Source organism: Rhizobium sp. P28RR-XV (assembly GCF_012641385.1).
Taxonomy (GTDB): Bacteria; Pseudomonadota; Alphaproteobacteria; order Rhizobiales; family Rhizobiaceae; genus Rhizobium.
On record NZ_JABAIG010000011.1, the window covers coordinates 1 to 111127 of the forward strand.

112 protein-coding genes, 3 tRNA genes and 1 riboswitch (1 of these 116 cut by a window edge) are annotated in these 111127 nt (G+C 60.8%); of the genes, 40 read left to right on the plus strand and 75 right to left on the minus strand.

Annotated features, from left to right (window positions below; all coding sequences use genetic code 11):
• Positions 1-328: 328 nt before the first annotated feature.
• Positions 329-402 (minus strand) — tRNA-Gly (locus HGP12_RS22880).
• Between the two features lie 58 nt (positions 403-460).
• A complete protein-coding gene (locus tag HGP12_RS22885) occupies positions 461-1555 on the minus strand; it encodes a 2'-deoxycytidine 5'-triphosphate deaminase (RefSeq protein ID WP_168841116.1) in 1095 nt (364 codons plus the stop codon).
• Between the two features lie 178 nt (positions 1556-1733).
• A riboswitch (SAM riboswitch) is annotated at positions 1734-1812 on the plus strand.
• Between the two features lie 44 nt (positions 1813-1856).
• Between HGP12_RS22885 and HGP12_RS22890 the strand changes: the two genes are divergently transcribed.
• Positions 1857-3044 (plus strand): O-succinylhomoserine sulfhydrylase, encoded by a 1188-nt coding sequence (locus tag HGP12_RS22890; protein WP_168841117.1) that lies wholly within the window; start codon positions 1857-1859, stop codon positions 3042-3044.
• A gap of 67 nt (positions 3045-3111) precedes the next feature.
• Here HGP12_RS22890 and HGP12_RS22895 read toward each other — a convergent pair whose 3' ends face one another.
• On the minus strand, positions 3112-3825 hold the full coding sequence (locus HGP12_RS22895; RefSeq protein ID WP_168841118.1) for a DNA helicase: 714 nt from the start codon (positions 3823-3825) through the stop codon (positions 3112-3114).
• Between the two features lie 611 nt (positions 3826-4436).
• Between HGP12_RS22895 and apaG the strand changes: the two genes are divergently transcribed.
• Positions 4437-4829, plus strand: coding sequence for a Co2+/Mg2+ efflux protein ApaG (gene apaG / locus HGP12_RS22900; RefSeq protein ID WP_120662911.1), 393 nt, complete (start codon positions 4437-4439; stop codon positions 4827-4829).
• A 110-nt stretch (positions 4830-4939) separates the two neighbouring features.
• Here the strand turns inward: apaG and HGP12_RS22905 are convergent, their stop codons facing one another.
• From HGP12_RS22905 to HGP12_RS22915, 3 genes are all read right to left on the minus strand, one after another.
• Positions 4940-5929: an Hsp33 family molecular chaperone gene (locus tag HGP12_RS22905; RefSeq protein WP_168841119.1), complete on the minus strand. Its 990-nt coding sequence runs from the start codon at positions 5927-5929 to the stop codon at positions 4940-4942.
• Between the two features lie 48 nt (positions 5930-5977).
• Complete coding sequence (argF, locus tag HGP12_RS22910) at positions 5978-6895, minus strand: ornithine carbamoyltransferase (RefSeq protein WP_168841120.1); 918 nt, start codon at positions 6893-6895, stop codon at positions 5978-5980.
• A 161-nt stretch (positions 6896-7056) separates the two neighbouring features.
• A complete protein-coding gene (locus HGP12_RS22915) occupies positions 7057-8256 on the minus strand; it encodes an aspartate aminotransferase family protein (RefSeq protein ID WP_168841121.1) in 1200 nt (399 codons plus the stop codon).
• A gap of 421 nt (positions 8257-8677) precedes the next feature.
• Here HGP12_RS22915 and HGP12_RS22920 point away from each other — a divergent pair, with 421 nt between their 5' ends.
• On the plus strand, positions 8678-9211 hold the full coding sequence (locus tag HGP12_RS22920) for a GcrA family cell cycle regulator (RefSeq protein WP_168841122.1): 534 nt from the start codon (positions 8678-8680) through the stop codon (positions 9209-9211).
• Positions 9212-9302: 91 nt separating this feature from the next.
• Here HGP12_RS22920 and phoB read toward each other — a convergent pair whose 3' ends face one another.
• The 7 genes from phoB to phoR all read right to left on the minus strand — a co-directional run bounded on the left by phoB (position 9303) and on the right by phoR (position 16959).
• Positions 9303-9986, minus strand: coding sequence for a phosphate regulon transcriptional regulator PhoB (gene phoB, locus HGP12_RS22925; protein ID WP_004128368.1), 684 nt, complete (start codon positions 9984-9986; stop codon positions 9303-9305).
• 30 nt (positions 9987-10016) lie between these two features.
• Positions 10017-10727: a phosphate signaling complex protein PhoU gene (gene phoU / locus HGP12_RS22930; protein WP_149632977.1), complete on the minus strand. Its 711-nt coding sequence runs from the start codon at positions 10725-10727 to the stop codon at positions 10017-10019.
• 51 nt (positions 10728-10778) lie between these two features.
• Positions 10779-11594 carry a phosphate ABC transporter ATP-binding protein PstB gene (pstB, locus tag HGP12_RS22935; protein WP_168841123.1) on the minus strand — a complete coding sequence of 272 codons (816 nt, stop codon included), beginning with the start codon at positions 11592-11594 and terminating at the stop codon, positions 10779-10781.
• A gap of 13 nt (positions 11595-11607) precedes the next feature.
• Positions 11608-12942, minus strand: a complete 1335-nt coding sequence (gene pstA, locus HGP12_RS22940; protein ID WP_168841124.1) for a phosphate ABC transporter permease PstA — start codon at positions 12940-12942, stop codon at positions 11608-11610.
• Complete coding sequence (gene pstC, locus HGP12_RS22945) at positions 12939-14420, minus strand: phosphate ABC transporter permease subunit PstC (protein WP_168841125.1); 1482 nt, start codon at positions 14418-14420, stop codon at positions 12939-12941. Before pstC ends, pstA begins: the two co-directional genes overlap by 4 nt.
• Positions 14421-14483: 63 nt before the next feature.
• On the minus strand, positions 14484-15518 hold the full coding sequence (locus HGP12_RS22950; RefSeq protein WP_168841126.1) for a substrate-binding domain-containing protein: 1035 nt from the start codon (positions 15516-15518) through the stop codon (positions 14484-14486).
• A 184-nt stretch (positions 15519-15702) separates the two neighbouring features.
• Positions 15703-16959: a phosphate regulon sensor histidine kinase PhoR gene (gene phoR, locus HGP12_RS22955; protein ID WP_168841127.1), complete on the minus strand. Its 1257-nt coding sequence runs from the start codon at positions 16957-16959 to the stop codon at positions 15703-15705.
• Between the two features lie 244 nt (positions 16960-17203).
• Between phoR and ppk2 the strand changes: the two genes are divergently transcribed.
• Complete coding sequence (gene ppk2, locus HGP12_RS22960; RefSeq protein ID WP_168841128.1) at positions 17204-18085, plus strand: polyphosphate kinase 2; 882 nt, start codon at positions 17204-17206, stop codon at positions 18083-18085.
• 127 nt (positions 18086-18212) lie between these two features.
• Here ppk2 and HGP12_RS22965 read toward each other — a convergent pair whose 3' ends face one another.
• On the minus strand, positions 18213-19451 hold the full coding sequence (locus HGP12_RS22965) for a hypothetical protein (protein WP_168841129.1): 1239 nt from the start codon (positions 19449-19451) through the stop codon (positions 18213-18215).
• 371 nt (positions 19452-19822) lie between these two features.
• Between HGP12_RS22965 and HGP12_RS22970 the strand changes: the two genes are divergently transcribed.
• From HGP12_RS22970 to HGP12_RS22990, 5 genes are all read left to right on the plus strand, one after another.
• The gene (locus tag HGP12_RS22970; RefSeq protein WP_168841130.1) at positions 19823-20782 is read left to right on the plus strand and encodes an NAD(P)H-dependent flavin oxidoreductase; all 960 of its coding nucleotides are present in this window, start codon (positions 19823-19825) and stop codon (positions 20780-20782) included.
• Between the two features lie 138 nt (positions 20783-20920).
• A tRNA-Thr gene (locus HGP12_RS22975) sits at positions 20921-20996 on the plus strand.
• Positions 20997-21184: 188 nt separating this feature from the next.
• A complete protein-coding gene (locus HGP12_RS22980; protein ID WP_168841131.1) occupies positions 21185-21667 on the plus strand; it encodes a hypothetical protein in 483 nt (160 codons plus the stop codon).
• A gap of 240 nt (positions 21668-21907) precedes the next feature.
• Positions 21908-22786 (plus strand): glycosyltransferase family 2 protein, encoded by an 879-nt coding sequence (locus HGP12_RS22985; protein ID WP_168841132.1) that lies wholly within the window; start codon positions 21908-21910, stop codon positions 22784-22786.
• A 155-nt stretch (positions 22787-22941) separates the two neighbouring features.
• Positions 22942-23241, plus strand: coding sequence for a putative quinol monooxygenase (locus HGP12_RS22990; protein ID WP_168841133.1), 300 nt, complete (start codon positions 22942-22944; stop codon positions 23239-23241).
• A 61-nt stretch (positions 23242-23302) separates the two neighbouring features.
• On the opposite strand, the gene HGP12_RS33805 is transcribed toward HGP12_RS22990, so the two are convergent.
• From HGP12_RS33805 to HGP12_RS23005, 3 genes are all read right to left on the minus strand, one after another.
• Positions 23303-23695, minus strand: a complete 393-nt coding sequence (locus tag HGP12_RS33805) for a hypothetical protein (RefSeq protein WP_205926597.1) — start codon at positions 23693-23695, stop codon at positions 23303-23305.
• 313 nt (positions 23696-24008) lie between these two features.
• On the minus strand, positions 24009-24242 hold the full coding sequence (locus tag HGP12_RS23000) for a hypothetical protein (protein ID WP_168841134.1): 234 nt from the start codon (positions 24240-24242) through the stop codon (positions 24009-24011).
• A 93-nt stretch (positions 24243-24335) separates the two neighbouring features.
• Complete coding sequence (locus tag HGP12_RS23005; RefSeq protein WP_168841135.1) at positions 24336-25562, minus strand: LysR family transcriptional regulator; 1227 nt, start codon at positions 25560-25562, stop codon at positions 24336-24338.
• A 447-nt stretch (positions 25563-26009) separates the two neighbouring features.
• On the opposite strand from HGP12_RS23005, the gene HGP12_RS23010 reads away from it, so the two are divergent.
• From HGP12_RS23010 to HGP12_RS23025, 4 genes are all read left to right on the plus strand, one after another.
• Positions 26010-26918 carry an ABC transporter substrate-binding protein gene (locus HGP12_RS23010; protein ID WP_168841136.1) on the plus strand — a complete coding sequence of 303 codons (909 nt, stop codon included), beginning with the start codon at positions 26010-26012 and terminating at the stop codon, positions 26916-26918.
• A 121-nt stretch (positions 26919-27039) separates the two neighbouring features.
• Positions 27040-28206, plus strand: coding sequence for an ABC transporter permease (locus tag HGP12_RS23015; RefSeq protein ID WP_168841137.1), 1167 nt, complete (start codon positions 27040-27042; stop codon positions 28204-28206).
• Positions 28207-28211: 5 nt separating this feature from the next.
• Positions 28212-29150, plus strand: coding sequence for an ABC transporter ATP-binding protein (locus HGP12_RS23020; RefSeq protein WP_246703520.1), 939 nt, complete (start codon positions 28212-28214; stop codon positions 29148-29150).
• Positions 29147-29896: an ABC transporter permease gene (locus HGP12_RS23025; protein ID WP_168841139.1), complete on the plus strand. Its 750-nt coding sequence runs from the start codon at positions 29147-29149 to the stop codon at positions 29894-29896. Before HGP12_RS23020 ends, HGP12_RS23025 begins: the two co-directional genes overlap by 4 nt.
• Positions 29897-29945: 49 nt before the next feature.
• Here the strand turns inward: HGP12_RS23025 and HGP12_RS23030 are convergent, their stop codons facing one another.
• On the minus strand, positions 29946-30329 hold the full coding sequence (locus HGP12_RS23030) for a YciI family protein (protein ID WP_168841140.1): 384 nt from the start codon (positions 30327-30329) through the stop codon (positions 29946-29948).
• Between the two features lie 293 nt (positions 30330-30622).
• On the opposite strand from HGP12_RS23030, the gene HGP12_RS23035 reads away from it, so the two are divergent.
• A complete protein-coding gene (locus HGP12_RS23035; protein ID WP_168841141.1) occupies positions 30623-31018 on the plus strand; it encodes a VOC family protein in 396 nt (131 codons plus the stop codon).
• Positions 31019-31078: 60 nt separating this feature from the next.
• Here the strand turns inward: HGP12_RS23035 and HGP12_RS23040 are convergent, their stop codons facing one another.
• Positions 31079-31471, minus strand: coding sequence for a PRC-barrel domain-containing protein (locus HGP12_RS23040; protein WP_168841142.1), 393 nt, complete (start codon positions 31469-31471; stop codon positions 31079-31081).
• 348 nt (positions 31472-31819) lie between these two features.
• Between HGP12_RS23040 and HGP12_RS23045 the strand changes: the two genes are divergently transcribed.
• Together HGP12_RS23045 and pgi are read left to right on the plus strand one after the other, a co-directional pair.
• Positions 31820-33517: a long-chain fatty acid--CoA ligase gene (locus tag HGP12_RS23045; RefSeq protein ID WP_168841143.1), complete on the plus strand. Its 1698-nt coding sequence runs from the start codon at positions 31820-31822 to the stop codon at positions 33515-33517.
• A 173-nt stretch (positions 33518-33690) separates the two neighbouring features.
• On the plus strand, positions 33691-35316 hold the full coding sequence (gene pgi / locus HGP12_RS23050; RefSeq protein WP_168841144.1) for a glucose-6-phosphate isomerase: 1626 nt from the start codon (positions 33691-33693) through the stop codon (positions 35314-35316).
• A 131-nt stretch (positions 35317-35447) separates the two neighbouring features.
• On the opposite strand, the gene HGP12_RS23055 is transcribed toward pgi, so the two are convergent.
• From HGP12_RS23055 to HGP12_RS23065, 3 genes are all read right to left on the minus strand, one after another.
• Entirely contained in the window at positions 35448-36374 is a 927-nt protein-coding gene (locus HGP12_RS23055) for a carbohydrate kinase (protein ID WP_168841145.1), read from the minus strand.
• 77 nt (positions 36375-36451) lie between these two features.
• Positions 36452-37150, minus strand: a complete 699-nt coding sequence (locus HGP12_RS23060; protein ID WP_168841146.1) for an orotate phosphoribosyltransferase — start codon at positions 37148-37150, stop codon at positions 36452-36454.
• 125 nt (positions 37151-37275) lie between these two features.
• Positions 37276-37926: a TetR/AcrR family transcriptional regulator gene (locus tag HGP12_RS23065; RefSeq protein WP_168841147.1), complete on the minus strand. Its 651-nt coding sequence runs from the start codon at positions 37924-37926 to the stop codon at positions 37276-37278.
• Between the two features lie 99 nt (positions 37927-38025).
• Between HGP12_RS23065 and HGP12_RS23070 the strand changes: the two genes are divergently transcribed.
• Both HGP12_RS23070 and HGP12_RS23075 read left to right on the plus strand, forming a co-directional pair.
• Positions 38026-38850, plus strand: a complete 825-nt coding sequence (locus tag HGP12_RS23070) for an SDR family oxidoreductase (protein ID WP_168841148.1) — start codon at positions 38026-38028, stop codon at positions 38848-38850.
• 2 nt (positions 38851-38852) lie between these two features.
• Positions 38853-39332: a DUF1772 domain-containing protein gene (locus tag HGP12_RS23075; RefSeq protein ID WP_168841149.1), complete on the plus strand. Its 480-nt coding sequence runs from the start codon at positions 38853-38855 to the stop codon at positions 39330-39332.
• Between the two features lie 40 nt (positions 39333-39372).
• On the opposite strand, the gene HGP12_RS23080 is transcribed toward HGP12_RS23075, so the two are convergent.
• From HGP12_RS23080 to HGP12_RS23105, 6 genes are all read right to left on the minus strand, one after another.
• On the minus strand, positions 39373-40524 hold the full coding sequence (locus HGP12_RS23080) for a GGDEF domain-containing protein (RefSeq protein WP_168841429.1): 1152 nt from the start codon (positions 40522-40524) through the stop codon (positions 39373-39375).
• Between the two features lie 198 nt (positions 40525-40722).
• The gene (pyrC, locus tag HGP12_RS23085) at positions 40723-41763 is read right to left on the minus strand and encodes a dihydroorotase (RefSeq protein ID WP_168841150.1); all 1041 of its coding nucleotides are present in this window, start codon (positions 41761-41763) and stop codon (positions 40723-40725) included.
• Between the two features lie 252 nt (positions 41764-42015).
• Positions 42016-42648 (minus strand): nucleoside triphosphate hydrolase, encoded by a 633-nt coding sequence (locus HGP12_RS23090; RefSeq protein ID WP_168841151.1) that lies wholly within the window; start codon positions 42646-42648, stop codon positions 42016-42018.
• On the minus strand, positions 42645-43454 hold the full coding sequence (locus HGP12_RS23095; RefSeq protein WP_205926598.1) for an ATP-binding cassette domain-containing protein: 810 nt from the start codon (positions 43452-43454) through the stop codon (positions 42645-42647). Before HGP12_RS23095 ends, HGP12_RS23090 begins: the two co-directional genes overlap by 4 nt.
• Positions 43430-44494, minus strand: coding sequence for an ABC transporter permease (locus tag HGP12_RS23100; RefSeq protein WP_168841152.1), 1065 nt, complete (start codon positions 44492-44494; stop codon positions 43430-43432). The genes HGP12_RS23095 and HGP12_RS23100 overlap by 25 nt, the downstream gene beginning before the upstream one ends.
• A 176-nt stretch (positions 44495-44670) precedes the next feature.
• Complete coding sequence (locus HGP12_RS23105) at positions 44671-45696, minus strand: sugar ABC transporter substrate-binding protein (protein WP_168841153.1); 1026 nt, start codon at positions 45694-45696, stop codon at positions 44671-44673.
• 246 nt (positions 45697-45942) lie between these two features.
• Between HGP12_RS23105 and HGP12_RS23110 the strand changes: the two genes are divergently transcribed.
• Together HGP12_RS23110 and HGP12_RS23115 are read left to right on the plus strand one after the other, a co-directional pair.
• On the plus strand, positions 45943-47190 hold the full coding sequence (locus HGP12_RS23110) for an ROK family transcriptional regulator (RefSeq protein ID WP_168841154.1): 1248 nt from the start codon (positions 45943-45945) through the stop codon (positions 47188-47190).
• Positions 47174-47608, plus strand: coding sequence for an RbsD/FucU family protein (locus HGP12_RS23115; protein WP_168841155.1), 435 nt, complete (start codon positions 47174-47176; stop codon positions 47606-47608). The genes HGP12_RS23110 and HGP12_RS23115 overlap by 17 nt, the downstream gene beginning before the upstream one ends.
• 194 nt (positions 47609-47802) lie before the next feature.
• Here HGP12_RS23115 and HGP12_RS23120 read toward each other — a convergent pair whose 3' ends face one another.
• The 6 genes from HGP12_RS23120 to HGP12_RS23145 all read right to left on the minus strand — a co-directional run bounded on the left by HGP12_RS23120 (position 47803) and on the right by HGP12_RS23145 (position 54141).
• The gene (locus HGP12_RS23120) at positions 47803-48840 is read right to left on the minus strand and encodes a 4-hydroxyproline epimerase (RefSeq protein WP_168841156.1); all 1038 of its coding nucleotides are present in this window, start codon (positions 48838-48840) and stop codon (positions 47803-47805) included.
• Positions 48841-48854: 14 nt separating this feature from the next.
• A complete protein-coding gene (locus tag HGP12_RS23125; protein WP_168879629.1) occupies positions 48855-49565 on the minus strand; it encodes an SDR family oxidoreductase in 711 nt (236 codons plus the stop codon).
• 234 nt (positions 49566-49799) lie between these two features.
• The gene (locus HGP12_RS23130) at positions 49800-51104 is read right to left on the minus strand and encodes an alpha/beta hydrolase (protein WP_205926599.1); all 1305 of its coding nucleotides are present in this window, start codon (positions 51102-51104) and stop codon (positions 49800-49802) included.
• 547 nt (positions 51105-51651) lie between these two features.
• The gene (locus tag HGP12_RS23135; protein WP_168841159.1) at positions 51652-52533 is read right to left on the minus strand and encodes an aldo/keto reductase; all 882 of its coding nucleotides are present in this window, start codon (positions 52531-52533) and stop codon (positions 51652-51654) included.
• Between the two features lie 243 nt (positions 52534-52776).
• Positions 52777-53430: a TetR family transcriptional regulator gene (locus HGP12_RS23140; RefSeq protein WP_168841160.1), complete on the minus strand. Its 654-nt coding sequence runs from the start codon at positions 53428-53430 to the stop codon at positions 52777-52779.
• A gap of 12 nt (positions 53431-53442) precedes the next feature.
• A complete protein-coding gene (locus HGP12_RS23145; protein ID WP_168841161.1) occupies positions 53443-54141 on the minus strand; it encodes a class I SAM-dependent methyltransferase in 699 nt (232 codons plus the stop codon).
• A 217-nt stretch (positions 54142-54358) separates the two neighbouring features.
• Here HGP12_RS23145 and HGP12_RS23150 point away from each other — a divergent pair, with 217 nt between their 5' ends.
• On the plus strand, positions 54359-55285 hold the full coding sequence (locus HGP12_RS23150; protein ID WP_168841162.1) for an oxidoreductase: 927 nt from the start codon (positions 54359-54361) through the stop codon (positions 55283-55285).
• 46 nt (positions 55286-55331) lie between these two features.
• Here HGP12_RS23150 and HGP12_RS23155 read toward each other — a convergent pair whose 3' ends face one another.
• Positions 55332-55808, minus strand: a complete 477-nt coding sequence (locus HGP12_RS23155; protein ID WP_409526846.1) for a BA14K family protein — start codon at positions 55806-55808, stop codon at positions 55332-55334.
• Positions 55809-55958: 150 nt separating this feature from the next.
• Here HGP12_RS23155 and HGP12_RS23160 point away from each other — a divergent pair, with 150 nt between their 5' ends.
• Positions 55959-56408 (plus strand): MarR family winged helix-turn-helix transcriptional regulator, encoded by a 450-nt coding sequence (locus HGP12_RS23160; RefSeq protein ID WP_168841163.1) that lies wholly within the window; start codon positions 55959-55961, stop codon positions 56406-56408.
• Positions 56405-57961: an MDR family MFS transporter gene (locus tag HGP12_RS23165; RefSeq protein WP_168841164.1), complete on the plus strand. Its 1557-nt coding sequence runs from the start codon at positions 56405-56407 to the stop codon at positions 57959-57961. Before HGP12_RS23160 ends, HGP12_RS23165 begins: the two co-directional genes overlap by 4 nt.
• A 264-nt stretch (positions 57962-58225) precedes the next feature.
• Here HGP12_RS23165 and HGP12_RS23170 read toward each other — a convergent pair whose 3' ends face one another.
• Complete coding sequence (locus HGP12_RS23170) at positions 58226-58669, minus strand: SgcJ/EcaC family oxidoreductase (protein WP_168841165.1); 444 nt, start codon at positions 58667-58669, stop codon at positions 58226-58228.
• Positions 58670-58730: 61 nt separating this feature from the next.
• Here HGP12_RS23170 and HGP12_RS23175 point away from each other — a divergent pair, with 61 nt between their 5' ends.
• Positions 58731-59171 (plus strand): MarR family winged helix-turn-helix transcriptional regulator, encoded by a 441-nt coding sequence (locus tag HGP12_RS23175; RefSeq protein ID WP_168841166.1) that lies wholly within the window; start codon positions 58731-58733, stop codon positions 59169-59171.
• A 155-nt stretch (positions 59172-59326) separates the two neighbouring features.
• Here the strand turns inward: HGP12_RS23175 and HGP12_RS23180 are convergent.
• The 3 genes from HGP12_RS23180 to HGP12_RS23190 form a co-directional block, all read right to left on the minus strand.
• Positions 59327-59403, minus strand: a tRNA-Arg gene (locus HGP12_RS23180).
• A 125-nt stretch (positions 59404-59528) separates the two neighbouring features.
• Complete coding sequence (locus HGP12_RS23185) at positions 59529-61049, minus strand: sensor histidine kinase (protein ID WP_168879630.1); 1521 nt, start codon at positions 61047-61049, stop codon at positions 59529-59531.
• A 172-nt stretch (positions 61050-61221) separates the two neighbouring features.
• Positions 61222-63231: a methyl-accepting chemotaxis protein gene (locus tag HGP12_RS23190; RefSeq protein WP_168841168.1), complete on the minus strand. Its 2010-nt coding sequence runs from the start codon at positions 63229-63231 to the stop codon at positions 61222-61224.
• A 419-nt stretch (positions 63232-63650) separates the two neighbouring features.
• Between HGP12_RS23190 and rpmH the strand changes: the two genes are divergently transcribed.
• Genes rpmH through yidC form a run of 3 tightly spaced genes read left to right on the plus strand, consistent with a single transcriptional unit; the run spans position 63651 to position 66014 of the window.
• Positions 63651-63785, plus strand: coding sequence for a 50S ribosomal protein L34 (gene rpmH / locus HGP12_RS23195; protein ID WP_149632926.1), 135 nt, complete (start codon positions 63651-63653; stop codon positions 63783-63785).
• 25 nt (positions 63786-63810) lie between these two features.
• Positions 63811-64212, plus strand: a complete 402-nt coding sequence (gene rnpA / locus HGP12_RS23200; protein ID WP_168841169.1) for a ribonuclease P protein component — start codon at positions 63811-63813, stop codon at positions 64210-64212.
• Positions 64212-66014: a membrane protein insertase YidC gene (gene yidC / locus HGP12_RS23205; protein WP_168841432.1), complete on the plus strand. Its 1803-nt coding sequence runs from the start codon at positions 64212-64214 to the stop codon at positions 66012-66014. Before rnpA ends, yidC begins: the two co-directional genes overlap by 1 nt.
• A gap of 91 nt (positions 66015-66105) precedes the next feature.
• Here the strand turns inward: yidC and arsK are convergent, their stop codons facing one another.
• From arsK to HGP12_RS23225, 4 genes are read right to left on the minus strand one after another with little or no spacing between them, the layout of a single operon-like run.
• On the minus strand, positions 66106-67317 hold the full coding sequence (gene arsK, locus HGP12_RS23210) for an arsenite efflux MFS transporter ArsK (RefSeq protein WP_168841170.1): 1212 nt from the start codon (positions 67315-67317) through the stop codon (positions 66106-66108).
• Positions 67274-67702 (minus strand): arsenate reductase (glutaredoxin), encoded by a 429-nt coding sequence (gene arsC, locus HGP12_RS23215; RefSeq protein ID WP_168841171.1) that lies wholly within the window; start codon positions 67700-67702, stop codon positions 67274-67276. Before arsC ends, arsK begins: the two co-directional genes overlap by 44 nt.
• Positions 67699-68400, minus strand: a complete 702-nt coding sequence (locus HGP12_RS23220; RefSeq protein WP_168841172.1) for an MIP/aquaporin family protein — start codon at positions 68398-68400, stop codon at positions 67699-67701. Before HGP12_RS23220 ends, arsC begins: the two co-directional genes overlap by 4 nt.
• Positions 68401-68425: 25 nt before the next feature.
• Entirely contained in the window at positions 68426-68779 is a 354-nt protein-coding gene (locus HGP12_RS23225) for a helix-turn-helix transcriptional regulator (RefSeq protein WP_168841173.1), read from the minus strand.
• A gap of 42 nt (positions 68780-68821) precedes the next feature.
• Here HGP12_RS23225 and HGP12_RS23230 point away from each other — a divergent pair, with 42 nt between their 5' ends.
• On the plus strand, positions 68822-69334 hold the full coding sequence (locus tag HGP12_RS23230) for a DUF6428 family protein (protein ID WP_168841174.1): 513 nt from the start codon (positions 68822-68824) through the stop codon (positions 69332-69334).
• Positions 69335-69456: 122 nt separating this feature from the next.
• On the plus strand, positions 69457-70116 hold the full coding sequence (yihA, locus tag HGP12_RS23235; protein ID WP_168841175.1) for a ribosome biogenesis GTP-binding protein YihA/YsxC: 660 nt from the start codon (positions 69457-69459) through the stop codon (positions 70114-70116).
• A 73-nt stretch (positions 70117-70189) separates the two neighbouring features.
• Here yihA and HGP12_RS23240 read toward each other — a convergent pair whose 3' ends face one another.
• From HGP12_RS23240 to HGP12_RS23250, 3 genes are all read right to left on the minus strand, one after another.
• Positions 70190-70747: a fasciclin domain-containing protein gene (locus HGP12_RS23240; RefSeq protein ID WP_168841176.1), complete on the minus strand. Its 558-nt coding sequence runs from the start codon at positions 70745-70747 to the stop codon at positions 70190-70192.
• Between the two features lie 108 nt (positions 70748-70855).
• The gene (locus tag HGP12_RS23245; RefSeq protein WP_168841177.1) at positions 70856-71569 is read right to left on the minus strand and encodes an anti-sigma factor domain-containing protein; all 714 of its coding nucleotides are present in this window, start codon (positions 71567-71569) and stop codon (positions 70856-70858) included.
• Complete coding sequence (locus HGP12_RS23250; RefSeq protein WP_168841433.1) at positions 71566-72105, minus strand: sigma-70 family RNA polymerase sigma factor; 540 nt, start codon at positions 72103-72105, stop codon at positions 71566-71568. Before HGP12_RS23250 ends, HGP12_RS23245 begins: the two co-directional genes overlap by 4 nt.
• A gap of 398 nt (positions 72106-72503) precedes the next feature.
• Between HGP12_RS23250 and argB the strand changes: the two genes are divergently transcribed.
• Positions 72504-73391, plus strand: a complete 888-nt coding sequence (gene argB / locus HGP12_RS23255; protein WP_120662855.1) for an acetylglutamate kinase — start codon at positions 72504-72506, stop codon at positions 73389-73391.
• A 48-nt stretch (positions 73392-73439) separates the two neighbouring features.
• On the opposite strand, the gene HGP12_RS23260 is transcribed toward argB, so the two are convergent.
• Positions 73440-74210, minus strand: coding sequence for an isocitrate lyase/phosphoenolpyruvate mutase family protein (locus HGP12_RS23260; RefSeq protein ID WP_168841178.1), 771 nt, complete (start codon positions 74208-74210; stop codon positions 73440-73442).
• 217 nt (positions 74211-74427) lie between these two features.
• Between HGP12_RS23260 and HGP12_RS23265 the strand changes: the two genes are divergently transcribed.
• Positions 74428-75132, plus strand: coding sequence for a pyrimidine 5'-nucleotidase (locus HGP12_RS23265; RefSeq protein ID WP_168841179.1), 705 nt, complete (start codon positions 74428-74430; stop codon positions 75130-75132).
• Between the two features lie 127 nt (positions 75133-75259).
• Positions 75260-75871 (plus strand): EF-hand domain-containing protein, encoded by a 612-nt coding sequence (locus tag HGP12_RS23270; protein ID WP_168841180.1) that lies wholly within the window; start codon positions 75260-75262, stop codon positions 75869-75871.
• A gap of 61 nt (positions 75872-75932) precedes the next feature.
• On the opposite strand, the gene HGP12_RS23275 is transcribed toward HGP12_RS23270, so the two are convergent.
• Positions 75933-76805, minus strand: a complete 873-nt coding sequence (locus HGP12_RS23275; protein WP_168841181.1) for an LOG family protein — start codon at positions 76803-76805, stop codon at positions 75933-75935.
• A gap of 214 nt (positions 76806-77019) precedes the next feature.
• Between HGP12_RS23275 and dapD the strand changes: the two genes are divergently transcribed.
• From dapD to HGP12_RS23290, 3 genes are all read left to right on the plus strand, one after another.
• On the plus strand, positions 77020-77877 hold the full coding sequence (gene dapD / locus HGP12_RS23280) for a 2,3,4,5-tetrahydropyridine-2,6-dicarboxylate N-succinyltransferase (RefSeq protein ID WP_168841182.1): 858 nt from the start codon (positions 77020-77022) through the stop codon (positions 77875-77877).
• A 158-nt stretch (positions 77878-78035) separates the two neighbouring features.
• Positions 78036-79229, plus strand: a complete 1194-nt coding sequence (gene dapE, locus HGP12_RS23285) for a succinyl-diaminopimelate desuccinylase (protein WP_168841183.1) — start codon at positions 78036-78038, stop codon at positions 79227-79229.
• Positions 79216-79815 carry a hypothetical protein gene (locus HGP12_RS23290; protein ID WP_168841184.1) on the plus strand — a complete coding sequence of 200 codons (600 nt, stop codon included), beginning with the start codon at positions 79216-79218 and terminating at the stop codon, positions 79813-79815. The genes dapE and HGP12_RS23290 overlap by 14 nt, the downstream gene beginning before the upstream one ends.
• Positions 79816-79831: 16 nt before the next feature.
• Here the strand turns inward: HGP12_RS23290 and truA are convergent, their stop codons facing one another.
• The 5 genes from truA to def all read right to left on the minus strand — a co-directional run bounded on the left by truA (position 79832) and on the right by def (position 82940).
• Positions 79832-80635 (minus strand): tRNA pseudouridine(38-40) synthase TruA, encoded by an 804-nt coding sequence (gene truA / locus HGP12_RS23295; protein ID WP_168841185.1) that lies wholly within the window; start codon positions 80633-80635, stop codon positions 79832-79834.
• Positions 80635-81582, minus strand: a complete 948-nt coding sequence (fmt, locus tag HGP12_RS23300) for a methionyl-tRNA formyltransferase (RefSeq protein ID WP_168841186.1) — start codon at positions 81580-81582, stop codon at positions 80635-80637. Before fmt ends, truA begins: the two co-directional genes overlap by 1 nt.
• Positions 81583-81652: 70 nt before the next feature.
• Positions 81653-82072: a type II toxin-antitoxin system VapC family toxin gene (locus HGP12_RS23305; protein ID WP_168841187.1), complete on the minus strand. Its 420-nt coding sequence runs from the start codon at positions 82070-82072 to the stop codon at positions 81653-81655.
• Positions 82069-82359, minus strand: coding sequence for a FitA-like ribbon-helix-helix domain-containing protein (locus HGP12_RS23310; protein WP_168841434.1), 291 nt, complete (start codon positions 82357-82359; stop codon positions 82069-82071). The genes HGP12_RS23305 and HGP12_RS23310 overlap by 4 nt, the downstream gene beginning before the upstream one ends.
• Positions 82360-82424: 65 nt before the next feature.
• Entirely contained in the window at positions 82425-82940 is a 516-nt protein-coding gene (gene def / locus HGP12_RS23315; protein ID WP_168841188.1) for a peptide deformylase, read from the minus strand.
• 186 nt (positions 82941-83126) lie between these two features.
• Here def and HGP12_RS23320 point away from each other — a divergent pair, with 186 nt between their 5' ends.
• The 3 genes from HGP12_RS23320 (at position 83127) to HGP12_RS23330 (ending at position 87839) form a co-directional block, all read left to right on the plus strand.
• Complete coding sequence (locus HGP12_RS23320; RefSeq protein WP_168841189.1) at positions 83127-84311, plus strand: DNA recombination protein RmuC; 1185 nt, start codon at positions 83127-83129, stop codon at positions 84309-84311.
• A 103-nt stretch (positions 84312-84414) separates the two neighbouring features.
• On the plus strand, positions 84415-85314 hold the full coding sequence (locus tag HGP12_RS23325) for a ribokinase (RefSeq protein WP_168841190.1): 900 nt from the start codon (positions 84415-84417) through the stop codon (positions 85312-85314).
• A 191-nt stretch (positions 85315-85505) separates the two neighbouring features.
• On the plus strand, positions 85506-87839 hold the full coding sequence (locus HGP12_RS23330) for a methyl-accepting chemotaxis protein (RefSeq protein ID WP_168841191.1): 2334 nt from the start codon (positions 85506-85508) through the stop codon (positions 87837-87839).
• 79 nt (positions 87840-87918) lie between these two features.
• Here HGP12_RS23330 and HGP12_RS23335 read toward each other — a convergent pair whose 3' ends face one another.
• The gene (locus tag HGP12_RS23335) at positions 87919-88863 is read right to left on the minus strand and encodes a nucleoside hydrolase (protein ID WP_168841192.1); all 945 of its coding nucleotides are present in this window, start codon (positions 88861-88863) and stop codon (positions 87919-87921) included.
• A gap of 231 nt (positions 88864-89094) precedes the next feature.
• Here HGP12_RS23335 and HGP12_RS23340 point away from each other — a divergent pair, with 231 nt between their 5' ends.
• Positions 89095-89526: an Hsp20 family protein gene (locus HGP12_RS23340; RefSeq protein WP_168841193.1), complete on the plus strand. Its 432-nt coding sequence runs from the start codon at positions 89095-89097 to the stop codon at positions 89524-89526.
• A 158-nt stretch (positions 89527-89684) separates the two neighbouring features.
• Positions 89685-89942: a DUF1150 family protein gene (locus HGP12_RS23345; RefSeq protein ID WP_168841194.1), complete on the plus strand. Its 258-nt coding sequence runs from the start codon at positions 89685-89687 to the stop codon at positions 89940-89942.
• Between the two features lie 162 nt (positions 89943-90104).
• Here the strand turns inward: HGP12_RS23345 and HGP12_RS23350 are convergent, their stop codons facing one another.
• The 21 genes from HGP12_RS23350 to mutS all read right to left on the minus strand — a co-directional run.
• Positions 90105-90806, minus strand: coding sequence for a tRNA (guanine(46)-N(7))-methyltransferase TrmB (locus HGP12_RS23350; protein WP_168841195.1), 702 nt, complete (start codon positions 90804-90806; stop codon positions 90105-90107).
• Positions 90803-92056 (minus strand): methionine adenosyltransferase, encoded by a 1254-nt coding sequence (metK, locus tag HGP12_RS23355; RefSeq protein ID WP_168841196.1) that lies wholly within the window; start codon positions 92054-92056, stop codon positions 90803-90805. Before metK ends, HGP12_RS23350 begins: the two co-directional genes overlap by 4 nt.
• Positions 92057-92243: 187 nt before the next feature.
• Complete coding sequence (locus HGP12_RS23360; protein ID WP_168841197.1) at positions 92244-92663, minus strand: helix-turn-helix domain-containing protein; 420 nt, start codon at positions 92661-92663, stop codon at positions 92244-92246.
• Positions 92664-92814: 151 nt separating this feature from the next.
• Complete coding sequence (lnt, locus tag HGP12_RS23365; protein ID WP_168879631.1) at positions 92815-94416, minus strand: apolipoprotein N-acyltransferase; 1602 nt, start codon at positions 94414-94416, stop codon at positions 92815-92817.
• Positions 94417-94698: 282 nt separating this feature from the next.
• Entirely contained in the window at positions 94699-95871 is a 1173-nt protein-coding gene (locus HGP12_RS23370) for a hemolysin family protein (protein WP_168841199.1), read from the minus strand.
• Positions 95872-95896: 25 nt separating this feature from the next.
• Positions 95897-96403, minus strand: coding sequence for an rRNA maturation RNase YbeY (ybeY, locus tag HGP12_RS23375; RefSeq protein ID WP_168841200.1), 507 nt, complete (start codon positions 96401-96403; stop codon positions 95897-95899).
• Positions 96404-96421: 18 nt separating this feature from the next.
• Complete coding sequence (locus HGP12_RS23380) at positions 96422-97474, minus strand: PhoH family protein (protein ID WP_168841201.1); 1053 nt, start codon at positions 97472-97474, stop codon at positions 96422-96424.
• A gap of 30 nt (positions 97475-97504) precedes the next feature.
• Positions 97505-98917 (minus strand): tRNA (N6-isopentenyl adenosine(37)-C2)-methylthiotransferase MiaB, encoded by a 1413-nt coding sequence (gene miaB, locus HGP12_RS23385; protein WP_168841202.1) that lies wholly within the window; start codon positions 98915-98917, stop codon positions 97505-97507.
• A gap of 60 nt (positions 98918-98977) precedes the next feature.
• Positions 98978-99775 (minus strand): 1-acyl-sn-glycerol-3-phosphate acyltransferase, encoded by a 798-nt coding sequence (locus HGP12_RS23390; protein WP_168841203.1) that lies wholly within the window; start codon positions 99773-99775, stop codon positions 98978-98980.
• A 30-nt stretch (positions 99776-99805) separates the two neighbouring features.
• Positions 99806-100234 (minus strand): Fur family transcriptional regulator, encoded by a 429-nt coding sequence (locus HGP12_RS23395; RefSeq protein WP_168841204.1) that lies wholly within the window; start codon positions 100232-100234, stop codon positions 99806-99808.
• A gap of 39 nt (positions 100235-100273) precedes the next feature.
• Positions 100274-100768 carry a GNAT family N-acetyltransferase gene (locus HGP12_RS23400; protein ID WP_168841205.1) on the minus strand — a complete coding sequence of 165 codons (495 nt, stop codon included), beginning with the start codon at positions 100766-100768 and terminating at the stop codon, positions 100274-100276.
• Positions 100769-100770: 2 nt separating this feature from the next.
• Positions 100771-101427 (minus strand): tRNA (adenosine(37)-N6)-threonylcarbamoyltransferase complex dimerization subunit type 1 TsaB, encoded by a 657-nt coding sequence (tsaB, locus tag HGP12_RS23405; protein WP_168841206.1) that lies wholly within the window; start codon positions 101425-101427, stop codon positions 100771-100773.
• Positions 101428-101451: 24 nt separating this feature from the next.
• On the minus strand, positions 101452-102018 hold the full coding sequence (locus HGP12_RS23410) for a NifU family protein (RefSeq protein WP_168841207.1): 567 nt from the start codon (positions 102016-102018) through the stop codon (positions 101452-101454).
• Positions 102019-102135: 117 nt separating this feature from the next.
• On the minus strand, positions 102136-102627 hold the full coding sequence (locus tag HGP12_RS23415) for a universal stress protein (protein WP_168841208.1): 492 nt from the start codon (positions 102625-102627) through the stop codon (positions 102136-102138).
• A gap of 74 nt (positions 102628-102701) precedes the next feature.
• Positions 102702-103766 (minus strand): tryptophan--tRNA ligase, encoded by a 1065-nt coding sequence (gene trpS / locus HGP12_RS23420; protein WP_168841209.1) that lies wholly within the window; start codon positions 103764-103766, stop codon positions 102702-102704.
• 111 nt (positions 103767-103877) lie between these two features.
• The gene (locus tag HGP12_RS23425; RefSeq protein ID WP_168841210.1) at positions 103878-104270 is read right to left on the minus strand and encodes a VOC family protein; all 393 of its coding nucleotides are present in this window, start codon (positions 104268-104270) and stop codon (positions 103878-103880) included.
• A gap of 76 nt (positions 104271-104346) precedes the next feature.
• Positions 104347-105156 (minus strand): DUF1963 domain-containing protein, encoded by an 810-nt coding sequence (locus HGP12_RS23430; protein WP_168841211.1) that lies wholly within the window; start codon positions 105154-105156, stop codon positions 104347-104349.
• A 133-nt stretch (positions 105157-105289) separates the two neighbouring features.
• Entirely contained in the window at positions 105290-106891 is a 1602-nt protein-coding gene (murJ, locus tag HGP12_RS23435) for a murein biosynthesis integral membrane protein MurJ (RefSeq protein WP_168841212.1), read from the minus strand.
• Positions 106888-109803 (minus strand): [protein-PII] uridylyltransferase, encoded by a 2916-nt coding sequence (locus HGP12_RS23440; RefSeq protein ID WP_168841213.1) that lies wholly within the window; start codon positions 109801-109803, stop codon positions 106888-106890. The genes murJ and HGP12_RS23440 overlap by 4 nt, the downstream gene beginning before the upstream one ends.
• A gap of 263 nt (positions 109804-110066) precedes the next feature.
• Entirely contained in the window at positions 110067-110363 is a 297-nt protein-coding gene (locus HGP12_RS23445; protein ID WP_246703517.1) for a hypothetical protein, read from the minus strand.
• 25 nt (positions 110364-110388) lie between these two features.
• A protein-coding gene (gene mutS, locus HGP12_RS23450) for a DNA mismatch repair protein MutS (protein ID WP_205926613.1) crosses the window boundary here: on the minus strand, positions 110389-111127 show its 3' portion. The gene runs 1919 nt beyond the window's last position; 739 of the gene's 2658 nt are visible here — the last part of the coding sequence; its start codon lies beyond the right edge, outside the window; the stop codon is at positions 110389-110391.

Here is a 111127-nt window from a genome sequence, read left to right on the forward strand (position 1 = left end):
AGAAAATGGCGGCCTAACGTCTCGATGAGAGCGGCATGAAGCGGTGTCATAAGCGAAGATCCTTTTGGCGAAGAATCTTCAATTCAACCACATCATTCCGTTCTCACCATTAATGTCGTGTACCGTGGGCAGTGATAAGCTGAACCGCTCTATCTCTTTGTTTTCTCGCAATTCCGGACGGAAAACCGCTACGCACTTTTCCTGGAATTGCTCTAATCGCCGCGGGCGAATTGAACAACAGCTTTCATCACCCGGCCGCCCTGGCTTGCGGCACAGCGCCACAAAACAGCATGGTCCATCGGCTAAGCATATGAATAACATGAAAAATTGGAGCGGGTGAAGGGAATCGAACCCTCGTATTCAGCTTGGGAAGCTGCTGCTCTACCATTGAGCTACACCCGCCTGACACCCTGAGATGTCCAACAGTTGCCGGCCTCTGTCAAGGCCGATCGGCGACTGATCAGAGCCGGAAGTGCTTCGAGAGCTTCAGGCCCTGTGCCTGATAGTTCGAACCGAGGCCGGAGCCGTAGAGGCTGCTTGGCTGTTCCAGCATGTGTTCGTAGATCAGGCGCCCGACGATCTGGCCGTCTTCCAGAATGAAGGGCACTTCGTGGCTGCGCACCTCCAGCACGGCGCGACTGCCGCGGCCGCCGGCCGGCGCATGGCCGAAGCCCGGATCGAAGAAGCCGGCATAGTGGACGCGGAATTCGCCGACCAGCGGATCGAATGGCGTCATCTCGGCGGCAAAATGCGGCGGCACATGCACCGCCTCACGCGAAACGAGGATGTAGAATTCGTCGGGATCGAGGATCAGTTCCGTGCGGCCACGGCTATAGAGCGGCTCCCAGAAATCGAAGATATCGTGCTGGGCCTTCTTGTCGACATCGACGACGGCCGTGTGGTGCTTGCCGCGATAACCGATCAGGCCTTCCTTGTCGCCGGCAAGATCGATCGACAGCGCAATGCCGCCGCCGGTGATATTAGGCTTCTTGCTGGCGACCAGCGTCTCGGTTTCATGCAGCGCCAGCAATTCCGGCTCGGTGAGCAGGGCCTGGCCTACACGGAAGCGGATCTGCGACAGGCGCGAGCCGCGGCGAACGACGATCGGGAAGGTGCGCGGGCTGATTTCGAGATAGAGCGGGCCGGAATAGCCGGCCGGGATCTTGTCGAACTCCTGCGCCCGGTCAGTGATGACGCGGGTGAAGATATCGAGGCGGCCGGTCGAACTCTTCGGATTGGCCGATGCCGACATGTCGGCCGGCAGATCGAGGCGCTCCATCAGCGGCACAATATAGACGCAGCCGGTTTCCAGCACGGCACCTTCGGAAAGGTCGATAACGTGCAGCTTCAGCCGGTCGAGCTTGTCGGCGACGAGATGCGACGGGCCGGGCATAAAACTGGCGCGAACGCGGAAGGCATGGGCGCTAAGCCGAAGGTCAAGGCTTGCCGGCTGGATCTGATCGACATCCAGCTCCCTCTCGCTCGTCAGCCGCCCCGTTTCAAAGAGCGCCGCGATGGCGCGATCGGCCAGAATTCCAGTATTGCGAGCCATCATGCCTCTTTCCCAGTGCCTCAACCGGCCCAGTGCATCCGCCAGCAAGTCGAGAATAGATCTGCCGGGTTGGGCGCCGTTCAAAATGCTGCTGCCCATCCAGACGGACGCGCGGGCAGTAATTTGTCGCAGACAAAACCAAACTCAGGGAATTGACGCAAGCGGTCAACGGCAGTATTGCAACTTATCCCGTGGTGATTTGGCCGGTCGGCTTGCAGCCACGTTAAACAAGTGGCTAAAAAGACCGGGTTGAAAACCGGTCTGCAATTGCGGCCGGTTTTTTTGTTTTGAAAGTGGTGATGGCATGAGCAAGACTTGGCGCCCCGCAACCCAACTCGTCCACGGCGGAACGCTCCGCTCGCAATTCGGCGAGACCTCCGAAGCAATCTACCTGACCCAGGGCTTCGTCTACGACACGTCGGAAGCAGCGGAAGCCCGCTTCAAGGGCGAGACTGATGGCTTCATCTACGCCCGCTACGGCAGTCCCACCAACGACATGTTCGAGAAGCGCATGTGCGCCCTGGAAGGCGCTGAAGATGCCCGCGCCACCGCTTCGGGCATGGCTGCCGTCACCGCCGCCATTCTCTGCCAGCTGAAGGCCGGCGATCATATCGTCGCAGCCCGCGCCCTCTTCGGCTCCTGCCGCTGGGTCGTCGAGACGCTTGCGCCGAAATACGGCATCGAATGCACGCTGGTCGATGGCCGTTTCGTCGAGAACTGGGAAAAGGCTGTTCGACCGAACACCAAGGTCTTCTTCCTTGAGAGCCCGACCAATCCGACGCTGGAAGTCGTTGACATCGCTGCGGTGGCCAAGCTTGCCAATCAGATCGGCGCCAAGGTCGTGGTCGACAACGTGTTCGCGACGCCGCTCTTCCAGAAGCCGCTGGAACTTGGCGCCCATATCGTCGTCTACTCCGCCACCAAGCACATCGACGGCCAGGGCCGCTCACTCGGCGGTGTCATCCTCTCCGACAAGCAGTGGATCGACGAGAACCTGCAGGACTATTTCCGCCATACCGGCCCGGCCATGTCCCCTTTCACCGCCTGGACGCTGCTGAAAGGCATCGAGACGTTGCCGCTGCGTGTTGCGCAGCAGACGGCGAATGCCTCAAAGGTTGCCGACTTCCTCGCCGAGCAGACTAGCAAGGTCGCCCGCGTGATCTATCCCGGCCGCAAGGACCACCCGCAGGCCGATATCATCGCCAAGCAGATGAGCGGCGGCTCGACCCTCGTCGCCTTTGAGCTGAAGGGCGGCAAGGAAGCGGCCTTCAAGCTGCAAAACGCGCTTGATATCGTGAAGATCTCCAACAATCTCGGCGACAGCAAGAGCCTGATCACCCATCCGGCCACCACGACGCACAAGAACCTCACCGACGAAGCGCGGGCCGAACTCGGCATTTCACCGGGAACGGTGCGCTTCTCCGCCGGCATCGAAGACGGCGCGGATCTGGTCGAGGATTTCGCCCGCGCGCTCGCGCAGGTTTCCGCCTGATATCAATCGAGCCGCCCAGATTTTCTCTGGGCGGCTCGACCTGCCCTCGTCGGGCAATGACAGCTCGTCAGCTGGCGGCCTTGAACTCGACCAGACCGTTGTTCAGGAAGACCATCTTGTCGAACAGCTTGAGATCCAGCGGATTCGGCAGGCGGACGTCCGAAAGATCGGGCAAGGGTTTCTGCGCCGGATCATAAGAGCGATCGATCTGCGAGACAAAGACGACGATCACGCCTCTGGCGCGCGCAAACGCCCTCAGTGTCTGAACCTGGATCATCAGTTCCGGCTTTTCCCGCTTCTGGTCGAGCAGCTGCAGAAAATCGACCACTGCCAGCGTGCCGCGCGGCGCCCCGGCCAACCTCCCGACGATATAGTCGGCGCTGATGGCATCCGAATTATCGAATTCGAATAGATCAGCAAATTCCGCATGATCGGCACCGATGACAGGAAAGCGGTCCAGAACGACCTTTTCCGTGTCTTCCAGCGTGAAGAAGACACCGCGATTGCCAGCCTTCATAGCTTCGACGGCGAGCCTCAGGCTCATCAGGGTCTTGCCGTGACCGCGCCGAGCGCCGATCAGCACCAGATCGCCCGGACGTAAACGCGAATACAACTCACTGACAGGTACAGCTGTGTTGGTTTTGTTTGCAAGCAAACTCCAGCCTCCAAAACCTTCGCCGGCCGCGATGCGATCCAGCGCGGCATGCAAGGGGATATTCTGCTGGCGGGACAAGAGCCTCGCCTTGCGCTTCAAATGATAAACAGGGGCGGAAAGCCTCATATAAACCTCCTATTGCGAGCAGTGACCGCAACCCCTCCTTATGCCAGGCGCTCAAACAGTCGGTTTGGATATCGACGGCCCCGCATGAAATATACTTTCCCGGATGGAGGGGGGAGGCATGGGCAATGCCAGAATCAGATGATAGCCGAAATTCTTTCAGAGGAGAATTGCGGTCATACCCTCCCCGGGGAACATAAGATGAAATCAGGAATTATATGAGCTGGAGATTTTGATCAGGGGACGGTAGTTGCGACGGGCAACTTGCAAGTGCACCTTTAGTCGCGGCAAGCGTTTCCGCTCGCCAAAGACGAAGGGAGCGGCTTCAAAGTAGACAAGACCAAATGACAGGCAATTTTAGATACTTCTCTCGACGCTTCGTTAACCTTCGTTATTAGCTGTAATAGCTAAATGCCGGAAAGCTCTATCCGCTCGCGCGACTTTTCAACACGCCGTTCCTTGACGGAGGGAGCCGGTTATAGGATACCGCTAGACATCCGCACTTTGCGGGAGTGGTGGAAAGCGGATAATATGCCGCGAACTTGGAAATGTAGAAGCGGCAATGAGGCTTGAAGAGGCCCCTCGACGTTTCAGGAAGTGGCAAGGTATCAGGCATGTATCGCGCCCTGACACGCGACATAGAGGTAGTAGTGGAGCCGTTCTATCTGGAGGAGCAATCCGATCCGGATGACGATCGCTATGTCTGGGGATACCGCATCGTCATTTCCAACCATTCCAAAACAGCCGTCAAGCTGGTGACGCGCTACTGGCACATCACCGATATGAACGGCATCGTGGATGAGGTGACCGGCCCCGGCGTGGTCGGTGAACAACCGCACCTGAAACCCGGCGATACCTACGAATATTCTTCCGGCTGCCCGCTGGACACGCCGTCAGGCATGATGTTCGGCCACTATCAGATGGAGACGGACGACGGGGAGCTCTTCCATGTCAAGATCCCCGCCTTCTCGCTGGATACGCCGAACCTGCTGCGCACGCTGAACTAAAGCCCTTCCGCTTTTCTTCGAATCGCGAAAACACCCTATCTTCTTGTTTCGCTACGCATTCCGGACGGAAAACCGCTGCGCACTTTTCCTGGCAATGCTCCAGAGTGGCATCAAGCCGCTTCAATCTCGGACGCTTCGAAGCGGTAGGTGGTCGAGCAGAATTCGCAGGTCACGGCGATTTCGCCATTGTCCTGGCTCGCCTCGATCTCCTCGGCCGTGAAGCCCTTCAACACGCCCTTCAGCTTGTCGCGCGAGCACGAACAGCGATCGAAAACCGCCTTCGGCTCGTAGACGCGCACGCCGCGCTCGTGGAACAGGCGATAGAGAAGCCGCTCGGTGCCGACCTGCGGATCCGTCAACTCGTCGGCATCGATGGTTTCCACCAGGCTGCGTGCTTCCGCCCAGGCATCGTCCTCGACATGAGCGCGAAGGCCGGTATCGCCGTCGCCGCCATGCAGGTCCGGCTGGCGCATGCGCTCCGGAGCCTCCGGCAGGAACTGCGCAATCAGGCCGCCGGCCCGCCAACGATGACGCGGCTTACCGTCGCCATCGCGATCGAAGAGCTCGGCCGCACCGAGGCGCACCCGCGTCGGAATCTGTTCCGACTGGCGGAAATAAGTGCCGGCAATCTCCTCGAGCGAAGCGCCGTCAAGCGCGACGATGCCCTGATAGGGCTGGCTGAAGCGACCCTGATCGATGGTGAAGGCGAGCACGCCCTTGCCCAGCAGCTGCTCGGGCTCGGTACGCCCTTCGGCCACCGCCTTTGCCAATGCCTCCTCATCGAAGCGGGCATAGGCACGAACGTTTTCCGGCGTCGAGAAATCGGCGACCAGGAGGTCGACCGGCCCGTCGCTCTTCGTCTGCACGGTGAACTTGCCTTCGAACTTCAGCGAGGTGCCAAGCAGCACGGTCAGGACGATGGCCTCGGCCAGCAGCCGCGCAACCGGCATCGGATAGTCGTGCCGGGCGAGAATGGTGTCCAATAGCGGACCAAGCTGCACGGCGCGGCCGCGCACGTCAAGACCTTCCACCTGGAAGGGCACGACATGATCGTCACCGGCGAAATCAAACTGACCCAGCGAGGCGGCGTTTTCAGCCATTGCTTTACTCCTACTGCGCCCGCGCCCTTGAGACGCGGCTTCATATCCTCAGATTGCGCCCAGGCACCAAGCAAGAATCGACTTTTGCGCATGAAGGCGGTTTTCCGCCTCATCGAAGACAACGGATTGCGGACCATCGATCACCTCGTCCGTCACCTCCTCCCCGCGATGAGCGGGCAGGCAATGCATGAACAACGCGTCTTTGCCGGCCTGTGCCATCAAAGCCTTATTGACCTGATAGGGCTGGAAGACGTTGTGACCGCGGGCCCGGTGTTCCTGATTCATGGAAACCCAGGTATCGGTTACCACGCAATCGACACCGGCGACCGCACGGTCGGCATCATGCGAGAGCATGATTTCGGCGCCCTGGTTGCGGGCCCAGTTCAGATAGTGATCCTTCGGCTCGGAACCAAGGGGTACCGCCATATTCATGCGATAGCCGAAACGGGCGGCACCTTCGATCAGCGAATGCAGCACGTTGTTGCCGTCGCCCGTCCAGGCCAGCGTCTTGCCCTTGATCGGGCCGCGATGCTCTTCGAAGGTCATGATGTCGGCCATGATCTGGCACGGATGCGTGTCGTCGGTCAGCGCATTGATGACCGGTACAGTCGCATGTTCGGCGAGTTCCAGCAGGCGCGAGTGATCGGTCGTGCGGATCATGATCGCATCGACATAGCGCGACAGCACCTTCGCCGTGTCGCCGATCGTCTCGGCGCGGCCGAGCTGCATTTCGGTGCCGGAGAGGAACAGCGTCTCGCCACCTAGCTGGCGCATACCGACATCGAAGGAAACGCGGGTTCGGGTGGACGGCTTCTCGAAGATCATCGCCAGCATCTTGCCGTCCAGCGGCTTATCGGCCGTGCCAGCCTTCAATGCCTGCTTTCGCACGATCGCATCGTCGATGATATCGCGCAAATCGGCAGCCGGAACGGCAGAGAGGTCGAGAAAGTGTTTCGGAGAAGCCATGTCCTTACCTGTACTCCAGAAAAAACCCGCGTGGGGCACGCATAAGCCCTTAAATCGGCACCGATTTAAGGAAAGCTTATGCGATCCCTAAATGTTACTGCATCCTTTGCGCGTCGCCTCGACGCGCGGCGCAGTAATCGCCCCGGCTGCGGGCGTTGAACTCAAGCCGATTTCTTGACGCGGGCTGCGCGTGCGCGCTCGGCGGCGCGCTCAAGGCGAGCCAGACCTTCGCGTGCTTCGTCGGCGGTGACGACCAGCGGCGGCAGGAGACGGATGACGTTGTCGCCGGCCGGGACGCCAAGCAGGTGCTCGGCGCGGATCGCCTGCAGCAGCTCCGCCTGCGGAATGGCCGCCTTGACGCCGAGCATCAGGCCTTCGCCGCGAACATCCTCGATGATATCGGGAAAACGGTCCTTCAGCGAGGCGAGACCCTGGCGGAAGACCAGCGCGATATCGCGGACATGCTGCAGGAAACCTTCAGCGAGCACGATATCGAGCACGGCATTGCCGACCGCCATGGCAAGCGGATTGCCGCCATAGGTCGAGCCATGCGTACCCGCCTTCATGCCCGAGGCGGCTTCCGCCGTCGCAAGACAGGCACCGAGCGGGAAGCCGCCACCGATACCCTTGGCAACGGCCATGATGTCAGGCTTGATCCCGGCCCATTCATGGGCGAAGAGCTTGCCCGTGCGGCCGACGCCGCATTGCACTTCATCAAGAACCAGCAGCAGGCCGTGCTCGTCGCAGATCTCGCGCAGGCCGCGCAGGAATTCGTTGGTCGCGGGACGAATACCGCCCTCGCCCTGCACCGGCTCGATCAGGATCGCGGCCGTCGCATCGGTGATGGCGGCGCGAACGGCATCGAGATCGCCGAACGGCACCTGATCGAAACCCGGCGCCTTCGGGCCGAAGCCTTCGATGTATTTCTCCTGGCCGCCGGCGGCGATCGTCGCGATGGTACGCCCGTGGAAGGCGCCTTCGAAGGTGATGATGTGGAACTTTTCAGGATGCCCCTTGGCGAATTGATAGCGCCGCGCCGTCTTGATGGCGCATTCCAGCGCCTCTGCACCCGAATTGGTGAAGAAGACCTTGTCGGCGAAGGTAACGTCCGTCAGCCGCTTCGACAGCTTTTCCTGCCCGGGCACTTCATAGAGGTTGGACAGGTGCCAGACCTTGTCGGCCTGCGCCTTCAGCTCGGCGACCAGATGAGGATGGGCATGACCGAGCGAATTGACTGCCACGCCGGCTGCGAAATCGAGGTAGCGCTCGCCGTTTTCGGTAACCAGCCAGACGCCCTCGCCTCGCTCGAACCGCAGCGGAGCACGCAGATAGGTATCGTAAAGCGGCGCGGTCTCTGCCATGGCATATCTCCTCGATCACAACCCTAAGGACCAATCGCTTCCACTTGATGAAACGGGTCCGAAAAAATCAAAAGCCGCCTTGCGGCGGCCTGGCCACTATTGATGTTTTGCACCGCGATGTCAACAAAACTGGCGTTTAGCAGGTGCGAGAAAGCGCTGTCGGCCAAAAGGGATGCGTTCGGCACTGCCTATTGCAGAAATGCCACGCCGGGGCAGCAAGTTGGGGAAAACCTCGAAATCGATTCCTCAAGATTCCCGCGACTCTTGTCACGGAGTCAGCCTCACACTAGGTTAAAAATCAATTGCTAGACTGCATGCGGCGGAACTAGTCACCACAATTTTAGAGCGTTTCGCGCCTCGATCCCATGCGAGGCAATGGTGAGGGATTCTGCCATCGGAAACGCGACAGCGGAGACAGGGCATGAATTGGACAGACGAACGCGTCGAGAAGCTGAAAAAGCTATGGTCCGAAGGGTTGAGCGCCAGCCAGATTGCGGCGCAGCTTGGCGGCGTGAGCCGTAATGCCGTCATCGGCAAGGTGCATCGCCTGAACCTTCCTGGCCGAGCGAAGGCGGGCGGCACGGCGGCTGCGGCACGCACGCCGAAGCGCAGCAGCGCGGCACCGCGCGCGCCGAATTACGCGTCTCGTGTCGCAACCCGCACGGTTACCCGCCAGCAGGGCGCAACCATGCTCAAGGAAGAGGTCGAGATCGATGCCGTCAACGAGATCCGGTATCGTCCGGCTGCCAACGTCGTCGTTCCGATCTCCCGGCGTCTCGGCCTGACCGAGCTTACGGAACGCACCTGCAAGTGGCCCGTCGGCGACCCGCTGAAGGACGATTTCCACTTCTGCGGCAACGAGAGCCCGGATGCATCGCCCTATTGCGGCTACCACCAGCGCCTGGCCTACCAGCCGGTGCATGAGCGGCGCCGGCCGGCTCAACCGCGCGGCTGATATGTCCCCAAAGCTGAGATAAAAGAAACGGGCCATTGAGGCCCGTTTTCTATTTCCGCCGCTATGTCGATGCCTGACCGGGTATCGCCGCTCAGGCTTCCATGGAGTAGCCCGCGCCGCGAACGGTACGGATGACATCCTGCATATTGGAGAAGTTGAGCGCCTTGCGCAGGCGACCGACATGCACGTCGACGGTGCGTTCGTCGACATAGATATCATGCCCCCATACGCCGTCCAGCAGCTGCGAGCGCGAGAAGACGCGGCCCGGCGAGGACATCAGGAATTCCAGCAGGCGGAACTCCGTCGGCCCCAACCGCACTTCGCGGCTTTTGCGATGAACGCGATGGGTTTCGCGGTCCAGCTCGATATCCCCGCAACGCAGCACCGTGGAGAGAACCTCCGGACGGGCACGCCGCAGCATCGCCTTGACACGGGCCATCAGCTCCGGCGTCGAGAACGGCTTGACGACGTAATCGTCCGCGCCGGTGGAAAGCCCGCGCACGCGCTCGCTCTCCTCCCCTCGGGCCGTCAGCATGATGATCGGCAGGCGCTCCGTCTCCGGCCGCATACGCAGCCGGCGGCAGAGTTCGATGCCGGACACGCCGGGGAGCATCCAGTCGAGGATCAGGAGATCGGGAATGCGCTCCTGGAGACGCAGCTCGGCCTCATCGCCTCTGAGGATCGTGTCGACCTCGAAGCCTTCGGCCTCGAGATTGTAGCGCAGCAGAACGCTTAGCGCTTCCTCGTCTTCTACAACAGCAACTCTCGGAACCATGCGCCTTTGGTCTCCCTTTTCGCTTCCAGATTATTCCGTCACCGCGCCGACGGTATTGGCGGTATCATCCTTCGGGCGCTCGCCTTCTGGCTGGGCGCCGGTCGCCATGTAATAGATCGTCTCGGCGATGTTGGTGGCATGGTCGCCGATGCGCTCGATGTTCTTGGCGCAGAAGAGAAGATGCGTGCAGGTGGTGATGTTGCGCGGATCTTCCATCATGTAGGTCAGCATCTCGCGGAAGAGCGAGGTGTACATGGCGTCGATTTCCTCGTCGCGCTCGCGGATCGACACAGCCTTGTCGGGCGAACGGGTGGCATAAACGTCCAGAACTTCCTTCAGCTGGCTGAGCGCCAGTTCGGAGAGATGCTCGATGCCGCGGGCGAGACGGCGCGGAACGCCGCCCTGAACGGCGATGACACGCTTTGCGGTGTTCTTGCCGAGGTCGCCGACGCGCTCCAGATCGGAAGCGATGCGGATCGAGCCCATGATCTCGCGCAGGTCGGCAGCCATAGGCTGGCGACGGGCGATGGTGACGATGGCCTTGTCGCCGACTTCGCGCTCGGCATGATCGAGGATGACGTCGTCGGAGATGACCTTCTGCGCAAGAGCAGTGTCGCTTTGGACCAGTGCGCGGACGCTGTCGCTGACCATCTGCTCGGCCAGGCCGCCCATTTCCGCAATGCGGCGCGTCAGGAACTTCAGGTCTTCGTCGTAAGCAGAGAGAATGTGAGTGGAGACCATTTTTCTATCCTCAAGGTGAACTGTGTGAAAGGGTCCGAGCGCCTGATATCATCAACCAAAACGGCCCATGATGTAATCCTGCGTGCGGTAATCGTCGGGATTGGTGAACATTTTATCGGTATCGTTCTCCTCAACCAGATGGCCGAGATGGAACATTGCGGTGCGCTGCGAAACGCGGGCTGCCTGCTGCATGGAATGCGTCACGATGACGATCGTGAAGTTTTCCCGCAGCTCGTGAATGAGATCCTCGACCTTTGCCGTTGCGATCGGATCGAGCGCCGAGCACGGCTCGTCCATGAGGATGACTTCCGGACTGACGGCAACGGCGCGTGCGATGCACAGGCGCTGCTGCTGACCGCCCGAAAGGCTCGTGCCGGCATCGTGGAGCCTGTCCTTGACCTCGCCCCACAGGCCCGCCTTCTGCAGGCTGGTCTCGACGATATGGTCGAGATCGGCCTTGGAACGGTGCAGGCCATGGATGCGCGGCCCGTAGGCGACGTTTTCATAGATCGACTTGGGAAACGGGTTGGGCTTCTGGAAGACCATGCCGACGCGCGCGCGCAATTCCACGACATCGATGCTGTTGTCGTAGACATCCTGATCGTCGAGCGTGATCTTGCCCGTCACCCGGCACGTCTCGATCGTGTCGTTCATGCGATTGAGGCAGCGCAGGAAGGTGGACTTGCCGCAGCCGGAAGGGCCGATGAGCGCCGTCACCGTATTGGCGCGGATCTTCAGGTTGACGTCGAAGAGCGCGCGCTTGTCCCCATAGAAGACCGAAACGTCCTGGCCGATCATCTTATAAGGGATCGTAGTCATCTTCTTGGCCAAGGCTCTTTCGCTTGCGGCTTCGCTCATCATGTTCATTCCCCGGCCCTCCCTACCAGCGCCGCTCGAAGCGGCGACGCAGCAGGATGGCGCCGATGTTCATCGCGACGAGGAAGAAGAGCAGGACGATAATGGCGCCGGACGTTCTTTCGACGAAGGCGCGCTCGGCCTCGCTCGCCCACATGTAGATCTGCACCGGCAGCGCCGTCGAAGGATCGAGAGGCGATGTCGGATAATTGGCGACGAAGGCGACCATGCCGATCAAGAGCAGCGGCGCCGTCTCCCCGAGCGCATGGGCAAGCCCGAGGATAGTGCCCGTCAGGATGCCTGGCATGGCGAGCGGCAGGACATGATGGAAGACCACCTGCATGCGCGATGCGCCGAGGCCAAGCGCGGCGCTGCGGATCGACGGCGGCACGGCGCGTAGCGCCGAACGCGTGGCGATAATGATCATCGGCAGCGTCATCAGGCTCAGCACCAGCCCGCCGACGAGCGAGGCCGAGCGCGGCAGCCCCATCATGTTGATGAAGACCGAGAGGCCCAGCAAGCCGTAGACGATGGAAGGCACGGCGGCGAGATTGTTGATATTGACTTCGATCAGATCCGTCAGCCGGTTCTTCGGCGCGAATTCCTCCAGATAGATCGAGGCGGCGACGCCGACCGGCAGAGCGAGCACGAGTACGGTCAGCATCAGATAGAGCGAGCCGATCAGCGCAACGCCGAGACCGGCGGCTTCCGGGCGGCTGGAATTGCCCGACACGAAGAGACCGGTATTGAACGCCTTGTACAGGGCTCCGCTTTCGCTGAGCTGCTTCATCCAGGCGACCTGCCGGTCGGACACCTTACGGTCCTTCTCGTCGACGGTCAGATCGATCTGCCCCTTGTTGGCGGAATCGATATTGGCACTGGCAAGAAAAGTAACGTTCTGCGTTATCCCTACGATCGAGGGGTTCGCGACGACCTTGTCGCGCAACGCGATCCTGGCACCCTCAGACACCATCGCCGTCGCCTCGCGGACGAGTGCACGATTGGCGGGATCGATATCCAAGGCTTTGACCAGCGCGTCACGCACCAGAACCGGATAATTGGCCGATATCAGCACCTTCGGATCGGTGGTCCGCTTGGCCGTGGGGTCGATCACCTTCTCGGTGAATTCGATCGGCAGGGTGATCGATGTCTGAACAAAGGCGGTGTAGCCGGTGCGCACCACGGTCGACACCAAGATGGCAAGGAAGACGAGGCCGAAGATAACGGCCGTGACGCCATAGGCGCGGAAGCGACGCTCGGCGGCATAGCGCCGCTTGATGCCGATATCACGCCGTGCCGGAGCGCCCGGCGTGAGCCCGCGCGGCATATTCGGCACGGGGGAGGATACGATGCCGCTCATTCGTATTGCTCCCTGTAGCGGCGGACGATGTAGAGAGCATAGACATTGAGGCACAGCGTCAGGCAGAACAGGGTAATGCCGAGCGCAAAGGCAACGAGCGTCTGCGGTGAAGTGAACTCCAGGTCGCCGGTCAGCTGATTGACGATCTTCACGGTCACGGTGGTCATGGGCTCGAAGGGATCGATCTGCATACGCGCGGCAACGCCGGCAGCCAGCACCACGATCATCGTTTCACCGATCGCGCGCGAGGCGGTCATCAACAGGGCGCCGACGATGCCCGGAAGCGCTGCCGGCAGCAGAACGCGCTTGACCGTTTCCGAGCGGGTGGCGCCGAGACCGAGCGAGCCGTCTCGGAGCGACCGCGGCACGGCCATGATGATATCGTCCGACAGCGAGGAGACGTAAGGGATGAGCATGACGCCCATGACGAAGCCCGCCGTCATCACGCTCTGAGCCTCGATGAAGCTTCCGTAACGTCCCGTCAACAGACCATCGATCTCGGCCGAAATGTCCCTGAGGAAGGGACCGACGGTGACGAGGGCGAAGAAACCGTAGACGATCGTCGGAATGCCGGCCAGAACCTCCAGCATCGGTTTGGCGATGGACCGAACGCGCGCCGAGGCATATTCGGCCATGTAGATCGCGGCGAACAGGCCGATGGGCACGGCGAAGAGCATCGCGACGAAGCCGATATAGATCGTGCCCGCCAGCAGCGGGATCAGACCGAAGGTGCCCGACGTCAGCGAGCCGGCGCCGGCGAAGCGCGGATCCCACACCGTTCCGAAAAAGAACTCCCTGGCAGGCACCATGCTGAAGAAACGCGCCGCTTCCGAAAGCATCGAAACGACGATCCCGACCGTCGTCAGCACGGCAATGGAGGATGCGACGATCAGCGCGCCGAGAACCACCTGTTCGACGCGGTTGCGGGCGCGGAAACGCGGAGCGATGACGCGCAAGCCGTAGAGCGCGCAAAGCAGCGACAAAAGGATCGCGACTGCGGACATCACCATCCGGCTGATTTCGCGCATGCCGTTGTATTTGTTGGCAGCATCGACCATGTAGCCGGTCGGGCGGACCGCGAGCGGCACCCCCTTCTGCGCCAGCAGCAATTGCAGGTCGGCCGTGCCGCCGGCGACTTCGGCAAGCTCCTGGCTCTCCAGTAGACGCATGCCGCGGGCGATGCTGCGCACCATGCCGTAGCTGAGATTGAGCTCCGCCTGCGGCAGAGACTTTACCTCCTCCGGAAAGGATTTCGTCACCAGGCGATCGATGACGATGGGACTGACGATGAGCCAGGCGCAAACGAGCGCCAGCGCCGGAAGCACCGCCCAGATGGCGGCATAGGCACCGTGATAGCCGAGCCGGGAATGCATGGACGAAGATCTGCCGCCCGACAGCGCAGCCGCTCTCACCCGCCCCAGCATGAAAGCAAAGGCGCCGATGACCGACAGGCACAGCAGCAGTAGCGATACACTCATTCCCATTCCCCGGCGAACGCCGGCGCAGCCATCGGGCCGCGCCGCCGCTCAGTCCTTACGCATTCACATGATCTTCCCGTCCGCGAAATCCTTGCGGATCCGGTCGCGCTCGGTATCCGGCGCCGGCACGAGGCCATACTCCGCCAGCGGGCTGTCCGGTCCGATCATCTGATCGCTCGTGAAGAAATCGACATATTCCTTGAGCCCGGGGATGACACCCAGATGGGCTTTCTTGACGTAGAAGAACAGCGGACGCGACACAGGATAGGTGCCATCGGCAATCGTCTGACCCGAGGGCACGATGCCGCTGACGGTGGCGACCCTCAGCTTGTCGGCATTATTCTGGAAGAAATAGAGGCCGAAAACACCGATACCGTGCTTGTTGGCATTGATGCGTGCCAGCGTCTCGGGATAGTCGCCGTCGATATCGACCGCAACACCGTCCTTGCGCACGGCAATGCACTTTTCGGCCTGCTGGTCGGCAGCCTTGACCGCAGCCTTGATCACATCAACCGCGCCGGAGGTCTTGCAACCGGCTGCAAGCACCTTTTCCTCGAAGACTTCTCGCGTGCCGTGCTTCTCGCCCGGAATATAGGCTGATATTTCGAAATCCGGCAGCGACGGATTGATCTCGGACCACTTCTTGTAGGGGTTGGTAACCAGCTTGCCATCGACGACCACCTCGGCAGCCAGCGCCTCGTAGAGATCGACCGGCCCGAACTTGATGTCCGGATTGCTCTTGTCGAAGGCGAAAACGATGCCGTCATAGCCGATCTTGATCTGCTGGATGTCCGCGACGCCGGCAGCCTTGCAGGCTTGGACTTCACCGTCCTTGATCGGGCGCGACGAATTGGCGATATCGATGGAATCCGTTCCCACACCCTTACAGAATTCCTTCAGGCCGGCTCCGGAGCCGCCGGACTCCACAACGGGGGTCTTGAAGTTGGTAAAGGTCTCGCCAAAGGACTCGGCGACGATCTTGGCATACGGAAATACCGTGGATGAGCCGGCGATCTGAATTTGATCGCGCGCCTCGGCAGCACCTGAAAAAGGAGCCGACGCAACCAGCGCAAGAATGGATAATTTCAAAGCGTTCATAATGAATCCCCTAATGAGCTTTGAAGAGCGCCGCGGCGGACGCCACATCCACCTTTTCAGCGATCCATTCTTACCGGCGAAAACACCGCCCTTTTATGTCAGGCGAGTGAAACAATTATGACAGTTCATCTACCTGATATTGTTAAGATAAATCTGACCGGAAATGGGGGATTCACAGAAGCTTTCAGAAACGGACCGTAAAGTCGGTTCCCTTCCCCACTTCGGACTTGACGATCAATCTGGCGCGATGGCGGGTGAGAATGTGCTTGACGATGGCAAGCCCGAGACCAGTGCCCTTCTTGGAGCGGCTGTCCTCAACGTTTACGCGATAGAAGCGCTCGGTCAGACGCGGCACATGTTCCGCGGGAATCCCCGGCCCCTTGTCGGAGATGACGACCTCGACGGCCTGGCCCGCGTCGATCCGGACCGAAACATCGACCGCCTTGCCTTCCTGACCGTATTTGCAGGCGTTCTCGATCAGGTTTTCGAAGACTTGCACCAGCTCGTCGCGATCGCCCGATACCTCGACCTTGCCGGCCGGCAAATGCAGGTTGATCGAGACGTCGAGATCTCCGGCAAGGGGAAGCAGCGAGTCGCGCACGTGGCCGAGCAGCGGCACCAGATCCACCTTCTGATCCGGCGCGATATGCGACTTCAGCTCCAGCCTGGACAGCGACAGCAGGTCGTCGACCAGCCGGCTCATGCGCGTCGTCTGGTCCAGCATGATTCCAAGGAAGCGCTGCTGAGCCTTCGGATCCGATTTGGCAGGCCCCTGGATCGTCTCGATGAAGCCCCGCAGCGACGCGAGCGGCGTGCGCAATTCATGGCTGGCATTGGCGACGAAATCGGAGCGCATGCGATCGATATGGCGCAGCTCGGATATATCGCGGAAGGAGAGCAGGAAAAACGCTTCCTGCGGCGCATCGGTCTCCGGCACGTCGATGGGCGCGATGCGGACGATATAGACCCGCTCCGAGGGCAGGCGCTCGGAATGCTCGATCTGGTTCGGCGTGTTGGTGGCGATGGTTTCGCGAACCATGTCGAGGAGGGCCGGCGAGCGCAGCTTCGAAGAAATATGGGCGCCGAGCGGAAACGCGCCGAAGGCTTTTTCGACGGCGGCATTTTGGAGCAGCACGGATGCCTCCCGGTCGATGATCAGCGCCGGCATATCGAGCGCCGCCAACCCTGAAAAAACGGTATGCAGCAGTGCCTGCGGATCGACGGGCGCCGGCTTAACCTGCGACGGCACCGCCACGCGCTCCACCAGCGGCGGGCGCAGCAGCGTGACGATCATGACGATGATCCAGATCCAGAATACGGCGCTGGTATTGATGCCTTCAATGAGCGCGAATATGGCGACGAGCGTCGCCAAGATGAGGATGGCAACCTCTTGCCGCAGCCGCGCCGCCAACTTCCTGACAAATGACCATTCGTCTTCCAAATGCGCCCGTCCCTTCGCCTACCGTCATGGAATGCTGGATTCCGCGTCTTAGACGTGATTCATGACAGAAGTATTCGGCTCTATCCACAGAAGCCGGCAACTGACAATAATAAATGTAGCCGGCAAAAGAGGAAGTGGGCAAAGGGCTTGAAACTATTGGATAAAAGCTCCAATTTCCCCGAAGAGCTTTTTGCCGCAGCCGAGCGGCAGGATTAACGAGGCGTAAACAACGAGGAGCCGATCTATGGGAGAGGAAGCCGAAAGCCGTGCGGTGGAGCTGGATATCCGTGGCACAAAGCGCATGTTCGATGTCGACGATCCCGTTCTGCCGAACTGGATCGACGAGGAAGCGCTGACATCAGGCGACTATCCCTACAAGAAGAAGCTCAAGGAGGAGGACTATCTGGACGAGCTGAAGGTGCTGCAGATCGAGCTCATCAAGGTGCAGTTCTGGCTGCAGGCGACCGGCAAGCGGGTGATGGCACTCTTCGAAGGGCGCGACGCGGCTGGCAAGGGCGGATCGATCGCCGCAACGTCGGCCCACATGAACCCTCGCCTTGCGCGCGTTGTGGCACTGACCAAGCCGACGGATCGCGAGGCCGGCCAATGGTATTTCCAGCGCTATGTCGCCCAGTTCCCGACTGCAGGCGAATTCGTGCTGTTCGACCGCTCATGGTACAACCGCGCGGGTGTCGAGCCGGTCATGGGCTTCTGCACCCCGCAGCAATACGAGCAGTTCCTGAAGCAAGCCCCCAGGATGGAAAAGCTCATCGTCCAGGACGGCATCCATTTCTTCAAATTCTATCTCGATATCGGCCGGGAGATGCAGCTGAAGCGCTTCCACGACCGGCGCCACGATCCGCGCGCGGTCTGGAAACTTTCCTCGATGGATATCGCCGCCCTGCCGAAATGGAAGGATTACAGCGAAAAGCGCGATCGCATGCTGGAGGAAACCCATACCGATCATGCGCCATGGACCGTCATCCGCGCCAACGACAAGCGGCGGGCGCGCCTGAACCTTATCCGTCACATTCTGCTGACGCTTGACTATGACGGCAAGGACAAGAAAGCCATCGGCGAGATCGACGACAAGATCCTTGACACGGGAGCAGGTTTTTTCAAATAGGCGAGAGACTGTACGAGCCGTAGGTCAGGAGCATTCCGGTTTTCTTCGAATCGCGAAAACGCTCCATCTTCTTATTTCTCAATGCATTCCGGACGGAAAACCGCTGCGCATTTTTCCTGGAAATGCTTTATTGCCCGGGCAGAACGCGGATGGCGTAGACATTGACGCCGCGAGCCTTGCCGTCGACATCGCTGTTGATGATGAGGCGGCCGGGACTGGTCGGCGCCAGCGAGCGATCGAACTGAACCTGGAAGAGCGCATCCGTCTTCTGGCGGCTGACGGTGAAGCGATGGCGTCCGCAGCGGCCAAGCGAACCGAAATCGCATTCCACGGTGATCTGCGTCGCTGCGTCCGAGGTGGACTGCAGCGTCAGTGCGACCGTCGATGCCTTGCCTGCCATCTGCTGCAGCACATTGACGGGCACTTCGACCGTCGCATTGCCATCCGAACCGCTGCTGAGCGAGGTCAGCCGCACGGCCGGCCCCTCATTTTCCGAGATATTTTCCGCCTTCGACTGCTGGCCGGTTGCGACCTTCTGCGCGTCCGTCGGCTTCAGGACTTCGACCCATTCGTCGGAAAAGCTGTTCTGCGGGTCGATGGTCGCCAGTCCAGGGTTGACGGGACCGCTGTTATCGTCCTCGTCGGACGTATCTTCATCGCCGCTATTGCCGCTGAAATCCTGCGAATCGACATGGGCCGGCGGGTTGCGCACGCTCGTATCCCTCTGCGCGGCGGACATGAACACGCCTGATGTCTTGATCCACCAGGCGCCGACACCAAGGAAGGCCAGCAGGATGCAGAAGATCAGCAGGCGCGAGAAGAACTTGCGGGGTTTGCGGCGCACGGCGGCCCGCTCAGGCTTGAAGTTCATCGATCGGGCCGGGGCCGGCGCATCTGCCGCCGGTCGCGGATCGCTATCCGCGCCGAGATGATCGGCGGGTCCGGCGCGCATGTCGCCGAAATCGCTCTCATGCGCCGCGGGCTCCGCCGACACCGGCTCGGCCGCCGCGGGTGCGCGCGCCGAAAGCGGCGGATCGCGGGTTTCACCGCGCACGCTCATGACCGGATCCGGCCGCTGCACGGTTTCCGACCCAGGCGGAGCGGAGGAAACATGCGGGGCGTCGAGCTCCGGCGAAACGGGCACCTCCTGCGCCGGGCGGGTGCGCTCTTCGGCCTCGATCTGCCGGATCGTCGCTTCCAGCCGCTGACGCTGGCCGGCGACGACGTCGATATCGGTAATGTCCTGCTTGCGAAGACCGGCTTCCAGCGCCTGCCGTGCCGATTGATAGATGCGAGCCCGGATCTCCGGATTGGCGCGATCGGACCGCTCCAACGCGCTTCTGATAGCCGTTTCTAATCCGCTCACATCAGGTCCTTTACTCTTACTCGCGGCATACTCGCATACTCCACGAGCAAGACAGCCATATTTTATCATTCGTTAACCGGATTCGGTAACGTCCCATCCGGCAATACGCAAGCCTCCGGCGGGAGCCGCGGGCACTCGGGCGGGGATAAATGGCAAAGACGACGCAAATGGGGTGGAGGGAGGCATCGGCAGTAGGCAGTAGGCAGTAGGCAGTAGGGAAGAGCCTCAATCGCGGATGCGGTCAGTCACTATTGCCCACTGCCCACTGCCGACTGCCTGCTTCTGCCTGCTTCTTCCCCCATCTTCCCCTCGCACGCCACATCTGCTATCCCTTTGACGTTTTCGTAAACGTCAAATATCGGATGATGTTCATGGCCCTCCCCTCCATCCTGACCGAACGTCTGCGCCTGCCGGTCGTGGCTTCGCCTCTCTTCATCATCTCGCATCCGGCGCTGACGCTGGCGCAATGCAAGGCTGGCGTCGTCGGCTCCTTTCCGGCGCTCAACGCGCGCCCGGAAAGCCAGCTCGACGAGTGGCTGGCGATGATCACCGAGGATCTTGCCGCATACAATGCCGCAAATCCGGAGCGGCCGGCAGCTCCATTTGCGGTCAATCAGATCGTCCATACGTCAAACAGGCGCCTGGAGCACGACCTCATGCTTTGCGTGAAGTACAAGGTGCCGATCGTCATTTCCTCGCTCGGCGCCGTGCCCGAGGTCAATGCGGCCGTGCATTCCTATGGCGGCATCGTGCTGCACGACATCATCAACAACCGGCATGCGAACTCGGCGATCCGCAAGGGTGCGGACGGGCTGATCGCCGTGGCGGCGGGTGCCGGCGGCCATGCCGGCCAGCTTTCGCCCTTCGCGCTCGTACAGGAGATCCGCGAATGGTTCGACGGACCGCTGCTGCTTGCCGGCGCCATCGCCACCGGCGGCGCCATTCTGGCGGCGCAGGCGGCCGGCGCTGATCTCGCCTATATCGGCTCGCCCTTCATCGCGACGGAGGAAGCGCGCGCCGCCGACGCCTACAAACAGGCGATCGTCGAGGGCACCGCCGTCGATGTCGTCTATTCCAACTATTTCACCGGGGTTCACGGCAATTATCTGAAGCCCTCGATCCGCGCCGCCGGCCTAGATCCCGACAATTTGCCCGAGGCCGACCCTTCGAAAATGGACTTCGAAGCCGCCACGACCGGCGTGAAAGCCTGGAAGGATATCTGGGGCTCCGGCCAGGGCATCAGCGCCGTCAAATCCATCCAGCCCGTTTCAGCACTCGTCGACCGGCTGGAGGCGGAATACCGGCAGGCACGCGCCCGGCTGTCGCTTTGATCGCCACCGAAATGCGGTGCTTTTTTCACAGGCGTCTCGCTTTTTTGCCAATTGGCGATTTGAGCGCTTGAAATCTGACCGCATAGACTGTATCAGCGCCATGCAAATCGCGGGGCCGAACCGAATGCTCCGCAGAATGCCGCTTTAGCTCAGTCGGTAGAGCACATCATTCGTAATGATGGGGTCACGTGTTCGAGTCACGTAAGCGGCACCATTTGTTTCCAAACACTTTACATCGAATGATCCGCGCTGCCGTTCCTTGGTGCCGCATTGCTCTGTATTCGTTGCTGCAATATCGCACTCCGAAGCGCCTATTCAGGGATCGGATGTCATCAAGAACAAAATAGGCTGCGCTCGACTTTTCGAAAGCGCGAGCCGAAGATGGCTGAACCGGAGACCTCAATGAAGCTCATGAACGCAATCGCTGCCACCGCCTATCTGGCAGCCGCTGGAACGGCGTTGGCAGCTCCTGCAGAGAAGCCGACGCATCTGCTCTGCAAGGGTGACGGCAACGACAATGTATACGTTCACCTGAATTCCAAAAAGCAGTTCGGCCATGTCCTCAGTTGCGTCAGCGGCCCGTTTATCTCCGGCATGACGCCTTGTGCGCCCAATGGCGGATACGGTCTTTCAGCGTCCACCGGATCAGCGGCTCTCGTCGGCGTCGTCATGCGCTCGCAGGAATATCAACGCCACCTCGGCGGTGTCACCGGATTCAACCGGCAAGGAGACGACATGACCTTCACCGGAGGTTTCATGGGGTCGAACGGCTTACAAACGTCCTGGACTTTGAAGCTTGATCCCGAAGGGAATGCGGTCGCTCGCGATAAGGAAGGCTCGACACCCTATAAATGCGCGCCTTACACACCCAGTGATTTCAAGTGAGCCAATTTAAAATCAGTGCGCGCGGCTGCAATCGGCCAGAAGCGTTCTTCGCAATTGATGGACCTGAAGTCCGACATCGGCGGCGACCACCGCACGCCCCTCCGACCGAATGCCTGACCGTCTCGCTGCCGGCGGATAGAACGGCTTTATGGCGATGCGTTGAATGCAGGCTATTAATACAACCAAAGATTCAGATTTCGATGGTTTTGTGCGCCTTGGGATAATACTCGGGGGATGCACATGAAGATTGCCGTTGGCGTGGCAACATGCGGTCGCAAGGCTATACTCGCCGCAATGATCGACAGGCTTGCGACACAGGAGCGCAAGCCGGATCACCTCTTCCTCTGCCCGGCCAAGCATGACGATATCGACATGGCGCGCTTGAGTTCTGCGCCTTTTCCGGTAACGGTCCTCTCCTCGCCCCAGGGGAGCTGCCCGCAACGCAATGCCATCATCGATGCGGCTGTCGGCATCGATGTGGTCGTCTTCTTCGATGACGATTTCTTCCCGGCAACGAACTATCTCGCCGAGGCGGAAGCCCTGTTCGAGGCCGATGAAGAGATCGTCGTGGCAACCGGCGAGGTCGTCCGTGACGGTATCCTTGGCCCGGGCCTGACGGCGGGAGAAGCCGACGAAGCGCTCGCAGCCGATGCCACTCCCTTTCCGGCACCGACGATCGAGGACACGCATAACGCCTATGGCTGCAACATGATCTTCCGCCGGAAGGCGATGCTCGCAAATGGTATCTATTTCGATGAGGATCTGCCGCTCTACGCCTGGCAGGAAGATGTCGACCTGTGCCGGCGGCTGCGTCCCTTCGGAAAGATCGTCAAGTTCAATCGCCTGCGCGGCGTCCATCTCGGCGTCAAGGCCGGGCGCACATCGGGCCTGCGCCTGGGATATTCCCAGGTCGCCAATCCGCTCTATCTCGTCAAGAAGCGCTCCGTCTCGCTGAAATGGGCGCTGAAACTGATGGGCGGCAATGTCGCCTCAAACCTCGCCGGCTCCGTCAGCCCGCCGCCCTATATCGACCGGCGCGGCCGTCTGCAGGGCAACCTCATCGCCTTCGGCCATCTGCTGAGCGGATCGCTGGATCCGAAGCATATCAACCGAATGTGAGGCCGCCCCGTTCGGCCGGATTCATCGCGCAACCAACAAAACCGAAGTTCGGCGTTTGGATGGCGCCGTTCCGTGATAGAGATTGAAACCGGCCGCGCAATCTGCGGCGCGTGTTATTCATCATCCCTATTGCCTATCGTTTCAAGGACATCATCATGATCCATGTTCTCGCCATCCTCACCGCGAAGCCCGGCAAGCGTGCCGAGGTGCTTAACGTCTTCCAGGCGAATGTTCCGGCCGTTCATGCCGAAGACGGCTGCATCGAATATTCCGCCGTCGTCGATGTCGAGGGAGCAGATCCGGCCTTCGGGCCTGATACGTTCGTCGTGGTCGAGAAATGGGCAAGCATGGAGGCGCTGAAGGCCCATTCGGCGTCCGCGCATATGGCCGCTTACGGCGAGAAGGTGAAGCATCTGATGGCCGACCGCGCCGTTCATGTGCTGAACCCGGCTTGAGCCGATCCAGCCTCATCAGGAAACGGCGCCGAAAGGCGCCGTTTTGCCATCGGCCGGCTCGTCAGTTGTGCGAGAAGTGCGGCTGGCTGTAATAGCGCCAATGTCTGCCGCCGCCATGCCAGCCGTGGTAGCCGCCATGATAGTATCCACGGTCGCCGTCCCAGCTGTGGCGATGGTGGTGGTGAAATCCACCGAAGCCACCAAACAAACCGAACGAGTACAATGGCTGATAGCCGCCATAGTAGGGTTCGTCATAGCCATAATAGGGCCGGTAGTAATAGGGATATGGACGGTAATACGGGCGATAGTAGTGGCGAGGATAATAGTAGTGACTATAGACCATCACTCGGTGATAATGATGGTGCCAATGGTGGTGGTGACGACGCGCTTCGGCGTGGGTTGCAGGCAGCGCGAGCATGCCTAGCGCTATAAGCGCTGTTGCCAGAATTTTCATTTCCAGCCTCCTTGAACGCCGGACGCAAACGCGACTCGGATCATTCGCGTCGTCCGGACCAGATAATAAACGCAATTGAGCCTTCGATAGTTCCACTTTGGGGGTGGCCGGCAGGCACTTTCGCGGTGCCTTCTATCGCCCATAGGCCTGCGAAGCCTCCGCTCGTCGACCGCGATGGCGCAGGCGGCGAAATCGCAAGCTTAGCGTGAGGGCCATTGCGACGTTAACGGTCCGGCATGGGAGGTAATGGTCAATCGCGCGGGCTGTCAAAAAACGGCGCTCGAGGCGCCGTTTTCGCATCTATCCGCGATCGTCAGTTATGCGAGAAATGCGGCTGGCTGTGCCAGCGATGATGGCGTGACTGATGCCGCCAGCCGTAATGGTGATGCCAGCCATGATGCGGGCGATAATAATGATGGCGGTGGTGATGATGCCTCACGACCGGACGATGATGGTGCCAGCGGTGATGATGATCACGCGCCTCGGCGTAGGTAGCGGGTAAAGCGAGAATGCCAAATGCGATAAGCGCCGTTGCAAGAATTTTCATCTATGGTCTCCTTGGGTGCCGAACGAGCCCCCCGGCTGCGTACGCCCGGACTAACCTAACCTACCCGAACGCGAAAATGGCGCAATAGTTCCGCTAGCTTCGGGAGGGCAAGCGCTTTCGCGGCATCGCCATATCACCGACCAATTCGAGAACCGCCTGCTGGATCAGCCGGCAGGCTTCGACCGAGGCTTTGCGGCCATTATGGGCGAGATGATAGGACAATGGCAGGAGCTCATCCGGATCGACGATCCGGACCTTGTCGGCAATCGGCAAGGCGCTGACGCGGCCGAGAAACGAGACGTAACCGTGATTGGCGACGAGATCGACGATGACGGGCAGTGAGTCGGCCGAGGTGATGTCGCGGCCGCGAAACCGGCGGCGATCGCGGCTGTCATAACCGAAAGCGGTCGCGGCATTGCCGATGCCGGTGCGGGGACTCGGCACGCAGAGCGGATGGTTTTCCAAGAGCGCGGCAAACGTCTGCTCGGTGCTGTCGGGCGGGGCGATCGCCACCATGTCGGTCGCCACCAGCTCCATATGCTCGAAAGCATCGAGGCCGAAGACGGAATCGACGATGGCGACGTCGATGCGACCGGATCGAAGTGCTTCGCGCAGATCGTCGGCCGTCATCAGCAGCAGCGACAGCATGTTGCTGTTACCGCCGATGTTCCAGCGCGATACCAGGCTCGCCAGCGAGCGCGCCACCCAGCTTTCCGAGCCTGTGGGAATGATCGAGCCGATGCGCACGGCGCGGGCGGTTCGCTGGAAGCGCTCGTCCGCTGCTGCTTTCATCTCGTCCCAGGCCTGCGCAATGGCGGAGAGGATAGCATGAACTTCCTGTCCGGCCTCCGTCAGCACAGAACCCTGCGCCTGCCGGGCGAACAGGCGGCAGCCGAACAGTTCCTCCAGATTGGCAATCTGCAAAGAAAGTTGCGGCTGACCCAGTCTAAGGCGGCGGGCGGCGCGATTGATGCTGCCCTGATCGGCAACCTCAAGGAAGCGTTCGATGGTGGCGATCTTCAGCGGCAGGCGTGCGGCCCATTGGTCGTAGTTCTTTGGAGCCGGCGGTTCCTTCATCAGGGTCGAAAGCTGGCGCATGCCACTGAGAATGGGCTGCAGCCCCTTCTGAACCTTGGAACTCGCCAGAAGGGTCGCAAGCTCACCAGAGGCACGCTCGACAAGCTTCATGGCGAGCTCCGTTTCGAGCCGCCGCAGGGCACCGGAGACGGTCGATGCCGAAAAAGATAGCCGCCGCGCGGTCTCCCTCACCGAGCCGACGGAGAACACCATGTCGGCTACGAACAATGCGCCGAGATACAAATCAGATCCCTCTCAGCCGCGGCGCGTATCCTGGCTCGACCGCAGCAATATCAACGATATCCCGACAATATGACGTGTTCTCAAAAAAAGATATCCCTAAGCCGAAAAGCGACAGCTATCGTTTCTTTGTCGCCCCACTGATCCAGCCGCAAAAATGAGATCGGAACAGCGCCAAACGGGTAAGGGGAACAAAAACAAACGCACTTGCCCCCGAAAAAAGAAATCCAATTTCGCGCGAATGTCGAGTACGCTCGTCATAATCGCGCGACTGCAACGGGAATCCGGGGCGACATCGACTTTTCCGCGATGAGCGCTACGTGCCTGAAGCAGCCACGAATTCGCCTGTGGGCCGCCGGCCCGCTCGAAGCCTGCTTGTCCGGACTGCGGCCTTGCCAGGCGGCACGGGCAAGCGGAACAAAGATTTAACGGGGTACAAAGGGAAACATCATGTTCAAGAAGCTTGCACTTGCCGCCACGCTGACGGCCCTCCTTGCCAGTGGCGCCAGCGCCGCCGACGTCGTCGTTTCCTCAAAGATCGACACCGAAGGAACGCTGCTCGGCAACATCATCCTCACAGCACTCAACGCCAACGGCATCAAGGCGCAGGATCGCATCGCGCTCGGCACGACGCCGGTCGTGCGCAAGGCGATCACCGCTGGCGAGATCGATATATATGCCGAATACACAGGCAATGCCGGCTTCTTCTTCAACAAGGCCGACGATGCCGCCTGGAAGAACCTGCAGCAGGGCTACGACCTCGCCAAGAAGCTGGACTACGACGCCAACAAGATCGTCTGGCTGACGCCGTCGCCCGCCAACAACACCTGGGCGATCGCCGTGCGCAACGATGTCGCCGGCCCGGCCAAGCTGAAGACCATGTCCGATTTCGGCAAGTGGATTTCCGGCGGCGGCGCGGTCAAGATCGCCGCCTCCTCCGAGTTCGTCAATTCTCCGGCGGCCCTGCCGGCCTTCGAGACCACCTACAGCTTCAAGCTGAAGCCGGATCAGGAAGTCGTGCTCTCGGGCGGCGATACGGCGGCAACGATCAAGGCCGCGGCCGACCAGACCAACGGCGTCAACACAGCCATGGTCTACGGTACCGACGGCGCCATCGAAGCGGCCGAGCTGACCGTTCTCGAGGACGACAAGAGCGTGCAGCCGGTCTACGCTCCGACGCCGATCATCCGCGAAGCCGTGCTGAAGGCCAATCCGAAGATCGAAGAGGTTCTGGCTCCGATCTTCAAAGGCCTAACCGCCGACGTGCTGCGCAAGCTGAACGGCCGCATTCAGGTCGATGGCGAGCCGGCCAAGGCCGTTGCCGAATCCTACCTCAAGGACAATGGTTTCCTGAAGTAAAGCTTTGCCGCTGCTCCGGCGGCCCCATTTTGATAAAGTGGGGCCGCGGACATTCGAATGGGCATGGTCTTGTCCGAACCAGCCTTGAATTCTGGGCTCATGCGCTGACGGAGCTTGCCTGATGGAAGATGCGCTAGCGGTCCGCCGAGTAGACCGTCTCGGAGTGGTGCTGGTGGCGGGCGGCGCGCTGGCAATGGCCTGGATGCCGTTCATCATCGTCAAGGCGAACCGCATCGCCGCCGGCAAGCCTCAGCTGCTGACCCAGCTCATAAGTCAGCCGTCCGCCATAATCTTGCTCGTCCTTCTCGCCGCGGCGGCGCTTGCGGCACTTTTCCTGCAGAATCAGATCATCCGCCTCGGCATCGCCACGCTCGCGATCGCCATGCTCATCGTCACGCTCGGTCTCGTCTCGACTGCCGCGACCCCGGCGGCGAACACCGTGGCCCGCATCACGCCCGGCGGCTCTTTCTGGGTGTTGCTGGCCGTCGTGGGGCTGATGATCTCGGATGCCCTGGTGAAGCTGCGGCTGACGCCATGGCTGAGGGTCGCGGCGCTGGCGCTCTATGCCGCCCTGCTCGCCGCCGTCCTGCGCTCCGGCCTGCTCGACAATCTCTCGATCATGAAGGAATACGCCAACAATGCCGACAAGTTCTGGCACGAAGCGCTTGGCCATGTCTTCCTCTCCCTCGGCTCCGTCGCCATCGCCATCGTGCTTGCGCTGCCGCTCGGCATCTTCTGCTACTGGCAGCCGCGCATCCGCGCCGTGGTGCTGCGGGCGCTGAGCCTGGTGCAGACCATCCCGAGCCTGGCGCTGTTCGGCATTCTGATGCTGCCGCTCGGCTATATCGCCGCCAATGTGCCCTTCGCCGCCGCGATCGGCATAAAGGGCATCGGCGTGGCGCCGGCGCTGGTGGCGCTGATCATCTATTCGCTATTGCCGATCGTCGCCAATACAGTCGTCGGCCTTGCCGGCGTCGACCCTTCCGTGCGCGATTCCGCCGCCGGCATGGGCTTGACGCGCCGGCAGATCCTGACCGGCATCGACCTGCCGCTCGCCTTTCCGGTCATCCTCACCGGCATCCGCATCGTGCTGGTGCAGGCAATCGGCCTCGTCACCGTGGCGGCGCTGATCGGCGGCGGCGGCTTCGGCCTCTTCATCTTCCAGGGCATCGGCCAGACGGCCAATGACCTCGTGCTGCTCGGCGCCGTGCCGACGGTCTTTTTAGCCTTCTCATCGGCCGTCATCCTCGATGCGGTCATCGACAGCATCCGGGGACAACGCGCATGACCAACATGATCGAGCTCAAGGGCGTTACCAAGCGTTATGGCAGCGCCACCGTGGTCGACAATGTCAGCATGAGCATGGAAAAGGGCACGATCACCGTCATCGTCGGCACCTCCGGTTCCGGCAAGTCGACGCTGATGCGCATGATCAACCGGCTGGTGCCGATATCGGAAGGCCGCATCTCTGTTGCCGGCGAGGATATCATGAACGTGCCGGCGACCGAGCTTCGCCGCCGCATCGGCTATGCCATCCAGGGCCATGGGCTGTTTCCGCATCGCACGGTCGCGCAGAATATCGCCACCGTCCCAGAGCTGCTCGGCTGGGAGAAGACCCGCATCGACAGTCGCGTCGAAGAACTCCTCAATCTCTTCCATCTCGACCCCGGCACCTTTGCCGGCAAATATCCGAGCCAGCTTTCCGGCGGCCAGCAGCAGCGCGTCGGCGTCGCACGCGCGCTTGCGGCCGAGCCCGAGCTGCTTTTGATGGACGAGCCCTTCGGTGCACTCGATCCCGTCATCCGCGGCAAGGCGCAGGATGATCTGCTCGCCATCCAGAAGCAGTTCGGCACGACCGTCATTCTCGTGACCCACGACATGGACGAGGCCTTCCATCTCGGCGACCGGATCGCCGTCATGAGTGAAGGCAAATTGCTGCAATGCTCCGAGCCGGAGAAGATCCTGACCGAGCCGGCCGATCCTTTCGTGCAGCAGCTGACCGGCACATCCGACCGAGCCTTGAAGCTGATGTCGCTGCTGCCGCTCAAGGAAAGCATGCAGCCGCCTCGGCCCGGTCTCGGCCACAGCCTGCCGCAGACGCTCAACCTCCGCGACGCCCTGGCCGAATTGATCTGGCAGGGCGCGGACGAAGCGACGGTCGAGGACGAGCGCAAGATGCCTGTCGGTTCGATCTCGATCCGGCATCTGATCGAGTTGGGCCGCAAAGCATGAAATTTCTCGCCGCCAATCTCTTTCGCTTCCTCGCGCTGGCGCTGCTGCTGGTGCTGCTGTTTCGTCCGGAGTGGCTAACGCCCATTCTTGCGCCGCTGACCAAATTCGGGGCGTCGCCGATCTATACGCAGAACAGCCTGCCGAGCCTGGCGCTCAGCCATCTCGAGCTGATCCTGATCTCGATTGCGGCAAGCGGGATCCTGGCCGTTCTCGGCGGCATCTTCGTCACACGGCCGATCGGCGCCGATTTCCTGCCGCTGTCGCGGGCGATCGCCAATGCCGGGCAGACCTTCCCGCCGGTTGCCGTGCTGGCGCTTGCGATCTCGACCACCGGCTTCGGCGCGGTGCCTACCTTGATCGCGCTTTTCCTTTATGCGCTGCTGCCGATCTTCGAAAACACGGTTGCCGGCCTGCAGCAGGTGCCGGCCTCGGTGATCGATGCCGCCGACGGCATGGGCATGAGCGGCTGGCAACGCCTGTTCCGCGTCGAGCTGCCGCTTGCCCTGCCACTAATCATCGAGGGGCTGAAGATCGCGACCGTCATCAATATCGGCACCGCCACGATCGGCTCCACCGTCGCCGCCAAGGGGCTCGGCGAAGTCATCATCGCCGGGCTGATCAACGACAACACCGCTTTCATCCTGCAGGGCGGCCTGATCGTCGGCCTGATGGCGGTGCTGATCTATGACGGCATGGAAATGATCGAGCGGTCAGTCACCAGCAAGATCGGATTGCAATCCCATTGAGAGCGAAGGCCGCCACCAGCCCTTACGACCGGCGCCGCATATGTTTTCATCAACTGCCTTCGCCGGAAGGCAAAGGCGCGCCGGGCAGGTAAAGCGCGACCGGCCTGATTTCATAGACGGCGGTCGGATTGGCGCGGCGCAGTTCGCGCGCGGCTTCGACCGCCGCATCGAGCATCGGAAAATCGACGACGTAGAAGCCGAGCAATTGTTCCTTGGTTTCAGCAAACGGGCCGTCGATGACCAGCCCCGCGCCCGGCCCGCGCAATGTGACGGCGTTCTGGGTCGAGCCGAGCCGCGCAGCCGGCCCCAGCGACTTTTGCGCAACCATGCGATCGTTGATTTCAAGCAGCTCGGTCATCAATGCAGCATCCTCCTCCTTGCTCCAGGATTCGACGATACCTTCCTCGTGATAGGCCAGAATGGCGTAGTACATGGATTTCCCCCTCAATCGTATGCCTCAGCGCGCGGGAGTTAAGCAGACCGATCGCCATGCGAAAACCCCGGATCTGCACCGAGGCGCAGCGATGGTGCATTTCCGCATACTTGCCTTCCCCGGTTGCCGGTGGCATTGGCTCCTAGAGCCGGATGATTTTAGGTCGAATCGATCTAAAATCTGAATCCGCTCTAGGATCAAAGAAGTAGAGCGTGATGTCGTCCAAAAACCGCCTACACTTTTCGGCATCACGCTCTAGTAGTGACATGCCCTGACGATCGATGGAGGCACCGATGGCCAAGATGATTCATTCGATGATCCGCGTGCTCGACGAAGCGCGCTCGATCGAATTCTACGACAAGGCTTTCGGCCTGAAGATCGCCGACCGCATCGCCTTCGAGACCTTCACGCTGATCTATCTCAGCAATGACGAAACAGGCTTCGAGCTGGAATTGACAATCAACCAGGGTCGTACCGCGCCCTATCCGTTGGGGGAGGCTTACGGCCATCTCGCGGTCTCGGTCGTGGAGCTGAAAGACGAGCATGCGCGCATGACCGCGCTGGGGTTGAACCCCGGCAACATCGTCGAACTCAATCGGGATGGGAAACTCTTTGCGCTCTTTTTCTTCGTTACCGACCCTGACGGCTACAAGATCGAAGTGGTGCAAAGGCATGGGCGGTTTCAATAGAACCACGCATATCGACACCCCGCGTCGGCGGGGCTTGCCGAACTGGCTTCATCGGCACGCTCACATCCAATAGGGCGGCACGCCAAAATAATCGTGGCTCTTGTGGCCATGATTCTTAGGGTCGTGATCATCCTTGGCGGCGAAACGGCACGCCTTTTCGATGTCGTTCTTGGTCATGCTGACGCGATAGCCGTCGATGCGGGCATCGTAGCGCAGCTTCTCCCACGGCAGCCGGTAGTGTTCCTGGCCGATGCCGAAGAAGCCGCCGAAGCTCAAAATGACGAAAGCGATGCGTCCATCACTTTTCTCGAGCATCAGGCGTTCAATATGACCAATCTGCTTGCCATCCGAACCGAATACCCTGGATCCCTCGACCCGATCGCAGGCGACCAGCATCGACATGTCCTTGATGTAAAGGTCACGGCCCGAGATTTCGGCACTCTCTTTATGCATATGCGCACCTCCTTTTGGATACGCGTCACATAAAATCGTGGAGCGTCCGATCTGCTCTTTGGGGCAGCACGATGCTCCGATGGGTTTAAACCCACGGGCCTATTAACGCTCCGTTATTGCAAAAGTTCCAGTCCTTTTTTCAAAACTATAAAAAAACGTGAGCGCAGAACGTTTGTTGACGTTTACGTCAAGGTTATTGTAGCTTCGTGATGCTCGATGATTTAGTTGAGAGCAAAGGCTGCGACGATGTGAAAAGCGGGAGACTTTTCGATCGCGCAGTGACACTTTACATAACCGCCGTCCCAGGACGGCGGGGCGTGGTGATGATGCGTAAAGGAGGAAGTGCGCATGAATTCAGTCTCCGCTCCTTCGGATAGACCGCAGGTCAAGAAAATATGGCTCGCGTCTTATCCGGACAACGTACCGGCGGAGTTGCCGCCGTTGGAGCATGCATCACTCGTCGATCTGCTGGAGAAAAGCTGCGCGCGGTACGCCGACCGCCTCGCCTTTACCAGCATGGGCAAATCCATCACCTATCGCGATCTCGACACGCAAACGCGCAAGATAGCCGCATGGCTGCAGAGCCTCGGCCTTCAGAAGGGCGACCGCGTCGCCGTCATGATGCCGAACGTGTTGCAGAACACGGTCACCACCTACGGCATCCTTCGCGCCGGCCTCGTCGTCGTCAACGTCAATCCGCTCTACACGCCGCGTGAACTTGAGCATCAGCTGCGCGACTGCGGCGCCAAGGCGATCTTCGTTCTGGAGAATTTCGCCCATACGGTGGAGCAGGTGCTGGCGCATACGGATGTGCGCCATGTCGTCGTCACAGCGCTCGGCGACATGCTCGGCGTCAAGGGCCACGTCGTCAACTTCATCGTCCGCAAGGTGAAAAAGCTCGTGCCTGCATGGTCCATCCCCGGCCACCGCAGCTTCAAGGGGGTGATCTCCGAGGGCGCACGCCTGCCTTTGAAGCCGGCCACGCTCACCGGCAGCGACATCGCCTTCCTGCAATATACCGGTGGCACGACCGGCGTTGCCAAGGGCGCGATCCTGACGCACTCCAATCTGCTCGCCAACCAGCTGCAATTGCTGCTCTGGCTGCAATCCGCCTACATCAACAAGCCGCGCCCCGAGCAGTTGACCTTCGTCTGCGCGCTGCCGCTCTATCACATCTTCGCGCTGACGGTGAATTCGCTGATGGGCGTGTCGCTCGGCGGCCATAACGTCCTGATCGCCAATCCGCGCGACATACCGGCCTTCATTAAGGAGCTGGGCAAATACAAGTTCGACATGTTCCCCGGCCTGAACACGCTGTTCAATGCGCTGATGAACAATCCCGAGTTCACCAAGCTCGATCTGTCCAACACCGCAACGCTTGCCGGCGGCATGGCGGTGCAGCGACCGGTCGCCGAGCGCTGGCAGAAGATGACCGGAGCCTGGATCACCGAAGGCTACGGCCTTTCCGAGACATCGCCGGTCGCAAGCGCCAATCGTTTCGACAGCCCGGAATTCAGCGGCACGATCGGCCTGCCGATAACAGGCACCGATTTCGACATTCGCGACGAGAACGGCAATTCGCTGCCGCTCGGTGAGGTCGGCGAGATCTGTATCCGCGGGCCGCAGGTGATGGCCGGCTACTGGAAGCAGCCGGCCGAAACCGCACGCGTGATGACATTGGACGGTTTTTTCCGCAGCGGCGATATGGGCTTCATGGACGAGCGCGGCTTCACCAAGATCGTCGACCGCAAGAAGGACATGATCCTGGTATCGGGCTTCAACGTCTATCCGAACGAGATAGAGGAAGTGGCCGCCATGCACCCGGGCGTTCTGGAGGCCGCTGCAATCGGCGTGCCCGATCCGCATTCCGGCGAGGCGGTGAAACTCTTCATCGTCAAGAAGGATCAGGCGCTGACGGAGGCCGACGTTAAGGCTCATTGCGCAGCCAACCTGACCAATTACAAGCGCCCGCGCTTCATCGAATTCCGCTCGGAACTGCCGAAATCGAACGTCGGCAAGATCCTGCGTAAGGAGTTGCGCGGCTGACATAATTCCGTGTCATTCAGGAAGCCGCTCGCCCTATTTCGCGAGCGGCTTTTTTCGTTTTGGATGATACGTGAACTTGATTTACGCCCTACATAGGGAATAGTTTCCGCGACCAACTCAGAGTGCCCTGCCCTCTTCGGACGGCAAGCGGCGCGAACCGCAAGGAGTCTCCCATGAACGCCCTCGTCGATCAACTGAAGAGCGCCGCATCGGCAACGAAGGCCACCGATATCCGTGCCGCCTTTGCCGCCGATCCCAAGCGCTTTTCCCGCTTCAGCGCTTCGGTCGACGACCTGCTGATGGATTATTCCAAGACGGCGGTGAACGACGAAATTCTCGCCCTGCTCGAGAAACTCGCAGCCGAGGGTGGCATCGCGGCCAAGCGCGAGGAAATGTTCTCGGGCGTCGCCATCAACTTCACCGAAGACCGTGCCGTGCTGCACACCGCGCTGCGCAACCGCTCCAACAAACCCGTACTCGTCGACGGCAAGGATGTCATGCCCGACGTCAACGGCGTTCTGGCCGCCATGGGCAAGTTTGCCGACGGCATCCGCTCCGGCGCGCTGAAGGGCTCCACGGGCAAGGCAATCACCGACGTCATCAATATCGGCATCGGCGGCTCCGACCTCGGCCCGGTCATGGCGACGCTGGCGCTGGCCCCCTTTCATGACGGCCCGCGCTCGCACTTCGTCTCCAACATCGACGGCGCCCATATCGCCGATATTCTGAAGCTCGTTTCGCCTGACACGACGCTCTTCATCGTCGCATCCAAGACCTTCACGACGATCGAAACGATGACCAACGCCCAGACGGCGCGCAAGTTCATCGCCGACGCGCTCGGCGAAGCCGCCGTGCAGCATCACTTTGCCGCCGTTTCGACGGCGCTCGACAAGGTCGCCGCCTTCGGCATCGACAGCGAGCGCGTCTTCGGCTTCTGGGATTGGGTCGGCGGCCGCTACTCGATCTGGTCGGCCATCGGCCTGCCGCTGATGGTCGCCATCGGCCCGGAAAACTTCGGCAAGTTCCTCAATGGCGCGCATGCGATGGACAACCATTTCCGCCAGGCGCCCTTCAAGGAAAACCTGCCGATGCTGCTCGGCCTCATCGGCTTTTATCATCGCAACGTGCTCGGCTACCCGACCCGCGCGATCCTGCCCTATGACCAGCGCCTGTCGCGTTTCCCGGCCTATCTGCAGCAGCTCGACATGGAATCGAACGGCAAGGGCGTCACCATCGACGGCGCGCCGGTCGAAGGCAATTCCGGCCCGGTCGTCTGGGGCGAGCCCGGCACCAACGGCCAGCACGCCTTCTACCAGCTCATCCACCAGGGCACGAGCGTCATCCCGGCCGAGTTCATGATCGCCGCCAACGGCTTCGAGCCGAACCTGCGCCACCAGCATCAGCTGCTGATGGCCAATTGCCTGGCGCAGTCGGAAGCGCTAATGAAAGGCCGCACCTTCGAAGAGGCTAAAGCTCAGCTCACCGTTAAGGGCATGGACGACAAAAAGGCCGATTTCATCGCGCCGCACCGCGTCTTCACCGGCAATCGCCCGTCGATCACCTTCGTCTACGACAAGCTGACGCCCTATGCGCTCGGCCGCCTGATCGCCCTCTACGAGCACCGCGTCTTCGTCGAAGGCGTGCTCTTCCGCATCAACTCCTTCGACCAGTGGGGCGTCGAGCTCGGCAAGGAATTGGCAACGGGCCTGCTGCCTGTGATCGAAGGCAAGGAAAGCGCCGCCGGTCACGATTCCTCGACCCAAGGGCTGGTGGCTGCCCTGGCAAGCCGCGCGAAGTAAAAGTCTCTTCGACAAAAACAAGATGGCCCCGCCTGTTGCGTCAGGCGGGGCTTTTTTCGGTGATGGGCTATATGCGAAAGTGCGGCAAACGCAAAGGTTATCTCGCCCGCCAAGGTGCGCGATAGGACCTCTTAAAGCCCAATCTCATGCGCCCAAGGCGGATTGGCGCCAGCGCGCGAGACGGTGACGGCCGCAGCCTTGGCGCCCAAGGCCAGTGCATCCCGCAAGGCCTTCTCGTCGAGTGAAGCTACCTGCGTCTTGGTCAGCAGGTTGTTCATCTTCAGCGACGCCAGAATGCCGGCGTCGAAGGTGTCGCCGGCGCCGACCGTGTCGACGACCGTGACGCGCTCGCTCGGAACAGAGACCTTCAGCGACTTGGTATAGCCGGTTGCGCCTTCCGCACCCTTGGTAACGACGACGAGCTTTGCGCCCTGGCCGAGCCAATGGGCAGCGAGCTCATCGTGATTGCCAGGAATCCCGAACCATTCCAGATCCTCATCGGAGAATTTCAGGATATCGGACATGGCGACCATGCGGTTGAGACGCGCCATATGCGCGGCCTTGTTCTTGATGAAACCCGGACGAATGTTCGGATCAAGCGAGATCACGCGGCCCTGGTGCTCGCGCTTCATCAGCGCCTCATAGGTCGCGCCGCAAGGGTCGGGGATCAGGCTGATCGCACCGAAATGCAGGGCTTCGCAATCGTCGCCGAGCGCCGGAAGGTCGGCCTCGGTGATCATGCGGCCGGCCGTGCCTTCATCATAAAAAGCATAGGTCGCCTGGCCGTTGACGAGCTTGACGAAGGCGATCGTGCTCGGACGCGGCGTAATCGCGCAATAGCTGAAATCGACCTTGGAGGCCGACAGCGTCTCACGCAGGATATCGCCCATCATGTCATCGGCGAGACCGGTGAAGAAGCCCGTGGGAACGCCGAGACGGCCGAGTGCTATCGCGGTGTTGAAGATCGCACCGCCGGCATAGGGGGCAAAGCCCTTTTCGCCCTGCGTCGTCTCCCGCGGCAGCATGTCGATCAAAGCTTCGCCACAGCACAATATCATTCCGGCCTCCCAAAGAGCGCGTCTGTCTTATCCAGTCTCATAAATCGATTAGATAAATTCACGGCAAAAGCAAAGCGTCAGTTTGTGAGCAGCTCCGAAATGCCGCCATTCCGTCCGGACCAGGCGAGCGGTGCATTGAGAAAGGCCTCGACTTCCGCGAGCGTCTTGTCATCAAACAGCTTCTGTTCCTTGGCGACAGCGAGCACATCGCGCCAGGTGGCGATATGGTGCAGGCGGACCCTTCCATTGGCAAAACGTTCTTCCGCCTCGGGGAAGATGCCGTAATAGAACAGCGCCATGCCATGGTCGACGATGCCGCTAGCCGCGCGGATGGCATCGATGAAGGTAAACATGCTGCCGCCGGCCGTGGTCAGATCCTCGATGACAAGCACGCGGGCGCCGTCGCGCATATCGCCTTCGATCTGGGCGTTGCGGCCATGCCCCTTCGGCTGCTTGCGGACATAGATCATCGGCAGGTTCAGCCGCTCCGCCAGGAAGGCGGCGAAGGGAATGCCCGCCGTCTCGCCCCCGGCAACGCAATCGAACTGCTCGAAGCCCGCATTGCGCACGATGATGCTTGCGGCGAAATCCATGACGGTCGAGCGGATGCGCGGATAGGAGATCAGCTTGCGGCAGTCGATATAGACCGGGCTCGCCATGCCGGAGGCAAGCTTATAGGGTTTGTCGGCGCTGAAATGGACCGCCTTGATCTCCCAAAGCATCCTGGCCACCAACTCAGCCATGATGGCGCGATCGGTAAAAGTCATCTGGGTCATGCGGGGCCTCCTTCGCAGCGCTAATGTTCCAGCGGCAATAGCAGCAAGCGGCCCGAGTTTCCAGACGAATAGGAGCTTTTGCAGGTATCGTCGGACCTGCCGCGGACAAAGGCGGCTCTGCCGGGTTACCGGACGAGCCCAAGATCGGCCGGGAGCATCGCCTTGAACAGCGCGATGACCTTGTCGCCCTCTTCCCGTTCGATCGAAATCGCGTAGCGGACGGCAGCTGCGACCAGCTGCATGGTCAATCGGGCGATCCTTGCAAGTTCGGAATGATCGCGCTCCGGCCACAGACGTTCGAGCACGGTGAGAAAAGCCTGCGAATGCCATTCCATGTCCTCGGCATCGACCTGCTGCAGCAGCTTGTCGGCATGGGTGGCGTGCCAGATGTCACGCATGACGGGTTCATCGAGAAACATCGCGTAGTAGCCATCGACGATGCGGCTAAGGGCGGCCTGGAGCTGATCCGCACTCTTTATCGCCAGCAGCTCGTCCTCGACGCATTGCCGGCCCTGCTCGTTGAAACGTTCGGCCAGCACGCGGATGATCGCCGTTTTGTCCGGGAAATATTGATAGAGCGAGCCGAAGGAGACGCCGGCCTTTTCGACGATCTCGCCCATGCGCAGGGCATCGCTACCGTTCTTTGCAATCAGCTCGGATGCCACCGAAAGGATCAGCTCCACCCGTTCACGGCCGCGCTGCTGACTGGGTATGCGACGCGGCGTGCCCGCCTCGTCCTTGCTGCGCCTGCGCCTCGCGATCTGTTCCTGCGTCATGTCTTTCCCTGCCTGTCACCGTTGACAAGCAATATAAGAGAGTTTATCACATTCTGCAAATGAGAGAATTTATCACATTTTACACTGGAGGAGCTTAAAATGCAGATCTCCACAATTGCCATCATCGGCGGATTGGGAAAAACCGGCGGCCGGGTCGCTGAGCGGCTGAAGGAGCGCGGCATCACGGTCCGCGCCGCCTCCCGCTCGACAACACCGAACTTCGATTGGCAGGATCGCGCTACGTGGCATCAGGCGCTGGAAGGCGCTTCCGCCGCCTATGTCACGTTCCAGCCGGACCTTTCGGTCGACTGGGCAGCGGAGGCCATCGCCGGCTTCGCGAAAGCGGCGATCGAAGCGGGCGTGCGGCACATCGTGCTGCTCTCCGGGCGCGGCGAGGATGGCGCGGTTCGCAGCGAGGAAAATCTCAAGGCCGCCGGCGTCGACTACACCGTGCTACGCGCCAGCTGGTTCAACCAGAATTTCAGCGAAGGCGCTTTCGTCGACGGGCTTCTTCAGGGCAAGCTCGCCCTGCCGGCCGGCGATGTGCCGGAGCCTTTCGTCGATGCCGACGATATCGCCGACGCGGCCATCGCGTGTCTCATCGATCCTCGTCACCGCAACCGGACCTACGAACTGACCGGACCTCGCGCCCTGACCTTTCGTCAGGCGGTTTCCGAAATCGCGGCGGCCTCCGGCGGGATCATTGGGTATGAAACCGTTCCGATCGAGGCCTTCATCGCCGAGATGACCGCTTACGGCCTGCCGCAAGAGACGACCGATCTCCTGCACGAGCTTTTCACGCAGGTCCTTGATGGCCGCAATTCGCCTGTGATGGACGGCGTCAACCGGATCCTCGGCAGGCAGCCGAAAGATTTTTCCGATTATGCTCGTCAAACCGCCGCAACCGGCATCTGGAGTGTCTAGTCATGACCTTTCCGATCACCAATATCGCCCTCATCGTCGCAGCACTCAGCAGCGGCCTTCTCGCCGGCGTCTACTTTGCCTTCTCGACCTTCATCATGCAGGCCTTCGCTCGCCTTCCCATCGATCAGGGGATCGTTGCCATGCAATCGATCAACACGACGATCGTGCGCTCGCCCTTCATCGTGCTGTTCCTGCTGACGGCCGCTCTGTCGCTCTTCATCGCGGTGATGGCAATTCTCTACTGGCGGGGCAGCATCAGCATGCTGATGCTGGCGGGTGCAGCACTCTATATCCTCGCAAGCTTTCTTTCGACGATGGTGTTCAATGTGCCGCTGAACGACGCCCTCGACAAGGTCGACGGCCATTCCGCGGAGTCCGCACAGCTATGGTCAACCTATCTCAGCGACTGGGTCTGGTGGAACCATGTACGCACGGTGGCTTCCCTATTGGCCGCCTGCGCCTTCGTCAAAGCCCTGTTCTGAACGCATCGAAAGAGCAGCTGCAGCCCCTGAAGATGACCGGTTAGACGGCATGCAGATAGGCCGCAACCTCGACACGGTTGCGGCCGTTTCGCTTGGCCTCGTAGAGCGCCTTGTCGGCGGCGCGAAGCACATCGTCAAAGCCCAAGCCCTTGACTGTGCCGGTGGCAACGCCAGCGCTGACGGTGCAGACCAAAGTCTTGTCTTCGATGCTGACCGCCCTCGCCGCAAAGGCATCACGCACCCGCTCGGCAACCTGCTCCGCGCGACCCGGCAGCGCATTGTCGAGGACGAGCGCAAATTCCTCGCCACCAAGGCGTGCTACCGTGTCGGAAGGCCGCAAACCGAAGGCAAGCTCCTGGCCGAAAAGCTTGAGCACGAGGTCGCCGGTGGCGTGGCCGTGCTGATCGTTGATCGTCTTGAAGCGGTCGATGTCGAAGATGATGACAGCCATGGATGGGCCGAAGCTGCGGCGACCGTAGAGATCGAACAAGGCCCGGCGGTTCAGCAGCCCTGTCAGGGAATCGGTGATCGCCTCCTGGCGATGGAATGCAGCCTGGCGCCACTGGTGCAGCGCAAGCGACAATGCGCCGATCCCCGTCATTCCGGCAATGCAGACGGCAAGGCTGACATCTTCAGCCCAATTGTCCGGAGCATGGCCGAGCACAAGCTTGCCATCGGCGATCAGCACAGCCGCGCAGAGCGCAAAGGAAATGGCGGTCAGCGTGTAAAGCGCGGTGATGCCGTAGAGAGGTGTGGGCGCTTCACGCCGGCTCAACCAATATTCACGCGCCGTCAGAAGCAAAAGCACGCTGATGACGATATTGTCGGCGATGAAAGCCAGCCCATCGTAGCCGGCGAGCATAGGTCCCATCGAAGCGCCGATGCCGGTCAGGCAGCCCAGAGCGAAGCGAGCTTTGGAGAGGCGGCGCGTGCGGAACTGGTGGCCCGCCATCCAGATGGTCGCAAAGCCGATGAAAAACAGCACGAAAGTCAGGTTGGCAAAAATCGGCCGCGGCTGGTCGACATAGGCGCCGTAAATGAAAATACCACCCACGATGGGCACCAGGCCGGCAGAACATGTCAGCAGAAAGGTATCGGGCCGGCGAGAAAACCAGCTTCCCACCAATGTGACCGCGAGACAGGACGCGGAAACGCCAAGGGCGAGAAGGAGAGAGTTATAATCGACCAGCATCATGCTCTTTCAACGGTTTCGTTTCTACCGCGGGGGATCGATGACACGCTAGACTTCAAGGGGTATCAAATTGGTTACGGCAAATAATAAAGAATATATATATCAGTAAAATATACGTTCCATATTGCGGCAAATACGGACGCATTACTACAACATTACGTGTAAATTTGAATTTACCTATATAATCTGCATCTAAATTCAGCCCTCAACGTCCCAGTGCAAAGGGAACATAGGATCGAAAACGGTGACCAGACCGGCACCCGTTTCGATCTTGGCCGGGAACGTCACGGCATCTGGGCAACGCACCAGGGTAATGCTGTCCTCGTTGACCGGCAGCCCATACCATGCGGGTCCGTTCAGCGATGCGAAGGCCTCAAGCTTGTCCAGCGCGCCTTCCTGCTCGAAGACATGGGCAAGGCAGCTCATGGTATTGATCGAGGTATAGATGCCAGCGCAGCCACAGGCGCATTCCTTGAGCGGATCGACATGGGGAGCCGAATCCGTGCCTAGGAAGAACCTGCTGTCGCCGCTCGTTGCGGCTGCACGTAGCGCCAGACGATGGCTCTCGCGTTTGGCGACCGGCAGGCAGTAATAATGCGGGCGAATGCCGCCGACGAGGATGGCATTGCGGTTGATGATCAGGTGATGCGTCGTGATCGAGCCGGCGAGATTTGCTTTTGCCGATTTGATGTAGTTGACGCCGTCCGACGTCGTCACATGCTCCATCGTGACCTTCAGTTCCGGCAGACGCTTGCGCAGCGGATCGAGCACGGTTTCGATGAACACCGCCTCGCGATCAAAGATATCCACCTCGGGCGTCGTCACTTCGCCATGGACGCAGAGCGGCAGGCCGATCTTCGCCATGCGCTCCAGCACCGGCATCGCCTTGTTGAGATCGCGCACGCCGCCGTGGGAGTTGGTCGTCGCGCCCGCCGGATAGAGCTTGACGGCCGTGATCAGGCCGGTGTTCTTGCCGTCCTCGACATCGTCGGGGCTGGTGTGCTCGGTGAGGTAGAGCGTCATCAGCGGCTGGAAGCGATCGCCGGCCGGCAGCGCTTTAAGGATGCGCTCGCGATAGGCGGTCGCATCTGCCGTCGTCACGACGGGCGGCACCAGATTGGGCATGATAATGGCGCGGGCGAAATGCCTGGAGGTATCGCCGATCACGCCTTCGAGCATGGCTCCGTCACGCAAATGCAGATGCCAGTCGTCAGGACGGCGGATGGTGAGCTTTTGCATGGCGCGACCTCTGGAAACGTGAGCGCGATCTTGCCCGAAAGCTGCCTCGGCCTTTTCGGGATCGTGCTTTTTGACAGAGCGTGATGCCGAAAAGTGTAGGCGGTTTTCGGCATCACGCTCTACTTCTTTGATTCTAGAGCGGATTCAGATTTTAGGTCGAGCAGACCTAAAATCATCCGGCTCTAGTGCGCTTCGATAGCACCAACCGCCATGGCAAAACAATCCGCGAGCGCAGTTAAATGACAGAGAAGCTCAGTCCTGGACGATATCGATGGTAACGTCGGCGCGGCGGCGGTTTTCCAAAATCAGCCGGCCATTCGGCAGATCGTTGCCGTAGACCTTGGCACTGGCCGCCTCTTCGTCGAGATCGTAGCCCTTCCAACGTGCCCACAGCCGCTCCTCCAGCACCTCCATGGGTGGGGCGAGCATGATCGAATAGTCGAACAAGCCTTCCAGCTCCGCCCATTTGCCCTGGCTGAACAGCAGGTAGTTTCCTTCGACGACGATGAAGCGATAATCGGCCGAGACGATGCGTGCCGAGGCGATCGCAATCTCTCGCGAACGGTCGAAGACCGGCACGAGAACCTCTTGATCGGCGGCGCGCACCGCCTTGACGATATCGAGGAAGGCGCGCACGTCAAAGCTTTCCGGCACGCCCTTCCGCTTCAGAAGTCCCTTCTCGATCAGCACGGCATTGTCCATGTGGAAGCCGTCCATCGGCAGGACTTCGGCGCTTTCACCCCTGGCTTTCAGGGCCTTGGCGACATTGTCGGCCAATGTGGATTTGCCGGCGCCCGGAGGGCCGGCGATCGCCACAAGGAAGCGTTTCGCGTTGCCGGCGCGCGCGATGATCTCGCCGGCAACATCGTCAAGAGAGACGCTCATGCAGCGACATTCTCAACCGGCGGAGCCTTGGCGCCGGTCATGAAGGCGACGGCGTCGGACATGGTGTATTCCTTCGGATTGATGACGGTCAGCCGTCGTCCAAGGCGATGGATATGAATGCGGTCGGCAACCTCGAAGACGTGCGGCATGTTGTGCGAGATCAACACGATCGGCAAGCCGCGCGCACGCACATCGAGGATGAGCTCCAGAACCTTGCGGCTTTCCTTGACGCCGAGGGCTGCCGTCGGCTCGTCCATGATGACGACCTTGGAGCCGAAGGCGGCGGCACGCGCCACGGCGACGCCCTGGCGCTGGCCGCCGGAGAGCGTTTCCACGGCCTGGTTGATGTTCTGGATCGTCATCAGGCCAAGCTCGGTGAGCTTGTCGCGGGCACGCTTTTCCATTGCCGGCCGGTCGAGCATGCGGAACACGGAGCCGAGGACGCCGGGCTTGCGGATCTCGCGACCGAGGAACATGTTGTCGGCGATCGAAAGCGCCGGCGACAGTGCCAGGTTCTGGTAAACCGTTTCGATGCCAGCGTCGCGCGCTTCCATCGGCGACCTGAAATGAACAGGTTTGCCTTCCAGCTTGATCTCGCCTTCATCGGGTGTCACCGCGCCGGAAATCACCTTGATCAGCGAGGATTTTCCGGCGCCGTTGTCGCCGATGACAGCAAGGATTTCGCCGGGATAGAGATCGAAATCGGCGTTGTCGAGCGCGGTCACGCGTCCATAGCGCTTGACGAGGCCACGCGCGGTGAGAAGGGGTTCGCCAGTCGTGGTCATGCCGATACCTTTCTGATCCATTGATCGATCGCGACGGCGCCGATGATCAGCACGCCGGTCAGGAGGACCTTCCACTGCGGATCGGCTCCGAGCATATTGAGGCCCATGGAGACGACGCCAACGATCATGGCGCCGAAGAGCGTGCCGAGGATCGAGCCACGGCCGCCGAAGAGCGAGATGCCGCCGATCACGGTCGCGGTAATCGCCTGAAGATTAAAGTCCGTCACGGCCGAAGACGGTGAGACCGAGCCATTGCGGCCGATCGAAACCCAGGCGGCAAAGGCCGCGATCAGTCCCGAAACGCCATAGACGGCAAGCAGTACCTTCTTGGTCTGGATGCCCGACAATTTCGCCGCTTCCGGATCATCGCCGACAGCATAGACATGCCGGCCCCAGGCGGTGTGATTGAGAATATACCATAGGCCCAACACCAGCAGCACCATGGCGATGACGCCGAGGGTCAGCACCGCGCCGCCAAGCCGGAAGCTGACCGCGAAGAGATGCAGGAGCGGCGCCTTTTCATCGACATCGGTGTCGCGGATGGTTTCATTGGCGGAATAGATGAAATTCGTCGCCATGACGATATTCCAGGTGCCGAGCGTCACGATGAACGGCGGCAGCTTCATGTTGGCGACGAGGAAGCCGTTGAGCAACCCGCAGACGCCGCCCGCGGCCATGCCGGCGACAATGGCGACTGGCGCTGGCAGGCCGTAAGTGACGGCGACATTGCCCATGACGACGGAGGAAATGACCATGATCACGCCGATCGACAGATCGATGCCGGCGGTCAGGATGACCAGCGTCTGGGCAGCACCGAGAATGCCGACGATCGCGATCTGCTGCAGGATCAGCGTCAGCGTATAGGCGGAAAAGAACCGCCCGCCGATCGCGATGCCAAAGATTACGATCGCCATCACCAATACGATCAACGGCACGGCGGCCGGCGTCGAATGCAGAAAGTGCTGCACGCGCTTGAGAAAAGAGGCATCGTGCTGCTCGAACGACGCGACGTTCTTGTCGCTACCGTCGAGAACACGTTCGAATTCCTGTGCTCCGGACATATTATTCCTCCGCCACCGCGCTCATGCGCGGAAACCGCCGGCTGTTAGGGGCCAGCCGAGGGGATGAACCCCGGCCGACGTGACTGTTGCTATTGTCTGCTCCCTTATGAGAAGAGCCGCGCCAGCAGGCGCATGACGCGGCTCCCAAAGGGATTATATCACATTTCGTGCGGGGCTTAGCCCCAGCACTTTGCCGTACCTTCCTTGGTGTCGATCGACTTCAGGCCGGAAACCGGCTTGTCCGTCACCAGCGAGACGCCGGTGTCGAAGAAGGACTTGCCTTCGGTCGGCTTCGGCTTCTCGCCGCTATCGGCGAACTTCTTGATCGCCTCGACGCCGAGGGCAGCCATCATCAGCGGATACTGCTGTGACGTAGCGCCGATCACGCCTTCCTTGACCGACTTGACGCCCGGGCAACCGCCGTCAACGGACACGATCAGAACCTGCTTTTCCAAGCCGACGGCCTTCAGGGCCTGATAGGCGCCGACAGCGGCCGGTTCGTTGATCGTATGGATGACGTTGATGCTGGAATCCTTCTGCAGGAGGTTTTCCATGGCCTTGCGGCCACCTTCCTCGTTGCCGTTGGTGACATCATGGCCGACGATGCGTGCATCGGTTTCGTCGCCGATCTTGTTCGGATCCTTCGGGTCGATGCCGAAGCCGATCATGAAGCCCTGGTCGCGCAGCACGTCGACGGAAGGCTGCGACGGCGTCAGGTCGAGGAAGCCGATCTTGGCGTCCTTGGCCTTGGCGCCCAGCGTCTTGTTGGCCCATTCGCCGATCAGCTTGCCGGCAAGGAGGTTGTCGGTGGCGAAAGTCGCGTCGGCAGCGTCAGCCGGTTCCAGAGGCGTGTCGAGCGCAATGACCAGCAGGCCGGCATCGCGTGCCTTTTTGACCGAGGAAACGATGCCCTTCGTGTCGGAAGCGGTGATCAGAATACCCTTGGCGCCGCTGGCGATGCAGCTTTCGATGGCGGCAACCTGGCTTTCGCTGTCACCGTCGATCTTGCCGGCATAGGACTTCAGCGTCACACCGAGTTCCTTGGCCTTGGCGGTCGCGCCTTCCTTCATCTTGACGAAGAAGGGATTGGTATCGGTCTTGGTGATGAGGCAGGCGGATACGCCGGCAGCCTTGGCGGGTGCGGCGAAGGCAACACCGATCGCAAGAGCGGCGAGCGCGGCGGAAATAACAGATTTCTTCATTCAATCCTCCCGATGTTTGAAAGGCCGGACTGTCCGGCAATCACGGAGCGGAGCCCGGCGTGGAGATGCGCAATGCCTGTCGGATTATTTTCGGTGGACCTCCTCCAAGGCCATATACGCATCCTCAACGCTCATATCTGAGCCTAAAGATTTCAGCCTGTCAATAAATAAATCGGATTGAATTATTAATTCGATGTGGCATTCTGGAAAAAAATAAGGCATGGCCATGATGGAAGGAGCAGGCTCATGTCTCTCGTGCACGACCCTGAGGAAACACCCACAGCACCGGCGATTCTCGACCCCAGCGGGGGCGCGAACCAGCTCGGCGTGCGCGCCCATAACGAACGGCTCGTCCTGTCGCTCGTGCGTCGTCATAGCGCGCTTTCGAAGGCCGATATCGCCAGGCGCAGCGGGCTTTCGGCACAGACCGTTTCCGTCATCATGCGGGAGCTGGAAAAGGATGGGCTGCTGTCTCGCGACGCACCCGTTCGCGGGCGCGTCGGACAGCCATCCACTCCCATGCGCCTCAACCCTGACGCGGTGCTCTCCTTCGGCGTCAAGATCGGCCGGCGCAGCGCCGATCTCGTGCTGATGGATTTCGTCGGCAGCATCAGGATGCAGGTTCATCAAACCTATCCCTACCCCCTGCCGCAGGACATCATCGCCTTCGTCACGGCCGGCGTTCGGGAGCTGGAGGGGCGCCTCAACGAGGACCAGCGGCGGAAAATCGCAGGGATCGGCGTCGCCGCGCCGTTCGAATTGTGGAACTGGGCCGAACAGGTCGGATCGCCGCCCGGGGCTATGGACGCATGGCGCGGCTTCGACCTGCGGGCCGAAATCGCTTCGCGCGCGCCCTACCCCGTGATGCTGCAGAACGATGCCACCAGCGCCTGCGGCGCCGAACTCGTCTTTGGCGTCGGCCCACGCTATCCGGATTTCGTCTATTTCTTCATCGGTTCCTTTCTCGGCGGCGGCATCGTTCTCAATTCATCGACCTTCGTCGGCCGGACCGGCACGGCCGGCGCGCTCGGCCCGCTGCCCGTGCGCGGCCGCAATGGCGAGAACCGCCAGCTTCTGGAAATCGCCTCAATCTTCGTGCTCGAGAACCTTCTGCGCGATCATGGCTTCGACCCGCGCCCCCTCTGGTATTCGGCGGACAATTGGATCGACTTCGGCGAGCCGCTGGAAATCTGGATCCAGGATACGGCCAAGGCCTTGGCGCAGGCGATCGTCGCGGCCGCCTCGGTCATCGATTTCAGCGCCGCCGTCATCGACGGCGGTTTCCCCGATTGGGTGCGGGAACGCGTCGTGCGCGCGACCATCAGGGCGGCGGCCGAGCTCGATCTGCAGGGTGTCGTCATGCCGGAGATCATCGAGGGGGCCGTCGGGCCGCAGGCACGCGCCATCGGCGCCGCCAGCCTGCCGATCTTCGCGCGCTACCTGATCGACCAGAACGTTCTTTTCAAGGAGATTGAGCATGCTGAAGGGCATTGACCCGCTGTTGAGCCCAGAGCTGCTGGCGACGCTGCGCGCCATGGGCCATGGCGACGAAATCGCCCTTGTCGATGGCAACTATCCCGGCCTTGAGCATGGGCGCCGCCTCATCCGTCTCGACGGCCACGGCGTCATCCCCGTGCTCGATGCCGTGCTGAGCGTGCTGCCGATCGACGATTTCGTACCGCAGGCGATTTTCCGCGCGACCGTCCGTCAGGACCGCGACGCCGTCGATCCCGTCCATGCCGAAATGATTGAGTGCTGCGCCCGGCATGTGCCCGAGATCAAGGTCGTGCCGCTGCTGCCGGCGGAATTCTATGAGCGGGTGCAGCAGGCACATGCGCTGATACAGACCAGCGAGCCGCGGCTCTATGGGAATATCATTCTGCGCAAGGGTGTGATTTATCCGAAGGGGTAGGAAAGTGCCCCTCATCCGGCCTGCCGGCCACCTTCTCCCCGCAAGCGGGGCGAAGGGGATGGACGCACCTACAGCCTCCCTTCCAGCAATTTACTTAGACGAGCATGCGGAACTAATCCCCTCTCCCCGCATGCGGGGAGAGGGTTAGGGTGAGGGGCAAAACTCTCCATACGACGGGAGTCGATTGCCCTCTCTCAAATCTCCCCCGCAGAAGGCCCCCAGACATCCGTCATGGCAAAACCTTCCGCCATGGGATCGAAGGGATCGAGCGCCACCTGGCTCATACCGAAGGTGAAGCCGCGGCCGGTGATCGTCGGGATGATCGCCGGCTTGCCGGCGACCTCGGTCACCGCCTGCAGGCCGACTTCGAACTCCGAACCGATGATCGAGCGGGACTTGAAGACATCGCCGACCTTGGCCTTGCCACGTGCATATAGCGTCGCCAGATTGGCGGAATTGCCGGTGCCGCAAGGCGAGCGGTCGGCGCGGCCGGGCCACATGGTCGTGCAGGTGCGGATGGCGCCATCGGCATCGATGTCGCGGAACATCACATAGGCCACGCCCGAAATTGCAGAAATTTCCGGGTGAACCACGGTCATCGCCCGATTGATCGCATCCTTGATAATCATGCCGGCCTGAACCAAGGCAGCGGCATTCGCCTTTTCGATCGTCAAGCCGATCTGGCCGACATCGACAAGCCCATAGAAGATGCCGCCATAGCAGAGATCGAGCTTGATCCTGCCCCATTGCGGCGTATCGAGCTCGACATCCAGCTCGTGGACGAAGGACGGCACCATGGTCAGCCGCACCTTCTCGCAGCGGCCGTCGCGGCAGGTCGCCGTGGCGCGGACGAGACCAGCCGCCGTATCGAGCGTGACGACCGTCTCCGGTTCCTTCATCTCGACGATGCCGGATTCGAGCAGTGCCGTGGTCACGCAGATGGAATTCGAACCGGAGCTCGCATGCGCCTGATCAGGCTGCAGAATGATGAAGCCGGCATCGGCCTCCGGATGCTTGGCCGGCAGCAGCAGGTTGACGGAACCGATCGGCGCGCCGCGCGGCTCCAGCACGAGGAAGCGGCGCAACTCCTGGCCCTTCGGATCGGTATTCAGACAATGCAGCTGTTCGGCTATGCTGTTGCCCGGGATCTTCGGCACACCGCCAATGGCAACCTTGCCGATTTCCCCTTCGCAGTGAACATCCAGCAGCTGGATCGTGCGCTTCCATCTCATCTCATATGCTCCAATCAGACGTGTCGCGTAATGCCGCCATCGACGCGGATATTCTGGCCGGTAATGTAGCCGGCGCCATCCGACAGCAGGAACGCCGCCGTCTTGGCGATTTCGCTCATGAGGCCGATGCGCTTCATCGGCACCTTCTCGGCGGTTTCCGGCTTGTGGTTCAGGCTGTCGATATAGCCGGGCAGGATGCAGTTCATGCGGATATTGTCGGCCGCATAGCGATCGGAATAGAGCTTGGTGAAGGCGCCAGCCGCGGCGCGATAGGTGCAGGAGACCGGGAAGACCAGCGACGGCTCGTAGGCGGCAAAGGTGGTGATGTTGACGAAGGCGCCCTTGCCCTGCTTCAGCATGACCGGCGTCACCAGCCTTGCCATGCGCACGAGCGACAGGATCATCATATCGGAGCCAAGCGTCCAGCTTTCGTCCGAGATATCGAGCAGATCGCCCTTCGGCGGATGGCCGGTATGGTTGACTACGGCGTCGATACGGCCATAGCTCTTCATCGTCAGATCGAAGATTGCCTGGATATCCTCGGCCTTTTCCGCCACACCGCGCGAGGCGACGCCGCCGAGTTCGGCCGCCAGCGTCTCGCAGCTCTCCGACGGCGACATCAGCGCCAGACGATAGCCATTGGCGGCAAGCTCCCGGGCGATCGCTTCACCCATGCCGCGGCCACCGCCGGTGATCAATGCAACAGGCTTTTCGATATCGGACATTAGTTTCCTCCTGATAGCGGTTGATGCGGAACGGCGCGATGTCGACCGTGGATATCATGACAGCCATCATATCGGCCGCCGGCCGGGCTGTCGCCGCCCATGTCTGAAGCCACTCACGAATATGCCATGCGTCAGCCGACGCGCCTCTCTGATATATCAGATCGAGCAAGGTAGCTACGGCGTTTTCAGGCGCGAGGAAGATCGCGGCGCGCTTTTGATCGCGTAATGGCAGCGCTATTGCTTCAATGCTTCGCCGACATTGCTGCCGGTCGCCTCGACGCTATCGCCGAGGGAGCCGACGGTATTGCCGGCGGAAGCGCCGACGCGGCGCAGCTGCTCTCCATAGTTCTGGCGGGTGCGCGGATCGAAGATGGCAATCGGGGCGCTGACGGCAGCGCCCGCCACACTGCCGACCGTTTGCGCAGCCCCCATGGCGACGGCGCCGACCGCATCGCCGATACCGACATCGGAATCGGTGATCGTCTGACCCTCGATCAGCCGCGCTCCGATGAGCTTCACCACTTCGGGGCTTTCGGCGAACTTGCCATGGTTCAGTCCATCGCCGGTCTTGAGCTTGGTGAGATCGAGGACGGTGATGCCCTGCTTTTCCAGCTCGCTGCGATAGGGTTCGGTCGTGGGATCGATCTGGCCGAGGCGATCGATATTGCCGGAAATGCGCCTTGAGAGGGAAAGAGCGCGGTCGTCCCGCGAGACGAACAGCGTGAAATGCGGCTTGTCCTTGCCGAGTGCTGCAAACTGTCGGCCGAAGACATCGACGTCGAGATCGGGCGATGCCAGGATGACGTTCTTGATCTTCGGCGCGACGCGGCCATTGCGGATCGCCATCTGCCGGAGAGATTCGACCGCGAGCCAACTGCCCATGGAATGCGCCATGACCGTGATGTCGCCGACGGAGGGATCGGCCGCGATGCGGCGCAGCAGCTCCTCCAGCGAATCGCGGGAATAGTTGGTGCTTTCCTTGTCATAGGCATAATCGAAGATGCTGGCGCGTGACGGCCAGGTGAATACGATCGGGGCGACCTCGGCATGCGAATCGTGAACGATCTGCGCGAAGCGATAGACCGCGTCCTCATAGCGGTTGTTGAAACCATGCACGAAGATCAGCACGCGCTTGTTCTTCGGCAGCTCCGCATGCACCCAGGCGCGCCCCTCTGTTTCGCCCGCCAGCGATTTGACGCCGATGGTGACGAAATTCTTCAAGGGATTGCCGGGCAAGCGGCTCGGCCACTGAACCTGGCCGACCTTGCGATTGGCCTCGGGCGGGATTGAGACGCTGACGGCATCCACCTTCAGCCCAGGCCCGCGTTCGCCCGAAAAAAGAATTGACGGATCCTGGTCCGGCAGACGTGTCGTGGCGACGAGGAGATCGACCTTCGATGTGCCCGGCACGTTGTCGGAAACAGGCTGCATGACGCCAATCGGACGGCCGCAAGCCGCCAGGGACAAGGTTACAACCATGGCCGCAGCTCGGAAAAACGCCCTTCCCCATCGGTGCGAACCCGCCGCGCGCTGCATCATGCAACCTTTCCTTACCCTCAAGAATGTTGCGCCACTCTACGCATGCATGTCCACGGCGCAAGCGACTCCAGTGGTTCTTTGGCTCATGACGCAACGCTAATTCGCGACGGCATTGCAAAGGCGCAACGCAATCGTCCGATACCGCAAGTCGATAATCCGGGCTGAAAATAAAAAAAGAGCCCGATGCGGGAGGAGGATGCATCGGGCTCTTGATCCGGATTGGCAACTGGGAGGAGGAGTGTTGCCAATCATTGAAGGAGCGCTGGGAGGAGGAGATGCGCTGCCTTCGAGGGATTAGATATAACGAGAGAGCAGGGATGAACAGATCGGCTTTCGCAATGCAGCAATGCGCTGAATGCATTGCTTTCTTCGCAGATGCCGGAAATACCGCATAGCGCCGGCATTTTTGGGGGAGAAGCGCCTATTTTGCAGTCGTTATTTACCCAAATCCCGGGATTCACATGATTGTGATCGTCGTTTTTGCATTGGAAGCCCCCGCTGATATCCGGCCGGTGAGCAATCTCCCACCGGCCGGGTGACTTTCGCCTCAAGCCGCCTTGAACGCCTTCTTGCCTTCGGCGTCCAGCGCGGCAAACTCCTCTTCGGAAAGAACGATATCGACCGCCGCGGTGTTTTCCTCGAGGTGCCTGACCTTGCCCGTTCCGGGGATCGGCAGCATTACCGGGCTGCGCTTCAACACCCAGGCAAGTGCGATCTGGCTCGGGGCCGCATTGTGCTTCTTTGCGATGGTGTCGAGCAGCGAGCCTTCCTTGGCAAGATCGCCGGCGGCAAGCGGGAACCACGGAATGAAGCCGATGCCGTGGTTTTCGCAATAGTCGAGCACGTCCTCGCTGGTGCGGTCGACCAGATTGTAGCGGTTCTGCACCGTCACTACCTTGAAATGCTTCGATGCGGCCTCGATGTCGGCAACGGAGACCTCGCTCAGGCCGGCATGACGGATGATGCCGTCATCCAGCAGCGACTTCACCGCGTCGAATTGCTCGGCCGCCGGCACCTTGGGGTCGATGCGATGCAACTGCCAGAGATCGATACGCTCGACGCCGAGATTGCGCAGGCTTTTGTGCGCCTGCTGGATCAGATATTCGGGACGCCCCAAGGGCACCCATACGTTCGGACCGGTTCGGGTGAGCCCGCCTTTGGTCGCGACGACGAGACCGTGGCCGTAAGGGTGGAGCGCCTCCTTGATCAGACGTTCGGAAACGTCCGGGCCATAGGAGTCGGCCGTATCGATGAAATTGATGCCGAGTTCCGGCAGGCGCCTCAGCGTGCGGACGGCTTCGTCATGGTCTTCGGGCTCGCCCCAGATACCGGCACCGGTGATGCGCATGGCACCGAAACCGAGACGATGAACGGGGAGGTCACCGCCGATCTTGAACTGACCGGACTTGGCTGCATCGAATGCTGACATGATTATAGTCCCTTTTGCTGGTCTGAAATGTGCTTTGCGTTTCGGCATCCGGGGAAGAGCCGAGATTTGCCGCGCAAATCGAATTTTTCGCGAGGGAGAGAACAGGCGCCGCGACCGATACTACATGGGTCTGCATCACGACTTATGCAATGTGCGGCAGCGAGATGAACCCATACTCCGGAGCGTCCGCGCTGTATTCACGATCGCCCGGGGTCGGCACCGGCTAACCCGCTCGGATCGAGATTACTTCGTGCGCGTGCGGGTCCCAGCCTGCCCGCCGAGATCGGCAAGCGCTGCCCAAAGCTCGTCGAACATGCTCTGGGCGAATTCTTCCAGCGAAACTGGCTGCCGAGCCGTGCTCCAACGCTCACCGCCGATACGCAGCATGGTGACGACCGCCGCTGCGAGAATGCTCAAGCGGAAACGCTCTTCCTCACTGCCACGCCCGCGGGCCTGCAGGGCATCCGCGAGCTTTCTTTCCAGCTTGACGTATTTCAGCTGATCACGCGCGCGGAGCGTCGGGGTATCGCTGATCAGGGCCACCAGCGCGAGGCGCTGAGGATCCGCCGTGGCGGCGCGAAGGGCAGAATGGATAGCCGCCTCGACGACCTCGAAAAGGGAGGCATCCGGCGGCTGGGCAGCCACCGCATCGATCAGCTCGCCGGAGAAGCTATCCTGCCAAGCGGTGACCACATCCTCCTTGCTGGGAAAATAATCGAAGAAGCTGCGCTTGGAGACGTCGGCGGCTTCGGTGATGTCCTCGATTGTAGTGGCATCGAAGCCACGCTCGAGAAAGAGCTTCAGGGCGACGGATTCGATGCGTTCGCGGGTCTGACGGCGCTTGCGCTCGCGCCGACCTTCCTTCACCGCGATACCGACACCCGGCTTCTCTGCCATCCACTGCCCCCGCTACGCATTTGCTTCCGGCCGCCCCGTATCGGCATTGCCGGCTTCCGGCATCAATCCACTGATTCCAACGCCCTCTCTGGTGCTACGATATTTGGAACCGCCGATCGAGAGTTCCAGCGGATTTTGCCGCGATATCCTGTAGACGCCGGCGGGCGGAATGTTGCGGACCGTGCCGCCGATGCGCTTTCCCTCCAGCCCGAGACTTTCCAGGATCGACTTTTGCACGGGACAGCGCGGGCCATAGGTGAACTGATAGAAGGCCCCTCCGGGTTTCATGGTTTCGAAGGCGCCGCCGACGATAGCCGTAACTTTCGAAGGCGGCATGGACAAAAGCGGCAAACCGCTGACGACGGCGCCGAAGGGCGCGTCGTCGAAAAAGCCGCATTGGCCGAGCTGCGCCGCATCCATCTGCACGACGCGCGCCTCGGGAAAACGCCCGCGCAACCGAACGGCAAATTCCTCGCCGAACTCGACGAGCGTGAGCGCGCTTTCCGGAATACCGCGCGCCAGCAACGCGCGCGTGAACACACCCGTGCCCGGCCCGAGCTCGAGGATCGGGCCATCGAGCGGCTCGATCTCCTGCGTCATCAATCTCGCCAGCCGCTCGCCCGAGGGCGCAACCGCCGCAACGCGCAGGGGATCGCTGACCCAGGAGCGGAAGAACTGCACAAAATCAGCGCATGAAGTCTTTGTCGTCATTCCGCAAATCCAATCTTCGGCCACATATGGGGCGATGAGGACCGAGCAGCGTGGCAATTCAAAGGCATGCCGCGCCACTAGGCCGTCGAAACCGCTGATAATGCAGGCGTGACCGTGGATTTCACGCTTACATATTTTCATCTATTGCAAACTTGCATTTAGTATAGAAATTACCAGATACAATGAACAATGCCAATCTCTTTACAGGAGTTTCCGCATGCCAGACTGGACAGTGAAGGATATCCCGCCGCAGACAGGTCGCATCGCGGTCATCACCGGCGCCAACAGCGGCATAGGCTACGAGGCGGCGAAGGCGCTGGCGGGCGCCGGCGCAAAGGTCATCATCGCCTCGCGCAACGAGACCAAGGCCAACGAAGCGCTCGCCAATATCCGCGCGGCAATACCCGCGGCGGACGTCACGTTCGAACCGCTGGATCTCGCCAGCCTCGATTCCGTCGCCCGCACGGCCGGCCGCATCGCCGCTACTGTTCCGCGTATCGATCTGCTCATCAACAATGCCGGTGTCATGGCCATTCCCGATCGGCATGAGACGGAAGACGGTTTCGAGATGCAGATGGGCGCCAATTATATCGGACATTTCGCCTGGACCATGCGGCTGTTGCCGAAAATTTTCGCGGCCGACAACCCGCGCGTCGTCACCGTCAGCAGCCTGGCACATCGCGGCGGCAGGATCAATTTCGACGATCTGCAGTGGCGCAGGCGCTATCGGTCCTGGTCCGCCTACTGCCAATCGAAGCTGGCAACGCTGCTGTTCAGCCTGGAGCTCGACCGAGTGGCCCGCGCCGAAGGCTGGAAGCTGAAAAGCGTTGCCGCCCATCCCGGCTATGCTGCAACAGGCCTGCAGACCACAGGTCCACGCATGGGCCGCGACCGGGCGGGCAGCCTCGAAATCATGACGAGATTGCTGGGGCCGTTTCTATCGCAAACGGCAGCAGCCGGCGCCCTGCCGACGCTCTTTGCCGCCACCTCTCCCGCAGCGGAAGGCGGCGCCATGTATGGCCCCGATGGTTTCTACGAAATCAGGGGCGCGCCGGTGCGCGCCAAGATTGCTTCGCACGCCCGCAACCAAGCCATCTGGCGGCGGCTATGGGACGTTTCGGAGCAATTGACCGCAGCAACCTGAAACAAACCCCTCCCGCTCGGCAGGGAGGGATTGAACGGCTGTCAGATCAGGGGCCCACGCACTGACGGCGCGGACCGTTGGTCGGCTGATAGGTGTTATCGGAAGCATGGTATGTCTTATACCGGCTCGCGCACCAGCGAACGTGGGCGCTGCCGCGGGCCGGACGGGCGACGGCTCCGCCGATAATTGCGCCGGCGGTAAAGGCGGCCATCGGGTACCACCAACCATCATTATAGCGTCGGTAGCCCGGACGGGCATAGCGATAGCCGCGATGGCCGTGCCAATAGCCCGGACGGTGATGCGGACGGTAGTACGGCCGATAGTGCGGACGGTAATGCCGGCGATAGTGTCGGTTGTGATGGCGATATTGCACTTCGGTCACGCCGGCGGGCTGGCTTTCCGTCTGCTGGATTGCCGGCTGGATCAGGGGTTGGATCGGCGCGGCTGCCGCCGGATCGAAAGAGGTAACGGCAAGCAGGGCACTCAAGGCAGTCACTGTCACGGTCGTCAGGAAACGTTTCACAGCTCTTCTCCTCCTCCTCGCGGGTCGCAATATGCTTGAACGACGCGCAATGATTGAAAATGTTTCATAATATTATCGCTTGCGCAAGTACATCCCGCGCGATAAACCTATAGATAGGAAGCCTACCTATCTATCAGCAAGCGAGGCTCGATGAGCAAAGCCGACCGCCGTCACGGGATCCAAGATGCCTATGCGCTCGCCGAAGCGCTGCGGCCCGCCCTCCACCGCCTGCACCGGCAATTGCGACGCGAGAGCGGCGAGGCCGGGCTGTCGCCGCTGCACGGCCTGCTGCTGGTCGCCATCATCCGCCAACCGGGCATCGGCGTGGCCGAATTGGCGCGGATGGAGAAGCTGCGCGGGCCGACGATATCAGGACATGTAAAAGCCATGGAGCGGGATGGCCTCATCGCGCGCGCGGAACCCGATCCGAACGATCGGCGCCGCAATGGCCTGATCGCCACCGAGAAGGGGCGGGAATTCATTCGCCGCCTGAAGCAACGGCGAACCGATTGGCTCGCCTCCGAGCTCGTCAAACTGTCGCCCGAAGGCCGCGAAGCCATCCATGCCGCGATCGAACCGCTGATGGAGATCGGTCAATGAACGCCGAAAGCATCAACACCGCCCCACAACCGGTGCCGACAACGGCCGATCAGCCCGATCGCCGCGAGATCCGCGCCGTCATATTCGGCCTGATGATCGTTCTCGGCCTCGGCGCCATCGACCAGAGCATCGTCGCGACCGCGCTGCCCCGTATCGTCAGCGATCTCGGTGGGCTGACGCATCTCTCCTGGGTCGTCAGCGCCTATGTGCTTGCCTCCACCAGCACCATGCCGCTCTATGGCAAGCTCAGCGACCAGTACGGCCGCAAGCCGATGATCTATGCGGCGATCCTCATCTTCCTTTTGGGCTCGGTGCTGAGCGGCATGGCGCAGACGCTCATGCAGCTCATCATTTTCCGGGCGATCCAGGGCATCGGCGCCGGCGGATTGCTGCCGTTGGCGCAGATCATCATCGGCGACATCGTGCCGCCGGCGAGACGCGGGCGCAATCAGGGTTCGATCGCCGCCGTCTTCGCCGTCTGCAGCGTCATCGGCCCGATCGCCGGCGGCGTCATCACCGATCTCCTGTCGTGGCATTGGATCTTCTATGTCAACCTGCCGATCGGCGCCGTCGCCCTCGTCATGATCGGCCGGGCACTGAAGTGGCCGCATCAGGCGCGCAGCCGTCGCATCGACTATCTCGGCGCGACGCTGCTGACCGGCTGCACGACGAGCTTCCTGCTGGTGCTCGCACTCGGCGGCAACGAATGGGCCTGGAACTCGCCGGAGATCTTCGGCCTGTCCGCCGCAGCGCTCGTCCTTTTCGTCTTTCTCATTCGTCACATCCGGCGCGAGCCCGAGCCGGTGCTGCCGCCCGATCTCTTCCGCAACCGGCTGTTCGTCGTCGCCTGCATCGTGCTCGCCCTGACCTTCATGGGCATGCTCGGGGCGAGCCTGTTCTTTCCGCTGTTCTTCCAGATGGTCATGGGGGTCAGCCCATCGCATTCCGGCCTGCTGACCGGGCCGCTGATGATCGGCGTCGTCATCTCCTCCATGGTGAACGGGCGCGTGCTCCTACACCGTTTCGGGCGCTACAAGCCGGCGCAGCTCTGCGGCCTCAGTCTCGCAACGGCCGCCTTCGCAACGTTCGCCTGGGCGGCGGCCACCAGCCAGGGCTTCTGGATCATCGAGCCCACAATCTTCGCCCTCGGTCTCGGTCTCGGGCTGGTCATGCCTACCATGACGATCGCTGTGCAGAATGCCCTGCCGCTTGCCCATCGCGGCGTCGGAACCGCAACGCTTGCCTTCTTCCGTTCGCTCGGCGGCCTCATCGGCGTCACGGGCTCCGGCGCGATCCTCGCCTACCGCGTGCGGAATGCCGGCGGCGTCCTCGACGGGATGCATGTGTCCTCATTGACCGAAGCCGGCATGAAGCAACTCGCCACCGCCTCCCCCGAGGCGCATGACGCAGCGACAGCGCTCTATCGCCACGCGATCGCCATGACATTTGCAACGGGAACGGTCATCGTAGCACTGGCGCTGATCGCGCTGCTGTTTCTGCCGGAATTGCCGCTGAAGACGGATCATGGGCAGGGAACGAAGCGCCCTGGCTGACCGGCGCCATGAGGCCGTTCATCGGCAAGCGCTCCGCGAGCCGGATATTTGGCTTCGGCCGTGAGATCGCGGTGGGGGAGCCTGTATACCTCCACCGCGTATCGACGGGTTATCGATCCCTATCCGGGATATCGCCACGTCTCGAAAATCTGGCGCGATATCGTTACGGAAGCAGAACCCCGGTATCCTTGTGCTTATTCTCCAGGAAGCCCCGCTTCGCTCAATACGCAGCCAATTTGTCACATCTCGGCTGTGAAGAGCGCGTCAACTCTGCAACTTACGTTGAGCTTCCGCTTTGCCATCCTCCGGCAGGTCCATGTTGTGCATGACGGCAATTGACCAGACGTCGTGTTCGCGCACGATCACCATATTGATCAGCCCGTGGCGTTCAGGCCATTCATTCCCTTCCGGATCACGCGCGCCCGTCATGCTCCAGTGAATGTCGAGCGCGATAACATCGGGGCGGATAGGACGCGTTTGGGTTTTAGTGGCTTTGAGCCGACTATCCTTGAACATCGTCTCGAATATGGGCCTGTGAAACTGCTCGATCGATGATCGGCCCGTCGCCTTCATTCCAAATACGTTGGTGAAATCGGCGTCTTGCGCAAATATCGCGGAAAAGGCGCCGGCATCGTGGCTATTCCATGCGGCGACGAACGCATCGACGATTTGTTGCGCGGCTTGTCCAACGTCCGAATGCAGTGACATCTCGCGTCCCCTCCTTTAGTATGAATGCCATACTATATGGCAACCGGAATTAATTGGAAATATGGTAACGCCTTACACGCAATCACTTCTGCTCTACGCCTATCAAGCCTCCGCACACGCGCTCACCCAGACGCTGCACGAGCGCGGCCATCCAGTCATCCGACCGAAGCATGGCGCAATCTTTGCCAATATTGATGAAGAGGGAACCCGAGCCAGCCTGCTTGCCGAGAGGGCGGGCATGGGCAAGGCCGCGATGGGCGAGCTGATCGATGATCTGGAACGTCTCGGCTATGTCGAGCGGGCGCCAGACCCTACGGACAGGCGCGCCAAGCTCGTCACCCCTGGGCCGAAGGCGCGGCAGGTGATGCAGATCGTTCACGAATTTAACGACGGGATCGAACGACGATATCGTGAGCTATTGGGAGAGCAAGCCTATCAGATATTGCGCACCGCCCTGCGGACCATCGCGGCAAAGGACGACATGCAGCCCAGAATGCGTTAAGGCAAAGCAACGGGCAGATATTCTGGCGGGTTATAACATTCGGCGGTGGCAGCGTCGGCCGCACAACGGCATCAACGTCACAAGCTATCGCGAATGCTTGCTTAGTTCGAAGCTAAGCCAAGTAGCTTAAAGCCTGTTCCGATATAGTGGAAAAATGGCGCACCCGAAGAGATTCGAACTCCTGACCCCCAGATTCGTAGTCTGGTGCTCTATCCAGCTGAGCTACGGGTGCGTGGCCGAAACGGAAGAAACCGTTGGCGTGGGCGGTTCTCTAAAGCGTCCCTTGAGGGAATGCAAGTGGATTTGTGAAAAAGATCGCGATTTTCGCGCATATTGACAGTAAGCGACTGAAAACAATCATCTTTCTTGGAAGCTTCTGCTGCGGTAGTCGTCGAGGGACACCGGGCGGTCGGGAATCTCGATGCGGAACTGCGTGCCGGCCATCGGCTTTTCGACGAGCGCAATGGTGCCGCCATGGGCAAGCACGAGCTCGCGGGCGATCGCCAGGCCAAGGCCCGTGCCGCCGGAGCGGGCTGAACCGCGGAAAGCCGTGAAGAGGTTTTCGCGCGCCTTCTGCGGCATGCCGGGTCCGGTGTCATCGACGGTGATGCTGACGACACTGCCGATTCGATGCGCCGACACCGTGATTCGCCTGATGCTGTCCGGATCCGTCTCGCCGAAAGCGATCAGCGCCTGATGGGCATTGCGGCAGAGATTGTGAATGACGCGGAACAGCTGCTCGCCGTCGGCATCGACCTCCAGATCAGGACTGAGCTGTTCGGCGAATTCTATGCCGCTATCGGGATCGATCGCGAGGATATCGCGGACCTCGCCGACGAGCTCAAGGAGACGAATCTTACGCCGGCGCGGCGCCGACTCGGTGGTCTGGCCGTAGGACAGCACCTCGGTCGTATAGCCGACGGCACGGTCGATGGTCCGCAGCAGCTTCGGCGCGAAGCGCTTGACCATCGGATCGTCGACATCGACAAGACGGTCCGACATCAGCTGCGCGGCCGAGAGGATATTGCGCATGTCGTGATTGATCTTCGAAACGGCCAGCCCGAGAGCAGCGAGATTCTTCTGCTGCTTCAGGGTCTTCTGCAGTTGCGACTGCATGGAGGCGAGATGGCGGCCGGCCACGGCAAGCTCGTCGCCTCCCCTGTCGGGAACGAGGACGCGGCCCGGATCCTCCGGATCGTCCGAATAGGCCTGCATACTGTCCGTCAGCCGGCGGATCGGGCGGAGCATCATGCGGTTGATCGCAAAGAAGATCAGTGTCGCCGTGAACAGCGAGATCAGGATGGAGACGAAGAACACACTGACCGAATAGGCCAGCATCGCATTGCGCAGGCGCGTATCTTTCAGCACCACCTCGATACCAGTGTTGGCATCGCCGCCGACCGGACCGAAAACACGGATGATGCGGCCACCGCCAAACAGCAGCGTATCGAGCGCATCCTTGATTGCGGTCAGCTGGGATACGTCGCTGAGATCGTATTTCTCATCGACGGACGCCGGCATTTCGGCCGTCGCCAGCAGGCGCGAGGTGCCGTCCTTGCGCAGAACGATGGCCCGCGTACCCGTGGCCATCAACGTTTCCTTCTGCAGTGCACGGGGTAGTTCGGCTGGCTGCAGGCCGTCGATGACGATGGCGGCGGCGGCGGCCGTGTTCAACCGATCCTCCAGCCAGCGCAGCCGCATATTGGCGACGGAGGGCACGAAGATCAGCACTTCCGCCAGGGAAATGAAAACAACGGTCAGAATGAGGAGCTTGCCGGAAAGGCCGCCGAAGATGCCCGTAGGCCGGCAAAACTGGGACAGGCCGCCCTTGGCGACCTTGCCGCTCGCTGCGGCGTCCTTGTCCTGCCCACTGTCCATTTCAATTGTCCCGCTTCGCTGCAAAGCGACTTGATGGCGACCTCATCGAAACTAGATAATAGGTGATTGTGGGCTTTTTTCCAATCGGCTCCGCGCCTGGACAAACAGGCAAGGCCGGCCGCGCCGCTCGGGCGCCCTGGCCGGCCTCGTATTTGACCTCATAGTCGAAAGATCAGAATTCTTCCCAGCCCTGCGCCGCGGTGGCCGGTGCGGCCGCCGCCCCGCCGCCGAACGCGGTCGCGACGCTATCGATCATGCGGCGTGCCGGCGACGCTGTCGGACGATGCGTCTCGGTGCGGGCGGCCACGGGTGCGGCGATATTGACGGCATCGACCTTGAAGCGCGAAACGAGATGGACAAGGCCATCGGCTTCGGCTGCCAGGCGATGGGTCGCAGCCGAAGTCTCTTCGACCATGGCGGCATTGCGCTGGGTGACTTCATCCATCTGGTTGACGGCCATGTTCACCTCGGACAGGCCGGTTGCCTGTTCGCGCGCCGCCGTCGCTATCGAATGGATGTGATCATTGATCTTCAGCACGCGGGCTTCGATGGAGGACAGCGCCTCGCCGGTCGCCTGCACGAGCTTGACGCCGACCTGCACTTCGCCGCCGGACTTGCCGATCAATGCCTTGATGTCCTTGGCCGCCGTGGCGGAACGCTGAGCGAGCTCCCGCACTTCCTGAGCGACGACGGCAAAGCCCTTGCCCGCCTCGCCGGCACGCGCCGCCTCGACGCCCGCGTTCAATGCGAGAAGATTGGTCTGGAAGGCGATGTCGTCGATCACGCCGATAATCTGGCTGATCTCGCCCGATGCCTGCTCGATGCGGCCCATGGCGTCGATGGCGTTGCGAACCACCGTGCCGGAGCGAGCAGCGTCGTCCTTGGCTTCGCCGACCATGACGCTCGCCTCGCGCGCCCGCTCCGTCGAGTTCTGCACGACGGAGGTGATCTCATCGAGCGCTGCTGAGGTTTCCTCAAGTGCCGCCGCTTGCTGTTCGGTGCGCTTGGAGAGGTCATCGCTGGCGTGACGCAGCTCATTGGTGTTGGAGTTGATCGAACCGGTGGTCCCGCGCACTTCGCTCATGGTGCTCTTCAGCGTTGCGAGCGTCGCATTGACGTTCTGCTGCAGCTCGGCAAAGGCGCCCTGGAACTCGCCCTTCATCGCCTGGGTCAGATCGCCGTCAGCCAGGCTCGCGATGACGCGGCGGACTTCGCCGATGCCGGTATCGACGCTTATCAGCAGCTCGTTGACGTTGCCGGCGAAGCGATTGAGATTGACGTCGCCGTAGTCCTTCTCGATGCGGCGGCTAAAATCGCCGGCCGCCGCGGCCGAGACCGCGAGAGACATGCTCGACTGAAGCTCGTCGCTCTTGGCGCGCATGGCCGTTTCCTCAGCATTCATGCGGCGCACGGCATTGCCGTTTTCCTTGAAGACGTCGACGGCGGCGGCCATCTCGCCGATTTCGTCGCCACGGCCGGCAAACGGCACCTCTATATCGAAATGGCCGTCGGCGACATTCTTTATCGCATCGGTCACCTTGCGGATCGGGCGGCTCAGGTGGACGGTTCCGATGTAGGCGCCGAGGCCGACACCAGCCACGATACCGGCGATCATGATGCCGAGGACGACCCACAGGACGTTGCTGTGGAAGGTGGTGATCTCGGCTTCGGCCTTTGCAAGTTCCGCCTTGTCGGTCTGGACGACGGCATCGATCTCAGCCTGGAAAGCCTTGCGGTTGGCGCGGTTCGCCTCGTTGTTGCCCTGCTTGCCTGCCGCATCCGGGCCATCGGTCACGCCGAGCCTGGCCGTTTCCGTACGAAAGACGCGAAACTCCTGGGCACGGGCCTGCAGCTTGGTGAATTCCGGCTTCTGCGCCTCCGGCACCAGAGGCGCCCAGCTCGTCAGAACCTTGTCGATTTCGTCGAGATCGACCATCAGTCCGTCGGCAAAGGGCTTGGAATCCTTTACCGCGGCCGCAGCGTAGATGCCGCGCGCTTCCATGACCACCGCGGTCACGTAGCGATTCAGGCGCTCGCCCATGTAGGCGCGGCTCGCGGTCTGCTCGTAGCTTTGTAATTTCTGGTCATATTGATGCAACGCATAGAGAGCGGTGGCGCCAATCAGAAGCGCCGCCCCGGCCATGACAGATACAAGCAGATTTATTTTGCCGCGAATTTTCACAATATCCCTCCGGCGCAGATCCCATCCCCCATAAATCGATGGGTTTCACCACACAGAGCTAGATATCGACTAAAATCATTAATGTTACATTGAGTTATTTTTAATCTAAGCGCCTGACATTCCTCACTATACTTGCCGTATATTTTAGAAATTATAAATCTTACATTCAAGGTTGTGCGCGCCGTCCGCCGAGAGCAGTAGCCAGATAGCAACCAGTCGTTGCCGATCGCGCGAAATTGCCGGACTCAAAGGAATCTGCGCCCATATAATTGACTTCCGGGGCCTTGATCCGTATAAGCCCGCGGACGTCCGGTCATGATGCCTGCCTTTGCGGGCCAAGTCCGTTCGCCATAATCAATAACGCTCCTTGCTATTGAAGCAAAGCTCAAGAAGGGCCGCACTCCGCGGTGTTTAAATAAATGAAGCGTACCTACCAACCATCCAAGCTTGTCCGCAAGCGTCGCCACGGCTTCCGTGCGCGCATGGCCACCAAGGGCGGCCGCGCGGTTCTTACCGCTCGCCGTAACCGTGGTCGCAAGCGTCTTTCGGCCTAAGGGCCGAAGTGCCCGATGATCCAGTATGGCGGGCAAATTGACGAATGAACGACCCAAAAAGACTGTCGGGCGGCTGAAAAGCCGGCCGCAGTTTCTTGCCGTCCGCGAAGGCGAGAAGCGCAGAGGCAGCTTCTTCCTCATAGAAATGCTGGACCGCAAGACCGCCGACGCCGAACCCCGCGTTGGTTTTACCGTTACCAAAAAACATGGCAACGCGGTGGAGCGCAACCGCATGCGGCGCAGGCTGAAAGAAGCCGTGCGGCTTCAAGCCGGATTTGCAATGCAGCCCGGACACGACTATGTGGTTGTCGCGCGACGCGAGGTGCTGACCGCGCCTTTCGAAAAACTGGCGAGCGAACTCGTAAGCCGCATCGAAACCAGGCCGAAACACCGGCGGTCGGAAACGGACCGCTCCAGGAAAGTATGATGGAAAACAACCGCAATTACTTCATTGCAATTGCACTGTCCGTGCTGATTGTCCTCGGCTGGCAGTTTTTCTACATGAACCCGCGCCTCGAGGCGCAGCGCCAGGCCGAGCAGGCCGCCAAGCAGCATCAGCAGACGCAGCAGGCTCAGACGACGCAGTCGCCTGCCGCGGGCACCGCGGTGAACGGCTCGCTGCCGGCAAACGGCCAGACGGCGCCGACGGTTCTAAGCCGCGACCAGTCCGTCGCCAAGACCGCTTCCTCGCGCGTTGTCATCGATACGCCGGCACTTGCCGGTTCCATCAACCTGGAAGGCGCCCGCCTCGACGATCTCCGTCTCAAGACCTATCACGAGACCGTCGACAAGAGCAGCCCGATCATCACGCTGTTCAGCCCGGCCGACACCAAGGATGGCTACTTCACCGAACTCGGCTATGTCGGCGGCGAAGCGACGGGCGCGGTTCCCGGCCCGTCGACCATGTGGACGCTCGCAAGCGGCGACAAGCTGACCGACAAGACGCCGGTGACGCTGTCCTACACCAACGACAAGGGCATTACCTTCACCCGCACGATTTCCGTCGACGATCGTTACATGTTCACGATGAGCGACAAGATCGCCAACAGCGGCCAGGCACCAGTTTCACTGTCGAGCTACGGCCGCGTCACCCGCTACAACAAGCCCGAGACGCCTTCCGCCTACGTCCTGCATGAAGGCTTCATCGGCGTCATCGGCGACGATGGCCTGATCGAGACCAAATATGCGTCCACCGAAAAGGAAGCCACGACGCCCGCCAAGGCGACCGGCGGCTGGCTCGGCATGACCGACAAGTACTGGGCCGCAACCATCGTGCCGCCGCAGTCGACCGCATATGATGCCCGCTTCTCGCACTTTACCGACGGCACGCCGCGCTACCAGGCTGACTACAAGGAAGATGCCGTCACGGTTGCTCCCGGTCAGTCGATCGACCTGAAGAACCTCATCTTCGCGGGCGCCAAGGAAGTTCCGGTCATCGACCGCTACGAGACCAGCTATTCGATCCCGCGCTTCGACCGCCTGATCGACTGGGGCTGGTTCTATTTCATCACCAAGCCGATGTTCAAGCTGATGGACTTCTTCTTCCGCTACTTCGGCAATTTCGGCGTCGCCATCCTCTGCACCACCATCGTGGTCAAGGCTCTCTTCTTCCCGCTCGCCAGCCGGCAGTATGCCTCGATGGCGAACATGAAGCGCATGCAGCCGAAAATGGAAGAGCTGAAGGCCAAGTTCGGCGACGATCGCATGGGCCTGCAGCAAGCGACCATGCAGCTCTACAAGGAAGAGAAGATCAATCCGATTGCCGGCTGCTGGCCGGTGCTCTTGCAGATCCCGATCTTCTTCTCGCTCTACAAGGTGATCTACATCACCATCGAGATGCGTCATGCGCCGTTCTTCGGCTGGATCCAGGATCTTTCCGCGCCGGATCCGACCTCGATCGTCAACCTGTTCGGCCTGCTGCCCTTTGTGGCTCCGACCTTCCTGCATCTCGGCGTCTGGCCGCTGATCATGGGCGTCACCATGTTCTTCCAGATGCGCATGAACCCGACGCCGCCGGACCCGACCCAGGCAATGATCTTCAACTGGATGCCGCTGGTATTCATGTTCATGCTGGCAAGCTTCCCGGCCGGCCTCGTAATCTACTGGGCCTGGAACAACACGCTCTCGGTCATCCAGCAGTCGATCATCATGAAGCGCCATGGCGTCAAGGTGGAACTCTTCGACAATCTGAAGGGCCTCTTCAAACGAAAACCGGCCCCATCGAAATGACGGCAAAAGCCCCGCTCCGCGGGGCTTTTCGTTATTTGGCGGCGGGTGCCATCGCACGCGAACTCGGGCACCGACGCGCCGCCAATAACGGTCACCGCAATGCCGCGATGGAAGATAGAGCAGCGATGGAAAGCCCGCCCAAAGCGGCCGTGACGGCGAGTGACGGCGTGATGCCGATATTCGCCATCGCGAATGCCAGGACGAACGGGGCAAGAGCTGAAAGGATCAGCCGTGCCGCCATCATCTTTCCCTGAAGCTTCCCGTAGCCGTCGCTGCCGAAAAGGTGCAGAGGCAGCGTTCCGGTGACGATGCTGAGGAGGCCGTTGCCCATGCCGAAGATCATCGCGAAGGCCATGGCGCCGGGCACGGAGGGAGCCGAAAGCAGAAGTACGAGCACCCCGCCCGGAATCAGCGCCGAGGCGATCACGGCCAGATGCAGTGCGGGCAGGCTCTTGCCGAACACCATGTTGATGAGGCGGCTGCCGACCTGCGACGGGCCGAAGAGTGTCCCCACAAGCGCGGCGGTCGCGCCAAGGCCGAGGCCGGATAGCAACGGCACCAGATGCACGAGGATGGCCGAACTGACGAGCGACATCAGCGAAAAGCCAGTGACCATGATCGCAAAGCCGAGGCGACGACGAGCAGGTAGCAACACCCCCTCGACGCGCGCAGCGACGGTCGATGCCTTCGCCCCGTGCGTCGATCCCTGACGCGACAACCACGCGTGGATTGGCAGGCAGAGACAGAGGTTGAGGGCGGCGAAAACCAGATAGACGTTCTGCCAGGCGAGATGGGCATGAAGTGCCGTGGTTATCGGCCAGAAGATTGTCGAGGCGAACCCGGCAATCAGCGTCAGATGGGTAATGCTGCGGGAAGCGGCCTGTGGCCGGATCTGCACGAGCAGCGCAAAGGCGGCGCCATACTGGACCAGATTGGCGGAAACCTCGATCGCGATGAGTGCGGCGACATAGACCGCCTTGTTGGGCGCTAGGGCGCAAGCGGCCAGAGCTGCGGCCGCCACGAAGGATCCGATCGTCATCACCCGTGCAGCGCCGATCCTGTCGAACAGCACGCCCAGCCACGGCGCGGTGAGGCCGCCGGTGAGAAGCGCGACCGACAATGCGCCAAAGACCCATTCGCTCGACCACGCGAACTGCATGGCCATATCGGGCGCAAGGATGCTGAAACTGTAATAGAGGGTGCCGTAACCGATGATCTGTGTAACGCCGAGCGCAAACACGGCATGAAGCGGCACGCGTTCAGACAAGGCGCTTGCCGTCGGCGTCGAGAACCTGCTCGCCATCTTCCTTGATGAACGGGCCTTTATACGTATCGGGCAGGATATCCAGGACAACCTCCGAAGGCCGGGCCAGACGCGTGCCCATGGGCGTGACGACGAACGGGCGGTTGATCAGGATCGGATCCTTCAACATGGCATCGAGCAATTGGGCATCGGTCAAGTCCGGATTGTCGAGGCCGAGCTCGGCATAGGGCGTGCCCTTTTCGCGGATCGCCTGCCTGACGGTCAAACCCGCATCGGCAATCATCTTGACGAGATCATCGCGACTTGGCGGATTGCTCAGATATTCGACGACGGTCGGCTCGATGCCGGCGTAACGGATCATTGCCAAGGTGTTGCGCGAGGTGCCGCAGTCGGGATTGTGGTAGATCGTAACATCCATGGTCATGGGGCGGGTTCCGTTTCAGCGAGAGTTTGAGGATTGCGGGCTTCCATCAGCAGCCAGTTCGCAAGCGTCAGTGCCAGCAATGCGCCGAGGATTTCCGCCACGATAAAACCCGGCAGATCGACAGGACGGATGCCGGCGAAGGTGTTCGTCAGCGAGCGGGCGACTGCGACAGCCGGATTGGCGAAAGAGGTGGAAGCGGTAAACCAGTATGCAGCCGTGATGTAGAGGCCGACCAGCCATGATACGGCGTCGGCGCGAAACCGCAGGCCGGAGAGGATGACGAAGACGAGGCCGAAGGTGGCCGCCACCTCGGCCAGCCATTGCGCGCCGCCGCTGCGGATGGTTGTCGAGGCCTGCAGCAGTGGCAGTTCGAACATGGCATGCGCGAGGATCGTTCCGGCAATGCCGCCGAGGATCTGGGCGACGACATAACCCAGAGCCGACATCGCGGCCAGCTCGCGGCGTATCGCAAAGACCAGCGATACGACCGGGTTGAAGTGGGCGCCGGATATCGGCCCCAGGACGGCGATCAGCACGACGAGGATCGCGCCCGTAGACAGCGTATTGGCGAGCAGCGCAAGCGCCGTATCGCTCGTCAGTCTGTCCGCCATGATGCCCGAACCGACGACCGTCGCGACCAGAAGGCCCGTACCCAGGGCCTCCGAGATAAGACGGCGCGAAAGCGGAAAAGATGTCATGGCTTCAGGCCCCATATCAGCATATTCATGGAACATTTCTCGCAGCTGGTACGCAGCAGGCAGCGACTTGCGCCGCCGGCGCGCAGACCTCCGGATGCCCCGCGCAGCAATCTTCCATCAGGAAGCGGACGAGAGCTCCGAGCACATCGTAGTTGGCGGTGTAGACGATAGAGCGGGATTCCCGCTGCTGGCCAATGAGGCCGGCCCGATCCAGTTCTTTCAGATGGAACGAAACATTCGAGGGCGATACCTCCAGCTTCTCTGCAATCATGCCCGCAGCCATCCCATCAGGACCGGCAACGACGAGCATGCGGACGATCTGCAGGCGGGTCTCCTGAGAGAGTGCGCCGAACGAAGCGAGGGCTTGACCTTCATCCATATTTCAATAATCCTTGAAGTGTTGAAATATGGAGTACATCAAATGAATGCGATCGACAAGACCCCGTCTTCGGATATCAACCTCGGCCTTTTGCTTGAGACTTTGGCCGTTGCCGGCGATCTGCCCCTTGTATTCCGCTATGACGGTCGGCCGGTGAGGCCGGGCTATCACGTCACAGAAGTTAAGGCCGGGCAGTTTTCGGCATTGGACTGCGGGGCCAACCCGGAAGCATGGGCTGAGATTTTCGTGCAGCTTTGGGATATCGAGGAAGGCAACCGCACGCATATGCCGGCGGGTAAATTCGCCGCTATCATCCGCAAAGTTTCCGAGCACGTGCAGCTCGACGGCTCCGCGAGGTTGACCTTTGAGGTGAGCGACGGGGTGCAGCCGATGCAGCTCTACTGCGCATCAACTCCTGTCGTCGGCGACGATGCCGTGTATGTCGAACTCACTGCCCGCGCGGCCAGCTGCAAGCCACGTGACCGGTGGCTGGCAGAACAGACCCAAGCGGCAACCTCCTGTGGATCAGCGAATGCTGCCAAGTGCTGCGGCTAGTCATTACCCACTCCTTGGCCGATACCGAAGCTCGGCAGCACGAAGCCAAATGCCGATCAAAACTTGACTTTCGCGGACAAAAGCTTGAAGCCAATCCGCGGAACCAAGCAAAGATCGAGAGAATGGCAGATCAGACGACCAAAGACGACAAGCCGCTTTTCGGGCGTCCGTGGATTTTCATCCGCGGCGTGCCGTCGATGAAGTTTCTGCCGCCGGAAGGGCCGCTGGAAGTGGCTTTCGCCGGACGCTCCAATGTCGGCAAGTCGTCGCTGATCAATGCGCTTGTGGGGCATAGGGGGCTTGCGCGCACGTCCAACACGCCGGGCCGCACGCAGGAACTCAACTATTTCGTGCCCGACGGCTTTTCCGGAGAAGGCGCCGACCTGCCGCCGATGGCGCTGGTGGACATGCCGGGCTACGGCTATGCGGAAGCGCCGAAGGAACAGGTGGATGCCTGGACGAAGCTCGTCTTCGACTATCTGAGGGGACGCACGACGCTGAAGCGCGTCTATGTGCTTATCGACAGCCGCCACGGCATCAAGAAGAACGACGCGGACGTTCTGGACCTGCTCGACAAGGCCGCGGTGTCCTACCAGATCGTGCTCACCAAAACCGACAAGATCAAGGAAGCGGGCATACCGAAGCTGCTCGCCGATACCGCCGAAAAAATCCGCAAGCGCCCCGCTGCCTATCCCGGCATCCTCGCCACCTCCTCGGAAAAAGGCGTAGGACTTCAGGAATTGCGCGAGGCCATCGGGCTGACGGTCGGGATCGACGTCTGACGCCCGCATCGACGGATGAGGCCGCCGCTCCCTACCCCGCTTTGGAGAACGGCGGCCGTGTTGCCGCGAAGGATTACATTTTCGGCAACAACACCTTATCGACGACATGGATCACGCCGTTCGACTGCTTGACGTCGGCGATGGTTATCTGAGCGGTTCCGCCGGCCTCGTCGGTCAAAGTCAGCCTGCCGCCCTGAGCCATGGCCTTGATCGTGCAGCCGCCAACTGTCTTCAGATCATACTCACCACCCTTGCTCTTCGCCCATTTCCTGATGGCGGCGGCCATGTCATCGCCCGCGACGACATGGCAGGTCAGCACCTTCACCAGCTTTTCCTTGTTCTCCGGCTTCAGCAACGTCTCCACCGTACCGGATGGCAATTTCTCGAAAGCCTCGTTGGTGGGGGCAAAGACCGTGAAAGGGCCTTTGCCTTCCAATGTGCCGACCAGGCCCGCAGCCTTCACGGCCGCGACCAATGTCGTGTGATCCTTCGAATTTACGGCATTCTCGATGATGTTCTTGCTGGCAAACATCGCAGCACCGCCCACCATGGGATCCTTGGCATAGGCAAGGCTGGTTGCGGCAGACAGCATTGCCGCCACGGCGGCAACGCAAAACACGGTCTTGGTCATGACGTCTCCTCTTCCCTCTATTGCCCCGATCAAGCGGGGTCGGAAGAAGATACGGAGCGCGCTGAAAAGAGTTTCAGCCGCAGCGGCGTTTCCGCAATACGCCGTTCATCAAGGCAAATGGATCGTACCGGAGGCGACGACATCGCCCGTAGGCTTGCCGGTCGGCGAGCCGCCGAAGGGCTCGACGCTGACGGCGATGATCGCGCCTTCGGTCAATCTGCCGTGAAGTTCCGGCGGCAGAATGATTTCGCCGTCGCCAGTCTGCGGCAGGACACCCAGGGCCTCGGCAGGATCGCTACCGCGAATCAGCCACAACTCCAGCGATTTCTCTTCCGGTTTACCGGCGGCGATCGGCGTCACTTTCAGACGCCCATTGGCGACGTCGTAATTGGCCAGGAGATTGATAGGGCTGTTCTGGCCGGAAAGGGATGCGGTGAGCTGCTTGCCGGGGGCAGGCCGCAAGACGCCTTCATTCGTGATGGCGAAGACGAGCACGCCGGCTGCCACGAACAACGAGCCGAAGGCGACCGAACGCCAAAGCATCAGCGAATTCCAAAGATGGGCGCCGAGTGCCGCCTCCCCGAAAATCCTCTTTTCGATCTTCGGAAACACGGTGGCCCCAGGCGTCACCGCGTCGTATTCTTCGTTGAATTCCGATAGGTTCTGCTCCCAGCGGCTGACGATGGCGGCAAATTGACGGTCGCTGCGCATGCGGCGCTCGACCTTCTGCCGGTCCTCCAAGGAAAGCACGCCAAGCACATATTCTCCGGCCAGGACTTCATCGCGGGAGCGGCCTCCCTTGCTTTGATCGGGCGTACTCATCGGTCCATGCACTCTCTCAGTCTGATCAGGCTTCGGCGCAGCCAGGTGCGCATAGTATTCAATGGCACAGCGTGTTGGTCGGCGAGCTCTTGGTAGCTCAAGCCCTCGACATAGGCGCTGCGAACGGCCCGTGCGCGATCAGCTTCCAACTCTTCCATGCACCTGTCAATCCGCCTTCCCTCTCCCTTCACGATTGCTTGCTCTTCAGGGCCGGGTTCCAGGTCGGCAAGATCGTAGGCTGCGTCTATTTCGTCGGCCACGGGCTTGCGGGCGCGGACGAAATCGATGGACCGATTGCGCGCGATTGTCGTCAGCCAGGGCATCGCCGGCCCTTCCGAGGCTGTAAACTGCTCGGCGCGCTGCCAGATCCTGATATAGACCTCCTGCAAAACGTCTTCCGCATCCGCCCTGTTGCCGACAATACGCAGGCAAACACCAAGAAGTTTTGAGCTGCTGTGTTTATAGAGCACAACAAAGGCTTTCTGATCGCGCATGGCAACGCGACCGATCAGCGCTTCCATCTCCTCGCTCGCCATCCACCCCCCCGGGGTGACGCCTGCACCATCTTTAGAAGAAAACTCTCCCACGGCAAACGTGCCAAGGCCATCAATTTCGGCGACGCTCATGTGACATAGCGTCAACTAGAGCCGGATGATTTTAGGTCTGTTCGACCTAAAATCTGAATCCGCTCTAGAATCAAAGAAGTAGAGCGTGATGTCGTCCGAAAACCGCCTACACTTTTCAGCATCACGCTCTAAAAGCACGGCGCGATCTTTCAGATACGCTTTTCGCGCTTTAGATATTTGATTTGGCGCATGTCGTTATCGCAAAACCGCTGAACACTTTTGCGCGACATGCTTTAATCCCGTTATCATTATTCCCTCTGTCAAAAACTTGAGATAAAAGGCCCGCGAACAATTCCGAAGGGTGCACCATGTCCGAAGCCCAAAGCGAACTCCAAGCCAACCTGCTCGCACAGGCGCTGCCCTACATGCAGCGCTATGAAAACAAGACCATCGTCGTGAAATATGGTGGCCACGCCATGGGCAACGTCGAACTCGGCAAGGCCTTTGCCGCCGATATCGCCCTCCTGAAGCAATCCGGCGTCAATCCGATCGTCGTCCATGGCGGCGGCCCGCAGATCGGCGCCATGCTGACGAAGATGGGCATCGAATCGAAATTCGAAGGCGGACTGCGCGTCACCGACCAGAAGACGGTTGAGATCGTTGAAATGGTGCTTGCCGGCTCGATCAACAAGGAAATCGTCGCGCTGATCAACCAGACCGGCGAATGGGCGATCGGTCTTTGCGGCAAAGACGGCAACATGGTCTTCGCCGAGAAGGCGCACAAGACCATCAAGGATCCGGATTCCAACATCGAGCGCGTGCTCGATCTCGGCTTCGTCGGCGAAGTCGTCGAAGTCGACCGCACCCTGCTCGATCTGCTCGCCAAGTCCGAGATGATCCCGGTCATCGCGCCGGTTGCCCCCGGGCGCGACGGCGCGACCTACAACATCAATGCCGACACCTTTGCCGGCGCGATCGCCGGCGCGCTGAGCGCCACGCGCCTGCTGTTTTTGACCGACGTTCCGGGCGTGCTCGACAAGCAGGGTCAGCTCATCAAGGAGCTTTCCGTGGCGCAGGCCCACGCGCTGATCGCCGACGGCACGATTTCCGGCGGCATGATCCCGAAGGTCGAGACCTGCATCGACGCCATCAAGGCGGGCGTTCAGGGTGTCGTCATCCTCAACGGCAAGACGGCTCACTCCGTGCTGCTCGAAATCTTCACCGAGCACGGTGCCGGTACGCTGATCGTTCCGTGAAAGGGTTCAGGCGCCCCGCGGAAGAGCTGTGGGGCGCCGCCAGGCCGTTCAGGACGGCCGGTAGATGGCTTCGGCCTCGCTTTTCAACATTCCCATGACCGATCGGTACGGCGCTGGCCCATAGCTTATGCGGCTGACGCCCAGCCTTGCCATGGTCTCGTTATCAGGCGTCGTCGGACGCACCATGATGTTGACGGGCAGAGGGGAGCGTTCGCAGAGCGCGCCGATCAATTCCGGATCGACGAGCCCCGGCGCGAAGAAGCCGCTGGCACCGGCCTCGGCAAAAGCATCGGCGCGACGAAAGGCGTCATCCAGCAGGAGCTGATGATGCGCCGTATCGGTTTCCTGCAGGAACAGATCGGTACGGGCATTGATGAACAATGGCATCTCGCGGCGATCGGCCATTTCGCGGATTGCGCGGATGCGCGCCGCCTGCGTCTCGACGGGATGAACGCCGTGGCCGCCGATGACCTGATCTTCGAAATTGATGCCGACGGCGCCATGATCCATGATCTTTTCGACATTGGCGGCGACGTCTTCGGGTTCGACGGCATAGCCACCCTCGAAATCGACAGACAAGGGCAACGGGCTCGTCACCGAGATCAGCTTGGCGGTCACCGCCAGCAGTGACAAGGGTATCGCCTCGCCATCGCCGAAGCCGTTGGCAGCAGCGACCGACCAGCTTCCCGTCGCCAGCGCCTTCGCGCCCGCCTCAGTGACGGCCTTGGCAGAGCCCGCATCCCATATATTGAAAAGGATCACCGGCTCACCTTTGCGGTGCAGCTGAGCGAATTCTTGCGCCTTTTCCACCTGACTCATCGCATCCCCTCCGAAAAGCCCGGCCGGGCGAATCTCTCTCCACAACCCGAGAGAGCGTAAGCCCTCCCTCACATGAAGGATAGAGTAAAAGCCCGGAAATCAATAGTAAAATCATAGTGGGTATCGAAGTGGACGGCAAACTCCTCGATATGACCCGTATGTTGCAGCACGCATATTTTCCTTCCCCTCCCGGGAGAGGGCGTGCGATAAGCTTTCCATGAGCCACACAAAAACACTATCCGAACCATCAGATTTCTCCCACATCCGCGATTGGGTATTCGATCTCGATAACACGCTCTATCCGCATCATGTCGATCTCTTCGCGCAGATCGACAGGAACATGACCGCCTATGTCTCCGCCCTCTTGCAGATGGATAGGGAAGAAGCGCGAAAGCTGCAGAAGCAATATTACCTCGAGCACGGCACGACCCTGCAGGGATTGATGATCCATCACGGTATCGATCCCAATGATTTCCTGGAAAAGGCCCATGCGATCGACTATTCGGCGCTGACGCCCCAGCCGGAACTGGCCGCCGCCATCAAGGCGCTGCCGGGACGCAAGTTCATCTTCACCAATGGCAGTGTCAAACATGCGCAAGCGACGGCCGGCGCGCTCGGCATTCTCGACGGTTTCGATGACATTTTCGATATCGTTGCGGCCGACTACGTGCCGAAACCCGCAGGCTCGACCTATGATAAGTTCATGAGCCTCAACCGCGTGGACACGAAGAGGGCGGCCATGTTCGAAGACCTGCCGCGCAATCTGACCGTGCCCAAGGCGCTCGGCATGAAAACCGTGCTGCTGGTGCCCCAAAACCTCGAGACGACCGTCGTCGAATGGTGGGAGCGCACCACGGGCGAGGACGATCACATCGACTATGTGACCGACGACCTGACGAGCTTCCTCAAGACGTTGATTTAACATCAGGGATTTAACCATTCATTAGGGCGGGGTTACCAAAGTTTCATCCGCCTTACAGAGGTTTAATTGGTCGTTTTCGACCGCCAGCCGTATCGTTTGACCATTCCTCGACACGAAAGGAAAAACGATGAACGGAAAAAAATTTCTTCTTGCAGGACTTTCCGCAGCCCTTCTGGTGGGTGCCGCCGCCCAGGCAAGCTTTGCAGCGCAGGGCGACGAGGCACGGGGCGAGCATAGCGGACGCTGGCATGGACCTCGTTTTTCGCCGGAAATCGTCTATGTGCGCATGTTGAAACAATTCGGCCAGCCTGGCGACACGAAGGTCACCAAGGATGAGGTGAAGGCCGGCGTCGACAAGATCTTCGACCAGATCGACACCAACCACGACGGCGAGATCACCCCCGGCGAACTACGCGCCTATCGTCAGGAACGCATCAAGGAATGGAAGGCCGAGCACGCCAAGGCAGATGGCGACCAGGCCCAGAACGATCAGAGCAAGGGTGACGAGGCTCAGGCCGACAATAACGGCCCGCGCCATCACAGGCCGCATGGCCGCTTCATGCACGAAGCAGGCTTGATGCGCGGCATGATGCTCTTCCATCGCATCGACAAGGATGAAAACGGCCAGATCAGCAAGCAGGAAGCCGAAGACGCCGCCAACAAGCTCTTCGACCGCATGGATCGCAACCATGACGGCGCGATCTCGCTGGACGACATGCCGAACCGGCCGCTGCTGTAAACCGATCGATCAACCCGATCCGAAAGCCCGCCCTCGCCTTTGCGATGGCGGGCTTTCGTCGTCAGTGCCCGTTATCGTGCTCGTAGAAATCCGCGACGATCTTCCAGGCTTCGTCGGCGGTATCAACGAAGCTGATCAGGTTTACATCGTCAGGCGCAATGGTGCCGAATTCGGCCAGCGCTTCGAAATTGACGATGCTGCGCCAGAACTTCTCGCCGAAGAGAATGAGCGGCAGGCGCTCCATGCGGCCGGTCTGGATCAGCGTCAGGCATTCGAACAATTCGTCGAGCGTGCCGAAGCCGCCCGGAAATACCGCGATCGCCTTGGCGCGCACCATGAAATGCATCTTGCGGATGGCGAAATAGTGAAAATTGAAGCTGAGCTCCGGCGTCACATAGGCGTTCGGCGCCTGCTCATGCGGCAGCACGATGTTGAGGCCGATCGACGGCGCTCCTTCTTCGGCCGCACCGCGATTGCCCGCTTCCATCACGCCCGGGCCGCCGCCGGTGACAACGACATATTCGTGGAAGTCGAAGCCGGCGGAATAGCGCGAGCAGAGCCGGGCGAACTTGCGCGCCTCCTCGTAATACACCGATGCGGCCTCGAGATTGGCGCGCTGCACATCGTTGCGCGCGGCCCATGCATTGGTGCCGGGCGCGGGAATGCGCGCGCCTCCGAACATGACGACGGTCGAATTGATGCCGCGTTCGGTCAGATACATTTCGGTCTTCAGCAATTCGAGCTGCAGGCGGATCGGCCGCAGTTCCTCACGGCACAGAAAATCCTCGTCCGCATAAGCAAGCCGGTAGGAGGGCGACATCGACTGCGGCGTGCGCGGCACGGACTCGGCCCGCTTCTTGTCCGCCGAGCTCGTCTTCAACGGGTCCCAAACCCCGTCCTTACGCCTCAGCCTGCCGTTCTTCGCCTTGCTCATCTATTCATGCCTTTCGAATCGATCATGACGGGCCGTTCCCGCGTGCGGGCGAGAGTAGCCAAGCTCTTGCATATGCCCCTACAACGCCTTGAATCCAAGCTCAATCGGCGCGGAAAAGACATTCCATTTTCAAACTCCATGCTATAGGACCAATCGACCGCTTCCGGACCCTTGCCGGAAATCACGATAGGCACTGACGTTTTAAGGAATTCCCATGAGCGCTAACGATCTCGCCTCCCTCGAAAAGTCCATCGAGGCTGCCTTTGACAATCGCGACAATGTGAACACCTCGACGCGCGGCGAAGTCCGCGAGGCCGTCGAAACGGCGCTCAATCTCCTCGATAGCGGCAAGGTTCGCGTGGCCGAGCGCGGTGCGGACGGCAACTGGACCGTCAACCAATGGCTCAAGAAAGCGGTTCTGCTCTCCTTCCGCCTGAACGACATGAAGATCGTCGAAGGCGGCCCCGGCAATGCCACCTGGTGGGACAAGGTTCCCTCGAAGTTTGAAGGCTGGGGTGAGAACCGCTTCCGCGACGCCGGCTTCCGCGCCGTGCCGAATGCCGTCGTGCGTCATTCCGCCTATATCGCTCCCAACGCCATCCTGATGCCGTCCTTCGTCAATCTCGGCGCCTATGTCGGCGAAGGCACCATGGTCGACACTTGGGCGACGGTCGGCTCCTGCGCGCAGATCGGCAAGCACGTGCACCTCTCCGGCGGCGTCGGCATCGGCGGTGTGCTGGAACCGATGCAGGCCGGCCCGACGATCATCGAGGACAATTGCTTCATTGGCGCCCGCTCCGAAGTCGTCGAAGGCTGCATCGTCCGCGAGGGCTCCGTGCTCGGCATGGGCGTCTTTATCGGCAAGTCGACCAAGATTGTCGATCGCGCCACCGGCGAGATCACCTATGGCGAAGTTCCGCCCTATTCGGTCGTCGTCGCCGGCTCGCTGCCGAGCAGCAACACCATGGCGAACGGCCAGCCGGCCCCCAGCCTCTATTGCGCCGTCATCGTGAAGCGCGTCGACGAAAAGACCCGCTCGAAGACCGGCATCAACGAGCTGCTGCGCGATTGAATTGTAAGATTTTGGAAGCGCGATCGTCACATCGCGCTTCCCTCATGCTTGCCGGGTGAGCATGCCTGTGCGATTGCTGGAATCGCGGCAAAGAATTTCGACTCGTCGCCGATCCTTTGCCATCGCTTTGCCATTTCCCGCCGGATAAGTTGCCTCCGATGACCGTTACCGATCCTGTCTCCAATCTGCAGACCCTCATTCGCTGTGCCTCCGTCACCCCGGCCGAAGGCGGTGCGCTGACCGCGCTTGCCGACATGCTGCTGCCACTTGGCTTCAAGGTCGAGCGCATGACGGCGAGCGAGCCGGGAACGCCCGATATCGAAAACCTCTATGCGCGGCTCGGCACGGATGGGCCGCATCTGATGTTTGCTGGACATACGGATGTCGTTCCGGTCGGCGATGCCGCCTCCTGGAGCCACCCGCCCTTTGCCGCCGAAATCGCCGATGGCGAACTTTTCGGCCGCGGGGCCGTCGACATGAAGGGCGGCATTGCCTGTTTCGTGGCGGCCGTGGCGCGCCATATCGAGAAGAACGGCAAGCCTGCCGGCTCGCTCTCCTTCCTGATCACCGGCGACGAAGAGGGACCGGCAATCAACGGCACGGTCAAGCTGCTGCAATGGGCTGCCGAGCGCGGCGAGACGTGGGATGCATCGCTCGTCGGAGAGCCGACCAATCCCGACCGGCTCGGCGACATGATCAAGATCGGCCGCCGCGGCTCGATCTCCGGCTTCATCACCGTTCACGGCGTGCAGGGCCATGCCGCCTATCCGCATCTCGCCGACAATCCGGTGCGCAGCATCATCAAGCTGACGGAAGCGCTGCTCGATCCGCCCTTTGACGCGGGCACGGACAGTTTCCAGCCGTCGAACCTCGAAGTGACGAGCATCGACGTCGGCAATACCGCCACCAACGTCATCCCCGCCAAGGCAACCGCCGCCTTCAACATCCGCTTCAACGACACCTGGACCGCCGATACGCTGAAGGCCGAAATCCTTGCCCGCCTGGACGCGGCGGCCGCCGACGAGACGCTGCGCCCCGGTCGGCCGCCGACGAAATACGACATCACATGGTCCGAACGCCCGAGCCAGGTCTTCCTGACGCGCAACAATGCGCTGATCGCCTCGCTCTCCGCTGCCGTCGAAAACATCACCGGCCAAAGGCCAGCACTTTCGACCACCGGCGGCACGTCGGATGCCCGCTACATCAAGGACTACTGCCCTGTCGTGGAATTCGGGCTCGTCGGCCAGACCATGCATATGGTCGACGAGCGGGTGGCGCTCTCGGATCTCGAAACGCTGACCGAGATTTACCAGACCTTCATCCAGCGCTGGTTCGAGAATGCCGACCTTTAGGGAAGTCCAATATTACCTGTCCGGCCTATGGCTGCTGATCCGCATGGATGCGCGCGGCTTTCAGTATCTGGACATATCGGACCGCGGCATGCTGCGCTCCTTCTGGGCCATTCTCTGGAGCCTGCCGTCGATCGGCATTTCATGGTTATGGTGGCAGCAGGCCTATCTGACCGCCATGCCGCCCGAAACATCCACCGGTCTCGCCTTCTTTCTGCGCCTGGCACTGGTCGAGGCTGCGAACTGGCTGATACCGCCCATTCTCGCCGGCTTGTTGCTTTTGGTCTTCCGTTTCGGCGACAAGTTCACGCCGATCGTCGTTACCGTAAACTGGCTTTTCGTGCCGGCGAATTATCTGAACGCACTGCTCGTCGCCATGATCGTCTTCGTTCCCGGCTCGAAGGGCTTGGCAGCGCTTTTATCGCTGGCGCTGACCATGGCTACCATCTTTGCGCTGGCGCGTATCCTCAGGATGATCTGCGGCACGCATCCGCTTTTCGTCGGCACGCTGACGCTGATGCTGCTCATTCCAAACCTGCTGCTGACGGATTTCCTGCAGCGCTTCCTCGGGGTCTATCCGCCGATTTGAGGCAGTCGCAACGGGACTACGGCATATCCTCGCCACCGTCGGCATTCTCGCCCTCGCCAGGCAAACCGGCATCGTCGCGATAATCCACCTGCATGAAATAGAGCCCGTCCGGCGGGGCGACGGGGCCGCAGGCCTTGCGATCCCTGGCTTCCAGCGCCGCGCGTACATCGTCGGGCGTCCATTTGCCTTCGCCCGCCAGCTTCAGCGTGCCGGCGAAGGAACGGATCTGATTGTGCAGAAAGCTTTGCGCCGTGGCGCGGATCTCGATGAGCTCGCCGCTGCGCGTCACATCCAGCCGGTCGAGCGTGCGCACCGGACTGTTTGCCTGGCAATGCGCCGAGCGGAAGGTGGTGAAATCGTGCAGTCCCACAAGGGTCTGCGCCGCGGCATTCATGACCTCGTGATCCATGTCCTTCGGCACCCACCATGCGCGGCCGGCCTCCAGCGCCAGGGGCGCGCGGCGGGCGATGATGCGATAGAGATAGTGGCGGCGAATGGCCGAAAAGCGCGCGTCGAAGCTTGTATCGACCTCAACGATATCGAGAATGGCGACCTTCTCTCCGGCCATCCTCAAATGGGCATTGAGCGCATTGCGCAGCGTATAGGTCTTCCAGTCCTTGGAGAGGTCGGCATGCATGACCTGACCCATGGCGTGCACGCCGGAATCCGTGCGCCCCGCCCCGCGGATCGAAACCGTCTCGCCGGTCAACGACAGGATGGCGCCTTCGATCGCGCCCTGGACGGATGGGCCGTTCTCCTGGCGCTGCCAGCCGACATAGGGGATGCCGTCATATTCGACGGTCATTTTGTAGCGCGGCATCAGGCCTGCTCCGAGGCGAGCACGGTGCCCGGCGCGATCGGCGTGCCGCGCAGGAAGTCGGCTGCCGCCAAGGGCTTGCCGCCAGCTTTCTGCAGCTTCGTCAGCCTGATCGCACCAGAGGCGCAGGCAATGACGAGATCGTCCGTCAGCACCTGGCCGGAGGTTCCTGTGCCCTCGGCCAATTCCGAGCCGAGCACCTTGATGCGCTCGGACTTGCCGGCGATTTCAGCCTCGAACCAGGCGCCGGGAAACGGCGACAGACCGCGAATATGATTATGAACATCCACCGCCGGCTTGCCGAAATCGATGCGGGTTTCGCCCTTATCGATCTTTGCGGCATAGAGAACGCCTTCGGACGGCTGGGCGATCAGCGGCAGTTCGTCATGCTCCAGCTTGTTCATCGCCTCGGCCATCGCCTCCGCGCCCACAAGCATCAGCCTGTCATGCAGCTCGCCAGCGGTCATGGTGTCGCCGATCTCGACTTCGCATGTGAGCGCAACTGGCCCGGTATCGAGCCCCTTGTCCATCTTCATCACCATCATGCCGGTCTTGGCGTCGCCGGCCATGATCGCCCGCTGAATGGGGGCGGCACCGCGCCAGCGCGGCAACAGCGAGGCATGACCATTATAGCAGCCGAGGCGCGTGCCGGTCAGGATCGCCTCCGGCAGCAGCAGTCCATACGCCACGACGACGGCGACATCGGCATCCAGGTCGCGGAAGCGCTGGCGCTCGTCGGGATCCTTGAAGTTGACCGGTGTGAACACCGGCAGCCCCAACAGCTCAGCCGCCTGATGCACCGGCGATTTCTGCAGATCCAGCCCCCGCCGGCCACCGGGACGCGGCGGCTGCGTATAAACGGCGCCAACCTTGTGCCCGGCATCGATCAGGGACCGCAATGTCGGCACGGAGAATTCGGGCGTTCCCATGAAAATGATGTTGAGCGACATGCGATCCATCCGGCTAAGATATCGGTTTCGAGCAACCCGGCAGTAGCTGCACGCACCGCGGGGTCAAACGCTAGCCGCCTTCAAACGGGTTTATGAGCTTGAGATCAAGCCCTTCGAAGTCTTTTGTGTTGCGCGTCGCCAAGGTCGCCCCGCTCGCGAGGCAGATGGCGGCGATCATGGCGTCTTGCACGGAAATCTGATGCCCCGAGCGCTGACGATGCGCGCGAATACGTCCTGTCTCAATAGCGGAATTTTGATCGAACCGAAGTATCCTGCCTTGAAACGACTGAAGCAACGCATTGAAAATTCGCACGTAGCGATCAGATCGCGTGCGAAGTAAAAAGCGCTCCGCGCCGTAGGACTGCTCCATCACCACGACATCGCAAAGATAGAGCTCCGTGCTTGACCGAGCCTTCATCCAGATTGTAACATTTTGATCGGGTGCAGGTTTTTCCAATTCGGAAATGACATTCGTATCAAGGAGGATCATTCAAAGTCCTCGACCGGACGGCCGAAATCCTTCTTTCTCTCCGCTTCGATCTCATCCATGATACGGGCATATTCCACCCCCGCCTTATCATCGCCGTCGTAGAGAATCGGCCGCAAAAGATCCCAGGCAGACAATCGGGGGCTCTCCGTTGCGGCTTTCTCTGCGACCAGAGCCTTTTGCAAAAGTTCTTTTGCTTCTTCGGAGAGGCTGCGTCCCGCCTGCTTTGCCCGTTCTGCGATATTCTGTTTCATCGGCTCGGAAATATCGCGAATCAAAAGATCACTCATTCGCGCCTCCATTTGATATCAATGATATCATAGGCGTTTCAAGCCGATCTTTCAATGGCTGGAGCTCAGAGAGCTTTCGACTTGGCCGCCTTGGTGAACTTCTTGATCACCATTTCGCGCTTCAGGCGCGAAATATAGTCGATGAAGAGCACGCCGTTCAGGTGATCGATCTCGTGCTGAAGGCAGGTTGCCAGCAAGCCATCGGCCTCGGTGAGTTGCTCCTTGCCGTTGCGGTCGAGATGTTTGACGGTGACGCGTGCCGGACGCTCCACTTCGGCATAGTAATCCGGAATGGAAAGGCAGCCTTCCTCATAGACCGAGCGCTCGTCCGACGAGGCGACGATTTCCGGATTGATGACGACCAACGGCTTCTTCTCTTCACCTTCGCGCGCGACGTCAATGACGAGCATGCGGCGGGGAACGCCGATCTGGATCGCCGCAAGGCCGATGCCCGGCGCGTCGTACATGGTTTCCAGCATGTCGTCGGCAAGGCGCTGAGTTTCGGTATCGATGCGCTCAATGGGCTTCGAAGCCTGGCGGAGCAGCGGATCGGGCAAAATGATAAGTGGCTTGATCGTCATGACGTTTCCCATAACGCATCTTGTTGTGCGATGGAATCGTCAAGATGGCTGCGAGGACGTGTTTTTTCAACGCCGCCCATCCGGATCAACGCAAATGACCCGAAAACTCTGTTCACGTTTTGATCTGGATATTCGCGACAATTTTGCTATGGTGCCGATGAGTACTTCACCAGCGCGCCAGGTTTCATGTCCTTTATCATCTTCGGCCAAGCCATTTCCACGGTCCAGGTTCTAACCGGCCTCGTCATCATGCTTGCTATCGCAGTGATCGCCCTTTTCGTCCGCGGCAGAGCGCGAGCGGAGGACGATGAGCTCGACGCCGAACATACGATGACCGCGCTGCTGCGGTCGCAGGCGGAGATGCAGGGGCGGCTTGCCACCATGGCCGAAGTGTTCGGCTCCAGGCAGGCCGAGCTCAATCAGGCGATCGGGCAGCGTCTGGACGGCATGTCGCAACGGGTGACGGCAACGATCGGCGAGCAGACGCGCTCGACGCACGAAAACCTGCGCCGGCTGCAGGAAAGGCTCGCCGTCATCGATGCGGCACAGATCAATATCCAGTCGCTGGCAAAGGATGTCGTCGGCCTGCAGGCCATCCTGTCCAACAAGCAGACGCGCGGCGCCTTCGGCCAGGCGCGCATGGAGACTATTGTTGCCGATGGCCTGCCGATGGGCGCCTACGCATTCCAGCCGACCCTTTCCAACGGCTCGCGGCCGGACTGCACCATTCGCATGCCGAACGGCTCGCCCCCGCTTGTTGTCGATGCCAAGTTTCCGCTGGAAGCCTGGAACGCCATCCGTGCTGCGGCCAATCCCGATCACGGCAGGATTGCGGCCCAGCAATTCCGCAGGGATCTGGAGCTGCATATCCGCGATATCGCCGAGAAATATCTTATCCCGAGCGAGACCCAGGACACGGCCTTTCTCTTCGTGCCCTCGGAATCGATCTTCGCGGAGATCCACGAGAATTTCGAGGCGATCGTGCAGAAGGCCCAGCGCGCGCGCATCGTCATCGTCTCGCCTTCGCTGCTGATGCTGTCGATTCAGGTCATTCAGGCTGTGCTGAAGGACCAGCGCATGCGCGAGCAGGCCCATGTCATCCAAAGCGAAGTGGCGCATCTGATGGACGATCTTTCGCGGCTGGACGAACGCGTGCGCAAGCTCCAGGGCCATTTCGCCATGGCGCAGAAGGATGTCGACATGATCGTCACCTCGGCCGACAAGCTGACAAGGCGCGGCGAGCGAATAGAGGCGCTGGAATTCGAGACCGCGAAAGAAAAAGAACCGGTGAAGGCGCGCGTGGAGGACAGGCCCAAGCCTGTCGACAACCGCACGAGCCAACTCAAGCTCAGGGTAGTTGACGAGGACTGATCGCTTCGGGCAGTGTCGCGCCCAATCGATGCATGATCCACTAAGACATAAGGCAGCCTTCGGGCAGGATCATGCGGGATCAACACCCAGGGCAGGACACCGCATGATCACTATTTTCGGCTCCATCAACATGGACCTCATCGCCACCACGGATCGTTTGCCGAAGCCGGGCGAAACCGTCGCCGGCAACGGCTTTTCCACCGCCGCCGGCGGCAAGGGTGCCAACCAGGCACTCGCGGCACGCCGGGCCGGGGCAACGGTCCGCCTCAGCGGAGCAGTCGGCAATGATGGCTTTGCGGAACCTGCGCTTGCCTTGCTCGATGCCGCAGGCACCGATCTTTCCGCCGTCAGGCGCGTATTCGAGCCGACCGGCACGGCCCTCATCCTGGTGGGCGGCGACGGCGAAAACATGATTGCCGTCGTTCCAGGCGCCAACGGCACGAATACCGCCGAACACGTAGCCGCGGCCGTCGCCGCACTGAACCCTGGCGATACGCTGATGCTTCAGCTCGAAATCCCCGTCGCCGCCGTCGAGATGGCGCTGAATGCGGCGAAGGCCAAGGGCGTGCGTACAGTGCTCAATCTCGCTCCTCTGATCCCGGAGGCGGCCCGCCTCGGCCGGCTTGCCGATATCGTCATCGCCAACGAGACGGAATTCGAAAGACTGGCCGGCCAGGACAATATGTCGGCGGCCGAGCGAGAAGCAGCCCTCGTCCGCCTGCATGGCGAAACCGGGCAGATCCTGATCGTCACGCTTGGCGGCGACGGTGTCATCGCCATCCGTGACGGCGAGGTTTCGCGTGCCAAGGGTCTCGTCATCGAGCCGGTCGATACGGTCGGCGCCGGCGACACTTTCTGCGGCTATTTTGCCGCGAGCCTTGATCAAGGTCTGGATTTCAAGGCCAGCCTGCGCCGTGCCGCCGTCGCCGGTTCGCTGGCCTGCCTGAAGCCGGGCGCGCAGCCATCCATTCCGGTTGCAAGCGAAGTCGCCGAAAAACTTTAAGAGTAAATTTCGTGACCTTGCGAAGCGCAATTAATTAAATTTTTGCGCTTCCACATCATTCTCCTTTGGCCTGGCGTGTATGGCCTTCCGGCTGCGGCAGGATTTTAACGGCGGTCCCATGACAGGGCCATCCTGCGCCGACTTTGCATCTGGATAATGTGTATCCGACGCATCGCTTTTTCGAGGAAATGATGTTTATCTTTCGTATGAAGTCGCTTGCGGCCAAGCTGATCTTGGTCACCGGGCTGGCGATTGCGCTCGTGTTGCTGGTTTCCAACTTTTTATTGATTTCCCAGACTCGCGATCGCGTCGAGGCACTGACGATGGATCAGGCCAATACCGAGGCCAAATCCATCTCCAACGAGATCGCCGCCAATGTCGGCGAAATGGCCAGCGCCGCCCGCTCCATGGCTGCCATCATCGGCCGCGGCCACGAAGGCCATACCTTCGATCGCAAGGGCATGATCAACATCCTCAAGGCGAATGTCGAACAGAATGCCTTTGCCTTCGGCAGCTGGTTCTGCGAGCAGCTCGGCGCGCTGGACGGCAAGACGACGGAACTCGCCAACAACAAGGATGAAGGTGTCAACGACAAGGGTGCCTTCGCGCCCTATTGGTCCAAGACCAAGGATGGCGGCATCCAGTTCTCCACTTTCGACAACGATTACACGGCCGCCTGGTGGAAGCTTGCAGCCGATAGCGGCAAGGGTGCGATTACCCCGCCCTACCTCGCCCAGGGCACCGACGTCCCGACGACCATGAGCTCGATCGCCTATCCGGTAATGTCCGGCGGTAAGCTGATCGGCATCGCAGGCGTCGATATCTCTCTTGCCTCGCTTTCCACCAAGCTGCAGAAACTTCAACCTTTCGGCACGGGTCGCGTTCTGCTGGTTTCCCAGGACAACAAGTGGCTCGTTGCGCCGGCCCCCGACCTGCTGATGAAGGATTATAACGGCTCCGGCGCGGACACCATCAAGGCAGCGCTGACTTCCTCTTCCGCAAACCTGCTCAGGAACCTTTCGGAAAACGGCGGCGAGGAATTCGATCGCGTCGTCTACCCCTTCGCCGTTCCGGGCCTCAACGCGACCTGGGTCGTCCTCATCGACGTGCCGCACAGTGCGATCGCAGCGCCGGTGCGTGACCAGACCTATATGATGATCGTCGCCGGCATCCTTGTGCTCGCCGCCGTCATGCTGGCTCTCTATGCCGCCGTGCGCGGCTTCGTGCAGACGCCGCTCGCCGGTCTCGTCGCCAGCGTCAAACGCCTCAGCGCCGGCAACTACGCCGAGCCGGTTGCCGGTCAGGCCCGCGCCGACGAAGTCGGTTCCGTCGCCAAGGCGCTGGAAGGCTTCCGCTTCAAGCTGGCCGATACCAAGCGCCTCGAAGGCGAAGCCAACGATCAGCGTCTGGCTGCCGAGGGCGAGCGTCGCCGTTCGGAAGCCGAACGCGGCGAGAGCGTCGCGCTGCAGCGCCAGATCGTCAGCATTCTGGGACAAAGCCTGGCCGAACTCTCGAAGGGCAATCTCAATCAAAGGATCACGGACGACTTCCCGGGCGAATACGCCCAGCTCAAGCAGGATTTCAACGCCGCGCTGGCAAGCCTCGAAGAAACCGTCCACACCGTCAATGTCAGCGTCGGCAATATCGGCGGCGGCACCAGCGAAATCAGCAACAGCGCCTCGGATCTCGCCCGTCGCACCGAGCAGCAAGCGGCAAGCTTGGAAGAGACGGCGGCGGCCCTCAACCAGCTCACCGCGCAGGTCAATTCGAGCGCCGAAAACGCCCGCACCGCCGCAAGCAGCGTCAATGCCGCGTCTAAGGATGCCGAGCGTTCCGGCGAGATCGTCCAGCGGGCCATTTCCTCCATGCATGGCATCGAGCAATCGTCGCTGGAAGTGTCGCGTATCATCGGCGTCATCGACGAGATCGCCTTCCAGACCAACCTGCTGGCGCTCAACGCCGGCGTCGAAGCCGCCCGTGCCGGTGAAGCCGGCAAGGGGTTTGCCGTCGTTGCGCAGGAAGTTAGAGAGCTCGCCCAGCGCTCGGCCAACGCCGCCAAGGAAATCAAGACCCTGATCAATGCTTCGGCGGGGCAGGTCAAGGAAGGCGTGGATCTGGTCGGCCGCACAGGCGATGCCCTGCACAAGATCGCCCAGCAGGTGATGGAGATCAACGGCCTGATCCGCCAGATCTCCGCCTCCGCGAGCGAGCAGGCCATCGGGCTGAAGGAAATCAACTCCGCCATGAACCAGATGGATCAGGTGACCCAGCAAAACGCCGCGATGGTCGAGGAAACCACTGCCTCCAGCGTGGCGCTTGCCGAGGAAGCCCAGACGCTGAAGGCCCTCGTCGCACGGTTCCGCACCGTAGGCGCCGCTCAGGACAATGCCGGCGCGTTGCGGGCCACCGCCCAGCAGATGCGGGCGCCTGTCTCTCCGCGCAGGGCAGCCGCGCCGACGCGCAAGCCCGTTCTTCAGACCCAGGGTGCCAATGCGCTTGCCCAGGACGATTGGGAAGAATTCTAAGCCGGCTTAGTTTGATGAATCAAAAGGCCGCCGGAGCGATCCGGCGGCCTTTCTGTTGATCCCGATCAGATAGTCTCGATCAGATACGGGCGAACCGCTCCGTCAAAAGCGCGAAGAAGCCGTCGGCATCGACATCGCGCATAACCTTGGCATTGTGCTTGCGGTCAGTGACGTGCCACCAATCGACAACCGTCATACCCACCGTCAGCTCCGACGTTACCTCGATCTCGACATTGCACTCGCGCCCCTTGAACAGCTCGGGTTTCAGGAGATAAGCGATAACGGTCGGGTCGTGCAGCGGGCCGCCATCCGAGCCGTATTTCTCGATGTCAAAGCGCTCGAAGAATTCCAGCATCTCCACCATGGCCTTGGCCGGCGGAGTGCCGACGGCAGCGATGCGGACGACGCGATCCTTTCGGGTCAGCAGCTTATGCGTGACATCGAGCGGCATCATGACGATGGGCACGCCGGAGCGGAACACGACATCTGCCGCCTCCGGGTCGACATAGATGTTGAATTCGGCGGCCGGCGTGATGTTGCCGCCCTCGAAGAAGCCGCCGCCCATCATGACAAGTTCGCGCACCCGCGCGACGATGTCAGGTGCCTTCTGGAAGGCCATCGCGATATTGGTCAGCGGTCCGAGCGTGCAGAGGGTGACTGCCCCTTCCGGCTCCTTGCGCAGCGTGTCGATGATGAAATCGACGGCGTGGCCCGGCTGCAGCTCCATCGTCGGCTCGGCTAGATCCGGGCCGTCGAGGCCGGTCTTGCCATGTACATGCTCGGCGGTGACCAGCTTGCGCTTCAGCGGTGCATCGGCGCCGGCGAAAACCTTGACGTCGCGGCGATTGCAGAGCTCGCAAACGATGCGGGCGTTACGGCTCGTCAGCCGCAGCGGCACATTGCCGGCGACCGTGGTGATGCCAAGCACGTCGATCTCCTGGCGGCTACCGAAGGCGAGGAAGATCGCCGCGGCATCGTCCTGACCGGGGTCGGTGTCGATGATGATTTTTCTGGGTTCGGTCATATCTGTGGCTTTCCTCCGGTAACGATCGACAGGCTTTGTCGCGGGTCCGGTCGGGCTTTGTCAAGCGCTCGAAGGCCATGTGACGAAACGAATCCTCACGGCGGAATTCCATCTCGCAAATGCGAAGATGCGATGGCTTGCACTCACAGGCGCGTACTCCCATATTAGGGACAACCGGGTGCTGAAAATCAGGTCCGGAACGGTCGCTTGACACCCAAGGACTTTGAGACGATGAGCCGGACGACTCCCTTTGCCAGCCCGCTACTTCTGGGCTTCGATACCATGGAAAAGACGCTGGAGCGGATTTCCAAGGTCAGTGACGGATACCCCCCTTACAATATCGAACGGATGCGTGCGGACCGCCTGTCGGGCGAGCCGGAGCGGCTGCGCATCACGCTCGCGGTCGCAGGCTTTTCGGAAGAGGAACTCGATGTCAGCACAGAGGAAAACCAGCTTCTGATCCGCGGACGCCAGATCGAACAGGGTGAGCGCGACTATCTCTATCGCGGCATTGCCGCCCGGCAATTCCAGCGCGTCTTCGTGCTTGCCGACGGCATGCAGGTGCTCGGCGCCACGCTAAAGAACGGCTTGCTCTCCGTCGATCTCATCCGGCCGGAACCGGACCGTATAGTAAAGAAAATTAACATTTCGGTCTCACAGTAGAACAACGGCCTAGAGCCGGATGATTTTAGGTCGAATCGCCCTGAAATCTGAATCCGGCCTAGAATCAAATAGCTAGAGCACGATGCCGTCCGAAAGCCGATTATAGTTTTCGACATCATGCTCTGGGGCCGTTGGTCCCTCATACTGGAGGTACGAGCATGTTGTTGAAAGAAGCTACCGCCCGCCTGACCCAAACCGAGCTTGCCAATATCGGCGCCGGCGAGGTCGCCTACATCAGAAAAATGGACTGGTCCGAAGTATCCCGCTGCTTCCCGGAAGCGCCGAGCATCGACCCTGATGTCGATCTCTGGGCACTTTTCGGCGCCGACGGCACGCCGATCCTTTTAACGGACAATCGCTCCAGCACATTCTATCGTGCGGCGGAAGACGAACTGAAGACGGTCAGCCTGCACTGACCTGAAGCGTCGCCCGGCGGTGAACTTCATCGCTTGCAAGGACCGCATCGAACCGGCCCCATCCTGCGACGCATGCGCATGATCCAGACCGCCTCGAGTGGCTGTCCGTACGGGATGATGCGGTCACTGAGATCTCAAATTTTCGCCCTGGGAAACGAGCAATCAGACCCTTTTGAAGGTCAGATAGGCGGACGAGCGCCCCTCGCGCCGAGCCTTCGCCTCGTAGCGCGTGCTGGGCCAGCCCACATAGGGCGTCAGCCAATCGGCGGCATTCCGGGCGGTCCATTCGAAGCCGCCATGCGCATGGCAATGCTGCAGCGTCCAGTTGACATAGGTGTCGATGTCGGATGCGAAGCAGAAGAGAGCCCCAGGCTTCAGGACGCGATGGAAGCGGGCAAGGTTCACCTGGGAAACGAAGCGGCGCTTCCAGTGTTTCTTCTTCGGCCAGGGATCGGGATAGAGCAGGTCGATCTGGTCGAGGCAGTTGTCCGGCAGCCAATCCAGCACCTGCGTCGCGTCGTCATTGTAGACGCGGATATTGTGCGCGCCGGCTTCATCGACACGCGCAAGCAGCTTCTGCATCGAATTGACGAAGGGTTCCACGCCGATGAAGCCGGTCTTCGGCTGCTCGAGCGCCCTGTGAATCAGATGCTCGCCGCCACCGAAGCCGATTTCCAGGCGCAGACGCTCGGTCGGCACCGGGAAAAGATCATTCGGCGGCTGCGGCGTCGGGGCGGAAAGATCCACGATGTATTGTGGCAGCAATGCTTCCAGCTTTTCAGCCTGCTGGCCGCGCAAGGCCTTACCCTTGCGCCGGCCGAAGAATGCTTCCGTCGCCCGCGACCGGCGCTCAGTATCGATCATGCGGCTTCCCGGAGCTTTACGGCTTCCTTGAGAGCCTTGACCAGGTCCGTACGCTCCCAGGAGAAGGAACCGTCACGACCGGCCTTGCGACCGAAATGACCGTAGGCCGAGGTCTTGGCATAGATCGGCTTGTTGAGATCGAGGTGACGGCGGATGCCGGTCGGCGAAAGGTCCATGTTCTTGCGGATGGCCGCTTCAACCTGGTCTTCGCTGACGCCCTTGCCCGTGCCGTGCAGGTCGACATAGATCGACAGCGGCTGGGCAACGCCGATGGCATAGGACAGCTGGATCGTGCAGCGGTCGGAGAGGCCGGCGGCAACGACGTTCTTTGCGAGATAGCGAGCGGCATAGGCTGCGGAACGGTCGACCTTGGTGGTGTCCTTGCCCGAGAAGGCGCCGCCGCCGTGCGGGGCTGCGCCGCCATAGGTGTCGACGATGATCTTGCGGCCGGTGAGGCCGGCGTCGCCGTCCGGGCCGCCAATGACGAACTTGCCGGTCGGGTTGATGTACCACTTGCAATCGGAGGCAATCTTCAGATCGCCGAGCGCTTCGACGATATAGGGCTCGACGACGGAGCGAACCTTCTTCGAATCCCAGCTATCATCGAGATGCTGGGTGGAAAGCACGATGGAGGTTGCTTCCGACGGCTTGCCGTCCACGTAACGCACCGTCACCTGGCTCTTGGCGTCCGGGCCAAGCTTGGCGACGTCGCCATCGCCCTTCTTGCGGGCGGCAGCCAACAGCTGCAGGATCCTGTGCGAATAGTAGATCGGTGCCGGCATGAGGTCCGGGGTTTCGCGGCAGGCGTAGCCGAACATGATCCCCTGGTCGCCGGCGCCTTCGTCGCCCTGCTGGTCGGCAGCATTGTCAACGCCCTGGGCGATGTCGGCCGACTGCGAGTGCAGGAGCACGTCGATGCGCGCCTTCTTCCAATGGAAGCCGTCCTGCTCGTAGCCGATATCCTTGATGGCGCGGCGGGCTGCGGCCTTGAACTTCGAAGGATTGATGACGTCGTTGCCGTCCTTGTCCTTCTTCATCAGGCTCGGCGGCAGACGAACTTCGCCGGCGATGACGACACGGTTGGTGGTAGCGAGGGTCTCGCATGCGATGCGCACGGTCCAGGGGTTCACGCCGGTCTTCGTGGCCTCGCGGTAAACCAGATCGACAATTTCATCGGAGATGCGGTCACAGACTTTATCCGGGTGACCTTCGGCAACAGACTCACTCGTAAACAGATAATTCGCGCGCATGCGGGATTCCCCTCAAAGAACAAATCTCTGCTTTTGATATTCGCCTCCAGCTCGAAAAACAAGCCACACAAGGACATAAATATATCTTTATATCTCGGTCAAAGTGATAAAATTTTGCCGTAAATGCGGAAAAGGCGGCCAAAATGACCGCCTCTCGATTTTACCGGTTCGGCCTTGCTTCGAAGGGCTATTCGGCGTCCGCCTCGGCTGCAAGCGCCTTGACCAGCTCGACGACCTTGCGTCGGACCTTGCCATCGGAAATTTTCACGAAGGCGCGATTGAGCTGCAATCCTTCGGAAGAGGACAGAAAGTCGACGACGTAGTTGGAGCTGGATGCCTCGGCCATGCCGCCGGCGGAGGCCGAATGCTCACCCGGCGCATCCTCGAAAAAGAAGGAAACCGGGACATTGAGAATGCTGGAGATGTTCTGCAGGCGGCTGGCGCCAACGCGGTTGGTGCCTTTTTCGTATTTCTGAATCTGTTGAAACGTAATTCCCAGGCTTTCGCCGAGCTTCTCCTGGCTCATGCCAAGCATCGTGCGGCGGAGGCGTATGCGGCTACCGACATGGATGTCGATGGGGTTCGGCTTCTTTTTGTTTTCAATCATCATAATACCCTAACATAGGTTGAATTCAGGACCTGCCACCCGGTACCCTTCACCACCCCTATAACGCCACGTTGCAGCCGACGCCCCCAAGGCCTCCAGTTTACGTTCGAAAGGCGGACACTAAGCACTATGCAATTTTAGGGTTTTTTGGTCAATTCACCCTGGAAATAAAACCCATGCGTGAAATCAAAGCCATCATGCCGACTACCCCGACAATCAACCAAAAGTATATTTCCCTGGCTTTGTCGTCTATGCGCGACAGGGTTGCGCCACCTAAAGTGGTATCTATGAAGCCTTGTTGATTATAACCAATACCAGAAAGCACACGCCCATATGGATCGACAAAAGCTGAAATGCCGGTATTGGCGCTTCGAATCAGTGGCAGCCCCTGCTCCACCGCCCTCACCCTTGCCTGCAGGAAATGCTGGTATGGACCCGGTGTGTCGCCGAACCAGCCATCATTCGTGACATTGAGGATGGCATCGGCCTGCCGGATCCCCGGTGTCATCTCATTCGGAAAGATGATCTCGTAGCAGATCAGCGGATAGAATTTGAGGCCATCGGGCAAGGTCAGCAGTTGCCGCTTGGCAGCTGCGGAAAAACCTCCCGGCAGTTCCACGACATTCTCGATGCCGAGATAGCTGAGGATGTGTTCGAAGGGCACGTATTCGCCGAAGGGCACAAGATGGGTCTTGTCGGAAGCGCCGATGATCTGGCCGCGGCCGTCGATGACGTAGATCGAATTGTAGTAGCGAGGCTCGACACCCGGCCCCATGTCTTCGACGCGGACGGCGCCGGTGATCAGGACCTGATCGTCCTCGAGCTGATCCGCGATGCGAGCAAGCGCATCCCGGTTATCGGTCAGGATGAAGGGCACAGCAGTCTCGGGCCAGACGATGATGTCGGGCCGCTTGCCGCCGTTTGCCGGCGGCTGAACCGAAAGCGCCAGATGCCTGTCGAAGATGGCGGCGCGATCGGCAGCCGTGTCCATCTTGGTTTCCTGGTCGATGGAAGGCTGAACGATGCGCACGACCGGCGCCGTCTTGCCATCGGCCAGCGGCGCTTGCGACAGGTTCAGCGCGTAATAGCCATAGCCGAAATGCGCGGCGGCGATGACGACGGCAAGGCCGATCCCCGGCAGTCGCCCCTGGCGTGTGCCGAGCAATGCCGGTGCCGCGAAGACGAAGACGGCGAGCACGGTGACGCCCAGCACGCCGATCACATGCGCCGACTGCATCATCAGCGGAATGGGCATGGCGCCATAGCCGATGGCGTTCCAGGGAAAGCCGGTGAACAGAAAGCTGCGCAGCCATTCCAGGATGCCGAAACTGAAGGCGAGCGCGGTGATGCGCCCCATGCCATCGGACCACAGGATACGGGCAAGCATGGTCGCCACGCCATAGAAAACCGCGAGAAAGGCGGGCAAGCCGAGGATCGCCAGCGGCAAGGCCCAGGCGAACTCGTCGGCATCGATCAGCAGTGCGTGGCCGAGCCACCAGAGACCGGCAACGAAATAGCCGAAGCCGAACAGCCAGCCGGTGAAGAAGGCCGGCCACAGCCGCCCGAGCAGCCCACTGTCAGGGCCTGCGGCAACGCCGTCCAGCAGGCAGACCAGCAGCGTGAAGGAGACGAACATCGCGGCGAAAAAGCCGAAAGGCGGCAGCGCCAGGACGCCGATGGCACCGGCAAGAACAACAAGCAACGCACGTTTGAAACCCCAGACGAGGATCACCCGGCCCGAAAGCCATTCCATGCGCCAGCTCCGTTCAACTGCGAATCAACTGGCCGCAGTCTTTCAAAAATGCAGCGGTTTGTCCCGCTGAAGTGGCAGCGAGAGCATGTTGCGTAAAAGTGTGCAGCGATTTCGCGACAACGCCATGCGCAAAATCAAAGACCTAGAGCGTGGGAAGCGAATCTGAAAGACCGCGACGTGCTTTAGAAGCTTTCCGCTTTTCTTCGAATCGTGAAAAGGCTTCAGCCTCTTGTTTTCAGCAATTCCGGACGGAAACCGCTACGTGCTTTTCCCGGAATTGCGCTAGTGGCTGGCGGTGTTGGACCCGACCGAGGTTTCCTCGGCAATTGTTTCCGGTGCCGGCAAATCGCGCTCGGGCGCGCCTGCCTCCCCTTCCAGCTTGACGGTCGGCCGGCGGCGAGCGGCATGACGCTTGCGCGTGATGCGCACCCGCTTGATGCGGCGCGGATCGGCATCGAGAATGTGGAATTCAAAGCCCGGAAGCGCCTGCACCACTTCGCCGCGCACCGGAATGCGGCCGAGAGCGGAGAAGATCAGGCCACCAAGCGTGTCCACCTCGTCGACCTGCTCGCTGATGTCGAAATCCGAGCCGATCGCCGCAGCGATCTCCTCTAGCTCGACGCGGGCATCGGCTACGAAAACATCCTCGGAGACGCGCTTGAACATCACTTCTTCGTCATCGTGCTCATCGTCGATGTCACCGACGACCATTTCGACGATGTCCTCATGCGAGGCCAGACCATCCGTGCCGCCATATTCGTCGATGACAAGCGCCATCTGCGTGCGGTTGACCTGCATGCGGCGCAGGAGATCGGAAGCCAGCATGGAGGGCGGCACGAACAGGATCTTGCGGATGATGCCGGCCTCGGCCAGCGTCTTCTGCAGATCGACCCGGGAAAGATCGAAATTCGGCTTGGTCGAGCGCGCCGGCTTTTCGGCTGCGGGCGTGCCCGTTGCGGCGGCTGCCGCCTTGGCGCTGCCGGCACGGCGCTTGTTGCGCGCCTGCTTGGCGACATAGGATAGCAGGTCGCGGATATGCACCATGCCGCGCGGATCATCCAGCGTCTCGGCATAGACAGGCATGCGCGAGCGGCCGCTTTCCTCGAAGAGGATCATCAGCTCGCCTATGGTGATATTCTGATCGACCGCCTCGATATCGGCGCGTGGCACCATGACATCCTCGACGCGCACCTCGCGGAAGCGCAAGATATTGTGCAGCATTGCGCGCTCGTCGGGCGAAAAGGCATCATCATCGGCGGCGTTGGTCATCAATGCGTCGGCGAGATCCTCGCGCAGCCGGGCGGAGTCCTGTGCCGGTCGCAGGATACGCGCAGCGCGCGCCCAGAAAGAAGAATGGGATCGCTTGCCGTTGCTACTACTGCCTGCCTCGTCGGAGGAGGCCGCTTCGGCTCCGTCTTTGGCCTCGGGGGCCGATCTTGTCGTAAAGTCGCTCATTGTTCCTGGTCAGACAGGGTTCAGATCAAATGGGGTCTTGTCCCGCATAGGGATCAGATAGGCCAAGACCAGCCAAAATGCGAGTCTCCAGCCCCTCCATTCTTTCGGCTTCGCTATTATTCATATGGTCGTAGCCGAAGAGATGCAAGAAACCATGCACCATCAAATGCGCCAGATGGTCGTCAAAACTCTTTTCCAGATCGACCGCCTCGCGCTCCACCGTCTCCCTGGCGATGATGATGTCGCCAAGCATCGGGCCGGGCTTGCCGCCGGGCTCAAGCGGGAAGGCCGGGAAGGAAAGGACATTCGTCGCCTTGTCCTGCGAGCGCCACTCCGCATTGATTTCGCGAATGGAAGCATCGTTTGTGAACACCAGCGACAATTCGGTCGCCGTTTTCGGAAAAGGCTGCTTTTCATGCGTCTTCAAATAGGCGGCCGCGGCTCCCAGCACCTGCTCGGCCAGGACTTGCAACTCCTCATCGGAGGGCCAGTCGCCCTCCTCCACGCTGATCTGTATATCGAGTTCGGCCATCGGTTTCCGCACCGCAGATCAGATCTGCGGATCGCTTTCCTCTGCCTTTGCGGCATAGGTGGAATCATAGGCCCGAACGATGCGCGCCACCAGCGGATGACGGACGACGTCCGTATCCTTGAAGCGGACGATGGAAATGCCCTCGACGCCGTCCAACAGCTGCAGCGCTTCCACCAGACCGGACTTGACGCCGCGCGGCAGGTCGATCTGGCTCGGATCGCCCGTCACGATCATCCGCGAATTTTCGCCGAGGCGGGTCAGGAACATCTTCATCTGCATGGAGGTCGTGTTCTGCGCCTCGTCGAGGATGACTGCGGCATTGGCAAGCGTACGACCGCGCATGAAGGCGAGCGGCGCGATTTCGATGACGCCCGCGGTGATGGCACGCTCGACCTTGTCGCCCGGCATCATATCGTAGAGCGCATCATAGAGTGGACGCAGATAGGGATCGACCTTTTCCTTCATGTCGCCGGGTAGGAAGCCGAGACGCTCGCCTGCCTCGACGGCCGGGCGCGACAGGATGATCTTTTCCACGGCGCCGCGCTCCAGAAGTTGGGCGGCATGCGCGACGGCGAGATAGGTCTTACCGGTACCGGCGGGGCCGACGCCAAGAACGAGCTCGGAACGCTCCAGCGCCCGCATATAGGCGTCCTGGGTCGGCGTGCGAGCGATGATCGTCTTCTTGCGCGTCGAAATCTGCGCCATCGTCAATTTGGCTTTTCTCTCCATGGTCGGCAGTGTCAATTGGTCGTCGGCGGCAACCGCCATGCGGATTGCCCCTTCCACATCGGAACGCTCCACATTGCCGCCTTTTTGCAGCTTGTCATAGAGGTAATCGAGCGTGCGGCGCGCCTGATTGGTGGCCAGCACGTCCCCTGCTATGACGACGGAATTGCCGCGGGCGCGGGCATCGATGCCGAGCCGCTCCTCGAGCAACTTCAAATTCTGGTCGAACTGCCCGAAAAGTTCGCTGGCGAACCGATTGTTCTCGAACGTCAGAGTGAAGTGATTGGCGTCGCTCGCGGTGCGGGGCTGGCGCGATGAAGAAGAAACCAATTCCTGTCCGTTCAAGCGGTGCGGCTCCTTGTGCCCGTCCGGAACCTAGAGCAATTCAGCAAAAAGGCTGTTGGTGCTGGTTCCGGTGATTCGTACGTTAATAATGTCACCGATTTGCGATGCTTTTGCATCAACATTCACAGATTGCAGCCAGGGAGAGCGTCCAATCAACTGGCCCGGCATCCGGCCCGGCTTTTCCAGAAGGATATCCACTGTTTTGCCCACACAAGCCTCGGCAAACGCATGCTGCTGCCTCAGCAACAATGCCTGCAAACGCTCCAGTCGTTCGGTCTTGAACTCTTCGGGCACCTGATCCTTCAACTCCGCGCCGGGCGTACCTGGCCGCGTGGAATATTTGAACGAGAAGGCCTGTGCATAATTCACCTCCTCGATCAGTCTCAATGTATCCTCAAAATCCTGGTCTGTCTCCCCCGGGAAACCGACGATGAAATCGCCGGACAAGGCGATGTCAGGCCGGGCAGCGCGGATCTTCTCGACGAGCGTGAGGTATTCCGCAGCCGTATGCCGCCGGTTCATCGCCTTCAGGATGCGATCCGAGCCGGCCTGGACGGGCAGATGCAGGTAAGGCATCAGCGTGCGCAGGTCGCGATGCGCGCCGATCAGCCGATCGTCCATGTCGCGCGGGTGGCTGGTGGTGTAGCGCAGACGCGCGAGACCGGGGATTTCAGCCAGGCGATAGAGAAGATCGCCCAGGCTCCAGGCCTCGCCCTTCGGGCCGATGCCATGCCAAGCATTGACGTTCTGGCCGAGCAGCGTGATTTCGCGCACGCCGCCATCCACAAGTTTCTCAGCCTCTTCGACGATCTGGGCGACCGGGCGGGAGACTTCGGAGCCGCGGGTATATGGCACGACGCAGAAGGTGCAGAACTTGTCGCACCCTTCCTGCACCGTCAGGAAGGCGGTGACGCCGCGGGCGCGGATTTTCGCCTTTTCGGCGATCGGCAGATGCTCGAACTTGTCCTCGATCGCATATTCGGTGTCGACGACGCGCTGGCCTTCCTTGGCGCGGCGAAGCGCATCCGGCAGGCGATGATAGGTCTGCGGGCCGATGACCACATCCACGGCGGGCGCGCGGCGCAGGATCTCTTCGCCCTCGGCTTGCGCGACGCAGCCGGTGACGCCGATCATCATTTCGCGGCCGTCGGCGGCCTTGCGCTTCTTCATCTCGCGCAGGCGGCCGAGCGCGGAATAGACCTTTTCGGCCGCCTTCTCGCGGATATGGCAGGTGTTCAATAGGACGAGATCGGCCTCTTCCATGTCCTCGGTCGACTCATAGCCGTCGCGCGCGAGCGCATCGCTCATCCGCGTGGAATCATAGACGTTCATCTGGCAGCCATAGGTCTTGATGAAGACCTTGCGGCTGTTGGAGCCGTCGCGGGGGCCGAGCTGCAAGGCATCGGTCACCGGGGCGTCGAGAGTTAGGCTGTCCTTGGTCATGGCCGCTATGTAGTGGCTTTTGCTTTCGGAGAAAACGAAAAAGTTGGAATCACCTGGAAATCAGGCGATCTCGCGGCCGAGCAGCCGGCTGGCGAGCATCGTGCGGATGCGCCGCGCAATGGTGGCGCTGACTTCCTTGCGGTTGGTGCCGGCACGATAATCGACGGCTTCGCCGAAGCAGACGTCGACATCGATGGCGCCGCACTGGATGATGCCCTTCAGGTGCGGCACGAGCTCGATGTCACCTGGCCATGCCGTCAGCGGGCGATAATAGCGGCCCATCGCCGTGCCATGGACGCGAGTGTAGGCGACGGCAACCGGCTGGACATGCACGACGGCATCCGGCGCCTTCGGCAGTGCCGCGGCGGCGGCGCCGAACAGCGAGGACTTGACCTCGAGCAGCCGATTGCCGTCCGAGGTGGTTCCTTCCGGAAACAGCACCATGATTTCGCCATCGGCCATGCGGTCGGCGATCTCGTTCACCTGCTCGCCGGTCTTGCGCTTCTGCTCGCGCTCGACGAACACGCTCTTCTGCCACTGCGCGAACAGGCCGAAGATCGGCCAATCCCGCACCTCCGACTTGGCGATGAAGGAGACATCGGCCACCGCCGACAGGACGAGAATATCGAGCCAGGACGAATGGTTGGACGCCAGCATCAACGGCCGGCTCGTCTCCATCTTGCCGACCACATGGATGCGCACGCCAAGCCAGTAGCAGACGATGCGATGCCAATAGCGCGGCAGATAGCGTCTGAGCTTCCAGTCGAAGCGCAGGCAAAGGATCTGCAGCGGCAGCATCGCGGCGCTGACGACGCCAATGACCACGGCGGCACAGCCGATGCGCAGCCAGGTCATCAAATCATTCGCTCCTGCATGAAAGCCTTCACGTCAACCTTCGTCCTTCTTCAGCCGGATGCCGTAAAGCTCCAGCCGGTGGTCGACGAGTTTGAAGCCGTGTTCGCGGGCAATACGCTCCTGCAGCGCCTCGATCTCCGGCGAGTGGAATTCGATCACCTTGCCGCTTTTCAGGTCGATCAGGTGATCATGGTGCTCTTCCGGCACGGTTTCGTAGCGGGACCGTCCATCGCGAAAATCATGGCGGGCAAGAAGGCCTGCATCTTCGAAGAGCTTGACGGTGCGATAGACCGTCGAGATCGAGATTTTCGCATCCACCTCGACGGAACGCCGGTGGAGCTCCTCGACATCGGGGTGATCCCCGGAATTCTCGATGATGCGCGCGATGACCCGGCGCTGCTCCGTCATGCGCATGCCGCGCTCGGCGCAAAGCTCCTCCAGGGATTTTACGGCGTCTTCCATCAATCGCGGTCTTCGGTCTGTTTGGACTGTGACAACGGACTAGCGAAGAACACGCCGCATGACAAGCGCCGTCGACTTCTGGCCGTTTTCGCCGACATAGTAGGCCTTGCGCTCGCCGACGGTTTCGAAGCCGAGCTTGCGGTAGAGGCCAAGCGCCGGCTGGTTGCCGCCGTCAACTTCCAGGAACATGGCTTCTCCGCCGCGACTGCGGGCCTCACGAAGGGCAGCCTGCATCAGCCTCCAGCCGAGGCCGGAGCGTCCGAGCTTGGCGTTGACGGCGATCGTCAGGATCTCGCCTTCGCCCGCCACATGCCGCGCCAGCACGAAGCCAGGAAGCGCCTTCTTCAGGATGGCGTTGGTCTGGCGGGCGACGAAGCCAAAGGTCGTTTCCTGCCCGAGGAGGCTCTGAAACTCACTCTCGTCCCAGACCCGCGGGAACCGCTCTCCGTGCAGAAGCGCCACCTCGGCGCAATCCTTCATCTCCATCGGAACGATTTCGTATTCGGCTTTCAAGGTCAGGTAGGATTCGAGCATGTCTATTGCCTGGCAACTGCGTATCCGGCCTGCGGTCTGGCATCGGGTCCGCGAAGATAAAGCGGCTTCGGCTTTTCGCCGGCAGGCTTGCCAGCGCCCAGCCGGGCGACGACGGCAATCGGAAATGCGTCTGGCCGCTCCGCCGGCGGCGCGTCGCGCAACCGGACGACAGCCGTTCCGGTGACGATGCCATCGAAGGTGCTGGCAATCGCCCGCGCTTCGTCGATCGTCACGGCCCGAGCCTCGTCCAGCGGGTTGCCGTCGGCATCGAAGCCCTGGAGATAGATCTCCTCGCGCTTGGCGTCGATGGCAGCCAGAACCGACTTGCCCGGATTCTGCTCTCGCGTGGTCGCCGCCATGACCTCAAGGGTCGTGACGCCAACCGCAGGAACATTGAGGGAGAGCGCAAAACCGCGAGCGGCGGCTACGCCGATGCGGATGCCGGTGAAGGAACCGGGGCCGACGGTCACGACGACACGCCCGACCGCCGAAAGCGCTATATTGGCTTTCGCCAGCGCCTCGTCGACAACGTGCATCAAATGCTCGGCATGCCCTCGTCCGATCGTTTCCGTGACCTCCCCCATCACAGAATCACTGCCGCTATCATACACAGCGGCAGCGCAATCCACACCTGCCGTGTCGAGCGCCAGTACGATCATGTCAATTTTTCCGCTAGGCCGGGATTAGACGGCTTCGACTTCCTGCACTTCCGGGACGAAATGGCGCAGAAGGTTCTGCACGCCATGCTTCAGCGTCGCCGTGGAAGACGGGCAGCCGGCGCAGGACCCCTTCATGTTCAAGTAAACCTTGCCGTCGCGGAAGCCGCGGAAGGTGATGTCGCCGCCATCCTGGGCAACGGCCGGGCGCACGCGCGTATCGAGCAATTCCTTGATGGTGAGCACGATTGCCTCGTCGCCCTCATCGAAGAATTCGCCGCCGGCATCCTGCACTTCCGAAGACACCGAAGAAGAGCCCATGACCGGCTTGCCGGACATGAAATGCTCCATGATCGAACCGAGGATAGCGGGCTTCAGATGCTGCCATTCCTGACTTTCCTTGGAGACCGAGATGAAATCATAGCCGAAATAGACACCGGTCACGCCCGAGATCTCGAAGAGGCGGGCGGCCAGCGGCGAAGCCTCGGCTTCCTCGACACTGCGAAACTCGGCCGTGCCATTTTCCATGACAACCTTGCCCGGCAGGAATTTGAGGGTCGCGGGGTTCGGCGTCGCTTCGGTCTGAATGAACATCTTGATCTCCATGCGGCGGGCAGACGCCCGGTCCCGACTTTAGAATATTTCAAAAGAAAATAGGCCTTTTGGCCATTCTATTCAAGACAGTGTTTCTCAAGAAATGGCACGTGCACATCAGCTCAGCGCGTCGATTTCCTCGTTGCTGAGCGTATCCGGAAGCACCGTCACCGGGATCGGAAAGGCGGCCGCACGGCCGGCAATCGACGAGACGAGCGGGCCTGGGCCTTCCTTGGCCGAGCCGGCGGCAAGCACGAGAAGCGCGATGTCCCGGTCGTCCTCGATCACCGCATTGATCTGCTCGACGGCCGACCCCTCGCGAATGACGATCTCCGAGTCGATGCCAATATTTTCGCGGACGGCCTGCGCCGCCTTCGCGGTCGCCGACTCGGCCTCTTCGCGCGCTTCCGCCCGCATGATCTCCTCGACGCCAAGCCATTGCTGGAAATCGCCTTCGGGGATCACATAGAGCAAAACGAGGCCGCCATTGGAATTCTTGGCACGCCGGCCGGCATAATGGACGGCGCGCTGGCATTCGGGCGTGCCATCGATGACCGCCATGAACTTGCGGCGATGGCCTTCGAGTCGTGAAAGTCGTGTGGATACCATGAGCTGACTCTGACACCCGAAGGCGATGTTTTGCAAGCCCCCGTTCGCAACGGGAGCCCTCTATTACGACAACATCAATAGAGAAAGCCGATAATGTCGCGCACCTGCTTCATGGTCAGGTCGGCGCGGGCACGGGCATGGGCGCTGCCATCGCGCAATACGGCGTCGATGTGGCCCGGATCGGCCATCAGGCGGCGCATTTCCATGGTGATCGGCGAGAGCACATGCACGGCAAGATCGACCAGCGCTGGCTTGAAGACGGAGAACTGCTGGCCGCCGAATTCGGACAGGACATCCGCCTTCGACTTGTCGGCAAGGGCCGCATAGATGCCGACCAGATTGTCTGCCTCGGGGCGGCCGGCGAGGCCGGCGATTTCGCTTGGCAAGCCATCCGGATCGGTCTTGGCCTTACGGATCTTCTTCGAGATATTTTCCTCGTCATCGAGCAGGTTGATGCGCGACAGGTCCGAAGCGTCGGATTTCGACATCTTCTTGGTGCCGTCACGCAGCGACATGACACGCGGCGCCGGACCATCGATCAGCGGCTCGACCATCGGGAAATAGGCATGCACCGGCTCGTCGCCCACGGTGATGTCGATGCCGTAGCCCGTGCGTCGGATATGCTCCATGTAGTCCAGATTGAACTTCATGGCGATGTCGCGGGTCAGCTCCAGATGCTGCTTCTGGTCGTCTCCAACAGGAACATGCGTGGCGCGATAGAGCAGGATGTCGGCGGCCATCAGGCTCGGATAGGCGTAAAGTCCGAGCGAGGCCTGCTCGCGGTCCTTGCCGGCCTTATCCTTGAACTGCGTCATGCGGTTCATCCAGCCGATGCGGGCGACGCAATTGAAGATCCAGGCAAGCTCGGCATGTCCCGGCACGGCCGACTGATTGAAGACGATATGCTTTTCCGGGTCGATGCCGGCAGCAAGGAAGGCCGCGGTGATCGAGCGCGTCTGGTTCGGCATGTCGTCATGGACGAGCTGAGCCGTCAGCGCATGCATGTCGACGACGCAATAGATGCAGTCGTTGTTTTCCTGCAGGGCCACGAATTTGCGGATCGCGCCGAGATAATTGCCGAGATGGAGATTGCCCGTGGGCTGAACGCCGGAGAATACGAGCGGCTTGAATTCGGTCATGTCGTCCTCGAAAGGCTTGTGGAGGGCCTGGGCGAGCGGGGCTCGACCCTTGGTTTCGAGCGGCTTATGCACGCGGGATCGATGGGGATCAAGAGGCTATGTGCCGGAGTCTCAGGAAGAATGCTGGATCAGGTCCCAAGTATTGCCATAGGGATCGGCGAAGACCGCCACCGTGCCATAAACCTCATGACGCGGCTCTTCCCGGAACGTGACGCCCTTGGCCAGCATCGCGGCATGGTCACGGGCGAAATCGTCAGTCTTGAGGAAGAAGCCGACCCGGCCGCCCGCCTGGTTGCCGATTGCGGCGCGCTGGCTGTCGTTGGCGGCCTGGGCGAGCAATAACGCTGCTCCTTCCCCGCCTTTCGGCCTGACGACAACCCAGCGCTTGCCCTCCGGCTGCACCTCGTCCTGCAGGCAATCGAAGCCAAGGGCATCGCAGTAGAAGGCTTTGGCGCGATCGTAGTCATCGACAACCAGGGCGACGAGGAAAATGGATTGGGGCATGGAAACTCCGTGTTACTTCCTTGCACGCAGCATTAACGACGATTCTTGGCTCGAAAAAACCCATAAAACGGGTTTGTCAGTAGAAGTCTGATCTGATTGCCCAGCCGTCTGGTACTCGGAACAGATATAGCGATCCGGAGTCCCCAACGTAGAAGCGCCCCTTGTCGGTGCTATCGATCTGAAGGCATAGCTCTGCTTTATCGGGCCAGTTTTCGCCTTGAATCCAGGTAGGCCAGCCGCCAAGCTTGACAGGGCATGTCCCGCGATACTTATCGGTTTCAATCACGTATTGGCTTTCAAAAAACCATTTCGAGTCGTTGGATCGCGCGACGTTGCTTGGAATCTTGAACGCAATATCGTCCCAGCTTGGCTGCTCCAGGGCAGTTGAGCGCCACCGAAGCGGAAAAGTCGGAAGGCTCTGGCTTTCCCGGTAGCCCGGACCGATAGGAACCAAATCCGAAATGGCGGAATAAGTTCGAATGACAAAGCCCTTGCCATTCTCCACATCATCCAACGGAACGTCCTCCAGATCCACCCACATGTTCAGAAGCATCAGATTCGATAATGTAGGTGGGATCTCGGGAAGCTCATCCACTCGGATTTGAACAAGCGGGTGCATCTCCCGCCCCGACTTCTCGCAGACAGGTGTTACCTCGTCTTGTCGGCCGAGAAAGTTTCCACCCCACCAGCTCGAGGCCCTATTGTCCTTCTGCGGCTTCTCGCCGCCGATTTCGCCAAAGACAGCAGGCTTAACCATCTGCTGCAATGTTTGAAGAGCTGCCTGCATCTCAAGATCAGTTGATGGGCCTTCCATAGGCGGGGCCTTCTGCTCCTTTCGCCGTTCACGAAAGTCGAAGATCGATCTCAGCCATCCCAGTGCATCCATCTCACCGCTCCGAATTGACACGCCATCTTGCGGTCAACAACTTAGGATAGCGATGCTTGTCGCCAGAGCAAACTTACTCCATTCGATCCCGCCAAGCCACCTTCTCCCCACATTGCGGCGCGAAGTGGCCCTATCATTCTCCGTTCACCGCCTTCGCATCCGGCGCTGGCGCCGGGCGCTTGCGCTTCAAATTGCGGCGTATCATGCCCAAGTCCACGCCGCCGATCAGGAAGGCGACAATGAAATAAACCGCCATCGCAATCAATATGAGCAAGCCCAGGACGCCGGTCTTGGTGAGCAGCGTCGAGCTGGACCCCAGAAGCGGCTCCCACCGATGAGACAAATATACGATGACGCCACCCATGACGGCGGAGGAGACGAGCAGCATGGCGGTGCGTCGCGCCAGCGACCATTCCCAGACGAGATGCCCGCGGCGATAGAGCGTAACGAAGAGCTGTACAGCGTTCAGCCATCCGGCAACCGCCTCGGCGAGCGCAATGCCGCGTTCGGCCAGCACCGGGAAAAGCAGGATGGACAGCGCCGAATTGACGGCGACGGCGACCGCCGTGTAGCGCATCGGCGATTTCGTATCTTCGCGGGCATAAAAGCCGGGCTGCAAGGCCTTGATCAGCACGAAAGCCGGCAGGCCCAGGCCGAAGATGGCGAGGATGGAGCCGACCAGCGTTGTATTGTTCGCATTAAAGGCGCCGCGCTCGTAAAGTACTCGGATGATATCGTCGGAGAGCAGCCACAGGGCGACAGCGGCTGGCAGCGTCAGGAACAGCACGAATTCGATCGAGCGGTTCTGGATATTGGCGGCTTCCTTGATATGGCCCGACTTCAGCGAACGCGCCAGCTCCGGCAGAAGCACGATTCCGACCGCGACGCCGACGACGCCGAGCGGCAACTGGTAGATGCGGTCTGCATATTGCAGGGCGGCGATCGCACCTTCCTTGCCCGAGGCAATCGCCTGGCCGATCACCAGATTGATCTGAGTGACACCGCCGGTGATGGCCGCTGGGATCGCAAGAAGCAGGAGCCGCTTGACATTGGGCGTGAAGCGCGGAAAGCGCAGGCCGATATTGATGCCGGCACGACGCACGCCGATATAGACGACGGCCAGCTGCAGCACGCCTGCCACCAGTACCGACCAGGACAGGTACCAGGCGGTGCTCAGCGGATCGGCGCCGTAGTAGATCGCGTAGAACAGCGCGCTGATCATCACCAGGTTTAGGAAGATCGGAGCCACGGCGGCGGCGAAGAAATGATGCAGCGAATTCAGCATGCCGCTCATCATCGCCGTCAGCGACATCGACATGAGATAGGGGAACATCACGGCGGCCAACCGGACCGTCAGGTCGAATTTCTCGGCATCGTCGGCGAAACCAGGCGCGATGACCCAACGCACCAGGAGCGGCATGCCCAGTTCCATGACGACGGTGATCAGGAACAGGACCGAGAAGAGAACGCCGAACACTTCCTCGGAGAAGCGCTTTGCGCCGTCGATGCCGTTCGCCTCGATTTCCTTGGCAAAGAGCGGTACGAAGGCGGCATTGAAGGCGCCTTCCGCGAACAGGCGACGGAAGAGGTTCGGAAAGCGGAAGGCAGCGTAGAAGACGTCGGCCATCGGCCCGGTGCCAAGGGCGGCGGCCATCAGCGTCTCGCGGGCAAAGCCGAAGATGCGACTGCCAAGCGTCGCGCCACCGACCGTGATGAATTTCTTGACTAGGCTCATGCGGCGGAACCGGCTTTCTTCTCAGGGTCTGACTTTTCGACGGCGACGCCACGCGTGGCAGCGGGCGCGATGATGCCCGATGGCATGCGCTCGCGCATTTCATCCTCCTCGCCCGCCATGACCGCCTTCAGGCGCGCGGTGATGTTGGCTCGCTTGTTCTCGTTGGAGATCTTCTGGCCGACGAGATCGGTAACATAGAAGGTGTCGATGACCTTTTCGCCGAATGTGGTGATGCGCGCCGACTGAATATCGAGCGAGAGGTCCGAGAGAACAGCCGTTATTTCCGACAACAGGCCGGGGCGATCGAGGCATTCGACCTCGATGACCGTGAACTTGTTGGAGAGGCTGTTAGTGATGATCACCGATGGCGGGATGACGAAAGCCTTGTTCTTGCGGCGATTCTTCGTCCGGGTCGCGATGACTTCCGGCAGCCGCTTGCGGCCGGCCAGAACATCCTCGATCATCTTGCCGATGGTGCCGGCCCGGCGCAGCTCATCGGCATCGTCGGGAAATTCGCGGCTGACATGGATGGTGTCGAGGGCACGGCCATCAGCCGTCGTGAAGATCTGCGCGTCGGCGATATTGGCGCCGGCAGCGGCACAGGCGCCGGCGATGACGGTCAGGAGGCGCGGATGGTCCGGCGACAGCACGGTGATTTCGGTGATGGCGTGGAAACTGTCGGTACGCACCATCGTCGCCAGGACCTGGCCCGATTTGTCGGTTTGGCGGATGAACCGCGTGTGGCGGATCTGGTCTTCCAGCGGCACGGACAGAAGATAGGGCTGGTAGTGCAGCTTGACATAGGCCTTGCGAGCCTTCTGACCCCAATCGTCCAGCGCCGCTTCCAGCGCCTTGGCGGCGGCTTCCGCCCGCTCCTTGCGCGACACTTCCGAGAAACCGCCGGCGAGCAGCAGCTCGGTCTCGTAATAGAGCGTGCGCAGCAACTGCCCCTTCCAGCCGTTCCAGACACCAGGGCCGACGGCGCGGATATCGCAGACGGTCAGGATCAGCAGCATCTTCAGCCGGTCGAGCGACTGCACCCGGTCAGCAAAATCAATGATGGTCTTGCGGTCGGTCAGGTCGCGCGTCTGGGCAACCATCGACATGGTCAGGTGCTCGGCGATCAGCCAGACCACCAGCTCCGTCTGCTTCGGTGAAAGGCCGAAGCGCGGGCAGAGCTTGCGTGCAACTGCGGCACCGGCTTCCGAATGGTCCTCCTCGCGGCCCTTGGCGATATCGTGCAATAGGACGGCGACATAGAGAGCATCGCGATCCTCGATATTGGGCATCAGCTTGTTGGTGAGCGGATGAATATCCTCGGCTTTGCCCTTGTCTATCTCCGACAGCACCTCGACGGCACGGATCAGATGCTCGTCCACCGTATAGTGGTGATACATGTTGAACTGCATCATCGAGACGATCTTGCCGAATTCCGGGATGAAACGGCCGAGCACGCCGGCCTCGTTCATCCGGCGCAGGATCAGCGCGGGATCGCGCTTCGAGGTCAGGATCGCCAGGAACAGGCGGTTCGCCTCTTCGTTCTCGCGCAGATCATTGTCGATCAGGTTCAGCGATCGCGTCACGCGTTTCAGCGCATCCGGGTGGAATTCCAGGCCATTGATGTCAGCGACGAAGAACAGCCTGATGAGGCTGACCGGATCGCGCTTGAAGACATCGGGATTGGCAAGCGCGATGCGGCCGCGATCCTCGACGAATTCGACGGTGCCGGCTATCTTGCGCGAACGGTTAGCGAAACGGCTGATGACGCCGGTGAGCCCCGGGGTGGCTTTCGCCTGCTTGTCCTCAAGCGCCGCGCAAAGGATGCGCGTGAGATCGCCGACATCCTTGGCGACGAGGAAATAGTGCTTCATGAAGCGCTCGACCGCCGAAAGGCCGGGACGGGCGTGATAGCCAAGCGCTTCGGCGATATCGCGCTGGATATCGAAGGAAAGCCGCTCTTCCGCCTTGCCTGTCAGGAAATGCATGTGGCAGCGCACGGCCCAAAGAAAATCCTCGGCCTTCTGGAAGAGGCGGTATTCCTGTTTCGAAAGCACGCCGAGCTTCACCAGTTCGGCTGTGTCGCGGACGTGGTAATAATATTTCGAGATCCAGAACAGCGTGTGCAGGTCGCGCAGGCCCCCCTTGCCCTCCTTGACGTTGGGCTCGACCAGATAGCGGGTGTCGCCGGCCTTGCGGTGGCGCTCGTCACGCTCGGCGAGCTTGGCGGCGATGAATTCCGGGCCGGTATTAGTGACAATTTCCTTGTCGAAACGCGCCTGCAGTTCGCGCTCCAGCGGAGCGTTGCCGCAGATATAGCGGGTTTCGAGAATGGCCGTGCGCACCGTCATGTCGGACTTGGCCTGGCGGATGCATTCCTCGACCGTGCGCGTGGCGTGACCGACCTTAAAGCCCATGTCCCAAAGCATATAGAGGATGAATTCGACCGCCTTGTGCGTATCGCTCTCGGGCTTCGGCTGGAAGAGGAAGAGAAGATCGATATCGGATCCCGGCGCCAGCGTATCGCGGCCATAGCCGCCGACCGCCGTCACGGAGAAGGCGCCCGCCTGCTTCGGATAGACGTGACGGACGGTGAAGTCGTAGAGGATGGTGATGATCTGATCCTGCAGCCAGGAAATCCGGTAAGCGCAATCGAGGCCGCCGCCTTCCGCGATCAGCGATCGCCGCGCCGCCTCGCGTCCGTCCTGGCTCGCCCTTTTCAACAGCGCGAGTAGAGCGGAACGCTCCTCATTCTTGTCCAGACCGCGTTTGGCGAGAGCCTCGCATTCCGCCCTCAGCGCGGATACGTCGAGAATGGTCGAAAAATCGATATGATGCGTTTCCATGCTCTGCCGATCGGCTTTCTGTTCACTGACGGCGACGCGTTGCCGGCGCGCCTGTCTTCTCGTCTGCATGCGCTATAGCCCCTTTGGCCGGCGATTAACACAGGCATTCTACGCGCGGATCGCTCGAGGGTAGACTGCATGGAATCGACGATTCCTAGATTTCTGCTAGAGCATGATGCCGAAAAGTGTGATCGGTTTTCGGACGACATCATGCTCTACTGCTTTGTTTCTAGAGCGGATTCAGATTTTAGGTCGAACAGACTTAAAATCTGAATCCGCTCTAGGCCAAAGTTGACGAAGCGTGACGGCAATCGACGCAGAAACCGGCGGTTTTAGGGCCTTGCCGGCTCGATCACCCGCCTGAGCTCGTTCAAGCTATGCAATATGTTTCGCGATTGGGCGCCGATCTGCGTCACCATTTCGCGTTCACATTCCCAATAGCCGGCTTTCGCGATCTTCGAACAAATGTCGGAAATGCGGCTGCAGGACAGGGTGATGTCGAGGAGGCCGCGATCGGATTCGCAGTCCGGGGGCTCACCCTCGCCACAGATCTTGCCGCGCGCGGCAATCGGAGAGAAGCGCTCGCCCAGAATGCGGACTTCGGCGAGAAGAACTTCGAGATACATCATGTTGTCCTTGGAATATCGCCTATGATCAGCCGGTCTTGGTGAGGGTTTTCTTCAGCTCGTAGAGCACGTCGAGAGCGGCACGCGGCGTCAGATCGTCGAGATCGAGCGTCTTCAGCCGTTCCTCGACCTTGGAGGGCTCTCGCCGGCCGCTCGCCTCCTCCCGGCGGACGGCCACCTGGAAGAGAGGCAGATCGTCGATGAGCTGGCTTGCCGGATTCTTGCGGTCGGCATCTTCAAGCCGCGTCAGAACGTCGCGGGCGCGTGCCACGACCGAAGCCGGCAGGCCCGCGAGACGCGCTACCTGAATGCCGTAGGAGCGATCGGCCGCCCCCGGCCCGACCTCGTGCAGGAAGATGACGTCGCCGTCCCATTCCTTGACGCGCATGGTGGCATTGGAGAGCCGGCCGAGCTTCTCCGACAGGACGGTCAACTCGTGGAAATGCGTGGCGAATAGGCCGCGGCATCGGTTGGCTTCGTGCAGATGCTCGACGGCGGCCCAGGCGATGGAAAGGCCATCGAAGGTCGCGGTGCCGCGACCGATCTCGTCGAGGATGACGAGGGAACGCTCGGTCGCCTGATTGAGGATCGCCGCCGTCTCGACCATTTCGACCATGAAGGTCGAACGTCCCCGTGCCAGATCGTCGGAAGCGCCGACGCGCGAGAACAGCCGGTCGACAATGCCGATATGGGCTGACGTGGCGGGCACGAAGGAGCCCATCTGCGCGAGAATGGCGATCAGCGCGTTCTGGCGCAGGAAGGTGGAC

What these genes read in the sequence shown, in the direction of transcription:
- HGP12_RS22885 (WP_168841116.1), bottom strand. Translation starts at nt 1,555, where the DNA reads ATGATGGCTCGCAATACTGGAATTCTGGCCGATCGCGCCATCGCGGCG.
- HGP12_RS22890 (WP_168841117.1), top strand. Translation starts at nt 1,857, where the DNA reads ATGAGCAAGACTTGGCGCCCCGCAACCCAACTCGTCCACGGCGGAACG.
- HGP12_RS22895 (WP_168841118.1), bottom strand. Translation starts at nt 3,825, where the DNA reads ATGAGGCTTTCCGCCCCTGTTTATCATTTGAAGCGCAAGGCGAGGCTC.
- apaG (WP_120662911.1), top strand. Translation starts at nt 4,437, where the DNA reads ATGTATCGCGCCCTGACACGCGACATAGAGGTAGTAGTGGAGCCGTTC.
- HGP12_RS22905 (WP_168841119.1), bottom strand. Translation starts at nt 5,929, where the DNA reads ATGGCTGAAAACGCCGCCTCGCTGGGTCAGTTTGATTTCGCCGGTGAC.
- argF (WP_168841120.1), bottom strand. Translation starts at nt 6,895, where the DNA reads ATGGCTTCTCCGAAACACTTTCTCGACCTCTCTGCCGTTCCGGCTGCC.
- HGP12_RS22915 (WP_168841121.1), bottom strand. Translation starts at nt 8,256, where the DNA reads ATGGCAGAGACCGCGCCGCTTTACGATACCTATCTGCGTGCTCCGCTG.
- HGP12_RS22920 (WP_168841122.1), top strand. Translation starts at nt 8,678, where the DNA reads ATGAATTGGACAGACGAACGCGTCGAGAAGCTGAAAAAGCTATGGTCC.
- phoB (WP_004128368.1), bottom strand. Translation starts at nt 9,986, where the DNA reads ATGGTTCCGAGAGTTGCTGTTGTAGAAGACGAGGAAGCGCTAAGCGTT.
- phoU (WP_149632977.1), bottom strand. Translation starts at nt 10,727, where the DNA reads ATGGTCTCCACTCACATTCTCTCTGCTTACGACGAAGACCTGAAGTTC.
- pstB (WP_168841123.1), bottom strand. Translation starts at nt 11,594, where the DNA reads ATGAACATGATGAGCGAAGCCGCAAGCGAAAGAGCCTTGGCCAAGAAG.
- pstA (WP_168841124.1), bottom strand. Translation starts at nt 12,942, where the DNA reads ATGAGCGGCATCGTATCCTCCCCCGTGCCGAATATGCCGCGCGGGCTC.
- pstC (WP_168841125.1), bottom strand. Translation starts at nt 14,420, where the DNA reads ATGAGTGTATCGCTACTGCTGCTGTGCCTGTCGGTCATCGGCGCCTTT.
- HGP12_RS22950 (WP_168841126.1), bottom strand. Translation starts at nt 15,518, where the DNA reads ATGAACGCTTTGAAATTATCCATTCTTGCGCTGGTTGCGTCGGCTCCT.
- ppk2 (WP_168841128.1), top strand. Translation starts at nt 17,204, where the DNA reads ATGGGAGAGGAAGCCGAAAGCCGTGCGGTGGAGCTGGATATCCGTGGC.
- HGP12_RS22970 (WP_168841130.1), top strand. Translation starts at nt 19,823, where the DNA reads ATGGCCCTCCCCTCCATCCTGACCGAACGTCTGCGCCTGCCGGTCGTG.
- HGP12_RS22980 (WP_168841131.1), top strand. Translation starts at nt 21,185, where the DNA reads ATGAAGCTCATGAACGCAATCGCTGCCACCGCCTATCTGGCAGCCGCT.
- HGP12_RS22985 (WP_168841132.1), top strand. Translation starts at nt 21,908, where the DNA reads ATGAAGATTGCCGTTGGCGTGGCAACATGCGGTCGCAAGGCTATACTC.
- HGP12_RS22990 (WP_168841133.1), top strand. Translation starts at nt 22,942, where the DNA reads ATGATCCATGTTCTCGCCATCCTCACCGCGAAGCCCGGCAAGCGTGCC.
- HGP12_RS33805 (WP_205926597.1), bottom strand. Translation starts at nt 23,695, where the DNA reads ATGAAAATTCTGGCAACAGCGCTTATAGCGCTAGGCATGCTCGCGCTG.
- HGP12_RS23000 (WP_168841134.1), bottom strand. Translation starts at nt 24,242, where the DNA reads ATGAAAATTCTTGCAACGGCGCTTATCGCATTTGGCATTCTCGCTTTA.
- HGP12_RS23010 (WP_168841136.1), top strand. Translation starts at nt 26,010, where the DNA reads ATGTTCAAGAAGCTTGCACTTGCCGCCACGCTGACGGCCCTCCTTGCC.
- HGP12_RS23015 (WP_168841137.1), top strand. Translation starts at nt 27,040, where the DNA reads ATGGAAGATGCGCTAGCGGTCCGCCGAGTAGACCGTCTCGGAGTGGTG.
- HGP12_RS23020 (WP_246703520.1), top strand. Translation starts at nt 28,212, where the DNA reads ATGATCGAGCTCAAGGGCGTTACCAAGCGTTATGGCAGCGCCACCGTG.
- HGP12_RS23025 (WP_168841139.1), top strand. Translation starts at nt 29,147, where the DNA reads ATGAAATTTCTCGCCGCCAATCTCTTTCGCTTCCTCGCGCTGGCGCTG.
- HGP12_RS23030 (WP_168841140.1), bottom strand. Translation starts at nt 30,329, where the DNA reads ATGTACTACGCCATTCTGGCCTATCACGAGGAAGGTATCGTCGAATCC.
- HGP12_RS23035 (WP_168841141.1), top strand. Translation starts at nt 30,623, where the DNA reads ATGGCCAAGATGATTCATTCGATGATCCGCGTGCTCGACGAAGCGCGC.
- HGP12_RS23040 (WP_168841142.1), bottom strand. Translation starts at nt 31,471, where the DNA reads ATGCATAAAGAGAGTGCCGAAATCTCGGGCCGTGACCTTTACATCAAG.
- HGP12_RS23045 (WP_168841143.1), top strand. Translation starts at nt 31,820, where the DNA reads ATGAATTCAGTCTCCGCTCCTTCGGATAGACCGCAGGTCAAGAAAATA.
- pgi (WP_168841144.1), top strand. Translation starts at nt 33,691, where the DNA reads ATGAACGCCCTCGTCGATCAACTGAAGAGCGCCGCATCGGCAACGAAG.
- HGP12_RS23055 (WP_168841145.1), bottom strand. Translation starts at nt 36,374, where the DNA reads ATGATATTGTGCTGTGGCGAAGCTTTGATCGACATGCTGCCGCGGGAG.
- HGP12_RS23060 (WP_168841146.1), bottom strand. Translation starts at nt 37,150, where the DNA reads ATGACCCAGATGACTTTTACCGATCGCGCCATCATGGCTGAGTTGGTG.
- HGP12_RS23065 (WP_168841147.1), bottom strand. Translation starts at nt 37,926, where the DNA reads ATGACGCAGGAACAGATCGCGAGGCGCAGGCGCAGCAAGGACGAGGCG.
- HGP12_RS23070 (WP_168841148.1), top strand. Translation starts at nt 38,026, where the DNA reads ATGCAGATCTCCACAATTGCCATCATCGGCGGATTGGGAAAAACCGGC.
- HGP12_RS23075 (WP_168841149.1), top strand. Translation starts at nt 38,853, where the DNA reads ATGACCTTTCCGATCACCAATATCGCCCTCATCGTCGCAGCACTCAGC.
- HGP12_RS23080 (WP_168841429.1), bottom strand. Translation starts at nt 40,524, where the DNA reads ATGCTGGTCGATTATAACTCTCTCCTTCTCGCCCTTGGCGTTTCCGCG.
- pyrC (WP_168841150.1), bottom strand. Translation starts at nt 41,763, where the DNA reads ATGCAAAAGCTCACCATCCGCCGTCCTGACGACTGGCATCTGCATTTG.
- HGP12_RS23090 (WP_168841151.1), bottom strand. Translation starts at nt 42,648, where the DNA reads ATGAGCGTCTCTCTTGACGATGTTGCCGGCGAGATCATCGCGCGCGCC.
- HGP12_RS23095 (WP_205926598.1), bottom strand. Translation starts at nt 43,454, where the DNA reads ATGGATCAGAAAGGTATCGGCATGACCACGACTGGCGAACCCCTTCTC.
- HGP12_RS23100 (WP_168841152.1), bottom strand. Translation starts at nt 44,494, where the DNA reads ATGTCCGGAGCACAGGAATTCGAACGTGTTCTCGACGGTAGCGACAAG.
- HGP12_RS23105 (WP_168841153.1), bottom strand. Translation starts at nt 45,696, where the DNA reads ATGAAGAAATCTGTTATTTCCGCCGCGCTCGCCGCTCTTGCGATCGGT.
- HGP12_RS23110 (WP_168841154.1), top strand. Translation starts at nt 45,943, where the DNA reads ATGTCTCTCGTGCACGACCCTGAGGAAACACCCACAGCACCGGCGATT.
- HGP12_RS23115 (WP_168841155.1), top strand. Translation starts at nt 47,174, where the DNA reads ATGCTGAAGGGCATTGACCCGCTGTTGAGCCCAGAGCTGCTGGCGACG.
- HGP12_RS23120 (WP_168841156.1), bottom strand. Translation starts at nt 48,840, where the DNA reads ATGAGATGGAAGCGCACGATCCAGCTGCTGGATGTTCACTGCGAAGGG.
- HGP12_RS23125 (WP_168879629.1), bottom strand. Translation starts at nt 49,565, where the DNA reads ATGTCCGATATCGAAAAGCCTGTTGCATTGATCACCGGCGGTGGCCGC.
- HGP12_RS23130 (WP_205926599.1), bottom strand. Translation starts at nt 51,104, where the DNA reads ATGATGCAGCGCGCGGCGGGTTCGCACCGATGGGGAAGGGCGTTTTTC.
- HGP12_RS23135 (WP_168841159.1), bottom strand. Translation starts at nt 52,533, where the DNA reads ATGTCAGCATTCGATGCAGCCAAGTCCGGTCAGTTCAAGATCGGCGGT.
- HGP12_RS23140 (WP_168841160.1), bottom strand. Translation starts at nt 53,430, where the DNA reads ATGGCAGAGAAGCCGGGTGTCGGTATCGCGGTGAAGGAAGGTCGGCGC.
- HGP12_RS23145 (WP_168841161.1), bottom strand. Translation starts at nt 54,141, where the DNA reads ATGACGACAAAGACTTCATGCGCTGATTTTGTGCAGTTCTTCCGCTCC.
- HGP12_RS23150 (WP_168841162.1), top strand. Translation starts at nt 54,359, where the DNA reads ATGCCAGACTGGACAGTGAAGGATATCCCGCCGCAGACAGGTCGCATC.
- HGP12_RS23160 (WP_168841163.1), top strand. Translation starts at nt 55,959, where the DNA reads ATGAGCAAAGCCGACCGCCGTCACGGGATCCAAGATGCCTATGCGCTC.
- HGP12_RS23165 (WP_168841164.1), top strand. Translation starts at nt 56,405, where the DNA reads ATGAACGCCGAAAGCATCAACACCGCCCCACAACCGGTGCCGACAACG.
- HGP12_RS23170 (WP_168841165.1), bottom strand. Translation starts at nt 58,669, where the DNA reads ATGTCACTGCATTCGGACGTTGGACAAGCCGCGCAACAAATCGTCGAT.
- HGP12_RS23175 (WP_168841166.1), top strand. Translation starts at nt 58,731, where the DNA reads ATGGTAACGCCTTACACGCAATCACTTCTGCTCTACGCCTATCAAGCC.
- HGP12_RS23185 (WP_168879630.1), bottom strand. Translation starts at nt 61,049, where the DNA reads ATGGACAGTGGGCAGGACAAGGACGCCGCAGCGAGCGGCAAGGTCGCC.
- rpmH (WP_149632926.1), top strand. Translation starts at nt 63,651, where the DNA reads ATGAAGCGTACCTACCAACCATCCAAGCTTGTCCGCAAGCGTCGCCAC.
- rnpA (WP_168841169.1), top strand. Translation starts at nt 63,811, where the DNA reads ATGGCGGGCAAATTGACGAATGAACGACCCAAAAAGACTGTCGGGCGG.
- yidC (WP_168841432.1), top strand. Translation starts at nt 64,212, where the DNA reads ATGGAAAACAACCGCAATTACTTCATTGCAATTGCACTGTCCGTGCTG.
- arsK (WP_168841170.1), bottom strand. Translation starts at nt 67,317, where the DNA reads ATGGCGAGCAGGTTCTCGACGCCGACGGCAAGCGCCTTGTCTGAACGC.
- arsC (WP_168841171.1), bottom strand. Translation starts at nt 67,702, where the DNA reads ATGACCATGGATGTTACGATCTACCACAATCCCGACTGCGGCACCTCG.
- HGP12_RS23220 (WP_168841172.1), bottom strand. Translation starts at nt 68,400, where the DNA reads ATGACATCTTTTCCGCTTTCGCGCCGTCTTATCTCGGAGGCCCTGGGT.
- HGP12_RS23225 (WP_168841173.1), bottom strand. Translation starts at nt 68,779, where the DNA reads ATGGATGAAGGTCAAGCCCTCGCTTCGTTCGGCGCACTCTCTCAGGAG.
- HGP12_RS23230 (WP_168841174.1), top strand. Translation starts at nt 68,822, where the DNA reads ATGAATGCGATCGACAAGACCCCGTCTTCGGATATCAACCTCGGCCTT.
- yihA (WP_168841175.1), top strand. Translation starts at nt 69,457, where the DNA reads ATGGCAGATCAGACGACCAAAGACGACAAGCCGCTTTTCGGGCGTCCG.
- HGP12_RS23240 (WP_168841176.1), bottom strand. Translation starts at nt 70,747, where the DNA reads ATGACCAAGACCGTGTTTTGCGTTGCCGCCGTGGCGGCAATGCTGTCT.
- HGP12_RS23245 (WP_168841177.1), bottom strand. Translation starts at nt 71,569, where the DNA reads ATGAGTACGCCCGATCAAAGCAAGGGAGGCCGCTCCCGCGATGAAGTC.
- HGP12_RS23250 (WP_168841433.1), bottom strand. Translation starts at nt 72,105, where the DNA reads ATGGCGAGCGAGGAGATGGAAGCGCTGATCGGTCGCGTTGCCATGCGC.
- argB (WP_120662855.1), top strand. Translation starts at nt 72,504, where the DNA reads ATGTCCGAAGCCCAAAGCGAACTCCAAGCCAACCTGCTCGCACAGGCG.
- HGP12_RS23260 (WP_168841178.1), bottom strand. Translation starts at nt 74,210, where the DNA reads ATGAGTCAGGTGGAAAAGGCGCAAGAATTCGCTCAGCTGCACCGCAAA.
- HGP12_RS23265 (WP_168841179.1), top strand. Translation starts at nt 74,428, where the DNA reads ATGAGCCACACAAAAACACTATCCGAACCATCAGATTTCTCCCACATC.
- HGP12_RS23270 (WP_168841180.1), top strand. Translation starts at nt 75,260, where the DNA reads ATGAACGGAAAAAAATTTCTTCTTGCAGGACTTTCCGCAGCCCTTCTG.
- HGP12_RS23275 (WP_168841181.1), bottom strand. Translation starts at nt 76,805, where the DNA reads ATGAGCAAGGCGAAGAACGGCAGGCTGAGGCGTAAGGACGGGGTTTGG.
- dapD (WP_168841182.1), top strand. Translation starts at nt 77,020, where the DNA reads ATGAGCGCTAACGATCTCGCCTCCCTCGAAAAGTCCATCGAGGCTGCC.
- dapE (WP_168841183.1), top strand. Translation starts at nt 78,036, where the DNA reads ATGACCGTTACCGATCCTGTCTCCAATCTGCAGACCCTCATTCGCTGT.
- HGP12_RS23290 (WP_168841184.1), top strand. Translation starts at nt 79,216, where the DNA reads ATGCCGACCTTTAGGGAAGTCCAATATTACCTGTCCGGCCTATGGCTG.
- truA (WP_168841185.1), bottom strand. Translation starts at nt 80,635, where the DNA reads ATGCCGCGCTACAAAATGACCGTCGAATATGACGGCATCCCCTATGTC.
- fmt (WP_168841186.1), bottom strand. Translation starts at nt 81,582, where the DNA reads ATGTCGCTCAACATCATTTTCATGGGAACGCCCGAATTCTCCGTGCCG.
- HGP12_RS23305 (WP_168841187.1), bottom strand. Translation starts at nt 82,072, where the DNA reads ATGATCCTCCTTGATACGAATGTCATTTCCGAATTGGAAAAACCTGCA.
- HGP12_RS23310 (WP_168841434.1), bottom strand. Translation starts at nt 82,359, where the DNA reads ATGAGTGATCTTTTGATTCGCGATATTTCCGAGCCGATGAAACAGAAT.
- def (WP_168841188.1), bottom strand. Translation starts at nt 82,940, where the DNA reads ATGACGATCAAGCCACTTATCATTTTGCCCGATCCGCTGCTCCGCCAG.
- HGP12_RS23320 (WP_168841189.1), top strand. Translation starts at nt 83,127, where the DNA reads ATGTCCTTTATCATCTTCGGCCAAGCCATTTCCACGGTCCAGGTTCTA.
- HGP12_RS23325 (WP_168841190.1), top strand. Translation starts at nt 84,415, where the DNA reads ATGATCACTATTTTCGGCTCCATCAACATGGACCTCATCGCCACCACG.
- HGP12_RS23330 (WP_168841191.1), top strand. Translation starts at nt 85,506, where the DNA reads ATGTTTATCTTTCGTATGAAGTCGCTTGCGGCCAAGCTGATCTTGGTC.
- HGP12_RS23335 (WP_168841192.1), bottom strand. Translation starts at nt 88,863, where the DNA reads ATGACCGAACCCAGAAAAATCATCATCGACACCGACCCCGGTCAGGAC.
- HGP12_RS23340 (WP_168841193.1), top strand. Translation starts at nt 89,095, where the DNA reads ATGAGCCGGACGACTCCCTTTGCCAGCCCGCTACTTCTGGGCTTCGAT.
- HGP12_RS23345 (WP_168841194.1), top strand. Translation starts at nt 89,685, where the DNA reads ATGTTGTTGAAAGAAGCTACCGCCCGCCTGACCCAAACCGAGCTTGCC.
- HGP12_RS23350 (WP_168841195.1), bottom strand. Translation starts at nt 90,806, where the DNA reads ATGATCGATACTGAGCGCCGGTCGCGGGCGACGGAAGCATTCTTCGGC.
- metK (WP_168841196.1), bottom strand. Translation starts at nt 92,056, where the DNA reads ATGCGCGCGAATTATCTGTTTACGAGTGAGTCTGTTGCCGAAGGTCAC.
- HGP12_RS23360 (WP_168841197.1), bottom strand. Translation starts at nt 92,663, where the DNA reads ATGATTGAAAACAAAAAGAAGCCGAACCCCATCGACATCCATGTCGGT.
- lnt (WP_168879631.1), bottom strand. Translation starts at nt 94,416, where the DNA reads ATGGAATGGCTTTCGGGCCGGGTGATCCTCGTCTGGGGTTTCAAACGT.
- HGP12_RS23370 (WP_168841199.1), bottom strand. Translation starts at nt 95,871, where the DNA reads ATGAGCGACTTTACGACAAGATCGGCCCCCGAGGCCAAAGACGGAGCC.
- ybeY (WP_168841200.1), bottom strand. Translation starts at nt 96,403, where the DNA reads ATGGCCGAACTCGATATACAGATCAGCGTGGAGGAGGGCGACTGGCCC.
- miaB (WP_168841202.1), bottom strand. Translation starts at nt 98,917, where the DNA reads ATGACCAAGGACAGCCTAACTCTCGACGCCCCGGTGACCGATGCCTTG.
- HGP12_RS23395 (WP_168841204.1), bottom strand. Translation starts at nt 100,234, where the DNA reads ATGGAAGACGCCGTAAAATCCCTGGAGGAGCTTTGCGCCGAGCGCGGC.
- HGP12_RS23400 (WP_168841205.1), bottom strand. Translation starts at nt 100,768, where the DNA reads ATGCTCGAATCCTACCTGACCTTGAAAGCCGAATACGAAATCGTTCCG.
- tsaB (WP_168841206.1), bottom strand. Translation starts at nt 101,427, where the DNA reads ATGATCGTACTGGCGCTCGACACGGCAGGTGTGGATTGCGCTGCCGCT.
- HGP12_RS23410 (WP_168841207.1), bottom strand. Translation starts at nt 102,018, where the DNA reads ATGTTCATTCAGACCGAAGCGACGCCGAACCCCGCGACCCTCAAATTC.
- HGP12_RS23415 (WP_168841208.1), bottom strand. Translation starts at nt 102,627, where the DNA reads ATGGTATCCACACGACTTTCACGACTCGAAGGCCATCGCCGCAAGTTC.
- trpS (WP_168841209.1), bottom strand. Translation starts at nt 103,766, where the DNA reads ATGACCGAATTCAAGCCGCTCGTATTCTCCGGCGTTCAGCCCACGGGC.
- HGP12_RS23425 (WP_168841210.1), bottom strand. Translation starts at nt 104,270, where the DNA reads ATGCCCCAATCCATTTTCCTCGTCGCCCTGGTTGTCGATGACTACGAT.
- HGP12_RS23430 (WP_168841211.1), bottom strand. Translation starts at nt 105,156, where the DNA reads ATGGATGCACTGGGATGGCTGAGATCGATCTTCGACTTTCGTGAACGG.
- murJ (WP_168841212.1), bottom strand. Translation starts at nt 106,891, where the DNA reads ATGAGCCTAGTCAAGAAATTCATCACGGTCGGTGGCGCGACGCTTGGC.
- HGP12_RS23440 (WP_168841213.1), bottom strand. Translation starts at nt 109,803, where the DNA reads ATGCAGACGAGAAGACAGGCGCGCCGGCAACGCGTCGCCGTCAGTGAA.
- HGP12_RS23445 (WP_246703517.1), bottom strand. Translation starts at nt 110,363, where the DNA reads ATGATGTATCTCGAAGTTCTTCTCGCCGAAGTCCGCATTCTGGGCGAG.